Source organism: Spiroplasma endosymbiont of Tipula paludosa, assembly GCF_964264785.1.
Lineage (GTDB): Bacteria > Bacillota_I > Bacilli_A > Mycoplasmatales > Nriv7 > Nriv7.
This window is the reverse complement of the sequence record NZ_OZ183484.1, coordinates 1,095,759-1,211,101: the sequence shown is the minus strand read 5'-3', so window position 1 is coordinate 1,211,101 and position 115,343 is coordinate 1,095,759. Positions and strand designations below refer to the sequence as shown.

Below are 115,343 nucleotides of genomic sequence, written 5' to 3'. Positions count from 1 at the left end.
ATGACTGGACAGTTTCTGGCGATATATATTTTGCTGTTCCTACAATTTTACTTGTTGTTGTCTTATCATCATCAGTAATAATTGCAATTCCAAAATCAGATACTTTAATCTTACCATCAAAAGATATTAAAATATTTTCTGGTTTTAAATCACGATGAACAATATTTCCTTGATGGGCAACAGTGACACCATCTAAAATGCTTTGAAAAATCTGTAAACATTCTTTAATTGATAATGGTCCAGTTCGTAATAATCGATCTTTTAATGTATAACCTTCAACTAATTCTAAAACAATACATCAGCGGTTATCTTGCTCAAAAACATCATAAACTTCCACAACATTATCATGACGAATTCTCGTTGTTGCTTCCACTTCTTTATAAAATTTCTTTAAAACTTGTGAATTATTAGCTGCTTGTTGATTTAAAATCTTAATCGCTACAATCCGATTTAAAAAACTATCATTAGCCCGATAAACATCTGCCATCCCGCCACTAGCAATTTTATTAATTATTTGATATCGTTGTTGTAAAATAATACCATTTTCTATTTGCATCCGTCATAACTCCTTACTTAATCTCAACAATGAGAATTGTTAAATTATCAGTTGAAACATTATCTAATGCCAAATCAACTAGACTCTTAGCTTTTTGTGACAACTTATTATTACTCTGTAAAATATCAATCATTTCATAATTTTCTAAATAATCATGCAATCCATCAGTAGTTAACATAAAAGTTATACCTTTAATATTGCTAACTAAGAAAGTATCAATTTGCAATTTTTTATTTGGTCCTAAAGCACTAGTTAATGCCTTTCACAATGTTTTTTCAATATTAGCATTAGTTTTATTATTATGTAACATATTAAGAACATTATGATCAGTTGTTAATTGCTGAAAATTTTGTTGATAAAACTCATAAATTCGCGAATCACCAATATTTAATAAATAAGCTTTGTTATTAGTTATTAATATTAAAGAAACAGTAGTTCCCATATCAGTTAACTGCGGATATTCCTTAACATAATTAACCATTGATTCTTGCACAAATATTGTCGCCTGCCGAAGTCAGTTATTAATTTCATAATCACCAAAATTACTAAAGTCAGTTTTAACAAATAAGCTAACATATAAATTAACAGCCATTCAACTAGCAGTTTCACCACCATTATGTCCTCCTAAACCATCACAAACAATACCAAAATATTGCCCATATTCATTTTTTACAAATTGAACTGCATCTTGATTATTAGCACGAAACTGACCAATATCACTATTAAAATGGAAACTAACTTTCATATCAAGTCATCCTTTATTTTCCTAATAAGATAATTATATCGTAAATTAGTAAGAAAAAATCTAAGGAAGGATTTTTCCTTAGATTTTTAATTTTTATTAGCATTAATTTCATTCATAATAATAGTTCTAATTTCTGAAACAGTTTGTTGTAAATTATCATTAACAATAACATATTTATATTTATTAGTAATATTCATTTCCCTTTTAGCTTTTAATAATCGTTTCTGAACAATATCTTCCGACTCACTTCGACGCGCAATAATTCTTCTAGTTAATTCTTCAAAACTAGGGGGTAAAATAAAAAATGATATCGCATCTGGTCTTTTTGCTAATACTTGTAACGCTCCTTGAACCTCAATTTCCAAAACAACATTTTTACCTTGTGATAATAATTTATCAACATATTTTTCTGGTGTCCCATAATAATTATCAACAAATTTAGCATATTCTAATAACTCATTATTAGCAATTTTCTCTTGAAAAAAATTTTCATTAACAAAAAAATAATCCTTTTCATTTAATTCATTACTTCTTGGTTTTCTTGTTGTCATTGAAATAGAATAAACTAAATTTAAATTTTGGTCTTTAAATAATTCTTCTCTAATTGTTCCTTTACCAACCCCACTAGGTCCAGAAAGAATAATTAATAATCCCATTTTTTTATTCATTTTAAGATATTACTTCCGTTCCATAGTGTAGCGATAAAAATATAAGAATATTTTACCATATTTCTTCATTGTTAATAATTCTAAATGCTCATAATTAATATCTAATGCAATATTAGATTCAAGGATAATAATACCATAGTTATTAACAATATTTTGTGCCAATAAATATTCTATTGTTTCATAATAATAACTAATTTCTTTATACGGTGGATTAATAAAAACTAAATCAATTTTAATATTATTATTAACTAAAAACTTTAAACATAACAAATATGATAAGTTAGTAATCATATAATTATGATCGGCAACTTTTAAATTAACAATATTTTTTTTAAATATTCTAATGCTTGCGAATCATAATCATTAAAATAACAATAACTAATGTTTCTTGATAATGCTTCAAGACCAATACTGCCACTACCAGCAAAAAGATCTAATGCCACTTTATTTTCATAATAAAAATAATTATTTAAAACATTAAAAAGATTCTCTCTAACTCTACTTAAAATTGGTCTTGTTGTTGTACTTTGTTGACTAATAAGATTTTTTTTATAATATTTTCCTGCAATAATTTTCATTTTCTCACCTATAAATAATATATTAATTATACTAAAAACTTATGCTATAATCTATAAAAATAAGCAAAATAAGGAGTAAATTATGTACCAAGACAACAATCCTAGCAATGAATGATTAGTTAAAGATAATAACATTAAATTACGCGAAAAATGTCAACCTGTATTATTTCCAATATCAAAAAATGATGAATTAATAATGCAAAAACTAATTGATTTTGTTATTACTTCCCAAAATGAAACATTAAACGCATCACTAAAACTAATTCCTGCTGTGGGATTAGCAGCCCCGCAAATTGGTTGTAATAAGCAAATGTATTACATTCATATTGAACAAATTGATAAAAATAATCAAAAAACTATCATTCAACATGCCTTAATTAATTCTAAAATTACAGCTCATAGTGAACAAATTATTGCTTTAAAAAGTGGCGAAGGTTGTTTAAGCGTTGATAATCATCATGAAGGGTTTGTTCCGCGTTATTTTAAAGTTATTGTTACTGGTTATGATTATTTAAAGAAAAAAAATGTTACGATTGCTGCTCGTGGCTATGAAGCAATTGTTTTTCAACACGAACAAAAACATTTAGAAGGTATTTTATACTATGACCTAATTGATAAAAGGGCGCATAAAGTTTTGTTAGGTGGGTAAAGATTTGAATAATTTTGAAAGAAAAGCAACTAAAAATTTATTACCTTTTTACTTGAAAAATAATTAATAAAACAAAATATTTAATATTAACAAACATATTCTTAATAAAAGGTTATAAAAACTAAGTAAAATGCTTATAAAAACAACATTAGACTTGGTACATAACCTTTAATTTTATCTACTATTTTGATAATTATTTTTTAGATGAAATACAAATGTTAGATAAATACAAAGATAAAAATGAATTTTATAGTTTAGTCGGCATAAAATGTTATAGTTATGTACCAAGTCTATTATTATAATCCCCAAAGTTGACGAATGTTATTTGATATTATTTATTTATTAATTGCTTTGTATATTTTATATACTAAAATTTCTCATTTCTTTGCTCGTCGAAGTTTTATTAATTTCTTATTAAATTCACCTTTAAATTTAGTAATTGGTGCTTTAGGAACTGGAAAAACCGCTTTAATGGTTTTAGCTTCTTACTTATTAAGTGGTTGAAAAACGATTTCTACTTTTCCAATTACAGATAAACAAATGCTTTCATTAGGGCATATGTCACTTTTAGATTATAATTATCCAATTTTAGATGAAAAACATTTACTGTTATGAGATGAAACTAACTTATTTTTAGAAGGAACTGATTATAAAGAAAATGATAGAGTAACTCAAGGTTTACAAGAATATGGTCGCGTTTAGTTTTCTTAGGTATTTTTTAAAAAAGAAAAAATAGTCATTTACTATAAATTATTTCAATATGCAAATTAAGTATATATTTCTTATGTATGATTTTTGTTGTAAAAAATTATTTTAATGTTGTTTTTATAAGCATTTTACTTAGTTTTTATAACCTTTTATTAAGAATATGTTTGTTAATATTAAATATTTTGTTTTATTAATTATTTTTCAAGTAAAAAGGTAATAAATTTTTAGTTGCTTTTCTTTCAAAATTATTCAAATCTTTACCCACCTAACAAAACTTTATGCGCCCAAGAATATTTTGCTTCGGCTCGACAATTTACCCATATCGTATTAGCAAGCGGACAACGAGCTGAACATATATGAGTTAAAGTTCGCGATATTGCGAATTCAATAATTGTTGGTATTAGAAAAAAACCAGTTAGTATTTTCCGACCCTATTTACAAGTTATTTACGGCACTTTTAAATCGGTAAGCGAATACGAACAATGACGATTAACTCTGATTAATGCTAAAAATGATAAAAAAGGTCGCAAAATCAAGTACCGTAGCATTCCGGAATTAGACATTTATTTCTTTAAATTGAAAATTCCGATGTCAATTTTAAACCTTTATGATAATAAATATTTATCATTCTTGCGTGAATTAAGTAATCGTGCTTTGAATGATAATTATCAACATAAATTTTGAAATGATAATGTGATGGATATTGAAGCATTAGAATATTTAAAAATGGAAAAATTTAGTAAGATACTTACTAAGTGCCAAATTGTAAAGTTAAGTGCAACTAAATTATTTTTCTAACCAAATATTCGATTGGCGAAAGATAATTTAGTATTTTTCTTGGTCTTTGGTTTAAAGACAATATAAATTTATGAACTGCATTTTTAGTAGTGTTTGAAAAATTAAATTTTTTAGGAAATTTTTCTCTAATTAAACCATTAGTATTTTCATTAGTACCTCTTTGTCAAGGTGAATATGCATCAGCAAAATAAATTTTCACATTTAAATTTTTTTCAAGTTGTTGTCAATTAGCAAATTCTTTACCCCTATCAAATGTTATAGTCTTAACAAGATTATTTGGAAGAATTGATAAATAATGACTAATATTTTTGTTAATAACTTTAGTAGTTCTATTTTCAACTAATATTGCTAAAGTAAATCTTGATGTTCTTTCAACTAAAGTTATTAAACATGATTTACTTTTACCTCGTGATGATACTACAGTATCACCTTCTCAATGGCCAAGAGTTATGCGATTATTAACATTTCGTTCTTTAATGGATTTACCATTAAATTTACCCCGATTTTCTTGAGATTTTCGTTTCTTACCTTTTCTTCTTAAATTTTTACTAGTAACCTTTTCAAGTAATCCAGAATAAATTCAATTGTAAATTGTTTTAAAACTAATAATTCATTCTTGATGAAAATTTTTAATTCTGCCATAAATTTGTTCAGGCGATCAACCTAATAATAATTTTTGTTGTACATATTTTACTAATTCTCTATTTTTAAATTTATGAAAATAAACATGTAATTGTTTTCTATTTTCTGCTTTATTTTGTGCAATTAATGAAAAATAATGATTATTATCTTTATTTCTATTAACTTCTCGATTAATAGTACTAATACTTCGATTAAGATTTTTAGCTATTTCACTAATTTTTACTTTAAATTTCAATTGATTCTCAATATAAATTCTTTCATCTATGCCAAGATGTTTGTATCCCATATAAAAACTCCTTAAATTTACTTTTTCTAAAATAAACTTAGCATCATGAAATTTTTATATGAAATCTTTTGCAATTTTATTTACTTGCACTTACAAGTATAATTCAGCAAGTTAAAAAATAATCTGAAGAAGAAAAACAAGTAAAGGAGTTTAAAAAATGGAAAACTTAGAAAAAATGGCTAGTTTAATTGGCGATATGTTTTATAAAGTTTTTGATTTAATTTGAACTTTAACCATTCCTGGAACAGATATTCGCATTATTATTTTTCCGCTAATTATGCTTGTGATAAATCTTGTAATTGGTGGCATTTTAGGTATTCATATCGAACGACCAAAAGTTGGTTATCGTAAAAAATATCAAAAATCAGTTGCTAATTGAGGAGCTAAGAAAAAATCATCTAGTGGTCCGATTAAGAAATTTAGTGGTAATAGTCCTAAAAACAGACCGTGAGTTAATCAACATGGGCGGCGAATAAAAAGGTAGGTATTTAAAATGTTTAAATTAATAATATTATTTATTCTTGTTGCTGTTTTTTCTATTTTTGCTTTAAATGACTTTTTAGGTTTGTGAGCCTATGTGCGTGAGGGTTTAGAATATTTTAATAAAGTTTTATCAAATAATATTAAAATTTTAGATTTGTTTAAACCAATGATAAGGTTATTTTCCCAACATCCGATTTTCCAAATTTTAGGAACGATTTGCATTTTATCAACAATATACTTTATTTTAAGAAGTTAAACACAGAAGAAAGGATAAATAAATATGTATAAATTTATATCGTGGTTAGTTATCGCTTTTATTGGTTTAGTCCCTCTGGGTGCCTTCTTTGATAGAAAACAACCACAAAAACCTAATATGGAACAATTTTTTATGAAACGAGAAAAACGAGCAACAAATCCTAGTCAATGTGAAGATAGTTGTGAATTAGAGTTTTCCAGTATTAAGAATAGTGGTTTAATTATAATCCCTAATGTAAAAAGTGTTATGATTGATTTTACTAAAAGTGATATTTTATTACCTAATTTTCTATTACCACAAAAACAATTTTATTTAGCTAGTTCAGAATTTACTAATCTTTATAACAAAAATGGTGTTTATAAAAAAATAAATGGTTATCGTATTTATAATTTTACTTATGATGTTGATAGTTATTGACTCGAAGAAATTGTTAATGTTAAAATTTCATTTGAAAAAGTTTCAAGTCTTTATCGTATAGTTTTATTTTCTGCCGAAATGCCCCCTTTGCCAGAAAAAGATAACGAACAACCGCTGCCTACGAAAATAACTAAAAATGATGGTGAATATCAATATACTCAGTTTCAAGATAAGTTAGATTATTTAATGATACAACGGCGAGATTTTGATAAATTTAATTATAGTTATTTATATTAGACTTGGTACATAACTATAACATTTTATGCCGACTAAACTATAAAATTCATTTTTATCTTTGTATTTATCTAACATTTGTATTTCATCTAAAAAATAATTATCAAAATAGTAGATAAAATTAAAGGTTATGTACCAAGTCTATTATTGCCAATTAAAAAGAGTAAAAATAATCCCTTAAATCCAGATAAAAAGGAATATAATAGCTTTTTAAGTAAAGTTAGAATTGCCATTGAACATGTTTTTGCTAGATTAAAAAGATTTAAAATACTAGTTTATCGTTATCGCAATAAGATTAGAAGATTTGGATTACGATTTAACTTAATTTCAGGAATATATAATTTTGAATTAAGCTAGTTATAGTTATGTACCAAGTCTAATGTATTTTTATGAACATTTTGCAAACCTTGATAGCCTGAATCGGCAATTAATTCTAATTTTGGATTTATAAGTGTATTTGATTTTAAAAATAACTTATAATCATGAATACTGCCATAACAAAAATCTACTGAAATAATTTTATTGTTAAATAAATCAATAATTATTTGCGATTTTAATGAATGTTGCCTTTTCTTACCAGAAAATAATAATTTTAGTTTTTTTTAATTCTTTCAATTGGAATTTCTGTAGCATCAATTGCTAATAAATTATTATTAGTAACTTTATGTTCCAATAATATCTTTTTGCCAGGTATATGAAAGTGACTATTTTTTATTAGAGTATTTTCAACTCAAAAGATATTACGAATACAACTAACATGACTAATATTATATTTTTTTGCAATAATACGATATGTACTATATTCTTTTCAGTATTCTAAAGTCATAAGTAATCTTTGCTCTATTGATAATTTATTTGGTCTACCACCAATTTGTTTTTGTTTAGCTTTAGCTTCTTTTAAAATTTCTACCATTTTCATGAAAGTTTTATATTTTATGCCTATTAGACTATAAAATTCATTTTCGTCTTTGTATTTATCTAACATTTGTACTTCACCTAGTAAATAATATTATCAAAATAGTAGATAAAATTAAAGGTTATGTACCAAGTCTATTAAAATAATTTTTTACAACAAAAATCATACATAAGAAATATATACTTAATTTGCATATTGAAATAATTTATAGTAAATGACTATTTTTTCTTTTTTAAAAAATACCTAAGAAAACTAAACGCGACCTTGATAAAAATGAACCTTGAAAAAAGAATGACAATTGGTTATACTTATAAGCGAAGTACTAAATATTTCAACTGAGAAATAAATAAACTAAAATTGCCTAAATCTTAAAGGCAACAAAAAATAAAATGTTTACAAAAAAATTTTGCAAAAATGATTTTTTAAGATTTTAAGTAAACCTTTTATTTAATAATGAGTGAGGTGTAAAAATTCATGACAACAAATCAAAAAAAGAAACTAAATAACAAAATTGAAATCTTCAATGAAAATCAAACATCTAACAAAAATAATGAAATTATTATTGATGATATTAGAAATACTAAAGTATTTGCCCTTGGTGGCTTAGAAGAAGTTGGTAAAAATACTTATTGTATTGAACATGATGATGAAATCATCATTATTGACGCTGGTGTTAAATTTCCCGAAGGAATATTATTAGGAATTGATGCTATTATTCCTGACTATACATATTTAAAAGAAAATGCTAAAAAAGTAAAAGCAATATTTATTACTCACGGTCATGAGGACCATATTGGTGGTATTCCTTATCTTTTAAAAGAAATTGATATTCCTTTTATTTATGCACCAAGACTAGCTGCTGCCTTAATTCGTGAACGATTAAAAGAGTTTAATATTGGTCAAAAAACCAAAATTATTGAAATTGATGGTAGCAATGAAGATCAAAATAAAATGAAAGGTCTGCTAAAAAACTTTCAACTGAAATATTTTGCTGTTAATCATTCAATTCCTGATGCTTTTGGCATTGCTATTAATACTCCTAATGGTAAAGTCGTTACCACTGGTGATTATAAATTTGATTGAACACCATTAGGTCATAAAGCAGATTTAGAAGAAATGGCAAAAATGGGGCAAACGGGTGTTACCTTATTTTTATCAGACTCAACTAATTCTGAAATTGAAGGTTATACAATGACCGAAACAAAAATTATTAAAAATATTAGTGATTACTTTTTAAAAGCTAAAGGACGAATCTTAATTTCTACTTTTGCTTCTAATGTCCACCGCATTCAACAAATTATTGAAGTAGCACAAAAATATAATCGCAAAATTTTAATTTTTGGTCGCAGTTTAGAACGAATTATTAAAATTATTCGTGAAATGGGACATTTAAAGATTTCTGACAAACAATTTATTAAACCTCACGAAACTGATCAATATCATAAAGATGAAATTTTAATTATTTGTACGGGTTCCCAAGGAGAACCAATGGCAGCACTTTCACGGATTTCAACTGGAACTCATAAAGCAATTTCTATTATTCCTGGTGATACCGTTATCTTTTCTTCTAGTCCTATCCCCGGAAATCAAGCTAGTGTTGAAATGGTTGTTAACCGCTTATCACGGTTAGGGGCTAATGTCTTAGAAAACTCCTCATTTAATTCTTTACATACATCAGGACACGCTTCACAAGAAGAACAAAAACTAATGCTAACCTTAATTAAACCAACATACTTTATGCCAATGCACGGTGATTATCGCATGTTAAAAGCACACGGACAAACTGCAGAAAGCGTTGGCGTTGCTAAAGAAAATATCTTTATTTGTGCCAATGGTGACCAAATTAATCTTTACAAAGGTAAAGCTATTCTTGGAAAAAGAATTGAAGCTAGTGCAATTTATGTTGACGGTAAAGATACTTCTGGTTTAACAACAAGAATAACTCGTGATCGCCAAATTCTTGCTAATGATGGTTTAATTGCTGTTGTTGTTTCCATTAATAGTCAGACTAATGAATTACTATGTAATCCAACAATTATCTCTCGTGGCTCATTTTATGTTAAAGATTCCAGTGCTCTTATTGCAGAATTAATTAACATTGTAACAAAGGCAATTAAAAAGGTATTAGCTAGTAACCATCCTACTTTTGGAGCAATCAAAAAAGAAATTAAAGAAACCCTAAGTCCTTATATTTCAAAAATAAAACGAAGAAATCCTTTAATAATTCCTGTAATTTTAAACAAAAAATAAAAAAATTTACTTAAGGTTTACTTAAGTAAATTTTTTTATATTATATTATTATTGTCTCTACATTAACTCTCTAAACCATATCAAAAAATACCATCTTTGATAATATTTAAAGTAAAAAAACCAACTTCTAATTGAGCAGAAGCATTACTTAACCCCGAATGTCCTCGATAAGCACCCTGTGTTTTCTTTGGATTCCATTGAACCAATATTTTAGTTTCATCAGTCAAAGGCTTAAAGACAGAACTTGAAAAGCGACTTTCTAGCAATAATTTTTTATTATACTCTTCAATTGTATCTTGAAAAATCTTATGCATTTTTTTACTTGTATTAAAAACCTTATTGCCTTCACCACCATTAGTTAAGTTCACATATTTTTTTCATACAGATGGAGGAACTATCAGATATACAGAATCGTTATGAGAACCTCGAAATTTATTCTTTTCAGAAAAAACTTTTGAAAAATAATACACCAAAACTTCACTAATATTCAATAATTGTGTCTCAAATGATGCTTTAGAAACTTTAATCTTATTATCTTTTAATTCAATTCTCTGCAATGGTAATTCAAAATAAGTAGCATTTCAAAAAGTAAAATCAAAACTTCCCAATAAAATTTCTCTATTATCCAGTGCGCTAACAAAATCAGAATTATGTTTCTGAAATTCTCTATCTTTAGTAATAAAATCACTTATTTTAGTATTCATTTCTACACCATTAGAAATTTTCAAAAATTCCAAATATTCCTTAGAACTTGTTGTTGAATTTAAAGAATTTATTAATAGATTTCTTTTTAAACCCGTATTAGAAATACTTAATTTTTCTTCATTATTACTATTAATTTGGTTTAAGATTTGCTTTTTTATATTTGTTTCACTTAAAGCTTGAAAATTTATTTTTTCTAAATCAAAGGTAACATTCTCTTTAATATGTTTTTGTACTAACGCCGTTAACTTAGTAATCCTATTCGTAAAAGCTTTTTCATCCTGTGTTAAATAAATATCAAGATAAATATTATGTGTGGCTTGACCTTGCTTTAAAGCCAAATCAAGTTCAATTGATAATTGTAGTTTATAAACATAATGCTTATTATTATCTTCAGATTGACTATTTAAACTATTTGATTTCTTATTTTTTAAATCGCCAAGAACTCTAATCATTTGGTCAAAAGATACTTTTGTTACTATAAATCTAGACTTATCTTTACTAAAACTTGTCGGAGTGTTTATATTTGCAAAATAAATCATTTTTTCTTTAAGTTTCCTGTTAATAGAACTAATTAAATCATTTTGCAATATTCGCAAAATCTGTTCACTAATTTGCTCATTATTTTCTAAATACACAGCGAAATTTTCAACTTGTGCTTTATTAACTAATGGATTCATAGTACTTTTAATTTGGGAATCATTTAACCCTAAACTATTAGCAGTATAAATTTTTTCTTGATGTTTATTCATTACTTCTTCATCAATTAAATTTTTGGCCTGAACAAGGGGATTTACTATAGCATTTTCTTCAGAACTTTCAGATATATCATCATTATTTTTACTGCAAGCAACTACACTTAAAACAGGAATAGCAGTTAACAACATTGTAATCAAATTTTTTAAGATATTTCTCATCTTACCACCTTTCTACTCTTTTATTAATTTATAATATTCTCTAATTCTATATATTATATTCTTAATTATATTTTATTTTCATTTTATTTCAATATTTATCATATTAGAAATTAATTCCTTCTTAAAAAAAATCCCTTCTTTTTTTAAGAAGGGACTTTCTTTAAAATGTAAATATAAACAATGAATCACTACCCACAATTATAGTTTTTATAAGAGTAATTTTTCTAATGCGTTCATATTCTTGCTCATTTAAATAATCTTCTGCTAACAGTAAAATATCTTTTCGCATTAACTCATAAAAATAAACTCATAAAGTTCATCCTAAAATTAGCACCACTAAACTAGTATATCCAATCGTACTACTAATTAAATTAAGATTTGTAATACTAATTAAATCTTGTGAATAAAACTGCAAAAATAAAATTATCATTCCAAAATAACATAATAATGCAAAAATAAACATAAAATTTGCTAGATGAATAAAAAATACATACCTTTTACCATTTTGTTTTCATTTTATTTTTGCAACATAAGTTAAACAATTATAAATATGAAAAATACTATCGTTATAATAATCACTAGTTTTAATATTAACTTCTTGTTTATAATATTTAACATTAAAATAGCGCATCGTTACTTTAGTTATTTTAATTTTAAAATGATATTTTTCTTGACGAAAAATAGCTTCTAAATATTCACCACCATCACGATTTTTACTATTACCTTTTTTAATAAAAGAAAATATCAATCACAATAAAGATAAAATCATATAAGCAACAAAAATAATCCCTAATAAAAAACTAATAAGAATAAATAAAGCTTGATTAACAATTTCTAAATGATTTCACATAAATTACTACTCCACAATTAAACTTTTATTATTCATATTAACAACATTCAAATTTTTCTTATTCATATTAATAACATACAAGTCATAAACATTAGTTACTAACATTGCAATTGTCATTGGCCCAATACCACCAGGAACTGGAGTAATATAACTAACTTTTTCTTTAACCGTATCAAACTTAATATCACCACAAATCCGATTTGTTTCCAAATCACGAACAATAGCCACATCAACTACAATCGCATTAGCTTTAACCATTGTTTCATCAATTAAATTAGCAACACCAACAGCACTAATAACAATATCACTACCAATCGTATGCTTTTTTAAATCAACAGTATTTTCATTACATAATGTAACTGTTGCCCCTAAATGATGCAACATAATAGCCAAAGGTTTACCAACAAGATTACTTGTCCCCACCATTGTAACCGTTTTTTTAAAAACATCAATATTATATGCTTCTAACAGTTTAATTACTCCTAATGGGGTACAAGGAGCAATCGTTTTTAACCCTTGAAATAACTTACCTGCATTAATATAATGTAAACCATCAGCATCTTTACGAGCATTAATATGATCTAAAATCCGATTTTTATTAAGATGTTTAGGTAATGGTAACTGCACCAAAATCGCATCAACCGTATCATCATTATTTACTTTATTAATTACGGTTAATAAATCCTGCTCACTAACATTTTCATTAAAAGTTTTTAAACTAACTTGAATTTCTAACTTTTCACAAACTTTTATTTTGTGATTAACATATACTTTTGATGCTTCTTCTGTTCCCACCAAAAATACTACTAAATGCGGTTTTCGTAAATTTTTTTCTAAATAATTACTAATATTGTTTTTCAAATTATTTTGAATCTCATTAGCAATCGCTTTTCCATCCATTATAACTGCCATTATATTTTCTCCTAACCAATAGGCACATCTTGTTCTAAATATGCAAATCGTTCAATTTCATTTTTTCTTGCTGCTAATAATAAAGTATTTGATACTCCTAATTGACCAATAAACATTAAACTAATTAAAAATAATTTACTGATAACACCATAATCAGAAAAACTTAGGCCAAAATCAGGAATCATTGTTAAACCTGCCGTTCCAAATGCCGATGAAGATATAAACAAAGCCTCAACAATCGGCACCTGCACATTTTCGCTAATAATAATTAAAGACGCCAAAAAGACAATTAAAATTGCCATAATAAAAACTGCTGTTGCGCGTTTTGCTGTCTCATTAGGAACTTTAGCTTTAAACATATTAATATTATTTTTTCGTGTCGCACTAGCAATAATACTCACCATAACTAATGCTAGCGTTGTCGTCCTAATTCCACCACCAGTAGAACTAGGTGACGCTCCAATTCACATCAAAATCGAAAAAATAAACTTTGAGGGCGATTTAAAATAACTAATATCAATCGTACTATATCCAGCACTTCTTGTTGAAAAAGTATTAAAAATAATCGCCATTAAAGTTTCAGCATTAGTATTAGTAACATTTCTAATACCACCATTAATAAAAGTATTACTAAGCTTTGTTGGCACAAAATATTCAACCAAAATTACTGCTAAAATACCAATAAAAGAAATTGAAAAATAGTATATCACACTTATTTTAGTAAATAATGAAAAATTAACTTTAATACCACGATAACGCGCCACTGACTTTTGCTTTAAATCATAAAAAACAGGATAACCAATACCACCAATAATCAGTTGAACTAAAAAAACTACTTGAACAAAATATTGTGTCCGATAGGGACTTAAAGAATTAGGACCAATAATATCAAAACCAGCATTATTAGTAGCTGAAACCGAATGAAAAATCCCTGATCAAAAACTACTACCAAAATTTCGATAAGTAACATTAAAATTCTTAGTAATTAATTGTTGCAAATAATCATTATCAATTATTTGTAAAAACCCTACAACATTATTATTATATTTATTAGTAACACCATTAATAATTCGTGCTAATTCATTAGGAAATTCCTTGCCCGCAGTAACAAAATTTTCTCAATCAGAAACCTTAGTAATTAACATTTCTTTAAATTTATCTGGCGTGTTAAACGATTTTCCTAATAGTTCAATAATTGAATTAATTGATTGTGATTTTAAAGAATCTAAATAATCAATCGGTGTAAAATAAAAATAAAAAAATAACATCACGCCACCAGTAATTTCCACAATTGCTAAAACATAAAAAGCATTTTTAATTAACTGGACAGTACCCCCAAGTTTAGTATTACCTCTTTCTGATTGCAAAAGCATTCTTTCTTCAATACTAATATTTTTTCCAATTACAATAAACAAAATAATCTTTAAAGTCATAATTCCAATACCACCAATTTGAATTAGCAACAATAAAACAATTTGACCAAAAAAAGTTAAGTCTTTAGCTGGCGATATTAAACTTAATCCAGTATCAGAAAATGCACTTGAAGCAGTAAACAATGCTGTTAAAAAATCTCATTGATAAGTCTTACTAACAGCTCAAGGCGTCATTAATAAAATTGTTCCCACCAAAACAGCATATAAATAATTTCGCAAAATTTTCTTATTAACAGTATTACCAATAAAAATATTTTTAAAAACTTGACCAAGTTTTTTAAATCAAGTAAGATATTTTTTATTATTAGAAAATTTATCAATATCTTTCATTCTGACCCTCGCGATGCCGATTACTTGTTTATTACCCAATTATACTATACTTAGATTATTATTTTAAGATAAAATATAGTATAATTTTGTGGTAATAGTTTCAAATATATAAGAGGTGTTAAATAATGGCAGCAAAAGAATTTTGTATAATTGGTTTAGGTAATTTCGGCACAGCAGTTGCAGAAACATTAGCATCAATGAACCACAATGTCATTGTTATTGATCAAGATAATAGTAAAATCAGAAAAATTACGGGAAATTTTGCTAACATTAACGGCTACGAATTAGATGCCACTGACTTAGAAGCATTAGAAAGTATTGGAATTAAAAATATTAATGACATTATTATTGCTATCGGTAGCAATATTCAATCATCAGTTCTAGTAGCTGTTAACCTAAAAGAATTAGAAACCAGCAATATCATTGCTAAAGCTATTAATAATCCTCATGAAAAGATTTTACGAGCAATTGGGATTAATCAAATTGTCAAACCCGATATTTCCTCAGGAAGACAAACTGCCCTAAAAGCCCTATGAGGTCTAGAAGTTGACATTAAAGATGTTGATGGTGAATTTAGCATTAGTTTAGTTGAAGCCACAAATAAAATTATCTTAGGAAAACCCCTTGAAGAAATCAAACTAATTAACAACAAAAGAGTTAACATTATTCACATTAAACACAACAAAAAAATTATCTTGCCCGATGCCGATACCATTCTTAGCTACGGCGACGAAGTTCTATTCATTGCTAAAAACAAATACATCCAAGAAATTCACGAATACATTACGGGAGCAAAAGAAACCGAAGATATTTAAAAAAACAGCACATTGTGCTGTTTTTTTGTAAACTTAATTATTTACTAATATTTTCAGAAATTATTTCTTCAATAATCTTTTGTCCTATTTCAGGATTAACTTGTCCCTTAGTAACTTTCATTAAGTGTCCCATATAAAACTTTAACACTCTCTCAGGACGAGAAGGATAATCTTTCAATATTTGTAAGTTTTCCAAAATAAACGGTTTAATTAAACTCCTAATTATCTTTTCATCATTTATTTGTTGTAAGTTAAGTTGCTTAATACTCTGCTCAACACTCACATTATTTTCTAGCAAATGTAATAATAATGTCTTGGCTTGTCTTTGCGATATTTCCTTTCGTTGTAAAATATCAACTATCTGGGCCAAATTAATCGGTGTTAACTGAGTATCTAATAAAGAAGCATCTTTTTGTTTCAAATAAGCACTAATATCACCAATAAGCATATTTAACACCAAACGATAATATTTAGTATGTTCAATTGTCTTTTCAAAAAAATTAGTTAATTCAATATCTTGTAACAAAACATTAACTTCATTAATATGCAAACCATATGTTTCTACATAACGAATTTGTTTTTGGGGATACGATTCTGGACTAGTATTAATAATCTCTTCAATTCAATGCTGTTCTAAACTAATCGGAACTATATTTGGTTCGGGAAAATACTTATAATCAACCGTTGACTCTTTAGAACGCATTAAAATTGTTGTTTTTGTTTTTTCATCAAATCTGCGTGTTTCATTACTCTTTAAAGGTGTTCCTTGATTAATTAAATTAGTTTGTCGTTTAATTTCAAATTCAATCGCTCTTTTAACATTATTTAAAGAATTTAAATTTTTAACTTCCACGCGTTTAAAAAAATCCTTACTTTCTATCGGTCGTAAAGAAATATTAATATCACAACGAAATGAACCTTCACTCATTTTAGCATTACTAACCCCTAAATGTAATAATGTCTTACGCAATGTTTCAATATAATTAATTGCCGTCTCAACATCATAAATAACAGGTTCACTAACAATCTCAATTAAACCAATTCCCGCCCGATTATAATCTAACAAAGTAATATTATCTAAATGAATTTGTTTAGCGGTATCTTCTTCTAAATGCAACCGCGTAATCAAAATATCTTGTTGCATATTGTTAGTAGCAATCGTTAATTTACCATTACTACCAATCGGATTATTTTGTTGGGTTATTTGATATCCTTTAGGCAAATCCGGATAAAAATAATTCTTACGATCAAATGATAATACTGGATTAATCTTCATATTTAACGCTTGACACGCTCTAATAGCTAATACTACTGCTTGTTTATTAATAGAAGGTAAACTTCCCGGATAACCCAAATCAATTTCATTTACTTGACTATTAGGAATACTAGCAAATGTCACCGGACTATTAGAAAACATCTTTGTTTTTGTTTTTAACTCAATATGAATTTCAATTCCAATAACAGGTTGTAATTTCATTATTTATTTTTCCTTTCGATGATGACAAGAATTTTCAAAGTTAATAATTTTTTCAATTCCATAAGCAATATTTAACGCCTTTTGATCAGCAAATGGTAAACAATTAATTGTCATTCCAAATGGCAATTCATTTACTAAAGCAATAGGAATTGTGATTGAAGGCGCACCCGAAAAATTAGCTAATAACAACGCATCATTTGTTAAGTTATTAACATCACTTAACTCTAATTTATGATTAATAGTTTTCTCAATTGTCGGAGCATCACCACCAGCTGCTGGCAATAACAGTCCATCATAATCAGTAAAAATTTTTTCAAAATGATCAACAATTTTTCGTCGCACCTTTTTTGCTTGCAAAAATAATTCCTGTTGATTTGCTTGTGCCAAAGCATATGCCCCAATAACATATCTTCTTTTAACTGTCTTTCCCAATACACTACGACTTTTAATCATAATATTTTGATAAGAATCATCATCTTTACTAATTCGTTTCCCAAAATTAATTGCTGTTAAATTACTTTGCGAACTAGTAGCTTCCGCAAACGAAATAACCATATAAACTGGTAATAATGCCTTTAATAAATCAAGGGGAAAATCAATATCTTCAATAAGTAAACCTTGCTCTTTTAATTTACTAATTACCGAAGACCACAAAACTCCCGTTAACGGTCGCAAACCATCATTAACCGATTTAATAGTCGCCAAACGATATTTTTTAATATCAAGACTAAGATTTTGCAAATAATCTTTTTCCTTTGCTTGCTGACTAGTCAAATCATTCGCATCAAACTTAACTGTCGCATCCATAACAATTGCACAATCACGAACAGTATTAGCAAGTACACCAACAGTATCTAAAGACGGTGCATAGGGAAATAACCCATAGCGAGAAATAAGCCCATAAGTTGGTTTAATACCAACAATCCCTGTATACGATGCTGGTTTTCTAATTGAATCACCCGTATCACTTGCCAAGGCAAACGGAACAACACCCAAAGCAACCAACGCCGCACTTCCTGATGAACTCCCCCCTGTAATATGATTTTTATTTCACGGATTATAAACAAAACCCGTAAAACTATCCAAACCAGTACCACCCATTCCTAATTCATCAAGTGTTGCTTTAGCAATATTAACAGCTTGATAATCATTAATATCTTTAACTACTTTACTATCAAATGTCGGCACAAAATTTTCCAAAATTTTTGTTCCCCCACTAGTTACAATGTTCTTAGTTGCTAAATTATCTTTAACCGCATAAGGTATAGCAAATAAATAATTATCTTCAGGAATTGGCATTGATTCCAAATGCTTAGCAATGACCATCGCTTCTTCTTCTAATAATTTAACAACACCATTATAATGTTCATATTTTTTTGCCTTAGCAATCGCATCACGAACAATTTTAATTGGTGATGTTTTCTTCTGTAATAATTGTTGATGCAATAATTCAATTGTCATTTTCATCATTATTCAACCACCCTATTAATAACAATATAATCATCTTTTACTTCTCACGCATTTTGCAAAACAAGGGATTGTTCATTAATCATTACATTATCATCTTCGCGTAATAAATGTTGCGAATTTAAAAATGGATAATGCATTGGTTCATACCCTTCCATATCAATTGTCTGTACTAACTTCATTTGTTCTAAAACAATATAAAACTCTTCTGCTAATAACTTATACTCTTCTTCTTCCAACTCTAGCATTAAATTATTAGTAATTTCTCGTAATAATTCCGAAGTAATATTTTCCACTACTACTTACACTCCTTCTTTTAATTGCTCATACTCTGCTATTGTTAAAATTTTAACATTAAATTTTTTAGCACTTTCTAATTTACTGCCAGCATTACTACCAACTAATAAATAGTCAGTATTTTTACTAACTGTATTAGTAATATTAGCATTTAATCCTTGTAATTCTTCAACATAATAACTTCTTGGTTTTGCGAATGTGCCCGTAATCACAACCGTTTTATGAAAAAAGGGATTATTTTCATTATCATTTGCTATGGGAAAATATTTCATATTAACACCATAAATTTTTAAATCATTAATTAATTGTAAATTTTCTTGATGTGAAAATCAATCAATCAAGCTTTCAATAATGACCGCACCAATATCATAAATCATTTCTAACTGCTCACTTTTAGCTTTAAGTAAATTATCAATATCTTCATAATGTTTTGCTAACTGTAAAGCAGTTTTCTCACCAATATGACGAATCCCTAAACCAAATAACAAATGTTGCAACGACTTCATTTTTGAACGATTAATTGCCTTAATCATATTATTAAATGATTTTTCACCAAAATTATCTAAAGCAATAATATCTTGTTTTCGATTTTCCAATAAATATAAATCACTAACTTTTTTTAATCAACCTAATTGATACAACCGAATAATTATTTTCTCACTAACACCACTAATATCCATTGCTCTTCTTGAACAATAATGTATTAATGACCGAACAATTCTTTGCGAACAATTAATATTAATACAATACTGATCAACTTCTAAAACAGCATTTTCTAATTTACTATTACAATTTGGACAATATTCAATTAATTTTCAAGGTTCATTTCCTTCTTTTCTTAACTTTAAAACGGGATTAATAACTTCAGGAATAATATCACCAGCTTTTTTAATTAATACAACATCACCAATCCGAATATCACGATTAATAATATAATCAGCATTATGCAATGTTGCTGCCTTAACAACTGTTCCTTGTAAATTTACTGGTTCAAGTTTAGCATTATATGTTACTTTACCCGTTCTTCCAATTGATGCAAAGATATCTAGTAATTTAGTCGTTACCACAATACCAGCATATTTGTATGCTATTGCTCATTTAGGACTTTTACTTGTTTGTCCAATAATATTATATAATGATAAATCATTAATTTTAATTACAATACCATCAGTATCATAATCTAATTGTTTTCTTTTAAGGTCATATTCTTTTATATATTCTCATACTTCATTAATACTATTGCATAAACGATATTCATTATTAATTGGAAAACCTAATTTTTTTAATGTCACTAAAACTTCCTCTTGGGTTTTCATCCCATTTTCTTGACCATTAACATAATAATATAAAAAAACTTTTAAATTACGACTTGCCGTAATGTTTGCATCTAATTGGCGTAAACTACCTGCAGCAGCATTACGCGGATTAGCAAATACTGGCATTTTTTCTTTATAACGCAATTCATTTAAATCATTAAAATCACTTTTAGCTAAAAATACTTCACCCCGCACTAACAACTTATTTACTAATTTAATTTTTTGTGGGATATTAGCAATTGTTTTAACATTATCAGTAACATTTTCACCAGTAATACCATCACCTCTAGTGGCTGCTGATATTAAAAAACCATTATCATACTGCAACGAAACCGACAAACCATCAATTTTTAATTCACAAAGATATTCAATACTTTCTTGACCAGTTAAAGATTTTATCTGATTATCAAAACTAATTAAATCTTCTTCGGTAAAAGCATTATTTAAACTTAACATTGGATAATTATGCTGAACTTTATTAAAACCATAAGCTACTTTGCCACTAACAGATTGTGTTGGTGAATTTTTGCTTAAAAACTGCGGAAAATCATTTTCTAATTGTTGTAAACTCCTCATCTTCGCATCATAGTATTCATCACTAACTGATGGTTTATTTTCTAAATAATACTCATTATTTCACTGCTCAATTAATTTTCTTAACCGCAAAATTTCCTTTTTTGCTAATTTTTCATTCATTCGAGCCACCCCATAATATTTCACCATTAAATTATAACATATATTAATTATGACTAATTACTTCATAATTTAATAAATTAAACTCTAACTAGTAATAAATAAAAAGTCAATCAATTATTTATTGATTGACTTTTTAACATATTATAACTTTGTTTCTTGAACCGTTTCTTGTTGTTCATCTAATAGCACTTCTTGGTTATTTTGATGAATTTCTACAGTAGTAGTAGTTGGAACTACAATTTCATCTAACTCAACTTCTTCAACCTTAACTTCTTCAATAGTATTATCTTGTTCTTCTATGCTAGTTGCTTTAACTGCTTTTTTACGCTTTACAAGTAAACGATTAAACGATCAAGACTTCATATCACCACAAACACTAATTCTATTCCTAAGAAAATCATCGCAATAAAACCGATAATACCTCAAGCACCTAATAAATCCATATTATATATCTCCCTTTTTATATAAGTATATACGCAACAATATTTAATAACAACAAAAACATATAAAAAAGTAAAACTTTGAACTAATTATATATTAGACTTGGTACATAACCTTTAATTTTATCTACTATTTTGATAATTATTTTTTAGATGAAATACAAATGTTAGATAAATACAAAGATAAAAATGAATTTTATAGTTTAGTCGGCATAAAATGTTATAGTTATGTACCAAGTCTATTATTTCAACTCCATAGGAGGTGTTCAAACATCCTTATCTTTTTTTAAAAATTTTTCATTAAACAGCAACAATATTAACCCAATAAGCACTGGAACTAAAAAGAGATAATATTCTCATTGCGTCGCACCCAAATACAAATCTTTAATTTGCATATCTAAAATATTAGATTGAATAATACCAAAATCACAATTAGTAACTTTATATAAACCAAAAATTGCTAAAGAAAGCAATGGCGTTCATAACAACATCGCCAATTGAGCAGCAATTCCATAAGAACCATTTAAAATTTTAATACTGCGAAAAAATAAAATTCGCCCAATTGCAATCGCAAAACTAGAAATGATAATAAATAAAAATGTTAACCCCTTCAATTCACCAAAAATTCTAAATTGAACTCAGCCTTCATAACCATAACCGCCACCTATTACCGAAACTATTGGTAAAACAAAAATTAACATTATCCACGATGAACTAAACGCTTTTAAAATTAATGCATCCTTCTCATTAATTTTATTTTTAGACTTACTCATTGCAAAATGAAGAATCGTTGATTCAATAGCATATAAAATCGCCGTTAACAATGACAAAATTATTGCCCAAGTAGCTTTTACTCACGGTTGAATATCACTAGGGTCAGGACTTAATATTGTTTTATTAAACTCAGTAATAATTTGTCAAATAACCAAACCAATAACCGCTAAAGATGTTAAAAGTAACCCAGCCCAAGCAATAAAAGATAATCTTTCTTCTAATAATAACCTTGATAATAAAGCCGTAAAAATTGGAGCAATATTTACTAACACTGTTGCCGTAGCACTCATTTGCGCTGCCAATTGAATTGATAAAATATACAATACTTGCGCAATCGGACCACCAAAAATACCAGCAATAATTACAATCATTCCTAACATACTTTTAGTATTTTTCCAAATTTGTTTTAAAAACTTTAATGGTTTATTAGTAAGACAAACAACTAAAATTCAAGAAACAAATTCTTGCACTGTTGCTAAAATAAAACTATTTAATGCTCGCGTATCTAAAAAAATAATTAATAATGGTGCTAATGAATACATAAAAGCTGAAATAACACCAATTCCTGTACCCGTGAGTAACTCTTGCTTCGTAAAATGAACATTAAGTTTTTGTAAACTCATTTTTTTCTCCTTAAATTAATTTTTACCTGTTAATGTATAAACTGCTTGTTACTCATTTTTACTATTTGTTCGCTGATTATCTTTTCATTTATCTTCGGCTTCAATACTATGAACTTTAATTTTATTGGGATCATTAAAAGCGATCAATTCATCTTTTGTATAAAAATCATCTTTATTTTTCAATTGTTTTTTTAAACGAACAATAATCCAATTAGTTAATGAACTTCGTGATAATATCGCCATTAACTGCAAAGGTTCAGTAATCGCTGCTAATAACATAATCCCCGGAACAGAAATAACAAGAATTAACATAAATAATTTTATGATTCCTTTAATTCCCAATTGTGACGATAATTGTTCATAGTTAGCAAATTGATAATAAGGATTAGAAAAAATTAATTTATAAGCAATAACAATTGAAAAAATCATTGGAATAACAATAATTGCCAAATTCTTTCATCAAAACCGAGCATTACTATTATATGTTAAATACTTCCAAGTATAACTACTACTATAAATTCAACGATAAAATAACCCAAAAGTTGTTGATAATACTAAAGCATAAATTGTTAACTGTGCATCTTTTAAATAATATGTAAAAACTGACCCTAAAATTAAACTAATAATCAAACTAATAACCACTTGTATATAAGCATGCTTCGTAGTTTCACGATGTCTTCCCGCACCATAAATTAAAATACTCGCCGGTTCACTTATCATTAATAATGCTGAATTAATAGCAAAAATTAACGATAAATGTGGGGTATCAAAAATCGTCTTAATCGCAATATTCTCAAACTCTGGATTACTAGAACTTCTAACAGTTGCTAGCATTTGAACCTTCAATTCACCATATAAGCCATTAACAAAATATGGTGACATAATAAATTGCACAACAAACATAAAAGCAGCCACCATATAAGCAAACAATTCAAATTTAACAAATGTATTCCAACGAATTCTTCCTTGATAAGAAATTCATGTACCAAAAAAGTCTTTAAACGAAGTAATAAATAATAACATAATTACTCTCATATTTATCGCCACCGTCATATATATGGAATACGCCGACGCTGTACGAAAACCAATAAATAAAGCAATTAAAACAAAATCAATATTATTAAAAATTGCTACCGCATAACTTTTAACCGCAACATAGTTACTCTCTTGCAATAATTTATCATTTTTAGTTCACTCTTTAGTTTGCAATCATGGATATTTTAATTTCACATAAATATAAATTAAAATTGACTTAATAATTCCATGAAAAATATAAACTAAAAATGGTAAATAAGCATTGGGATTACCATTTCTAGCACTAATCCACATTCACAAAATAACACCTGTAAAAACTAATAAATCACAAGTTAAATGCACAATCCGATTAAAATAATTACCATTATCAGCTTGAATTAAATTTTCATAAGCACCAACAATGAAAAATGAAATTAAATTTTTTAATGATAACGATATGATAATAATTCATAATTGTCAAAATGGCATCACTTGAATAACATCATCAGTAATAGTTTCACTAACATTATTTCAATAAGCATATAAAGAAAACCCTAAACCTAAAAAAATAACTAATGATAAATAAATTATCCCCGTTTTAATATAATTATTTTTAATCGTACCCACAATATCATTAACAGTAATTCAATCTTTCTTTGCTAAGGGATGATACAAATAAAAAATTCCCATAATTCCTAAACTACTCTCAGCCAAACCAATAGTAAATGAAATTGCCATAATAGTTCGTACTAATCCATTCATTTTCGCCCCATAATATTTAATTATTAAATAAATAAGAACAAACTGAAAAACTGAACCTAAAAATGTTCCAATAATTCCTAACAGTGTATTAAAAAAACTTTTGCTTGTTGAATACATTGGCCATTCCCCTTCAATTTAAATCATTTTATCACAAACTTAATTAATTTTTCTGCTATTTATTTCTAATATCTTATCAATATCTGATAAAACAAATTGTTTATTATTTAAATAATCCAAAGGAACCGGTAAATTTTTAAACTCTAACTTATAAGCAAAAAGCATAATGCGATCATTTAAATTATATTTAGAACCATATTTAATGTCACCCACAATCGGTGTTTTTAAATACTCACAAGATGCTCTAATTTGATGTTTTCTTCCCGTAATCAGTTGGATCTCGTATCAACTAAACTTTAATACTTTTTTAAACATTTTAAACTTCGTTACTGCTACTTTACAATTTGGCAATTCTAATTTAGGACTAAATACCATTTTTCCTTGCATAATATCTTGAAATATATAACCTTTAACAACTAATGGTAATTCCTTATTAGTAGCTAATAATGCTAAATATTTTTTAGTAATATTATTTTGATTTCAAAATTGATGAAAAATATTTAAAGCAATTTTCTTTTTCGCATAAATTACTAAGCCTCTTGTTAACTTATCTAAACGATGTACATGACTAATAGTAAAAGAATAACTGTTATTAATTTGCAAATACTTACGAACTGCTAAATCTAAACAATCACCCACGGGATGATGAATTAAAACATTATGGGGTTTATCAACAATTAAAATATATTCGTCTTCATAAATAATTGTCAAAACAATTTGACTAGCAAATTGTTTTTCTACTTCATCTTTAAAAGTTAAATTATCTAAAACAATAATCGTATCATTAGGTTTTAAATAATACTTTAAATCACTAATAACTTCACCATTTAATTTTATCTTTTTTAAACGAAATAACTTATAAATTAGTCGTAAAGGAACAGTATTAAAAGTTTTACGCATAAATTTAATAATTGTTTGATGAGCATCATTTTCTTCAATAACAAATTGTACCATCCTAAGTCGCAACCAAAACTGTATAACTAATCAAGTTATTTATTAAATGAATTACAAATGAATATGTTACATTCTCACGACTAAAAATAAATAGTAATGACAACAACAAAGAAAAACCTAAATAACTAAAAATATTTTGAATATCGCCAGCCAAGCGGACATGCATTCAAGCAAAGTAAAAAGAAGAAATAAAAAATCCCAATCAACGATATCTTGATAGCATAAAAATACTATGCCTAGTTGCTAATTCTTCCAATAATGGTGCTGTAATAACAACCATAATAAATAAACCAATCTTGCCACTAATAGTACTTAAAGATTTTTCAATTTCAGTTTGATTAGCAGATTTCTTAGTACCAATAGCATCATTAATAAACTTAAAAACAGTAGTAACTTGAAAAATAATTAACAAAGAAATAATAATCACAATAGCAACTAATAGCACATTATAAAGTAATGTATTACCAATCTTACTTGCTAACTGCTTACTAAAAAACAAAATTATAAAAATTGTTACTAATCCAGTAATGCTTTGTATAAAAGAACTAAGAGCATAACCAGCATTCGTAAGTTCAATTTTATTACCAACTTGCTCATAAAATAATGGCGATGTTTTAATAAAAATAGCAAATAAAATCGTACTAACTGTTTGGGAAGCTACAAATAAATAAATTGCTCAAGCACCACTATTAATAAATTTTTTTGCATCTTCAACCATTAATCATCCAAAACTAAAACCATACGAAACTAAATTAAGAATTAAAAATAAAAAAATATAGTTATTATTATTTAAAACATAAATCCGAAGTAAATCAAAAATTATTGGAAGAGCAAAAACTGTTATGAGAAATAAACAAGTACTAACTTTAGAAAACAGTTTATAATTATAAACCTGTAAATCATCAACAAAAGTTTTTGGAATTTGATACTGTGGACGATATCATTTGCACGACTTTAATTGTTGGGAATGCGAAAAACTTTCAGAACTCATCTTTAAACCTTACTCCATTTTTACTTTCTTATACAATTATTATACATTTATATAGTATATGTGTATATAATTAATTTATTAAAAGGAGGAAATTATAAATGTTTCAAAGAAAAGAACTAAATTATTCGTTAGATGCTCTAGAACCAATTATATCTAAAGAAACCATGGATTATCATTACAACAAACATCACAAAGCATATGAAGATGGTTTAAATAATACTCTTGCAAAATTAGAAAATAACAATCAACCTACCGATCTAAATCAATTAATGCGCGACTATTTAACCTTACCAAATGAATGCCATGTTGGTATTCGCCAATTTGGTGGCGGATTAATTAACCACAATTTCTTTTTTAGTATCCTAGCCAAAAACAAACCAATTAGTAATGGTAAATTAAAAACTCTTATTGAAGAAACCTACGGGTCAATGGAAAAATGACAAGAAAAAATGCGTGACGCCGCCTTACAAGTCTTTGGTAGTGGTTGAACATGATTATTAATTGATCGTAATGGCAAATTAAAAATTTTTAACACCTTTAACCAAGATAATCCTTGATTTTTAAAATCCTATCCTTTAATCGGTATTGATGTTTGAGAACATGCCTATTATATTGACTATCGTAACGACCGTAAAACTTATGTAACTAAATTTTTTGACATTATTAACTGAGAAGAAGTTGAAAAACTATATGACACTTATTTAAAAAATAATTCTAAATAATACTAATTTTAATAAAAAAGATGAATTCAATGAATTCATCTTTTTTATTAAATAATTTATTGAATTATTGCAATAACTTCACCAGCTTTAACAGCACCTAATTTAATATTAGTAATTTTTTTACCTTTTAAACTATCAGGTAAAAAAATTAACGGCGATTGATTTGATTTAATCTCACCAGCAATTTCACTTCAATTAACAACTGCTAATAATTCATTAGCCTTTACTTTTTGACCTTGTTTAACTTTTGGTTCAAACCCCCTACCTTTTAAATTAACCGTATCTAAACCAATGTGTAGTAAACATTCTACTTTTGTTCGATGTTGAATTCCATAAGCATGATTCGTAGGAAATATTGAAGTTATCGTACCTGCAAACGGTGCATAAAACTCATTAGCAGCAGGAATTAATGCGACACCATCACCTAACATCTTTTCATTAAACACCTCATCATCAACATCAGTAATATTAATTACTTCACCATCTACTGGTGATAAAATTTCAATTTGCTTTTTTTTAAAAAAATTACCAAAACTAAACATTTAATTATTTTCCTTTCATATATTATATATATCTTTAATTATATGTGAAAAAATCACTTTTGTCATTAAAACAAAAGTGATAGGTCGCGTTTAGTTTTCTTAGGTATTGCTTTGAAGAAGTAAAACAATCAGCTAATTTATATTATTTAATTACTAAACTAACCCTGCCTTTCTTGTTATTGTCATTTTTATTCGTTATGATTTTATCATATTATTGAATTTTTACACAACAAAAAATTATTAATTGGTCGCGTTTAGTTTTCTTAGGTATTTTTTGCCAAATTGTAAAGTTAAGTGCAACTAAATTATTTTTCTAACCAAATATTCGATTGGCGAAAGATAATTTAGTATTTTTCTTGGTCTTTGGTTTAAAGACAATATAAATTTATGAACTGCATTTTTAGTAGTGTTTGAAAAATTAAATTTTTTAGGAAATTTTTCTCTAATTAAACCATTAGTATTTTCATTAGTACCTCTTTGTCAAGGTGAATATGCATCAGCAAAATAAATTTTCACATTTAAATTTTTTTCAAGTTGTTGTCAATTAGCAAATTCTTTACCCCTATCAAATGTTATAGTCTTAACAAGATTATTTGGAAGAATTGATAAATAATGACTAATATTTTTGTTAATAACTTTAGTAGTTCTATTTTCAACTAATATTGCTAAAGTAAATCTTGATGTTCTTTCAACTAAAGTTATTAAACATGATTTACTTTTACCTCGTGATGATACTACAGTATCACCTTCTCAATGGCCAAGAGTTATGCGATTATTAACATTTCGTTCTTTAATGGATTTACCATTAAATTTACCCCGATTTTCTTGAGATTTTCGTTTCTTACCTTTTCTTCTTAAATTTTTACTAGTAACCTTTTCAAGTAATCCAGAATAAATTCAATTGTAAATTGTTTTAAAACTAATAATTCATTCTTGATGAAAATTTTTAATTCTGCCATAAATTTGTTCAGGCGATCAACCTAATAATAATTTTTGTTGTACATATTTTACTAATTCTCTATTTTTAAATGCTGAATTATACTTGTAAGTGCAAGTAAATAAAATTGCAAAAGATTTCATATAAAAATTTCATGATGCTAAGTTTATTTTAGAAAAAGTAAATTTAAGGAGTTTTTATATGGGATACAAACATCTTGGCATAGATGAAAGAATTTATATTGAGAATCAATTGAAATTTAAAGTAAAAATTAGTGAAATAGCTAAAAATCTTAATCGAAGTATTAGTACTATTAATCGAGAAGTTAATAGAAATAAAGATAATAATCATTATTTTTCATTAATTGCACAAAATAAAGCAGAAAATAGAAAACAATTACATGTTTATTTTCATAAATTTAAAAATAGAGAATTAGTAAAATATGTACAACAAAAATTATTATTAGGTTGATCGCCTGAACAAATTTATGGCAGAATTAAAAATTTTCATCAAGAATGAATTATTAGTTTTAAAACAATTTACAATTGAATTTATTCTGGATTACTTGAAAAGGTTACTAGTAAAAATTTAAGAAGAAAAGGTAAGAAACGAAAATCTCAAGAAAATCGGGGTAAATTTAATGGTAAATCCATTAAAGAACGAAATGTTAATAATCGCATAACTCTTGGCCATTGAGAAGGTGATACTGTAGTATCATCACGAGGTAAAAGTAAATCATGTTTAATAACTTTAGTTGAAAGAACATCAAGATTTACTTTAGCAATATTAGTTGAAAATAGAACTACTAAAGTTATTAACAAAAATATTAGTCATTATTTATCAATTCTTCCAAATAATCTTGTTAAGACTATAACATTTGATAGGGGTAAAGAATTTGCTAATTGACAACAACTTGAAAAAAATTTAAATGTGAAAATTTATTTTGCTGATGCATATTCACCTTGACAAAGAGGTACTAATGAAAATACTAATGGTTTAATTAGAGAAAAATTTCCTAAAAAATTTAATTTTTCAAACACTACTAAAAATGCAGTTCATAAATTTATATTGTCTTTAAACCAAAGACCAAGAAAAATACTAAATTATCTTTCGCCAATCGAATATTTGGTTAGAAAAATAATTTAGTTGCACTTAACTTTACAATTTGGCAAATTTATGAAAATAAACATGTAATTGTTTTCTATTTTCTGCTTTATTTTGTGCAATTAATGAAAAATAATGATTATTATCTTTATTTCTATTAACTTCTCGATTAATAGTACTAATACTTCGATTAAGATTTTTAGCTATTTCACTAATTTTTACTTTAAATTTCAATTGATTCTCAATATAAATTCTTTCATCTATGCCAAGATGTTTGTATCCCATATAAAAACTCCTTAAATTTACTTTTTCTAAAATAAACTTAGCATCATGAAATTTTTATATGAAATCTTTTGCAATTTTATTTACTTGCACTTACAAGTATAATTCAGCTTATATTTAATTTATTAATACGAAAGGATAAATATTATGCAACATAAAATTGTTAAAAAACTATTAAAAGAACAAAAAGTTGATGCTTTATTAATTACATCTGATTATAATCGTTTGTGATATACAACATTTTCTTCAACAGCAGGATATTTATTAGTTACTAAAGAAAAGTCGTTTTTAATTTTAGATGGACGATATATTGAAGATGGAAAAATGCAAGCAAAAAATATTGATAACATTATTTTAATGGAAAATATTTATGAACAATTAAATGAATTAATTAAGAAATATAACATTATAACATTAGGCTTTGAAAGCGAATATACTTCATATGCTTTATTTACAACTTGAAGTGAAAAATTAGCGGTTTCATTAAAAGCTGTATTAGTAAATAAAATCCGTATGATTAAAACTAAGGATGAAATTAAAAAATTAAAACAGGCTGCTAAGATCGGTGATAAAACATTTAAAGCAATTATTAAAAAAGTAAAGCCTAATATGACTGAAAAGCGATTAGAAAGAATTATTATTGATAATTTCCTTAAATTTGGTGGTGAAAAACCGAGTTTTGATTGCATTGTAGCATCAGGCGTTCGTTCATCGTTACCCCACGGTAGGGCTACTAATAAAGTAATAAATAATAATGAAATTATCACTTGTGATTTTGGTGTTATTTATCAAGGATTGTGTTCTGATATGACAAGAACTTTTGTTATTGGTAATAAACTAGATAAAAAATTGGAAGATATTTATAAGATTGTTTTAGAAGCTCAAGATTTAGGAATTAAGGCGATTGCTCCTGGAATATCATCAGGTACAATTGACAAAATATGTCGTGAATATATTACTAAAAAAGGTTATGGTAAATATTTTACTCATAGTACTGGTCATGGTTTAGGCATTGAAGTTCATGAATATCCATATATAACCAATAATTCGGATATTATTTTAGAAGTAGGAATGGTAATTACTGTTGAACCAGGAATTTATATTCCTCAATTAGGTGGTGTTAGAATTGAAGATGATATTTTAGTAACTAAGAAAGGTTATGAAATATTAACTAAGTCTTCAAGAGATTTAATATTTGTAAAATAATTTATGTTAAAAAAATGATAAAATAAACTTAATAGGAGGTAGGTAATATTGAATAATAGAAGAAAAATAGTTTTAGTTGGTTGTGGAGCAGTAGGCTCATCATTCTTGTATTCTTGCATTAATACTGGTTTAGCATCAGAATATGTTTTAATTGATGCTTTTCAAGATGTTGCCCACGGTAATAGATTAGACTTTGAAGATACTTTAGCATGACAAGAAAGACCCTTTCATAAAGTAACAAACGGTTCGTATCTTGATTGTAAAGATGCTGATATTATTGTTGTTACCGCAGGTCGTCCGCAAAAACCTGATGAAACAAGACTAGATTTAGTAGTTGATAATGCTAAAATAATTAGTAATATTATGAAAGAAATTAAAAATTCTGGATTTGGCGGTATTGTAATTATTGCTTCTAATCCTGTTGATGTATTAACATTTGTTGCTCAAAAAGTTAGTGGTTTTGCTACAAATCGTATTTTTGGATCAGGAACAATTCTTGATTCTTCACGATTAATGTTTGCTTTAGGAGAACATTTTAAAATTTCACCAACATCGGTGACCGCATATATTGCTGGTGAACACGGTGATTCATCTGTTGCATTATACTCCAAAGCAATTGTTGGTGCTGAAAATTTAATGACTTTAAAGAAAAACCAGTTAATTAATGATGAAACATTAAAATCAATTCATAAATTAGTTATTCAAAAAGCTTATGAAATAATTAAATTAAAAAAAGCTACTCATTATGGAATTGGTGTTTGTTTAGCAAGAATTGTTAAAGCAGTTTTAAATGATGAACAAGTGATTTTACCTGTTGGTGCTTATTTAAACGGTGAATATCACCAAAAAGATATTTATACAGGTATTCCCGCAGTCATAGGAAGTAATGGCATTGAAAGAGTAGTACAATTGGATATTAGTGAACAAGAACAAGAACAATTTAATAGTTCTTGTGATGCTTTAAGAAAAGTTATTACTGTGGCTATTGAAGCTATTAATTAGTAAGGAAGACATAATTTTAAGGAGTTATAGTAATGCCTAAAAATTTAGAAAATGTTGTAGAAATCTTTGATGGTAATGTTGATTTAGTTACATCAGCATTAAGCGAAGGAAAAACAATTATTATGGCTGTTAATAAAGGACCATTAGCAAATAAATCAATTGAAACCGGTTATTCAGAATTTTTTGATGCGCAAGTAGAATTTAAAGAAGATAAAGAAAATGCTGGTACTTGTGCTTGTGGTGAACCAGCTGATTGTTTAGTTTATATGTGAAGAGAGAATAAATAGAATTTTTAAAAGCATAAGACTGCAAGGATTGCAAATTGAGATTTAGTTTAATTGAAATAAGTATTTAATAAAAACTGTAAAACTTTCAAGTTTTACAGTTTTTTCTATTTATTAATTTTATTTCAAAAATAACAAATTTAAAAGAAGTTAAGAAAAATCATTTTTATTGAAAGTTTGAGAAATATTTTATAATTAAATTCCAAATTAAAAAGATTAACAGACTGAAATTTGGTGAGAGAAGTGTTGATAGTTTAATTTGCTTTTGATTAATTTAAATATCTTTGCATACATATAATGTCAATTATATTAATAAAAAATAAAAATGAGGGTAAAAAATTGAAAAAATTATTTAGTTTATTAGGAGTAATAATTTTAAGCGTAACTATTTTAAGTATTAGACTTGGTACATAACCTTTAATTTTATCTACTATTTTGATAATTATTTTTTAGATGAAATACAAATGTTAGATAAATACAAAGATAAAAATGAATTTTATAGTTTAGTCGGCATAAAATGTTATAGTTATGTACCAAGTCTAATATAGAAATAAGTACATAAGTTTAAATAGGCAGTAATGCGTTTTTTAGTTTTATAGTAATAAGGATTGCGGCAATTAGCACTTAGTCAACTTTGGATTTTTGCTTTTAAATCTGCTAAATCTGCTTGAGAAATAATATATTTCATTTTAAAACTCCTTAAATTAAGAAAATCGTATTACAAAAATACGATTTTCAAGAATGGTTATTAAATTACTAAATTAATGAGGCATTTCGGCAGAAAATAAAACTATACGATAAAGACTTGAAACTTTTTCAAATGAAATTTTAACATTAACAATTTCTTCGAGTCAATAACTATCAACATCATAAGTAAAATTATAAATACGATAACCATTTATTTTTTTATAAACACCATTTTTGTTATAAAGATTAGTAAATTCTGAACTAGCTAAATAAAATTGTTTTTGTGGTAATAGAAAATTAGGTAATAAAATATCACTTTTAGTAAAATCAATCATAACACTTTTTACATTAGGGATTATAATTAAACCACTATTTTGAATACTAGTAAACTTTAAATCATATTTAGGTCGCGTTTAGTTTTCTTAGGTATTTTTTAAAAAAGAAAAAATAGTCATTTACTATAAATTATTTCAATATGCAAATTAAGTATATATTTCTTATGTATGATTTTTGTTGTAAAAAATTATTTTAATGTTGTTTTTATAAGCATTTTACTTAGTTTTTATAACCTTTTTATTAAGAATATGTTTGTTAATATTAAATATTTTGTTTTATTAATTATTTTTCAAGTAAAAAGGTAATAAATTTTTAGTTGCTTTTCTTTCAAAATTATTCAAATCTTTACCCACCTAACAAAACTTTATGCGCCCTCATATTTATTTAAAACATTACTATTTTTACTACAACCAAAAACAAACATTACACATACTAAATTTAAAGCTGATAAAAATTTTCGCATAAAGAAAAATCCTCCTTTCAAAGGAATTATATTAGACTTGGTACATAACCTTTAATTTTATCTACTATTTTGATAATATTATTTACTAGGTGAAGTACAAATGTTAGATAAATACAAAGACGAAAATGAATTTTATAGTCTAATAGGCATAAAATATAAAACTTTCATGAAAATGGTAGAAATTTTAAAAGAAGCTAAAGCTAAACAAAAACAAATTGGTGGTAGACCAAATAAATTATCAATAGAGCAAAGATTACTTATGACTTTAGAATACTGAAAAGAATATAGTACATATCGTATTATTGCAAAAAAATATAATATTAGTCATGTTAGTTGTATTCGTAATATCTTTTGAGTTGAAAATACTCTAATAAAAAATAGTCACTTTCATATACCTGGCAAAAAGATATTATTGGAACATAAAGTTACTAATAATAATTTATTAGCAATTGATGCTACAGAAATTCCAATTGAAAGAATTAAAAAAAACTAAAATTATTATTTTCTGGTAAGAAAAGGCAACATTCATTAAAATCGCAAATAATTATTGATTTATTTAACAATAAAATTATTTCAGTAGATTTTTGTTATGGCAGTATTCATGATTATAAGTTATTTTTAAAATCAAATACACTTATAAATCCAAAATTAGAATTAATTGCCGATTCAGGCTATCAAGGTTTGCAAAATGTTCATAAAAATACATTATTGCCAATTAAAAAGAGTAAAAATAATCCCTTAAATCCAGATAAAAAGGAATATAATAGCTTTTTAAGTAAAGTTAGAATTGCCATTGAACATGTTTTTGCTAGATTAAAAAGATTTAAAATACTAGTTTATCGTTATCGCAATAAGATTAGAAGATTTGGATTACGATTTAACTTAATTTCAGGAATATATAATTTTGAATTAAGCTAGTTATAGTTATGTACCAAGTCTATTATAAAAAATATTGGAAATATTTAAGAGAACTTTTTTAATATCATTAATAAAATTGCTAATGGCACTACAAATTCAAATAACATCTGAAATGCTGGAATAACTTCAAATACCGGAAAGGCAGTTTTGGTAAAATTAATCGTCGTTTTGGCAATATCTGCAAGAGGGTGAATTAAAAGATTAATTCCAGAAAGACCAAGTAATCAATTCAACACACTAACAGAAGCGTGTTGAATACCACAAGATATAGCACTAAATAATCCCCAATAAGAACAATTAGGCGTCGGAATTAAATCATCCATATTACCACTTATTCCGCCACCAATAAAAGCTGTTGAATTCAAAATGTTAAAATCGTATAAAGAATAATGATATTCAGTACTTTCATTTTTCTTTTTATATAGCGGAAAACTTAGTGTAAAAATATTAATTCCATACATGACATCAACTTTGGCATTGTAAAAATGCAATTTATTGCTAGTAACATTCCATAATTGGTTATCATATGCTTTTAACACATTAAAATTTATTTGATAAGAACTTTTACCAGTGTTAAAACCATTGGCGGTTTGTTTATCTTTAACAAAAAAATAGGAACGAAAAATCATATTCTTACTATTTTCGATTGTGGAACCAAAGTTAATTAAATACTGTTTGGGATAAAAGGTAATTAAGGAACGATAGAAAAATCCCATTTGTAAAACATTTTTAGGGATTTGTTTCATTCCTTTGTAATCTAATTCTACATAAGTGGAAGCATCCATATCAAAACTCGAATAAAAAAATTGTACAAAAAAGTCACCTAAAACTTTATAAATTTTATTAAATAAACCATTAATAAAATCAATAGTTAAATTTTTTTGATAATAAAGCATAAAATCTTTAAAATCTGATTTTAATTTGTCATCGTATCGTAAAAAATCGAAAGTATTACCATAATAATTAATTTGTCCAAAAAAGGTATTAATAAAATCTTTGGCTCAACCATCTAATCATCTAAACTTAATCAATTGTTCATCATTTAAATAAAAAGTAACCATCCCTAAAGAAATTTCAATTTTAAAAATATCATTAAAACTAGAAAATTCTAAGCTATCAAAAAAATATAATAGACTTGGTACATAACCTTTAATTTTATCTACTATTTTGATAATTATTTTTTAGATGAAATACAAATGTTAGATAAATACAAAGATAAAAATGAATTTTATAGTTTAGTCGGCATAAAATGTTATAGTTATGTACCAAGTCTATTGTTGTTTCTTGCAATAATGACAATAAATCAAAAGAAATTGAAAAAGGAATTTATAGTATTAGTTCAATTGAATCACCAACAAAGATTATTGCTAAAAATCCTTTCAAAGTTGATTTAACTGAAGTAAAAAATGCATTAAAACCACAAGTTTTTAAAGAACTTACAAAAATTAATAATGCTTTAACTGAAAATGATTTTGATATCGGAGTTTGAATTTTTGTAAATGATAAGATTATTACACAACCTTATGATTTAACAACTTCAAAATTTGCAAAAATTAGAATTATTGGATACAGAAAAATAAATGGTATATTAACTAATTTAATACCAGTTAATTTACCAATTGCAACAACTAGTTAATTAATTTATAAAAATATATTGTGATTTCTTAATGAACGATAGGTAGGGTAAATTCTCTGCGGTTTTATTTTTGTGGTATAATTACTTCTGATTTGAAAAAAATAATAGTTTTAATAAAACTATTTAGAGGTGGTAGTAATGAGATTTCAAGATATTGGTTTAAGTAATGAAGTGTTAGCAACAATTGATTCATTAAAATTTGTTGCTCCAACAAATATTCAAAAGAAAATGTTGCCTTTAATGGTTAAGGGACAAAATGTTATTGTTAGTGCCAATACAGGAACTGGGAAAACTGTTGGTTATTTATTAGCAATTTTAAGTAAAATTAATCCAACGATTAACAAGACGCAAGCAATTATAATTGTACCAACAAGAGAGTTAGCGGTGCAAATATATAATGTTAGTCAAAAATTTATTAAAAATAATCCTAATTTGAAAATTGCTAATTTAATTGGTGGTCAAGATTTAGAGCAACAAAAGCAAAAGTTTAATACTAATTATCCGCATTTAGTTATTGGAACACCAACAAGATTAAAGCGAAGGTCGCGTTTAGTTTTCTTAGGTATTGCTTTGAAGAAGTAAAACAATCAGCTAATTATATTATTTAATTATTAAACTAACCCTGCCTTTCTTGTTATTGTCATTTTTATTCATTTTCATTTTATCATATTATTGAATTTTTACACAATAAAAAATTATTAATACTTCAATAGTTTAATTGTTTTTGAAAAATAAGCAAACTATTCAAACCAGTAATTTTAATTAATTACTGTTTTTTTGTTTTGTCAAAATATAAAAGAGAAAAAATAAAAAGTTGCTTACTTAGTTGTTTAAGAGCAGTATCGTCATATAAAGCTACATTTTGGGGGTAGTGATTTTAACAGTTTAATTATTTTTAAATTCTAATATTTTTCATTTGGCATATCTTTCATTTTTATCTCATTCTTGTACTTTCATTTTTATGTTTTTTAATTTTTTATTTTGATATGATAAAAAATCTTTATTTTCTCAATATCTTGGTTCACTGTTTTTTTCTCAATTTAAATCATATTCTAATGATTTTAATATTGGTAGTGTAATCTTGTCATTTTTGTCAACATAAAATTCTCAACCATTAAGTTTCATTCGTGGAGGCAAGTTTTTGGGCATAAATTCATTTTCTACATTAACTTTTATTTCTCATTTTTGATTTCACTTGCTGTTGTCATCTTTTGATGATTTAAGTGTTAATTTTGATTTTTTTAAGTTTAATTCGTATGATTCATTCTTAATTTCTAATATTGGTTTATTTTCTTTTTTAGAGCACCCAACTATTGGCAATGTTGTCAGCCCCAAAAGAACTATTATATTTAAAATTTTCATAAATTTAACTCCTTTATTTTGTTTTTTTAATATATATATATATATATAATAATTATACAAAAATTCTTAATATCATTAGAAAAATGGCAAAACCGATTAAAAATTGAAAGGTATAGTAAAAAGCTGGCACCGTTTTAAAAACTGGAAAAATGGCGGTTGAAAAGTTAACTGTTGCTTTTGCAATAATTGCTAATGGTCGCAAAATTGTAATGATTTGTGACGCTGTCAGCATTCAGTTTAGCATTTTAATACTAGCATTTTGAATGGCACAACCAATATCATTAAATGTGGGTATTCATCGCCCTGAATATTTGCAATTTGCTGGCGGGATTAAGTCATCTCATTCTGAGTTGGTGGAACCATCAGGAATAAAGGCTGTGGAATTTAAGACATTAAAGTCATAAATTTTAAAATTGTAATTAGAGATATTACCTTTGTGATAAAGAGGAAAGGTTAGGGTAAAAATATTAATACCATAACGAATATCAATATCGGTATTGAGATAATTAATACTATTAGCAGTCTTGCTGGTTGGCAAGGTAATCAGTTTATTGTCGTAAGATTTAAGGACATTAAAATCAATTTGATAAATGCCATTAGTGTTGTTAATAACATTGTAATTCTCTTGGTGCATTTTTTTGTCAAAAGTAAAGAAATAACTTCTTAGTAATAATTCTGAGTTTCCTATAATATTTACTAAGTATTTTTTGGGATAAAAGGTAATTAATGAACGATAAAAGAAACCGATTTGAATAAAGTAATCCTTCTTATAGTTTTCTACACCCTTAAAATCAATTTCGGTATGAGTTTTTTCGTCCATATCAAAAGTCGCATAAAATAAACTAGCAAAGAAATTGCCAAGAATTTCATAGATTTCATCAAAAACATTTTTGTAATCGCTGTTGTTAATACTAGGAATGTTGTTTTTAAAATATAGGTAAATATCATTTTTTAAATTGGGGTCATAGCGCAGAAAACTAAATCTAACATTGAGGTAATTTAAGGTACCAAAGAGATACTTAATTAAATAATAATCGTTAGTATTTACAGTGTTATATTTTCAGATTTCGGTTTCACCGTGTAGCAATTGTAAATACTTATTTCCGGCAATTAGAGTTTTGTTAAATGCCTTAATTTTCAAAACATTCTCATTTACTACATTTTTATCACTAGAAGTTTTATGATAAAAATAGCTCTCGTCTTTAAAGCCGTGATTTTTAATCGTAAATTCTTTGTAATAACCTTTTTCTAGAGTGTCAATGAAATTAAATACGGGCGTTCAATAGAGATACGAGTAATTAAATTTATCAAAATCACCACGGTGAATCATTAAGTAATCAAGATTATCAAGAACATCGTTATAGTTATGGTTGCCATCAAATTTGGTGGTTTTTTCTGGCAAATCAATATCAGTCGAGGGTTTAATTTCTGATTGTGCGTCAAATTCTAATATTTTTCATTTGGCATATCTTTCATTTTTATCTCATTCTTGTACTTTCATTTTTATGTTTTTTAATTTTTTATTTTGATATGATAAAAAATCTTTATTTTCTCAATATCTTGGTTCACTGTTTTTTTCTCAATTTAAATCATATTCTAATGATTTTAATATTGGTAGTGTAATCTTGTCATTTTTGTCAACATAAAATTCTCAACCATTAAGTTTCATTCGTGGAGGCAAGTTTTTGGGCATAAATTCATTTTCTACATTAACTTTTATTTCTCATTTTTGATTTCACTTGCTGTTGTCATCTTTTGATGATTTAAGTGTTAATTTTGATTTTTTTAAGTTTAATTCGTATGATTCATTATTTTGCCTTTTACTTCTAATTAGTGATTGTGCTGTTGCTTTGTCATTATTAATGTTTTGTGGAATGGTAAAAATGTTATTGAAACCAATAGTTAGCACGGTAAATATTTTCATAAACATTTTTATCACTCCTTTTTAAAATATTTTATTTTTCATTATTCTTTTAGTTTTAATATTTTTTAACATAAAACGAATTAAGCAGTTTACTATTTCTGTTATGGTTACTCATACTAAGGAATAACCTATAATCATTAACTTACCAATTGCTCCAAAATTTTTAATAAATTGTTGCAAATTTTCAATATCTGTATGTAACAATAAAACTATACTTAAAGATATGAATATAATGTAATTAAGTATTATTCATCAATATCTTTTTAAAAAATTAATGAGTTTGTTTAGTTTCATTTTTCAAAGCTCTTTTTTCCTTAATTTTCTTAACAATAAGTCAAACTAATTTTTCAACTTGAAAAGCAATAAATATTGCACTACCAAATCAATAAACAAATAATCCAAGCAACATAATTGCGGTATTTAAACCAAAAAACTTATACATATCTTTTTCAATAAAATCAATAAATTCGTCATTTGTTCCCATTACTCACTTAGTATCCAATAAAGTTAAAGCTCAAAGTATTAAGTTTATAAAGATAAAAATAATGCTAAGCAATATTTTTAACCAATGATTTTTAAATCAATTTTTAATTCTTAATTTTAATGACATTTTTTCTTTTAAATTATCTTTTTTAAATAATTTTGCTAAAAATTTTTTCATTTTAATTCTCCTTTCATATTTTTATCGTCCTTTAATCACAATAAATAAAGCAATAAGTACACAAGTAACGCCAAGAATGGTAAAGATTGGATGTTGTGAAAATGTTCGTGCCATTGGTTTAAATAGTTCTAAAATTGTTAAATTACTAGTAATAAACTTTTGGAAATTGGCAAGACCTTCGCTAATGTAGTTTGTTAAAGTTTCAAAATGACTACCAGCTAATAATCCAAGAACAGTTATTAAGATAAAAATAATAATTAGTTTAAACATTGTTAGTTACCTTGTTTTGTTTTTATTGGTTTTATTTGTTTTTTGACTTTTCCTCATGCACTTAAACGGCCACTATTTTTAACCGCATATTGGCGTTGTTTTTCTAAATTAACTTGTTGACTACCAAATCCAAGAATAATTGCCATAAGAAATTCTACAGCCAGCGTTAAGAATAAAGGAAATATTAGTTGAATATTTGTTCCTGGTACTTCTAAACTTCAAATTAAGTCAAAAACTTTATAAAGCATTTGAGCGAGAAAGTCGGCCATTTTTGCGAGATTTTCCATTTTTCATTATTCCTTTTCTTTCATTTTTCTTAAAAATTTGCTAAATTTATCCATTTTTAAGTATTCTAAGTCTTCTAAATCAATTGATGTGTCATTATAGTATTTATCTTCATAGTCAGGATTCACTTTTGAATTTAAGTAATCTCTTAAAAACGCTAGGTAAAAAGAATTGTAAGTGTTAAGTATTGGTAAAGGAATTTTTAGTTTAAAAAAATAAATATCAAGTTCAGGAATATCGCGATATTTAATGCGACGACCCTTTTTATTATTTTTAGCATCAATTAAGGTGTTTCGTCAGCGTTCATATTCTTCAATGCTCGTAAAGGTGCCATAAATGACTTTTAAGTAGGGGCGAAAAATATTAACTGGTTTTTTGCGAATTCCCACAATCACATTGTTGGCAATATCACGAACTTTAACTCAAATATGTTTATCTCTTTGACCACTAGCGAGAACAATATGACCGAAATGGCGTGCAAGAGCGAAATACTCTTGAATACCAGTTTCTTCGTTTTTGGTATTATTTTTTTCTCAATCGGTTCCTTCTAAAAATAAATTGGTTTCATCTCACAACAGTAAGGTTTTGTCTGGCAATACCGGATAATCAAAGTCTAATAATCCCATATGCCCTAAGCTTAATTTTTGGGTTTCTAGTAATGGGAAAGTTGATGCGATGTGATATTTCTTCTTTTTTAGTAATTTTGCTGCATATACTAGAAAGGCGGTTTTTCCAGTTCCTAACGAACCAATCACAATATTTAATGGTGAGTTTTTTAAGAAGTTAATCACTTTGTTAATTTGTGTGAAATTACCGATTTTAAAAAGGAAAACTAAAATACAACCGGCTAAAAATAAATAGCTCACAATGTTTTTGAAATAACCGTTGTAAATGTATCAAATTGCTCCTCAATGTCATAAAATTAAAAATGAGGTGCGATTCAATTCAATAAAATGGTTATTTTTTTCTATTATTCATTTGCAAAATTTCATCTTGCACCTCACTTTATTTTTTGTTAGCGGACTGCGCCAAGTAATTTTTCAAACATTTTAAAACAAATAAAGAATATTGCCAAAATAAATGGAAAAATGAAGATTCAGTAGTCAGCAAAGAAGTTACCGACTTGTGGCATATTAACGGCAATAATTTCTCACATTTTAGTAAATGCTGTTATAATTGCATTTCACAATTTAGTCATCGCATCGCTAGCTGTTATTTTTGCTGGTGCCTCAGCTAAGAAAGTTGTAAACATATAATCACCCCCTTTCTTTAATGTAACTTCTTGAAATTAATTTCGCTTTTATCTAAATACTGATATGGTTTTCCAAAGTAGCATTAGAATAAATCACACCATAATTGCTGTTAAGAATCAAAAAGCAATGTTTGCTATTAAAATTCAAAGTGTTTCTTTGGTTAAATCAATTTCTTTACCACCACTAATATGAGCCGGGATAGTTGTGATTTGAATGAATAAATCTCAGAAAGTTTGTTTAATTTGTTCTCAATTAAATTCTTTTAAGTTTATTGTCATTTTTTATTTCCCAAAAATCATTTTTATTGGTAAATACATAATTGAAATTAAGGCGAAAATAAAAGTAATGATAATAATTAATCCGGCAATAAATGCAACTTGTGCAGGCATTTTTTCTATCGGAACAAACAGTTTTAAGAACTCCATAATAATTTCTCAAAACATTATTTTTTGTGCTCGTTATTTTCTTTTGAATTAGGAGCTTTAACTCATTCTTCAAAGCGAGCAATAAATACTTTCTCGTCTTTTGTGAAATTACCAGTATTATTTTTAATGGCATTTTTATATTTAATTCGCATTTTTATTTTGGCATAAATTTTATAAGCAAAATATGCCGATAGCATTATGCTGATAATAATAAATATTAGTCCAATTGCAATATTCATTTTTAAACTCCTTTAAAATAGTTATAATTCATATCTTTTTTGTTATTTTCTTTTTCGGCAATGAAGAAGCCTAATAAATCTTGGCCTTTAATTAACTTCGTTTCTTGCTCTTGTTGATTAATTGAAATTACTTGATATTTACTATCTTTTATTATTCCAATGCAAATTGAATTTTCGTATTTTCCTTTATAAACAAATCGCTTTGGAAACCAAATGCCGATTTGTTTATTAAATCATGGAATTTTTGGCGCTTTAATAAGCATTGCGTTTTGCGTTTCTTTTAAAAGATACTTCTTAGTATTTAAGAAAATGTTTTCAATGTTTTTCATAGTAAATTACCTTTCTTATGAATAAACTAAGTTAATTAACTTAGTTAATATAACTTAGTTTTTTAAACACTTATATATCGCAGATTTAAGTGTTTAACAAGCTTTGTTATTAAATTTTATTTTTTAATTAGATAAAGATTTTAATAATTTTAAACTTAGTATATCCCCTATATAGAAATTTCTACACTTTAACATCCGCATCCTACCCTTGGAACTAATTTAATAGCGTGTATATTTTTAGGAAATCCACCCATTCATTTTTTTATTGCAAAACGAAACAAATTGCTATAGCTAATAGGATGTTATCTATTAACTGGTAAACTTCTTTCGGTTATGGCGACCACCCACAATTTATCGTGCTTTTTTAATACATACCAACATTATTAACTCACTTGTATTTAATTTTCAAAGAACAAATTTTTAACATCTTATAAAATAAAAAGACAATCATTGCTGACTGTCTTAATACTTATTCAAATCTTTTCCCACCTAACAAAACTTTATGCGCCCTAAAGCGAATGATTGATGAACAAGCGTTAGCTTTAACTACTAGTAAGATGGTTGTTTTGGATGAAGTGGATATGGTTTTTGATTTAGATTTTGTTAATGAAGTAGATTTTTTATTATCGAAACTTGCTTCAAATACACAATTTATGGTATTTTCAGCAACTATTAATAATGAATTACAAAATTTTTTAAAGAAATATTTAAAAAATACGACAATTTTTGATTTAAGTGATTATAAAATTCAAACAAATATTGAACATTTTTTAGTTAAAACCCGATATCGTAATCGGATTGAAATTTTGAAAAATCTTTTAACAACAGTTGATCCATTTTTATGTTTAATTTTTGTTAATAAAAAAGAAGATATGGACCAAGTTCTTGATTTGTTACAAGAACAAAATATTAAAGTCGGACAAATTCATAGTAGTTTAAAATCGCGTGAACGCATTAAAATGCTAAAACGAATTAATAATCTTGAATTTAAATTTGTTGTTTGCTCTGATATTGCTTCAAGAGGTATTGATTTACCAGGAGTTTCACATATTATTTCATTAAATTTACCGTATGATTTAACATATTATTTTCATCGTGCAGGAAGAACAGGTAGAGGAAAATATCATGGATATTCTTATTTATTTTATGATTCGTCAGATGAAGAGGGAATTGCATATTTAACTAAAAAGGGAATTAATTTTACATTATGAAATGAAAAAGTTAAGAAACCAACAAAGAAGGTTATTAAAAATATTCCCCAAGCGTCAGTAAATGATTTACAAAAAGTTATTTCAAAGTTTCACTCTCAACCAATTAAACCAGGTTATAAAAAACAAAGAAAAGAAGAAGTTAAAAAAGTTATTCAAAAATATCGTAAGAAAAGTTTTAAGAAGTAAGGTTATTCGCCTTACTTCTTATTTTATGTAAGATAAGAAAATAATTTATAGTATAATTTGCATATAACTTAAAATATAAAGGTGATTATGTTGATGAAAAATAAATTAATATTAGGTTGTCATGTATCAATGAAAAGTCCTGATTATCTAGTAGGAGCATTAAATGAGGCTATTAGTTATGGAGCTAATGCTATGATGTTTTATACAGGAGCTCCTCAAAATACAAGAAGAAAGCCCTTAGACCAGTTAAAAATTGATGAATTTAAACAAGGATTAGACAACCATAATTTAGATATTAATAATGTTATTATTCATGCACCCTATATTATTAATTTAGCTAATAGTATTAATCCTAATACTTATATGCTAGCTAAGGAGTTTTTAAAAACAGAAATTAATCGTTCTTTAGCAATTGGTGCTAAATATATCGTATTGCATCCTGGAAGTAGTGTTGGTGCTGATGCTAGTATTGGTTTACAATATATTATTGATGGATTAAATGAAGTATTGGAGCCTAATCAAAATATTAAAATTGCTTTAGAAACAATGTCAGGTAAAGGTAGTGAATTAGGAATTAATTTTTTGCAATTACAAACAATTATTCGGGGGGTTAAATATTCGCATTTAGTTGGTGTTTGTTGAGATACTTGTCATTTGAATGATGCGGGTTATGATTTAGTTAATAATTTAGAACAAGTTATTGAAGAATTTGATAAGATAATTGGATTGGATAAATTATTTGTTATTCATCTTAATGATTCTAAAAATATTAAAGGTTCCCATAAAGACCGCCATGAGAATATTGGTTATGGTAATTTAGGGTTTGATAGTTTGTGTAGTATTCTTTATCATCCTAAATTTGTTAATATAATTAAAATTTTAGAAACTCCTTGAAATAATTCTGAACCACCATATAAGGAAGAAATTATAATGCTTAAAAATAAGCAATTTAATAATTTTTTAAATCGCTGAATTATACTTGTAAGTGCAAGTAAATAAAATTGCAAAAGATTTCATATAAAAATTTCATGATGCTAAGTTTATTTTAGAAAAAGTAAATTTAAGGAGTTTTTATATGGGATACAAACATCTTGGCATAGATGAAAGAATTTATATTGAGAATCAATTGAAATTTAAAGTAAAAATTAGTGAAATAGCTAAAAATCTTAATCGAAGTATTAGTACTATTAATCGAGAAGTTAATAGAAATAAAGATAATAATCATTATTTTTCATTAATTGCACAAAATAAAGCAGAAAATAGAAAACAATTACATGTTTATTTTCATAAATTTAAAAATAGAGAATTAGTAAAATATGTACAACAAAAATTATTATTAGGTTGATCGCCTGAACAAATTTATGGCGGAATTAAAAATTTTCATCAAGAATGAATTATTAGTTTTAAAACAATTTACAATTGAATTTATTCTGGATTACTTGAAAAGGTTACTAGTAAAAATTTAAGAAGAAAAGGTAAGAAACGAAAATCTCAAGAAAATCGGGGTAAATTTAATGGTAAATCCATTAAAGAACGAAATGTTAATAATCGCATAACTCTTGGCCATTGAGAAGGTGATACTGTAGTATCATCACGAGGTAAAAGTAAATCATGTTTAATAACTTTAGTTGAAAGAACATCAAGATTTACTTTAGCAATATTAGTTGAAAATAGAACTACTAAAGTTATTAACAAAAATATTAGTCATTATTTATCAATTCTTCCAAATAATCTTGTTAAGACTATAACATTTGATAGGGGTAAAGAATTTGCTAATTGACAACAACTTGAAAAAAATTTAAATGTGAAAATTTATTTTGCTGATGCATATTCACCTTGACAAAGAGGTACTAATGAAAATACTAATGGTTTAATTAGAGAAAAATTTCCTAAAAAATTTAATTTTTCAAACACTACTAAAAATGCAGTTCATAAATTTATATTGTCTTTAAACCAAAGACCAAGAAAAATACTAAATTATCTTTCGCCAATCGAATATTTGGTTAGAAAAATAATTTAGTTGCACTTAACTTTACAATTTGGCGTTTTTAAAACAATTTACAATTGAATTTATTCTGGATTACTTGAAAAGGTTACTAGTAAAAATTTAAGAAGAAAAGGTAAGAAACGAAAATCTCAAGAAAATCGGGGTAAATTTAATGGTAAATCCATTAAAGAACGAAATGTTAATAATCGCATAACTCTTGGCCATTGAGAAGGTGATACTGTAGTATCATCACGAGGTAAAAGTAAATCATGTTTAATAACTTTAGTTGAAAGAACATCAAGATTTACTTTAGCAATATTAGTTGAAAATAGAACTACTAAAGTTATTAACAAAAATATTAGTCATTATTTATCAATTCTTCCAAATAATCTTGTTAAGACTATAACATTTGATAGGGGTAAAGAATTTGCTAATTGACAACAACTTGAAAAAAATTTAAATGTGAAAATTTATTTTGCTGATGCATATTCACCTTGACAAAGAGGTACTAATGAAAATACTAATGGTTTAATTAGAGAAAAATTTCCTAAAAAATTTAATTTTTCAAACACTACTAAAAATGCAGTTCATAAATTTATATTGTCTTTAAACCAAAGACCAAGAAAAATACTAAATTATCTTTCGCCAATCGAATATTTGGTTAGAAAAATAATTTAGTTGCACTTAACTTTACAATTTGGCCAATAAAAAAATGAATGGGTGGATTTCCTAAAAATATACACGCTATTAAATTAGTTCCAAGGGTAGGATGCGGATATTAAAGTGTAGAAATTTCTATATAGGGATATACTAAGTTTAAAATTATTAAAATCTTTATTTAATTGCCAAATTGTAAAGTTAAGTGCAACTAAATTATTTTTCTAACCAAATATTCGATTGGCGAAAGATAATTTAGTATTTTTCTTGGTCTTTGGTTTAAAGACAATATAAATTTATGAACTGCATTTTTAGTAGTGTTTGAAAAATTAAATTTTTTAGGAAATTTTTCTCTAATTAAACCATTAGTATTTTCATTAGTACCTCTTTGTCAAGGTGAATATGCATCAGCAAAATAAATTTTCACATTTAAATTTTTTTCAAGTTGTTGTCAATTAGCAAATTCTTTACCCCTATCAAATGTTATAGTCTTAACAAGATTATTTGGAAGAATTGATAAATAATGACTAATATTTTTGTTAATAACTTTAGTAGTTCTATTTTCAACTAATATTGCTAAAGTAAATCTTGATGTTCTTTCAACTAAAGTTATTAAACATGATTTACTTTTACCTCGTGATGATACTACAGTATCACCTTCTCAATGGCCAAGAGTTATGCGATTATTAACATTTCGTTCTTTAATGGATTTACCATTAAATTTACCCCGATTTTCTTGAGATTTTCGTTTCTTACCTTTTCTTCTTAAATTTTTACTAGTAACCTTTTCAAGTAATCCAGAATAAATTCAATTGTAAATTGTTTTAAAACGCCAAATTGTAAAGTTAAGTGCAACTAAATTATTTTTCTAACCAAATATTCGATTGGCGAAAGATAATTTAGTATTTTTCTTGGTCTTTGGTTTAAAGACAATATAAATTTATGAACTGCATTTTTAGTAGTGTTTGAAAAATTAAATTTTTTAGGAAATTTTTCTCTAATTAAACCATTAGTATTTTCATTAGTACCTCTTTGTCAAGGTGAATATGCATCAGCAAAATAAATTTTCACATTTAAATTTTTTTCAAGTTGTTGTCAATTAGCAAATTCTTTACCCCTATCAAATGTTATAGTCTTAACAAGATTATTTGGAAGAATTGATAAATAATGACTAATATTTTTGTTAATAACTTTAGTAGTTCTATTTTCAACTAATATTGCTAAAGTAAATCTTGATGTTCTTTCAACTAAAGTTATTAAACATGATTTACTTTTACCTCGTGATGATACTACAGTATCACCTTCTCAATGGCCAAGAGTTATGCGATTATTAACATTTCGTTCTTTAATGGATTTACCATTAAATTTACCCCGATTTTCTTGAGATTTTCGTTTCTTACCTTTTCTTCTTAAATTTTTACTAGTAACCTTTTCAAGTAATCCAGAATAAATTCAATTGTAAATTGTTTTAAAACTAATAATTCATTCTTGATGAAAATTTTTAATTCTGCCATAAATTTGTTCAGGCGATCAGCCTAATAATAATTTTTGTTGTACATATTTTACTAATTCTCTATTTTTAAATTTATGAAAATAAACATGTAATTGTTTTCTATTTTCTGCTTTATTTTGTGCAATTAATGAAAAATAATGATTATTATCTTTATTTCTATTAACTTCTCGATTAATAGTACTAATACTTCGATTAAGATTTTTAGCTATTTCACTAATTTTTACTTTAAATTTCAATTGATTCTCAATATAAATTCTTTCATCTATGCCAAGATGTTTGTATCCCATATAAAAACTCCTTAAATTTACTTTTTCTAAAATAAACTTAGCATCATGAAATTTTTATATGAAATCTTTTGCAATTTTATTTACTTGCACTTACAAGTATAATTCAGCAGTATTTTCATTAGTACCTCTTTGTCAAGGTGAATATGCATCAGCAAAATAAATTTTCACATTTAAATTTTTTTCAAGTTGTTGTCAATTAGCAAATTCTTTACCCCTATCAAATGTTATAGTCTTAACAAGATTATTTGGAAGAATTGATAAATAATGACTAATATTTTTGTTAATAACTTTAGTAGTTCTATTTTCAACTAATATTGCTAAAGTAAATCTTGATGTTCTTTCAACTAAAGTTATTAAACATGATTTACTTTTACCTCGTGATGATACTACAGTATCACCTTCTCAATGGCCAAGAGTTATGCGATTATTAACATTTCGTTCTTTAATGGATTTACCATTAAATTTACCCCGATTTTCTTGAGATTTTCGTTTCTTACCTTTTCTTCTTAAATTTTTACTAGTAACCTTTTCAAGTAATCCAGAATAAATTCAATTGTAAATTGTTTTAAAACTAATAATTCATTCTTGATGAAAATTTTTAATTCTGCCATAAATTTGTTCAGGCGATCAACCTAATAATAATTTTTGTTGTACATATTTTACTAATTCTCTATTTTTAAATTTATGAAAATAAACATGTAATTGTTTTCTATTTTCTGCTTTATTTTGTGCAATTAATGAAAAATAATGATTATTATCTTTATTTCTATTAACTTCTCGATTAATAGTACTAATACTTCGATTAAGATTTTTAGCTATTTCACTAATTTTTACTTTAAATTTCAATTGATTCTCAATATAAATTCTTTCATCTATGCCAAGATGTTTGTATCCCATATAAAAACTCCTTAAATTTACTTTTTCTAAAATAAACTTAGCATCATGAAATTTTTATATGAAATCTTTTGCAATTTTATTTACTTGCACTTACAAGTATAATTCAGCACTTTGAAATTTAATTAATAAGCTATTTTAAAAAAATAAATAAAGGAATGACAAATTTGTTAATTGTCATTCCTGATAATCTAATAACCACCTAAACCAGCACTTATTACCCGTGTATAGGAATCAGTAATTTCCTTAATAAATTTATTTTGAAAACCAGCATCAGCAGTTTGAATATCAGTAACTCACTGACCATTAATAAAATTAGCAACTGGTAAATAAATACTAGCAACAGATTTATACTCATCATTAACAATATCTTGTGTATCTTTAAACAAAGGCGTATTATAACCAAATTCTAATGATAACTCTGTTTGTACTTTATCTTGTAAAACAAATTGTAAAAACTTATATGCTAAATCCTTATTAGAACTATGTTTAGTAATCATCGCCACATCAGCTCAAACATTTGTTCCTTGCGGTGTTAAAACATCTAGATTAGATATTCCTGTTGTCGAATCAATCTTTGGAATTGCTTTTCGTGGTCGCACACTTTTAAAATTACGATCACGAATATTTTGATTTTTATCATAAAACGAAGCAACAGCATCACCATTATACATTACGGCAATATCAAATAAACGACTAGACTCCGGATCATATGGTGCTGAAAGACTATTAACAATTTCATCACTTTGTAAAGTAACATTATTCTTGTAATCAACAATTAATTCTTTTAATAATTTTGTTGCAAATTCAACATCTTCTTTTCTTTCAGGATTAACTGTTTGATTAATTCTTTGAAATGCTAAACCATATAAACTACGAAAATCACTTAATGCAAAAACATTTTTACCTTCTCGGGCAGCTTGTCATATTAATTCTCATGATACTGTTGTCGGATTTAAATATTCCTCTTTTTTTTCATCATTAGTAGTTAAAATTTCAACACCTTTTTCAATTAATCAATTTTTAGTTTCTGGTTTTTCAAAGTTCAATAATATTGTTAAATCACCTCAAAAATAAGGAACAGCATAATCACTTAATAATCCCTTTTCTGTTTTATAACCAGCAGCAGAAATTACTTTTTTAATACCACAATCAAGATAAGTTCATAAACTATCTACTGGCTTGGTACCATCTAAATCTGAACAACTATTCCCACTAGAAACTTGATCATTACCAATTGGCATTAAGCGACTTCAATCCAATTTTTCAACCTTATTTTCAGCAATAAGTCTTGAAGCCATATAATCAGAAGGAACAATAACATCATAATCAGTAGTAAACATCTTATTATATAAAACTTCATTCTTATCATAAGTTTCTACTTTCATCTTAATGTTATGTGCCATTTCAAATCTTTCCACAACCGAACTATTAATATATTCTCCTCAAATTCCTAATTTAAAATCATAAAGATTATTTTGCACATAAACAAATGTTAAAGCTCCTAATGAGGTAAAACTTAATGCCACAATAATAATTGCTCGCCAAGGTCAACGAACTAATCAATAATATTTCTCTCTTCTTTTCTCACTAATTCGTTCTTGTCGTTTATCGCGACGAATAATTTGTGCTTTTTTTGATTTAATTCATAACTTTTCTTTATCTACTTTAATTTCTAAATGAAAAATTTTTCGTTTTAATTTTAAAATATTAAGATTTTTTACAAGATTAAGATTATTTAACTGCAAATATAACTGCAATAGTTTTCTTTCACTATTAATAATAATTTTAGCCCGATATTTTTCTGTTAAAATTTTATGATTTCGTGACTTAATCTGCGTACTAATAATGGTATAACAATTTCAACTTAAAACTAAAATCGCCACAATTGAAATTAATATTGTGCCAAAAGCATTAACAACCGGCGTTAGTCGTTTTAAAGTATAAATATATGTAGCAACATTAGTTACATTGCCACCTGTGAAATAAGAAATAATAAAATCATCAAACGACATCGCAAAAGAAATAACACTAGCAGCAACAATAGCGGGTCAAATTAAAGGTAAAATAACTTTTCTTAAAGTATATCTCGGACTAGCACCTAAATCCAATGATGCTTCAATAATTGATGGGTGAACTCTTCTTAATCGTGGTAAAACCGTAATAATTACATAAGGAATATTAAAAGAAATATGTCCTAAAATTAAACTAAAAAGACCAAAGTTAAAACCTAAAGCCATAAATAACATCATTAACGATACCGCAGTAACAACATCAGCATTAATTAAAGGAATATTAGAAATATTTAATGTTAACGATTGCGTTACTTTTTTAGCTTTACTAATACCAATGGCAGCTAAAGTTCCAATAATAACTGAAACAATTGTTGCAATAACCGCTACTAACAAACTAGAAATAATTGATTCAAGAAACAACCGATCTTGAAAAAACTTTTCATATCAAGTTAACGAAAAATTACCATTAAAATGTGTTAAACTTCGCTCATCATTAAAAGAATAAAAAATTAAAATACTAATGGGCACATAAATAAATAATAATACTAAAAGTAAATAAGAACTTTTAAAGATTTTTTTAATCATTATTTCGTCCTACCTTACCATAAATTCTTTTTCCTAATAAGCGCAACACAATAACTAATAATAAAATTATAAATCCTAAAAATACTGAAATTGCAGCTGCTAAACCAAAATTAGCACCTTGAAAAAAATATGCTTCAATAATAGAAGATATTAAAGTAATTTTTTCTTGTCCCATATACTTAACAACAATTAAACTTGTTGCCGCTTGTAATAACATAAAAATAATTCCGGTAATAATTCCTGGCATTGAATAACGAAAAGTAATTCTTCAAAATGTTTGATAAGGACTAGCACCTAAATCTTTGCTCGCTTCAATTCAACTACGATCCATTTTATCCAAACTATTAAATATAGGAATAATAACAAAAGGAATAAACATATAAATCATTCCAATAACGATTGCTATTGGTGTTCCTAGTAAATGCACATTAGTTATTCTTTCAATTAAATCAAACATTGTTTTTAAACCAATAGTTTTTACTAACATATTAATTCAAATTGGTAATGTTACTAATATTCAAATATTTTTTGATACTAATTTTGACTTTGAAAAAGCCATTAAATATGCTACGGGATAACCAATAAGAATGGCAAAAAATGTCGCAACAGTTGCATATAATAATGAACGACCTAATGATGCTAAAAATGATTGCTCATAAAAAAAACTTTTAAAATTATTTATTGTAAAATCAAAAATTAAAACATCATTAGTAGGACTAATTAGCGAATATAGTAAGAGAATAAAAAGTGGTGCAACAATCAATAATATCATTAAAATAACATAAGGAATCATTAATGGCACTCAACTATTATTACTTTTTTTAATAAAACGATTTTCCTTAATATTTTGTAAATTCTTTTTAAAATTTTCTCGTAGTCATTGAAACCGAATTTTGACATTATATGTTATCCGACTAAAAAAGTTATTTTTATCTTTATCTTTTTTCACCTTATTCAACCTCTTTTCACATTACATGAATGTCTTCTACTGACCACCTAACACCAACTTTTTTACCAACAATAACTGTATCTGTTGAATGCACCAAAAAATTTCGTTTTCGCGTTGCAATAACAATTTCTCAATAAACACCTTTAAAAGTTACACTCTTAACGGTACCACGAAAATATCCACTCTTTTCACCAACAATATCAATATCTTCCGGACGAATTACAATATCAATATTAGTTTCATTAGTACCATATCCTTTATCTAAACAACGAAAATCACGACCATCAAAATGAACTAAATTATCGTGAACAAATACTGCATTCTCAATAATATTTGATGCCCCAACAAATTTAGCTGTTCATTTATTTTCTGGTTCATTATAAATATTTTCTGGACTTCCTACTTGTTGAATTTGTCCTTCATTCATCACAACAATCCGATCAGACATTGTAAATGCTTCTTCTTGATCATGCGTTACTAAAATAAAAGTAATATCTAAATCATTTTGTAATCGTTTTAATTCTAACTGCATTTGTTGTCTTAATTTTAAATCTAAAGCTGCTAATGGTTCATCTAATAATAAAACTTTAGGTTTATTAACTAATGCTCTTGCAATTGCTACGCGTTGCTTTTGACCACCAGATAATTCATCAATATCCTTATCTTGAAAACCAACTAAATTAACTAATTCCAATGCTTCTAAAACTGCCTTTTTAATAACATCAATTTTTAATTTTTTAATTTTTAAACCATACGCAACATTTTCATAAACATTTAAATGCGGAAACAACGCATAATTTTGAAAAATTGTATTAATTTTGCGTTTATGAATTGGCACCCGAAGCATATTCTGACTTTCAAAAAGAATTTCACCACTATTAGGGTCATCAAAACCACCAATAATTCTTAAAGTAGTAGTTTTTCCACAACCACTCGGTCCCAATAAAGTAATAAATTCACCAGCTTTAATATTTAAACTAATTCCCTTTAAAACCACTTCACCAGAAAAATCTTTCGTAATATTTCGTAATTCTAAAATATTAGGTTTAATTACTGTATCAATCATTTTTTCATCACTCCTAAATAGTAAATATCTTTTTAAAACCTTGGTGGTGTTGTAATTCAAAGAACTTTACTGTCACCATTTAACATATTATTTTTTAAATAATGTTCTTCATTAACTTCTAAATGAAAAGCATCGCCCGCATTGGCAGTAATCTGTTTATTACCAACAATGACAACAACCCGACCAGTCAAAACTAATCCAAACACTTCCCCAATAAAAGGATTAACTTTTGGTGAACTTTTTCCTGCTTTTAATGTTATTAAAATTGGTTCCATATTATGAGCTTGACTCGTAGCAATAAGTCACTTAATATGATAATCCGTTTCTTCTAAAATTGACATCGCATCACTAGAAAATACATAACTTTTATTTTTTTCATCATCTTTAAAAAAATCACTTAAAGAACAATTCAATACCGAAATAATGTCTTGTAATGTTTCAATACTTGGTGATGTTAAATCTCGTTCCAATTGACTAATAAACCCCTTAGTTAATTCACATCGTTGTGCTAATTCATCAATTGTTAAATCTTGTTTTAACCGTAATGCTTTAATTTTCTTACCAATATCCATAAAACACCACCATTCTTTGTTTAGTATTAGTAAACATTAAGTTTAATTACAAAACGATTATATACGATTTTATCGTGATGTCAATTAAATTAACAAAGAAAAACTAAGAATTTTTAGATAATTCTTAGTTTATTTTTATTTATTTTAAATGATTAAAATCACTGTAAATATTTCTACAAATCGCAATTTTCTTATTTCCTAATAATCAGCAAACTGCTTTAGTTGCAATGAATCAATTCCAATATTAGCACCATTATCCAGCAAGAATTTAATGAATTCAATGTCACGATTTCATAATGCATAATAAAGTGGTGTCTTACCATCATTACCTTTAATATTAACATCAGCACCCCTAGCAATTAAAAATTTCATAACCTCAATGTTTTTTGCTTGATTTATTCCATAAAAAAATGGTGTATAACCCTCATTACTTTGGATATTAATATTAGCCCCCCTAGCAAGCAACAACTCAGTGATTGGAATATTCATAAGCTCTATTGCCCCAAAAATTGGCGACTCATCATCATCATTTTGAATATTTACATCCGCATCCCGATCCAACAACAATTCCACAACAGCAATATTTTCCTGTAATACTGCATAATGAAGTGGCGACTCATCAAGACTATTTTTAATATTAACATCCGCACCTCAATCCAGCAACAATTCAATAATCGCCATTGATTGATTTTTTACAGCTCAAAAAAGTGGCGACTCGCCTTTATGATTTTTCATATTAATATTAGTACCATTATTAAGCAATAATTGAATTGCTTCAATATTTTTTCTTAGTACTTCAATATGAAGTAGCGTATTACCATAGTTATTTCAAAAATTACTATTTAACCCATAATTAATTAATATTTTCAATACCGGCAATGATTTATTAAATTCAATTTCTCGAAAACGATTTTCAATCGCTTCATTAGACTTGGTACATAACCTTTAATTTTATCTACTATTTTGATAATATTATTTACTAGGTGAAGTACAAATGTTAGATAAATACAAAGACGAAAATGAATTTTATAGTCTAATAGGCATAAAATATAAAACTTTCATGAAAATGGTAGAAATTTTAAAAGAAGCTAAAGCTAAACAAAAACAAATTGGTGGTAGACCAAATAAATTATCAATAGAGCAAAGATTACTTATGACTTTAGAATACTGAAAAGAATATAGTACATATCGTATTATTGCAAAAAAATATAATATTAGTCATGTTAGTTGTATTCGTAATATCTTTTGAGTTGAAAATACTCTAATAAAAAATAGTCACTTTCATATACCTGGCAAAAAGATATTATTGGAACATAAAGTTACTAATAATAATTTATTAGCAATTGATGCTACAGAAATTCCAATTGAAAGAATTAAAAAAAACTAAAATTATTATTTTCTGGTAAGAAAAGGCAACATTCATTAAAATCGCAAATAATTATTGATTTATTTAACAATAAAATTATTTCAGTAGATTTTTGTTATGGCAGTATTCATGATTATAAGTTATTTTTAAAATCAAATACACTTATAAATCCAAAATTAGAATTAATTGCCGATTCAGGCTATCAAGGTTTGCAAAATGTTCATAAAAATACATTATTGCCAATTAAAAAGAGTAAAAATAATCCCTTAAATCCAGATAAAAAGGAATATAATAGCTTTTTAAGTAAAGTTAGAATTGCCATTGAACATGTTTTTGCTAGATTAAAAAGATTTAAAATACTAGTTTATCGTTATCGCAATAAGATTAGAAGATTTGGATTACGATTTAACTTAATTTCAGGAATATATAATTTTGAATTAAGCTAGTTATAGTTATGTACCAAGTCTACTATATAAAAAGCAAAACGAAAGCACTGAATATCATTATTCTTTATACGATTTTAATATTTTGAATTCAACAGCTTTTATCCGCGGTGGAATAAGTGGGTATAGTATGGAATGATTTAATCCCCACGCCTAATTGTTCTTATTGGGGCTTATTTAGTGCAATATCTTGTGGCATTCAGCACGCTTCTGTTAGTATGTTGAACTGATTACTTGGTCTTTCTGGGATTAATCTTTTAATTCGACCCCTTGCCGATATTGCCAAGACAACGATTAATTTTACCAAAACTGCCTTTCCGGTGTTTGAAGTTGTTCCGGCGTTTAAATATCTTTTTGAGTTTTTAGTTCCCCTAGCAATTTTATTAATAATAATTAAAAAGTTCTCTTAAATATTTCCAATATTTTTATATAAAATATAATTCCTTTGAAAGGAGGATTTTTGTTATGTGAAAATTTTTATCAGCTTTAAATTTAGTATGTGTAATGTTTATTTCTGGATGTAGTAAAAATAACAGCGATTTAAAAAAATATGATTTAGAGTTTTCTAATATTTATAATAGTTTTTTAATTCCTAGCAAAATTGGCGGTGGAACTAAAATTAAATTTCAAGATAACATAGATTTACCACTTGAAATTAAAAAAACTCGCATTTTTAGTTTATCTCTGGGTAATAAAAATAAAGATTGAATTAATTTTTATGCTGAATTATACTTGTAAGTGCAAGTAAATAAAATTGCAAAAGATTTCATATAAAAATTTCATGATGCTAAGTTTATTTTAGAAAAAGTAAATTTAAGGAGTTTTTATATGGGATACAAACATCTTGGCATAGATGAAAGAATTTATATTGAGAATCAATTGAAATTTAAAGTAAAAATTAGTGAAATAGCTAAAAATCTTAATCGAAGTATTAGTACTATTAATCGAGAAGTTAATAGAAATAAAGATAATAATCATTATTTTTCATTAATTGCACAAAATAAAGCAGAAAATAGAAAACAATTACATGTTTATTTTCATAAATTTAAAAATAGAGAATTAGTAAAATATGTACAACAAAAATTATTATTAGGTTGATCGCCTGAACAAATTTATGGCAGAATTAAAAATTTTCATCAAGAATGAATTATTAGTTTTAAAACAATTTACAATTGAATTTATTCTGGATTACTTGAAAAAGTTACTAGTAAAAATTTAAGAAGAAAAGGTAAGAAACGAAAATCTCAAGAAAATCGGGGTAAATTTAATGGTAAATCCATTAAAGAACGAAATGTTAATAATCGCATAACTCTTGGCCATTGAGAAGGTGATACTGTAGTATCATCACGAGGTAAAAGTAAATCATGTTTAATAACTTTAGTTGAAAGAACATCAAGATTTACTTTAGCAATATTAGTTGAAAATAGAACTACTAAAGTTATTAACAAAAATATTAGTCATTATTTATCAATTCTTCCAAATAATCTTGTTAAGACTATAACATTTGATAGGGGTAAAGAATTCGCTAATTGACAACAACTTGAAAAAAATTTAAATGTGAAAATTTATTTTGCTGATGCATATTCACCTTGACAAAGAGGTACTAATGAAAATACTAATGGTTTAATTAGAGAAAAATTTCCTAAAAAATTTAATTTTTCAAACACTACTAAAAATGCAGTTCATAAATTTATATTGTCTTTAAACCAAAGACCAAGAAAAATACTAAATTATCTTTCGCCAATCGAATATTTGGTTAGAAAAATAATTTAGTTGCACTTAACTTTACAATTTGGCATTACTATCTGCCGGGCATTAATTTTTCAAACATTTTGAAAGCGATTAAAAATAAACCAATAATCACGCCAAGCAAGAAAACTCAATATGTAGCAAAAAAATTAACGACATTTGGCATATTGCCACCAATAATATCAGTTCAAATATTACCGAACGCTGTAATTAATGCTTTTCATAAGTTAGTAACCGCTTGTTCACCAGTAATTTTTGCTGGTGCATCGGCCAAGAAAGTTCCAATCATATAATCACCCCCTTTCTAAACAAAATATGATTTAACCTTATAAAATAAAATAACCATAAATAAGATAATGAATACTAATACCATTCAAAAGGCAATATTGGCTATTAAAAGTCAAAGTAGTTCTTTGGTTAAATCAATTTCTTTACCAGAAACTCACGCCGGAATAACTTTAATTTGAATAAATAAATCTCAAAAATATGATTTTATCATTTCTCAATCTAAATCTTTTCAAGCAACTAAAAACATAATAATTACCGCTTAAAAGGTCAAAAGAGTAGAAAAATAATTGCCGAGAAGAGCATTACAATTATTAAAATTGAAAACAAAAATACAACTTGGGGTGGTAAATCGGCAGTTGGATAAATTAGTTCAATTAACTCAATAATTATTTTTTTAAACATTTTCTAAACCTACTTTTTAATTTCTTTTTCATCTTGTTCTAATAAATTTCGCTTAAACTTTGCAATAAATATTCGTTGTGCATAAGTAAAATCTTTTGGCAACTGCTTTGCTTCGCTACCATATTTCTTTTTATCTTTAAAAAACCGATAAATATTAACCGCAATATAGTATGCTAGTAATAATGTTAAAATCGTAAAAAATACTAATCCAAATATACTCATCTTTCTTTTCTCCTTAATTTTTTAATTTTTAATTCTTATTTTAAATTGCAATTTTTCTTTCATTTTTTAACTCTTAATGTTTCATTTTTCTTAGTTGATTTCTAAATCTTAAACTTTCTAATGAAGCATAATTTGCACTTTCAAAGTCTATATAATTAATATTTTTAAATTCATAGATTGCTCCGCACATTTTAGTTTTAAAATTATTAACTGTTGATTTTAAGTACTTTACAAATTCAGAATTTACGGTTCGATTAACAATATTATTCAAAGTGTCGGTAAATACTTGTTTTCTAGTAATAGGGTTTTGACAGTTATATGAGAATTGATAAGCCTTGATATTTAAGTCATACTGGTTTAATGATTTTTCGTTCAGGACATTTTTAGTTATATATTTGGAGCAATATTTTACAACCATTTCATTAGTATTTTCACGAACTCTAATATTTTTATTAATTCCATAAGGTCAAAATTGTAAAATAATTTTATGGGGTATTTTTTCGGTGATTAAAATATGAAAATGAATAACGCCTCGTTTCTGATATTCATAGGTATACAAATACTTAATATTTTTATTTTTAACTTTAAATCAATATTTTAATTTTTTTAAAAATTTATTTAAATCACGCTTACATTTTCTAATGTCAAATTCATTAACATCAGCATAAGTAAGAGTTAAAAATGTAAGTTTTTTACAATCTCAAAAATTATGATATGCCTTCCGAATAACATTAGATTTTGCACGAATATTACTATTAAGCAGTTTTGTATCGCAATTACCCTTATTTTTTAAACCGCTAACATTGCGGTTATTTGCTTTGATATGTTCTAAAGGCATAACAATATTACGAATGTATTGACCGTAATAAATAGTTTTCATATAAAAATCAATCGGATTTTGAAGTTGTAAATTCATATTTTATGCTCCCGTTTTAGATTTTCGCCAGTTGTGTTATTTAATCAAGTAATAGTCGGCTTCGCCGACTAACCCGCTAGCGGGCGGGGCATACGCCTTCCGCACCGCTTCGCAGACCGAAGTGATTATCAATTAACTGGACAAGTTTTTTTGATTTTTTGATAATTCAATTTTTTGCAAGTTAACTATTTTGGGGGTTTTTTCAAAAGTTAATTCGCAACTAAAAAATGATTTAACGTTTTCTTTTAACAGTTTATAAATTTCTTGTTGTTCTAGATTGTTATCATCAATTCATAAAGCCTTTTGTTCGCCGGTAGGCTCAAATAAGTCATTTTCATAACGCAAAAATTCGGCAGAATAACCTGACATCATAGAGCCATCTTTATTTTTAAATATTTTTCTTTTTATACTAACTAATTTAACTTTAAACATTATTATCTAAATTCCTTTTACTTTTATTTTTTAAAATTTTTTTAATATGATTAATAAATTTTTTCTCACAAGCAACATGCAAATATCGTTTATCACTAAATAGATGTAAACACCAGCGACATATTTTATAATTTATCTTTCCTTTCAAAATTTAAAAACCCTTTTCATCGCAAGAATTACAGATTCCAACTGTATTTTTATTACCAATGACATAGCTTTCGCTGTCGCATTCAATACAAAATATTACTGCCAAAAGAAAACACCCCCTAAAAGTTTGTAGAAAACAAAATCTTGTCATATGTATATGGTTTCTACATAAAATTTTAAAATATGTAATATACCACAGACTTATGACAAGTACAAGTGGTTTTTTTAAAAAGGGATGAAAAATTATGAAATAATGCAGAAAATTTTTAAAATTAGTTTATAATTAAATTCCAAGATAAAGAAATTACAGATTAATTTTTTGGAGAAAGGTTTTTGATTATTTGGTTAATTTTATTAATTAGTAAAAATTCACGAAAGGAAGTTAATTAATATGAAAAAATTATTAGGGATCTTAGGAACAATAACAATAACGGGAAGCGGAATGTCAGGTATTGTTGGCAATGCCCCAGCTCCAGCAAAAAACGGAATTAATTATTTACAAACAAATAATTCAGAAAAATTAAATAGAAATAAAAGAGCCTTAGAAAACGACAAAATTGATGTATCTTGAGATGATTATTTTCTTGGTTTTAGACCAAATCTATGAGAAGAAATTAAAATAAACTATAATTATTATTCTAATTTATCTAATTTTCAAGAATGATTTAAAAATAGAATGAATGCTGGGGTTTGACAAGATCATAGAATTGATGGAGTTGATTGAGTTTTAAAAGGTATTGCAAAAAATATTTGAAATAATTGATCTATATATAATAATCTTTGAGAAAATAGTAGTAAAAGAGGAAATATTTGAATTAAAATAGCTCGTGATAATAATTTTAGTTATAGAGAGTGTAGAATATATCATAGTGGCGAATATACCAATTGACGACTTGATAATGAACTTAATAATAATTGAAATAGAGATTTTAATAATAAAGCTGATTTAGGAATAATTGATAATGCTGAAAATGAAACAATTTGAAATGCCGTTAAAAAACAAAATCCTAATTTAGATATTTCAGAACTTAATATTTCCAATAAAACTAATTTTTCTTTTTTAAATAAAGAATTTTCTGTAAAAATTACTGTAAAAGCAAATAGCAAAAAATATCCTACTACAAAAAATGTTAAGATCAGTTTTATTAGTAAAGAATTTTTAATAAATGATTTACCAAAAATTATTGGACAAGAAAATTTAATTGAAAACTGAAATTCAAACTTTAATGAATGAAAAAACGAAATTAATCGTCAAAAAACGCAAGACATACCCAAATATGGTGATGATGAAAGAGGAAAAGCTTTAAAAAGAACTTGAAAAGGAAATCATTTAAATGAGCTTAAAAATAAATTATTATCTTTAAATCATATTTTAGAAACAATTGATAATAAATTAAAAATAAACGAATTGTATAAAACCGTTAAAGGTTTACAGAAAGATATTAATGATTTAAAACAACAAATTAGTGAATTAAATCAAGAAATAGATAAAATAAAAACTAATTTAGAAGGTAATAAAGATTTAGAAACTTGTACTAAGGTTGGGGGTCTTATTTCAGCCACTACAGGATGAATTCCGATCGTTGGAACTCTATTATCAACAGTTTCGGGAACAGTTTCAGCAATTTGTGACATAGCTAATACATAAAAAATTACTTTGTTAAAAAATTTTGTAATGTTTGAAATGGAGTTTTGGTGTTTAATGATGAATGAGGGCGTTCGAAATTATAAAAGTAATAATATTGATTTAAATAATAGACTTGGTACATAACCTTTAATTTTATCTACTATTTTGATAATTATTTTTTAGATGAAATACAAATGTTAGATAAATACAAAGACGAAAATGAATTTTATAGTTTAGTCGGCATAAAATGTTATAGTTATGTACCAAGTCTAATGTTGAAGTTCGTTTTGATTTAGTTTTTTATTATTAGCAAAAAATAATTTAGTATAATGTTGATGAAACCGTTCAATCTTTCCGTTACTCTGAGGAGAACGGATTGGTGTGGTTTCATGGACAATTCCGTTCCTCGAAAGAAAGGTTGTAAAATACCTTTCTTTTACTTTGTATGTTTTTTTATTACTTCAATTAGTAGTTGTGAATTCTGGAGCATTATCAGTGCGAAGGCGTTTAATTGTTATGCCAAGTTCGCTAAAATCTTTAATTGCTCTTTGCAAGGCATTAAGGGCATTATTAGTTCCTAAACTATCATAAACATAACCAAATACTATGCGTGTCATTTCGTCAATGAAATCATAAATATAATATTTTTTATCAACCGGAAAATTTGATGTGGTAATAATTTTAGCATCCATTTGCAAAAGACCAATCTCGGAGACTTCATAACGCTTAAAACGGCGTTTTGTTTGTTTTATTTGTTGTTTTAATTCTTTTCAACGAGGGTCAGATTTAATTCAACGATAAAAAGTTTTGATATTCTTAGGAATTTCTGAATTTTTAACATCGTGAAAACCAATTTTTAAATTGTTAAATAAAGACCACATTCCGCCAGCTTGAAGATTTTTGTAATCAAAATATAAATCACATACTTTTTTGCGATAATTTAAACTATATTGATAATTAAGATTTTGTGGTTTTGTAGTTTTAAACAATAACAAATCTAAATTGTCAGAATAATAAGCGGTCATAATTTTTTGTGCCCAACGATAAAAGGTTTTCGTTGCGTTCTTAAAATATTTTTTAATAAGTTTTGTTAAAGTAGTTTCTTCAATAGACTTGGTACATAACTATAACATTTTATGCCGACTAAACTATAAAATTCATTTTTATCTTTGTATTTATCTAACATTTGTATTTCATCTAAAAAATAATTATCAAAATAGTAGATAAAATTAAAGGTTATGTACCAAGTCTAATATAAAAATAAGTACATAAATTTAAATAGGCAGTAATGCGTTTTTTAGTTTTATAGTAATAAGGATTACGGCAATTAGCACTTAATCAACTTTGTGCTTTTGCTTTTAAATCTGCTAAGTCAGCTTGGGAAATAATATATTTCATTTTTAAACTCCTTAAATTAAGAAAACCGTATTTTTTAATACGATTTTCAAGAATGATTATTAAATTACTAATTTTTATTAGGCATTTCGGCAGAGAATAAAACTATACGATAAACACCTGAAACTTTTTTAAATAAAATTTTAACATTAACAATTTCGTCAAGCCAATAACTACGGACATCGTAAGTAGAACCATCAATCTGATAACCATTTATTTTTTTATAAACACCATTTTTGTTATAAAGATTAGTAAATTCTGAATTATAGACATAAAATTGTTTTTGTAGTGCTAGAAAATTAGGTAATAAAATATTACTTTTTGTAAAATCAAGCATATCATAATTTTTAGGGATTAAAATTAAACCACTATTTTTAACACTAGCAAACTGCAAATTATATTCTTTAAAATTATTACTATTACTACACGCAGAGATAAATATTAGCCCAACTAAATTTAAAGCTGATAAAAATTTTCACATAACAAAAAATCCTCCTTTCAAAGGAATTATATTTTATATAAAAATACTTTAAATACCTAAGAAAACTTTTTTAATATCATTAGTAAGATTGCTAAGGGCACTACAAATTCAAATAACATCTGAAACGCCGGAATAACCTCAAACACCGGAAAGGCGGTTTTGGTAAAATTAATCGTTGTTTTGGCAATATCCGCAATGGGGCGAATTAAAAGATTAATCCCCGAAAAACCAAGTAATCAATTTAACAGGCTAACAGAAGCGTGCTGAATACCACAGGATATTGCACTAAATAAACCTCAATAAGAACAGTTGGGCGTAGGAATTAAATCATCCATATTACCACTTATTCCGCCGCCAATAAAAGCCGTTGAATTCAAAATATTAAAATCATATAAAGAATAATGATATTTAGTGCTTTCATTTTTCTTTTTATATAGCGGAAAAGTTAGCGTAAAAATATTAATTCCATACATCACATCAACTTTGGCATTGTAAAAATGAAGTTTATTACTAGTAACGTTTCATAATTGGTTATCATACGCTTTTAAAACATTAAAATCTATTTGATAAGAACTTTTACCGGTGTTAAAACCATTAGCAATTTGTTTATCTTTAACAAAAAAATAGGAACGAAAAATCATATTCTTACTATTTTCTAGTGTCGAACCAAAATTAATTAAATACTGTTTGGGATAAAAAGTAATTAAGGAACGATAGAAAAATCCCATTTGTAAAACATTTTTAGGGATTTGTTGCATCCCTTTGTAATCTAATTCTACATAAGTAGAGGCATCCATATCAAAACTGGCATAAAAGAATTGTACAAAAAACTCACCTAAAACTTTATAAATTTTATCAAATAAGCCATTAATAAAATCAATAGTTAAATCTTTTTGATAATGAAGCATAAAATCTTTAAAATCTAATTTTAATTTGTCATCATAGCGTAAAAAATGGAAAGTATTACCATAATAATTAACTTGTCCAAAAAAAGTGTTGATAAAGTCTTTTCCAAAACTTGTTCGTGTTTTAACCTTTCAAAGTGACTTACCATTTTCTAAAAACTCATTAGAACCTCCATAATTAATATGTTCAGTTTTTACAGTAATAACATCACCAAAACTAGAAAAAGAAAGTTCTCTAAAAATAATTTCTTCCATCATTACAGGTAAAAGATATGAATTTTTGCGACTTAAACTAAATTTACTATTTTGTTTAAAACCATTTAATTTAATTGAAATTTCATTCATATATTTAAAATTATTGTCAAAGAAATTAAAAATGGGTACTCAATATAAATAACTATAATTAAATTTATCAAAATCTCGGCGTTGTATCATTAAATAATCAAGTTTATCTTGAAACTGGTTATACTGATATTCACCATCATGTTTAGTTATTGCTGTTGGTAATGGTTGCTCGTTATTTTTTTCGGGTAAAGGAGGCATTTCAGCAAAAAAGGAAATTATATGATAAACACCTGAAACTTTTTTAAATAAAATTTTAACATTAACAATTTCGTCAAGCCAATAACTACGGACATCGTAAGTAGAACCATCAACCCAATAACCATTTATTTTTTTATAAACACCATTTTTGTTATAAAGATTAGTAAATTCTGAATTATAGACATAAAATTGTTTTTGTGGTGCCGGAAAATTAGGTAATAAAATATTACTTTTCGTAAAATCAAGCATATCATAATTTTTAGGGATTAAAATTAAACCACTATTCTTAACATTAGCAAACTCTAATTCGCAACTTTCACCACATTGACTAGGGTTTGTAGCTCGTTTTTCTCGTTTCATAAAGAATTGTTCCATATTAGGTTTTGGTGATTGTTTTGTATCAAAGAACGCCCCTAGCGGTACCAAACCAATAAACATTATAACAAATCAAGAAATAATCTTATCCATCTCATCGCGCCTTAAAACTCTTTTTTATTGCTTTAACAGCATCAGAAAATTTATAATGTTGATGTTGCGGACATTCACAATTAGCAACTTGCATTTGATGCTTTCTAAAAACTTTATTAAAGTAATAACCCCTAATAAATAACTTAATAGCAGTTATTAACAAATAAACGATTAATAATCAAAAATACACTTTAAGAAATACATTTTGAAAATCAAACAATATAAAATCTTTAAAAAACTCATCTGTATTAGTTCTAATTCTTGTTAAAAATACTCAAATTATAACCATAACAGTATGAAATATAATAAAAAAATGCATAAAACCTAAAACGCTTTTAAATCATTTAATACTTAATATTTTCTTTAACTTTTTCATTTTTTAATAACTCCTTTTAAAATATTTTTTTATTCAGTAGGTCCTCTTAAAATTAAATATATTGTTGATAAAATACAAATCGTTCCTAAAATTTGGAAAATCGGATGTTGGGAAAATAACCTTATCATTGGTTTAAACAAATCTAAAATTTTAATATTTTTTGATAAAACTTTATTAAAATATTCTAAACCCTCACGCACATAGGCTCATAAGCCTAAAAAATCACCTAAAGCAAAAATAGAAAAAACAGAAACAAGAATAAATAATATTATTAATTTAAACATTTTCTAAACCTACCTTTTTATTCGCCGTCCATGTTGGTCGACTCACGGTCTATTTTTAGGACTATTACCACTAAATTTCTTAATTGGACCACTAGATGATTGTTTCTTAGTTCCTCAATTAGCAACTGATTTTCGATATTTTTTACGAAAACCAACTTTTGGTCGTTCAATATGAATACCTAAAATGCCGCCAATTACAAGATTTATCACAAGCATAATTAGCGGAAAAATAATAATGCGAATATCTGTTCCAGGAATGGTTAAAGTTCAAATTAAATCAAAAACTTTATAAAACATATCGCCAATTAAACTAGCCATTTTTTCTAAGTTTTCCATTTTTTAAACTCCTTTACTTGTTTTTCTTCTTCAGATTATTTTTTAACTTAGTAAGTATCTTACTAAATTTTTCCATTTTTAAATATTCTAATGCTTCAATATCCATCACATTATCATTTCAAAATTTATGTTGATAATTATCATTCAAAGCACGATTACTTAATTCACGCAAGAATGATAAATATTTATTATCATAAAGGTTTAAAATTGACATCGGAATTTTCAATTTAAAGAAATAAATGTCTAATTCCGGAATGCTACGGTACTTGATTTTGCGACCTTTTTTATCATTTTTAGCATTAATCAGAGTTAATCGTCATTGTTCGTATTCGCTTACCGATTTAAAAGTGCCGTAAATAACTTGTAAATAGGGTCGGAAAATACTAACTGGTTTTTTTCTAATACCAACAATTATTGAATTCGCAATATCGCGAACTTTAACTCATATATGTTCAGCTCGTTGTCCGCTTGCTAATACGATATGGGTAAATTGTCGAGCCGAAGCAAAATATTCTTGTAAACCTTGGGTTACTCTATCATTTTCTTTATAATCAGTTCCTTCTAAAAATAAGTTAGTTTCATCTCATAACAGTAAATGTTTTTCATCTAAAATTGGATAATTATAATCTAAAAGTGACATATGCCCTAATGAAAGCATTTGTTTATCTGTAATCGGAAAAGTAGAAATCGTTTTTCAACCACTTAATAAGTAAGAAGCTAAAACCATTAAAGCGGTTTTTCCAGTTCCTAAAGCACCAATTACTAAATTTAAAGGTGAATTTAATAAGAAATTAATAAAACTTCGACGAGCAAAGAAATGAGAAATTTTAGTATATAAAATATACAAAGCAATTAATAAATAAATAATATCAAATAACATTCGTCAACTTTGGGGATTATAATAATGCAAAATCGCACCATAGAATCACGCAATAATAAATAAAGTGCGATTTAAAGCCACAAAATCATATAGTCTTAAATTTATTTTTTTAAACAATAGCATCACTTAAATCACACTTTCTTTATTTTTATTACTATCTGCCGGGCATTAATTTTTCAAACATTTTGAAAGCGATTAAAAATAAACCAATAATCACGCCAAGCAAGAAAACTCAATATGTAGCAAAAAAATTAACGACATTTGGCATATTGCCACCAATAATATCAGTTCAAATATTACCGAACGCTGTAATTAATGCTTTTCATAAGTTAGTAACCGCTTGTTCACCAGTAATTTTTGCTGGTGCATCGGCCAAGAAAGTTCCAATCATATAATCACCCCCTTTCTAAACAAAATATGATTTAACCTTATAAAATAAAATAACCATAAATAAGATAATGAATACTAATACCATTCAAAAGGCAATATTGGCTATTAAAAGTCAAAGTAGTTCTTTGGTTAAATCAATTTCTTTACCAGAAACTCACGCCGGAATAACTTTAATTTGAATAAATAAATCTCAAAAATATGATTTTATCATTTCTCAATCTAAATCTTTTCAAGCAACTAAAAACATAATAATTACCGCTTAAAAGGTCAAAAGAGTAGAAAAATAATTGCCGAGAAGAGCATTACAATTATTAAAATTGAAAACAAAAATACAACTTGGGGTGGTAAATCGGCAGTTGGATAAATTAGTTCAATTAACTCAATAATTATTTTTTTAAACATTTTCTAAACCTACTTTTTAATTTCTTTTTCATCTTGTTCTAATAAATTTCGCTTAAACTTTGCAATGAATATTCGCTGTGAATAAGTAAAATCTTTTGGTATCTGTTTTGCTTCGCTACCATATTTCTTTTTATCTTTAAAAAACCGATAAATATTAACAGCAATATAATATGCTAGTAATAATGTTAAAATCGTAAAAAACACTAATCCAAATATACTCATCTTTCTTTTCTCCTTAATTTTCTAATTAATTTATTTTTTTAAACAATTATGTTCAACAAAATCAAAACAAAGTCAATTATCACGAACTAAATCAGTTCTAACAGAATCAACTGCAGATTTAGACGCTCAAATTTTTTGTTCTAATCCGGTTTTTTTATTAATAGAATATATAAACTCTTGACAATAATCTTTGCCAGGCTCATCCACACTAACTCACATTTTCATTTCTAAAACTCCAAAATTAATTTTTTTTACTACATTAAATCAAAAAATGCAATAACTTAGTTAAATAACTCAAACTAACATTGATAATTAACGGGCGGAGCATACGCTTTCCGCACCGTTTAAACACCTTAAAAACCAACCTAAATTTTTTTAAACTATATATTTCTTTACCTCTATTCTTAAAATGCCTTAAAACACCTTTAAAATGAATTTTTAAAATAATTAAAACTTACAATTCTTTTTAGCAATCTCTTTCTCCGCAACAAAAAAACCTAACAACTCATGACCTAAAATCAAACTAGATTCTTGACCTTTCTTATTATTAACTAAAACCAACTGATACTCACCATCTTTAATTATTCCGATACAAATAGAATTCTCATATTTTCCTTTATAAACAAATCGTTTTGAAAACCAAATACCAGTAGATTCATACAATCAGGGAATTGCTGGTGCTTTAATAAGTACTGCATTTTGCGTTTCTTTCAAAAGATATTTTTCAGTATTTAAAAAAATATTTTCAATATTTCTCATATACATACCACCCTTACAATATTTAGTTATATTAACTTAGTTATATTTAACTTAGTCTTTTAACTTAGTTCAATATATTTCTCTTTAAACTCTTTCTTTAAACTAAATTAACATAACTTGTTAGTAAACTTCGTTTACTAAAAAACTTAGTTTATCAACAACAAGGCACAAAAAAATACAAGGCATAACTAAAAATAATAAATATTAATTTAACCTTATATTTCTTGTAATAAATAAATGAGCTCGTATTTATTTATTAATTAAAAGCAAGTTTGTAGAAACCAAAATCTTGTCATATGTATATGGTTTCTACATAAAATTTTAAAATATGTAATATACCACAGACTTATGACAAGCACAAGAGGTTTTTTAAAAAAAGGATGATAAATTATAAAAATAAGGCTGGAAGTTCTTAAAATAGTTTATAATTAAAATCCAAGGTAAAAAGATTGTAGATTAATTTTTGGAGAAAGGAAAAGGTGTTATTAATTTTATTAATTAGTAAAAATTCACGAAAGGGATTTGATATTAATGAAAAAATTACTTAGTTTATTAAGTACAATAACAATAACAAGTAGTGGGATGACAGGAATCGTTGCCAATAAACCAAGTACAGATTTTCATAGAAGAGTTGTTCATGTAGGCGAAAATGTCAATGGATTAACAACATTAAATAATAAAGTATATTTTGGATCACAAGATGATTATCTTCATGAATATAATCCAGCAACAAGTTCTCATAGAAGAGTTGTTCGTGTAGGCGAAAATGTCTATGAATTAACAACATTAAATAATAAAATATATTTTGGATCACAAGATAATTATCTTCATGAATATAATCCAGCAACAAGTTCTCATAGAAGAGTTGTTCATGTAGGCGAAGATGTCTATGGATTAACAACATTAAATAATAAAATATATTTTGGATCACAAGATGATTATCTTCATGAATATAATCCAGCAACAAGTTCTCATAGAAGAGTTGTTCATGTAGGCGAAGATGTCTATGAATTAACAACATTAAATAATAAAATATATTTTGGATCACAAGATAATTATCTTCATGAATATAATCCAGCAACAAGTTCTCATAGAAGAGTTGTTCATGTAGGCGAAGATGTCTATGGATTAACAACATTAAATAATAAAATATATTTTGGATCACAAGATAATTATCTTCATGAATATAATCCAGCAACAAGTTCTCATAGAAGAGTTGTTCATGTAGGCGAAGATGTCTATGGATTAACAACATTAAATAATAAAATATATTTTGGATCACAAGATAATTATCTTCATGAATATAATCCAGCAACAAGTTCCCATAGAAGAGTTGTTCATGTAGGCGAAGATGTCTATGGATTAACAACATTAAATAATAAAATATATTTTGGATCACAAGATGATTATCTTTATGAATATTTTGAACCTATTAATATCCAAAAAATTATATTAGTTGATAATATAAATATTATTAATAATAGTAATAAGGCACTTTTAAATGAATTAAATTATTTAAATCCAGAATTAGATATTTCACAAATTGAAATAATTAATAAAACAAATAATTCAATTATAATCAAAACAAAAAATAATAGTAATAAATATTTTGGCGAAAAGAAAATTTACTATACAATAGATAATAATCAACAAAATAAAATTATTGATTTACATAAATTAATTGAAAAAGGAATATTTTTAAGTTTTAGAGATAAAAATCAAGGAGTTACTATAAAAGAAATTAAAAATATTAATACAAATAATCTAATATATTCAAAAGTAACAGCAACAAAAAATATTGAACCAACATACACCAAAAATAGTAAAAGTATTTGTTTTGGAACAACCACATTATTTAATAATTTACCTGCAGAACAGAATATGAAAACACCAAGTTGTAAATATACAAAAGAAGCAACCGTAAATTCTCAAATTACTACCGGTTTAAGTAAAGAAGAAACCCATTCGCAAACATCAGATATGAAAAATAATTGAAGTTTTGAATTAGGAGTTAATGTTCACGGAGAATCTGGTGTATGACCATTTGCTAAAGTTTCAACAACCATTGATACAAAAATAGGCACTGGCGGAGAATATGGTTCTTCGGAAACAAAAACTTTAAGTAATAAGTTTGATTTTTCAAACAGTAAAACAAATGAAGATAAAGAAGTTTCAGAAGTAGAATTACCGTCGCAAGAAATTAAAGTTAACCCAAATCAAAAGATTAAGGTTACTGCTTCATTAGATGAAGTTTTTGCACAAGTAACATTGAATTTAAAACAAAATATTTATGGTTTAATTACTTCACAAATAATAAATACATATAATGAAGAAATTCCATTTACAATTTCAATTAAAAAAATAATGGAAAAATTACAACAATATGATCTTTTGCCACAAGAAATTACAATAAATGGTAATGATAGTATAACTTTTAATGGAAAAGCAAATAGATCATTAAAACAAGGATTTAATGGTAATATTGAATTTCATGAAGTAAAATAAAAATGAAAAAATATTGTTAATTTTAGGTTCAATCAATTAAACAGCAACAAGTTTAATCTCTTGTGAAAATAATTATTCAAACTTCTAGAAATTACTTTATTAAAATTTTTTGTAATGTTTGAAATGGAGTTTTATTGTTTAGAGATGAATGACGGCGGTCAAAGTTATAAAAGTAATAATATTGATTTAAATAATGTTGAAGTTCATTTTGATTTAATTTTTTATCATTAGAATAAAATAATTTGCTATAATGCTGGTGGAATCGTTCAATTTTACCATTTGATTGTGGTGAGCGAATCGGTGTGGTTTCGTGAACGATTCCATTCCTTGAAAGAAAGGTTGTAAAAGGCCTTTCTTTTACTTTGTATGATTTCTTATTACTTCAATTAGTAGTAGTAAATTCCGGAGCATTATCAGTGCGAAGGCGTTTAATTGCAATTCCAAGTTCACTAAAATCTTTCATTGCTCTTTGCACGGCGTTAATGGCATTATTGGTTCCTAAACTATCATAAACATAACCAAATACTATCCGTGTTATTTCGTCAATGAAATCATAAATGTAATATTTTTTATCAACCGGAAAATTTGATGTGGTAATAATTTTAGCATCCATTTGTAAAAGACCAATCTCGGAGACTTCATAACGCTTAAAATGGCGTTTTGTTTGTTTGATTTGCTGTTTTAATTCTTTTCAACGAGGGTCAGATTTAATTCAACGATAAAAAGTTTTAATGTTTTTAGGAACTTCTGAATTTTTAATATCGTGAAAACCGATTTTTAAATTGTTAAATAAAGACCACATTCCACCGGCTTGAAGATTTTTGTAATCAAAATATAAATCACATACTTTTTCACGAGAATTTAAACTATATTGATAATTAAGATTTTGTGGTTTTGTAGTCTTAAACAATAACAAATCTAAATTGTCAGAATAATAAGCGGTCATAATTTTTTCTGCCCAACGATAAAAAGTTTTCGTTGCATTCTTAAAATATTTTTTAATAAGTTTTGTTAAAGTAGTTTCTTCAATATAGAAATAAGTACATAAGTTTAAATAGGCAGTAAGGCGTTTTTTAGTTTTATAGTAATAAGGATTGCGGCAATTAGCACTTAGTCAACTTTGGATTTTTGCTTTTAAATCTGCTAAATCTGCTTGAGAAATAATATATTTCATTTTAAAACTCCTTAAATTAAGAAAATCGTATTACAAAAATACGATTTTCAAGAATGGTTATTAAATTACTAAATTAATGAGGCATTTCGGCAGAAAATAAAACTATACGATAAAGACTTGAAACTTTTTCAAATGAAATTTTAACATTAACAATTTCTTCGAGTCAATAACTATCAACATCATAAGTAAAATTATAAATACGATAACTATTTATTTTTTTATAAACACCATTTTTGTTATAAAGATTAGTAAATTCTGAACTAGCTAAATAAAATTGTTTTTGTGGTAATAGAAAATTAGGTAATAAAATATCACTTTTAGTAAAATCAATCATAACACTTTTTACATTAGGGATTATAATTAAACCACTATTTTGAATACTAGTAAACTTTAAATCATATTTATTTAAAACATTACTATTTTTACTACAACCAAAAACAAACATTACACATACTAAATTTAAAGCTGATAAAAATTTTCGCATAAAGAAAAATCCTCCTTTCAAAGGAATTATATTATAAAAAATATTAGAAATATTTAAGAGAACTTTTTTAATATTATTAATAAAATTGCTAATGGCACTACAAATTCAAATAACATCTGAAATGCTGGAATAACTTCAAATACCGGAAGGGCAGTTTTGGTAAAATTAATCGTCGTTTTGGCAATATCTGCAAGAGGGTGAATTAAAAGATTAATCCCAGAAAGACCAAGTAATCAATTTAACACACTAACAGAAGCGTGTTGAATACCACAAGATATAGCACTAAATAATCCCCAATAAGAACAATTAGGCGTCGGAATTAAATCATCCATATTACCAATTATTCCGCCACCAATAAAAGCTGTTGAATTCAAAATGTTAAAATCGTATAAAGAATAATGATATTCAGTACTTTCATTTTTCTTTTTATATAGCGGAAAACTTAGTGTAAAAATATTAATTCCATACATGACATCAACTTTGGCATTGTAAAAATGCAATTTATTGCTAGTAACATTCCATAATTGGTTATCATATGCTTTTAACACATTAAAATTTATTTGATAAGAACTTTTACCAGTGTTAAAACCATTGGCGGTTTGTTTATCTTTAACAAAAAAATAGGAACGAAAAATCATATTCTTACTATTTTCGATTGTGGAACCAAAGTTAATTAAATACTGTTTGGGATAAAAGGTAATTAAGGAACGATAGAAAAATCCCATTTGTAAAACATTTTTAGGGATTTGTTTCATTCCTTTGTAATCTAATTCTACATAAGTGGAAGCATCCATATCAAAACTCGAATAAAAAAATTGTACAAAAAAGTCACCTAAAACTTTATAAATTTTATTAAATAAACCATTAATAAAATCAATAGTTAAATTTTTTTGATAATAAAGCATAAAATCTTTAAAATCTGATTTTAATTTGTCATCGTATCGTAAAAAATCGAAAGTATTACCATAATAATTAATTTGTCCAAAAAAGGTATTAATAAAATCTTTGGCTCAACCATCTAATCATCTAAACTTAATCAATTGTTCATCATTTAAATAAAAAGTAACCATCCCTAAAGAAATTTCAATTTTAAAAATATCATTAAAACTAGAAAATTCTAAGCTATCAAAAAAATATAATGAGTTTTCAGGTTCAAAACTACGAATTAAAGTAAATTTACTATTTTGTTTAAAACCATTTAATTCAATTGACATTTCACTCATATATTTAAAATTATCATCAAAGAAATTAAAAATGGGAACTCAATATAAATAACTATAATTAAATTTATCAAAATCTCGCCGTTGTATCATTAAATAATCTAACTTATCTTGAAACTGAGTATATTGATATTCACCATCATTTTTAGTTATTTTCGTAGGCAGCGGTTGTTCGTTATCTTTTTCTGGCAAAGGGGGCATTTCGGCAGAAAATAAAACTATACGATAAAGACTTGAAACTTTTTCAAATGAAATTTTAACATTAACAATTTCTTCGAGTCAATAACTATCAACATCATAAGTAAAATTATAAATACGATAACCATTTATTTTTTTATAAACACCATTTTTGTTATAAAGATTAGTAAATTCTGAACTAGCTAAATAAAATTGTTTTTGTGGTAATAGAAAATTAGGTAATAAAATATCACTTTTAGTAAAATCAATCATAACACTTTTTACATTAGGGATTATAATTAAACCACTATTCTTAATACTGGAAAACTCTAATTCACAACTATCTTCACATTGACTAGGATTTGTTGCTCGTTTTTCTCGTTTCATAAAAAATTGTTCCATATTAGGTTTTGGTGGTTGTTTTTTATCAAAGAAGGCACTCACGGGGACTAAACCAATAAAAACGATAACTAACCACGACATAAATTTATACATACCTATATTTATCCTTTCTTCTGCGTTTAACTTCTTAAAATAAAGTATATTGTTGATAAAATGCCGATTGTTCCAAGAATAATAAAAATTGGATGTTGTGAAAATAACCTAATCATTGGTTTAAATAATTGTAAAAATTCACTGTTAGCGACAATAACTTTATTAAAATATTCCAACCCTTCGTTTACAAAACGCCATAAACCAAGAAATTCATCAAAAGCAAAGATAGAAAAAACGGTAATTAAAAGAAAAATTATAACCAATTTAAACATTATTTTTTACCTCACTCTTTAATGGATTTGTTAGTTCTTGTCTTTTTACAACTTTCTTTGGCTTGCATTCCGATACCTAAAATGGCAACAAAGACAAAGTTAGCAATTAAAGAGATTAAAGGAATAATGATAATTCGAACTCCGGTACCGGGAATAGTCATACTTCAAATTAAGTCAAAAACTTTATAAATAATATCGGCAAAAAATGATGCCATTTTTTCTAGATTTGCCATAATTAAGTATCCTTTCTTAGATTAAAATAATATGATAGTTAATTCCTATCTTTCAAATTACTTTTTAGTAATTCCATAATACGACTAAATTTTTCCATTTTAAGGTATTTTAATATTTCCAAATCAACTTCGGTAGTTTCATAAAACTTATCTTCATAAGTGTCAACAACAATGCGATTAGCAATGGGGCGTAAAAAAGATAAATACTTATTGTCGTAACACTCTAAAACAGACATTGGAATTTTTAATTTAAAAAAGTAGATATCTAATTCCGGAATATTACGATATTTAGTTTTGCGACCTTTTTTATTATTTTTAGCATCAATTAGACTTGTGCGTCAGCGTTCATATTCTTCTACAGATTTAAAAGTACCATAAACAACTTTTAAATAAGGGCGAAAAATATTAACTGATTTCTTAGTAATACCAACAATAACCGAATTAGCAATATCTCTGACTTTAACCCAAATATGTTCAGGTCGTTGGCCACTCGCTAGAACAATATGACCAAAATGCCTAACTAGAGCAAAATATTCTTGCAAACCTTGAGTTGATTTATCATTTTCTTTATAATCCGTTCCTTCTAAAAATAAGTTCGTTTCATCTCACAACAATAAATGTTTTTCTTCTAATATTGGATATTCATTATCCAATAACGACATATGCCCCAAAGATAACATTTGTTGGTCTAAAATTGGAAATGTTGAAGCCGTCTTTCATTTTTTCTTACCTAAAAGTTTTGAAGCAAAAACTAATAAAGCGGTTTTACCAGTTCCCAATGAACCAATCACAATATTTAATGGTGATTTGAATAAAAAATTAATAAAAGATTTACGATTAACTCATTGCATAAATTTAGTAATTAAAATTAAACAATTTAAGATAATACCAATGATATGGAAAAATGAAACTCAATATTGTGGATTAATAACAACAAGAAAAGCATAATAATATCAAGAAATAATAAAGAAAGTGCGATTTAAGTTAACAAAGTCATTGATTTTTTCACAGATATTTTTTAGAAATTTAAGCATTATCGCACTCCTTTTTTTTAATTATTATTTAACGAACTCTTAATAGTAGTTTTTCAAACATTCCAAAAGCAAATAAGAATAATCCAACGATTGCCGGAAATAAAAAAATTCAATAAGTAGCAAAGAAATCTACTACTAATGGCATTTGTCCGCTGATAATATCGCTTCAAATTTTTCCAAAAAGCCCTACCATACTATCTCACAAATTATTAATGGCTTGTTTTCCGGTAATTGCTACTGGTGCATCGGCTAAGAAAGTTCCAATCATATAATCACCCCCTTTCTTTTCAAAATATTTATCCTATAGTTATTAACAAAAATAAGATTTAACTTTATAAAATAAAATCAACATAAATAAGATAATAACTGTTGTTAGTAATCAAAAAGCGATGTTAGTTGTTAAAAGTCAAAGTGGTTCTTCGGTTAAATTAATTTCTTTACCAGCAGTAATATGAGCTGGAATAGTTGTAATTTGGATAAACAAATCTCAGAAAGTTTGTTTAATTTGTTCTCAATTTAAATCTTTTCAAACAACTAGAAACATTGAAATAAACACTTAATCGGAAGAAAGAGAATACCAATGAAACTGGCAAATAACACAATGATTACAAGAATTGAGAACAAAAATACTACTTGGGGCGGTAAATCAGCAGTTGGATAAAGTAAATCAATTAACTTAATAATTACATCTTTTAACATTTATTTTATCCTTTCGTTTGGATTTCTTGATTTTGTTTGTCATTTTTTTCAGTTAAATAAGATAATTTAACAATGAAGCGTTTTTCTTTTTTACTAAAATCACCTTTAATTTCTTTTGCTTGTTTACCATACTTTTTAACATCATTCATTCAACGCCATAAACCCCAAGCAACAGCAAAAGCGAGTAATAAGGTTAATAAGATAAAACATATTAGACTAAATATTGCCATTATTTTTCAATTTCCTTTCTATTTAAAGTTTCATTTTTCAAGGCTTTTTTTGCTTTAATTTTCTTAACAATAAGTCAAACTAATTTTTCAACTTGAAAAGCAATAAATATCGCACTACCAAATCAATAAACAAACAATCCAAGCAACATAATGGCGGTATTTAAACCAAAAAACTTATACATATCTTTTTCAATAAAATCAATAAATTCGCCATTTGTTCCCATTACTCACTTAGTATCCAATAAAGTTAAAGCTCAAAGTATTAAGTTTATAAAGATAAAAACAATGCTAAGCAATATTTTTAACCAATGATTTTTAAATCAATTTTTAATTCTTATTTTAAATTGCATTCTTTTTTTCATTTTTTAACTCCTAATGTTTCGTTTTTCTTAGTTGATTTCTAAATCTTAAACTTTCTAACGAAGTATAATTTTCACTTTCAAAGTCTATATAATTGATATTTTTAAATTCATAGATTGCTCCGCACATTTTGGTTTTAAATTTATGAACTGCTGATTTTAAGTATTTTACAAACTCAGAATTTATGGTTCTATTAACAATATTATTCAAAGTATCGGTGAATACTTGTTTTCTAATAATGGGATTTTGACAGTTGTAAGAGAATTGATAAGCCTTGATATTTAAATCATATTGGTTTAATGACTTTTCATTCAGGACATTTTTAGTTATATATTTGGAGCAATATTTTACAACCATTTCATTAGTGTTTTCACGAACTCTAATATTTTTATTAATCCCATAGGGTCAAAATTGTAAAATAATTTTATGGGGTATTTTTTGGGTGATTAAAATATGAAAATGAATAACGCCTCGTTTCTGATATTCATATGTATACAAATACTTAATATTTTTATTTTTAACTTTAAATCAATATTTTAATTTTTTAAAAAATTTATTTAAATCACGCTTACATTTTCTAATGTCAAATTCATTAACATCAGCATAAGTAAGCGTTAAGAATGTAAGTTTTTTACAGTCTCAAAAATTATGATACGCCTTCCGAATAACATTAGATTTTGCACGAATATTACTATTAAGCAGTTTTGTATCACAATTACCTTTATTTTTTAAACCGCTTACATTGCGATTATTTGCTTTGATACGTTCTAAAGGCATAACAATATTACGAATATATTGACCGTAATAAATCGTTTTCATATAAAAATCAGTCGGATTTTGAGATTGTAAATTCATATTTTATGCTCCTATTTTAGATTTTCGCCAGTTGTGTTATTTAATCAAGTAATAGTCGGCTTCGCCGACTAACCCGCTAGCGGGCGGGGCATACGCCTTCCGCACCGCTTCGCAGACCGAAGTGATTATCAATTAACTGGACAAGTTTTTTTGATTTTTTGATAATTCAATTTTTTGCAAGTTAACTATTTTGGGGGTTTTTTCAAAAGTTAATTCGCAACTAAAAAATGATTTAACGTTTTCTTTTAACAGTTTATAAATTTCTTGTTGTTCTAGATTGTTATCATCAATTCATAAAGCCTTTTGTTCGCCGGTAGGCTCAAATAAGTCATTTTCATAACGCAAAAATTCGGCAGAATAACCTGACATCATAGAGCCATCTTTATTTTTAAATATTTTTCTTTTTATACTAACTAATTTAACTTTAAACATTATTATCTAAATTCCTTTTACTTTTATTTTTTAAAATTTTTTTAATATGATTAATAAATTTTTTCTCACAAGCAACATGCAAATATCGTTTATCACTAAATAGATGTAAACACCAGCGACATATTTTATAATTTATCTTTCCTTTCAAAATTTAAAAACCCTTTTCATCGCAAGAATTACAGATTCCAACTGTATTTTTATTACCAATGACATAGCTTTCGCTGTCGCATTCAATACAAAATATTACTGCCAAAAGAAAACACCCCCTAAAAGTTTGTAGAAAACAAAATCTTGTCATATGTATATGGTTTCTACATAAAATTTTAAAATAAGTATTGCATTTGTGTTAAAAACATATTATTATTATCTTATGCTATCAATAGTCTATAGACAGCAACGGGGAAACCTTAATTATGTTGCCGAGGATTAAAAGGTATAGGATTTTGGATTACAAAAACTCTTTTAAACTCGGTATGTAATACCGAGTTTTTTTATGTAAGATAGATATTGATTTCAGGATTAAACGGTTATGTTTAAGAAATTAGGAAGGGGTGGATGAATGCGACCAGCAATAGAAACTAAAAATAATATTGTTCAAGAGATTAAAACAAAGATTGCATCGTCAAAGTCAACAACTATTATTCATTATCATGGATTTTCTGTTCAAGATTTAACTAATTTAAAGTTACAGTTAAGAAGTGAAGATGCTAGTTTAAAAATTTATAAAAATACATTAGTAAGAAGAGCATTACAAGAGTTAAGTGTTAATAATTTAGATGATGTCTTATTAGGCCCTAATGCATTAGTGTTTTCGGCAACTGATGAAATTGTAGGCCCAAGATTATTAGCTAATTTTGCTAAGGAACATAAAAATTTAGTATTAAAAAGTGCTATTTTGGATGGTAAAGTAGTGTTATATGATGAATTACAAGTATTAGCCACATTGCCTTCAAAAAACAGCCTTATTTCAATGTTTGCTTCAGCAATTATTAGTCCATTAATTAATGTTGCTTTAGCAATTAAAGCCATTGCTGATAAACAACTAACAGAATAAACTGATATATAAAAATAAAAGGAGAGAATTATATTATGGCAGAAAATAATCCAATAAAAAAAGATACCCAAGAAGAAATAGAAAATAAAATTAACGAAGAAAAAACTGGTAGTGTTAAAAAAGGTAATAAAATAACAAAACAAGATATTATCGCTTCGCTAGCAGAGATGAAATTAATTGAACTAAATGAATTAGTAAAAGCAATTGAAGAACATTTTAATGTTACTGCTAGTGCACCAGTGATGATGCAAGCAGCTTCACAGGGTGATGGTAATGTTGCACCGACAGAGGTAAATGTTATTTTAACTAAACTTGGTGATTCTAAAATTGCAGTTATTAAAGCAGTAGCCGAGATTACCGAAAAACCTTTAATGGAAGCTAAAAAATTAGTTGAGGGTGAAAATCCAGTAATTAAAGAAAAAGTTAAACCAGAAGAAGCCGAAAAAATTAAGGAAAAACTTGTTGCTGCTGGTGCTGGGGTTGAAATTAAATAAATTTTAAAAATAACTAAAAATGTAATATACCACAGATGTTTTGCACAATCAAGAAAAACATTAAAAAGGGGGAAATTAATTTATTAATTCTTGTAATTTTTGAAATGGCGATTTATTTTGTAATGCTGAATGACAGCGTTGGAAGTTGTAATAGTAATAATATTGATTTAAGAAATGTTGTAGTTCGTTTTGATTTAGTTTTTTATCCTTAACATAAAATAATTTAGTATAATGTTGATGAAACCGCTCAATTTTACCGTTACTTTGTGACGAACGAATTGGAGTGGTTTCATGGATAACCCCATTCCTTGAAAGAAAGGCCGTAAAAGGTCTTTCTTTTACTTTGTATGCTTTTTTATTACTTCAATTAGTAGTAGTAAATTCTGGAGCATTATCAGTGCGAAGGCGTTTAATGGTTATGCCAAGTTCACTAAAATCTTTCATTGCTCTTTGCAGAGCGTTAATCGCGTTATTAGTTCCTAAACTATCATAAACATAACCAAATACTATCCGTGTTATTTCGTCAATGAAATCATAAATATAATACTTTTTATCAACCGGAAAATTTGATGTGGTAATTATTTTGGCATCCATTTGTAAAAGACCAATCTCGGAAACTTCATAACGCTTAAAATGGCGTTTTGTTTGTTTGATTTGTTGTTTTAATTCTTTTCAACGAGAGTCAGATTTAATTCAGCGATAAAAAGTTTTAATATTTTTCGGAATTTTTGAATTTTCAATATCGTGAAAACCCATTTTTAAATTGTTAAATAAAGACCACATTCCACCGGCTTGAATATTTTTGTAATCAAAATACAAATTGCATATTTTTTCACGAGAATTTAAATCATATTGATAACTAATTTTATTAGGTTTTGTATATGCCAAATTGTAAAGTTAAGTGCAACTAAATTATTTTTCTAACCAAATATTCGATTGGCGAAAGATAATTTAGTATTTTTCTTGGTCTTTGGTTTAAAGACAATATAAATTTATGAACTGCATTTTTAGTAGTGTTTGAAAAATTAAATTTTTTAGGAAATTTTTCTCTAATTAAACCATTAGTATTTTCATTAGTACCTCTTTGTCAAGGTGAATATGCATCAGCAAAATAAATTTTCACATTTAAATTTTTTTCAAGTTGTTGTCAATTAGCAAATTCTTTACCCCTATCAAATGTTATAGTCTTAACAAGATTATTTGGAAGAATTGATAAATAATGACTAATATTTTTGTTAATAACTTTAGTAGTTCTATTTTCAACTAATATTGCTAAAGTAAATCTTGATGTTCTTTCAACTAAAGTTATTAAACATGATTTACTTTTACCTCGTGATGATACTACAGTATCACCTTCTCAATGGCCAAGAGTTATGCGATTATTAACATTTCGTTCTTTAATGGATTTACCATTAAATTTACCCCGATTTTCTTGAGATTTTCGTTTCTTACCTTTTCTTCTTAAATTTTTACTAGTAACCTTTTCAAGTAATCCAGAATAAATTCAATTGTAAATTGTTTTAAAACTAATAATTCATTCTTGATGAATGAAAATTTTTAATTCTGCCATAAATTTGTTCAGGCGATCAACCTAATAATAATTTTTGTTGTACATATTTTACTAATTCTCTATTTTTAAATTTATGAAAATAAACATGTAATTGTTTTCTATTTTCTGCTTTATTTTGTGCAATTAATGAAAAATAATGATTATTATCTTTATTTCTATTAACTTCTCGATTAATAGTACTAATACTTCGATTAAGATTTTTAGCTATTTCACTAATTTTTACTTTAAATTTCAATTGATTCTCAATATAAATTCTTTCATCTATGCCAAGATGTTTGTATCCCATATAAAAACTCCTTAAATTTACTTTTTCTAAAATAAACTTAGCATCATGAAATTTTTATATGAAATCTTTTGCAATTTTATTTACTTGCACTTACAAGTATAATTCAGCTTTATAAATTAAAGAGTATAATTTATTTATTATTAATTTTAAAGGAGAAACTATGCGTATTATTCCCTATGAACTTATTTGCTATGCTAACAATATGAGTCTATCAGCTTTAAGAAAAGAAATTTCAATGTATGATTATTGTCTTAATAAAAATAAAACCAATATCGCAATGAATCCTTTTTTAAAATTAAAACGACCTTATTTTAATCTTGTAATTTATACTTGAATAACTGAAATGAACAAAAGAAATTTATATGTGGGAACATTGGCCCAATATTATGCTAAAAACAATCCTCCAAGTTTAATAATAGACACCAATATTTTTCTCATTATTGAATGTTGTTTACAATGAGATTTAAAACAATTTAATTGTTATGAAGAAAACCTTTCATGATTTGCTGTTATTAATAAATTTCTGACTAAACAAAACATTTCTCTCACTAAATGAAATTTAACAACTTATAATGAAATAAAACAATGATACGAAAAAAAATTTATGCGAAAAAATAATCGTGGGAAAATGAAACCTTATAAGTTAAATATGACAATAGTAATTAATTTCTTAAAAGCAACACTAACTGAATAAGCAAATTACATTTGATCCTTAAAATCAACAGCAATTAAGTTTAAAGCATTTTTAAAGACATACTGTGTGCTAATAATTAAATGCAATCTTTGTTCTGATAAAGTAATATTAGTTTCATCCAAAATTTTACATTCTGAATAATATGAATGAAATCCCCGTGCTAATTCCTGAATATAATCACAAATAATATTCGGTTGACAAAATTTAGCAGCACTTTGTACTACTTTACTAAAATAATCTAATACTTTAATTAGCTCTCGCTCCTTGGGATGTGTTAATAAATGATAACTAGCAATTGTCTTTGTTAAATCAATATTATGAGGCACATTTCGTAAAATACTCGCACAACGCGCTGTAGCATATTGAAAGTAATAAACCGGATTATTATTACTTTGAGATGTTAAAAGACTCAAATCTAAATCCATATGACTAGAAGATGCTTTTGAACATAACATATAACGAACAACATCAATACCTAATTCCATAACTAAATCAATTAATCATACGGCTGTCCCTTTTCTTTTTGACATTTTATATTCTTGACCATCTTTAATTAATCGCACCATTTGAATAATAACAATTTTTAAAATATTAGCATCATAACCTAAAATTTGTAAACCCGCCTGCATTCGTGTTAAATAACTATGATGATCTGCACCTCAAAAATTAACTAAATAATTAGCTTTTGCTCGTTTAATTCGTAAATTATGACAAGCTAAATCCGGTAAAATATAAGCATACGATTTATCTTGTTTAACAAGAACTCGGTCCTTATCATCACCATAATCTGTTGTTTTTAACCACAAAGCACCATCTTTTTCAAAAACTTTATTAGTTGCTTGCAATTCCTTTACTAACTTATCAATTTCTTTTGTTGTATACATTTCTAACTCACTCGACCAATAATCAATATTAATCCGAAAATCCTTTAATTGCGTTTTAATTAATTGTAAAAAGAAAGCAACTGACTCTTGTTTAAATATTGCTAATACTTGTTCATCATCAATGACACCATTAACAATTCGTATGGCAATAAATTTATCTTGATATTTATTCACAAAATTAGTTGCTAATATTTCTTGATAAACACCCTGATATGATTGTTCTGGTATTTCAACATTAACCCCTAATTTTTGTAAATAATACGAAAAAATTGTATTTGCTAACACATTAATCTGATTACCAGCATCATTAAGATAATATTCTGTTTCAACAATATTTCCTGCAAATTTTAAAATTCTTGCAACCGCATCACCAATAGCACCATTACGAGCATGACCAATATGTAAAATTCCTGTTGGATTAGCAGAAACAATTTCTAAATTATATTTAATATTAGTCGCTTCTCCACTACCAAACTTAGTTTTTAATTTTAAAATTTCCGTAATAACAGCACTAAGTCCATTTTGATTAACTGTTAAATTAATGAACCCAGGAAAAACAAAATCTATTTTAGTAAAAAAATCATTTGACTTAATAATAGCAATAATCTTTTTAGCAATGACTTCCGGTTTTTGCTTTAAAATTGGTGCTAACACCATCGCAATATTAGTAGCATAATCACCATATGCAATATTACGAGTTTTCTCAATAACAATATCATCAACAAAAGGAGTAATATTATTTACTGCCTCTTTAATTATTTTTTGAATTTGATTTAAAATTAACGACATTAATATTTCTCCTTTTTCGTTTCATAATTTTATTATTAACAATAAAATAACCGATTAATTAAAATTTCAATATAATATGCTTATTTATCATCAATAGATAAAACTGCCATAAAAGCTTCTTGTGGTAATTCAACATTTCCAAAAGCCTTCATCCGCTTTTTACCCTTCTTTTGTTTTTCTAATAACTTTTTCTTACGATTAATATCGCCACCATAACACTTAGCAGTAACATTTTTCCTTAACGCCTTAATAGTTTCTCGCGCAATGATTTTATTACCAATGGAAGCTTGTACAGGAATTTCAAAGTTTTGTTGCGGAATAATATCTTTTAATTTAGCACATAAATTTCTTCCACGAGCATACGCAAAATCTTTATGCACAATCATTGATAAAGCATCAACAACCGCACCATTTAATAAAATATCCATCTTTACTAATTTACTTGGTCGATAACCTAATAATTCGTAATCTAATGAAGCATAGCCCTTAGACACAGATTTTAAACGATCAAAAAAATCAAAAATAATCTCATTTAACGGCATTTCATAAGTCAAAATCCTTCTTGTATCATCAACATAAACAAGATTTTGATAAATACCGCGTTTTTGCTGACATAACTCCATTAAACCACCTAAATAAGTTTCAGGAGTCATCATCGTTACTTTAACAAAAGGCTCATTAATACTACGAATTTTTTGCACTTCCGGTAATTTACTCGGATTATCCACAGTAATAATTTGTTGATCAGTTAAATGCACTTCATAAATAACACTTGGCGCCGTAGCAATTAAATCTAAATTATATTCTCTCTCAAGTCGTTCTTGGATAACATCCATATGTAATAAACCTAAAAACCCACAACGAAACCCAAATCCTAATGCTTGTGAATTTTCTGGTTCATATACCAAAGCAGCATCTGATAATTGCAATTTTGATAATGCATCTTTTAAATCTTCATAACGCGAACTATCAACGGAATATAATCCACAATAAACCATTGAATTAATTTTTCGATAACCTGATAATGGCACTAATGTTGGAAAATCAGCATGTGTCATTGTATCTCCTACTTGAACATCTTTAATATTCTTAATAGCCGCCGCTACTCAACCAACCTGACCAGCATAGATTGCATCCTGCTGAACTTCCAACGGTGTCTTAATACCAACACTAATAACTTCATATTCACCCCCTGTTGCCATAAAACGAATCTTATCATTAATCTTAACAGTTCCTTGAAAAACACGAATAAAAATCATTACACCACGATATTGATCATAATAAGAATCAAAAATCAATGCCTGCAAAGGAGCATCATCTTGGGATTTTATTGGAGCAGGAATATCTCTAACAATAGTTTCTAACACTTCATCAACATTTAAACCAGTCTTGGCAGAAATTAACGGGATATGCGAATACGCAATTCCTGTCAATTCTCTAATTTGTTGTTTAATTCTTTCGGGGTCCGCATTAGGCAAATCAACTTTATTAATAACAGGAATAATTGTTAAATCATTATCAATCGCTAAATAAACATTAGCTAACGTCTGCGCTTGAATCCCTTGCGTAGCATCAACTACTAATAATGCTCCCTCACAAGCCGCTAAACTACGCGAAACTTCATAAGTAAAATCTACATGTCCCGGCGTATCAATTAAATTAAAACAATATTGTTGATGATCCTTAGCAACATACTGCAACTGCACAGCATTTAACTTAATAGTAATTCCTCTTTCTCGCTCTAAATCCATTGAATCTAATAATTGATCTTTTAATTCTCTTTTACTAACCGTACCCGTTAATTCTAAAAGCCGATCCGCCAAAGTAGACTTACCATGATCAATATGAGCAATAATACTAAAATTACGAATTAAATTTTTATTTGTTGCCATTATTTTTAATTTCCTTACTTTGTTCTAAATTACTATTTTCTAACGCTGTCGCTCGTAAATAATCAAAATCATTATCACTTCAAAGATGACCATAACTGACACTATTAATTCTAATTAAAAACCAAGTAATAAACAAGGAAAAAATATATGTTGATATCGCTTGCACAGCATCATTAATTAATGCTGTAATCGCATAACTATAATCAAAATTAGAAATAAAGTAAGTATATGGTGGATAAATAATTAAAACTGGTAAAACCGCAAAAAAATGACTGATAATAAAATGAAAATATGGTTCTAATATCCGAATAATAACAAACATTAAAATCCTAACAACAATCGTAATGGGAACAAAAACAAAATATCCCCCCATAATATCAGCAAATGCCATCGCAATCGGATTAGCAAATAAAATCATTGGCCCAGAAATAAAGGTAATTAAAGGTAAAGCAATAATATCAGCTAATTGCAAATAACCAACGCCAATTTTAATAAAACTAGAAGCATAACCACAAACCATTAAAAGACCTGTGATTACACCTGTTGTTGCTAAATATTTCAATGAACGAAAACGATACATTTTTCTTTCAAATCCTTTCCTTAAATAAATTTTGTTCCAACCCGCAAAGGATGTTGTCCTTGATAAAAATTTTTAACCAAGATTGCTTTTTTACCCTCAGGTTGTAATCTTTGAATTAAAACACTTCCTTTACTCGTTTGAACTTCAATACCATCTTGTTGAAATGATAAAATTGTTCCCGCTGCCTTTTCCTGTTTATTAATATCATAAACGATCGCCTGATGAATTTTATAAATCTTATTTTCATAAGTCGTATAAGCTAAAGGGATTTCAAAAAGACCACGAATTTGACAAGTTACTTTTCTCGCATCAACATTTCAAATAATCTTTTCATTATTTCGTTTAATATTTAAACCAAACGATACAAGTCGTTCATTTTGGATTTCTGGAGTAATTTTACCACTAATTACTAAGAATAAATATTTTTCTAACATCATATTTGCTAACAAAATTAAACGGTGATGCAAACTACTTGCCGTTTCATTTGCTACCAACCTAATTTTCTCTTGAACAAATACTGGCCCCGCATCCATTTGAGATGTCATTTTCATTAAACTAATACCAGTTTCCTTTTCATCATTAATTACCGCTCAATGAATTGGTGCTCCACCTCGTAATTTAGGTAATAACGAAGCATGAATATTTAAGCAACCTTTCGGCACCAATTGTAAAATCCTTGTTCCCAAAAATTGACCATAAGCACAAGTAATTATTAAATCAGCATTTAAATTATCTAGTTCTAAAACAATATCGTTAATATTATCTGGTTGAAAAATCTTTAATTTTGATGCTAATGCTACTTGTTTAACACCACCAATCCTCATTTCTTGCTTTCTCCCAACTTTACGATCAGGTTGACAAACAACAGCTACAACTTCAATAAAATCCATTGTTAATAATTTTAATAATACTTCTTTAGCAAAAATCGGTGTCCCCATAAAAATAACTTTCGTTACCATTCAATTCACCCCTGTTCTCGCAATAATTCAGAAATTTTAGTAAATAAAACTACCATTCCATAAGTATCGCGTTCACAATATAATAACAAATTTTTAACATAATTGTCTTGTCATTGTTGCCAACTAATAGTTTTTCAAGCATTATTTAATTTCAAGAAAAACAAATGATTATTATCTTTTTGTAATTCATTATACAACCGTTTACGAAATAAACTGGAAGCATCGGTTCCCTTTTGCACTTCCAAATCATCATAAGAAAATTCCGAATTAAAAGCCGGCAATGTTTTCTTAATTGAAAGACTACCATTAAATTCTGCTTTATAAATTGCAAAATTTTTAAAGAAATCCATTAAATCAACAGTCCGATCAGAAATTTGCATTAATATTTCTTCATAAATCGGATATAATAATGCCATTTTTTTTAAAACTTGCTTCTCAAAACTTTTATTATATGCAACATAAGTACCTATCCCATATCGTGTTAAATCCTTAATTAAATTTTCAATTAAAACTAAACGATGATCACCAACACCATCACTTAAATAACGATAATGTTTAATATTATGTTTCTCTTCATTAAACTTATTATCCAATAAAACATGAATTGAATACTGAAACGGAATTTGCTCATATGGTGTACTATTTTCATATTTCGGAATGGCACTTTTAACAGTTTCAAAATCATACATATAAATCGGATACACATATTCCTTATATATACTTTGTAAATATCTTCGTTCTGACAATGCAACAACACCTTCTAAATTTTGAACAACTTTAATTTGGCGATATTGATTAGCTGTTAAATTAAGATCAAAAAAATTAGATGTATAAAGCGACAAAAAATTATTTTCATAATATAATCTTGCTTTTTTAGTTTTTACTAACCGATAAAGATTAAATATTGTATGCTCTTTGGGTAATTTAGCATAAACATGAATACAATAATCATATTTACCCCGATTATGACATTGACTAGTCTTTAACCACGCTAATGCTTCAGCAACTGGCATTTGAAAAATATCTTTAATGCGCTGAATATCTTGATTAAAATCTCGCTTTGCTAAATCTTTTTTTACACCAACCATAATATTTTCTTGCTTTGAACCAGTAGTTGTTAAATTATATTTACTTGCTAAAATAAACAAATTATCATATTCTAAATCACCTTGATGAAAATAAAAACCATTTAAATGCATTAAATAAATATTTTTAATCTCAATATTGCAATTAGTCAAAATATAATATTGATAAAGAACATCATATAAATGTTCGCGATGAACCTTAGTTGTTGCCTTAACTTCAATTAAGTCTCAACCTGTACCATTTCGTTTTAAAACATCAACCTTTGTAACACAACCATTATATTCAAATCGTGGTTCAAACAACACTTCAAGATTAGCATCAAGAATTTTTTCTACCGTTTTATTTGCCACAAGATGTTTTTCATAAGTATCTAAATCAAAACAACGATAATTTCGTAAAAAATATTGCTTAGCATGATAACCTACTTCTAAACCATCAAGAATAGTTTCACTATCAATTACCTCTAAATCGCTAAAACTATAATCATCATTCGCTAATAATTCTAAACTAGGCGCAGAAATATTCGTCAAGTCATCTTTTTGCTTTTCATCACCAAATTCAGGCAAACTAAAAAAATAAGTTAACTCCCTATCGTGCCATTGAATTGTCTTTTGATGATTTTCTTTTCGTAAAAGAAATGATAATTTAGCACATTCCCGATAATTTTTATAATCTTCTTTATATATTTTATGAAGCATTTTATCATTTCCTCAGATTATGAATTAATTAAACTATTTATTTTTTAGCACCAAACTTCTCATTAGGTTGTCGCTTAATAAGAACCTCATTTTTATTTTGAACAACTTTTTTAGTTGCTTTGATTTTTTTCTCTTGCTTAATTTTTTTAATTTCTGCTTTTTCTATTATTTTTGCTTCCTTGCGTTCTAATCTAACTTGTGCTCGCTCAGCCTTAGTCATTTTTCAATAACTTTTCTTTTGTTCTTTTTGCAAACGAATTAAAGTAGCTTCTAATTCTAATTCATGATTAACTTTTCAAGTTGTTTCATATTCTTTTTTACTTAATTGTTTTGTTAAACCTTCAACTTCAAAAGCTTTAGTAGCATATAACGCATTTGATTTTGAGTCATATAATTTGATAACAACATCAAAAACATCACGATATTTATAATCTTTACCTGCTCTAGCAATTACTTTATCATATTCAATTCTTTTATGAGCAATATTATCATTAATCTTTAAATACTGCTTAATTTTATCTCTAACTTCTTTTTGACGCTTTTCTTTTTCAATTTTATCTTGTTTTCGTTTACGAATTGAAGAAACTATCATTACAACTACAATAATAATAATTAAACCTAACATTACCCAAGTAGTTTGTCCATTTTGTAAATCACCTGTTACTAAAAACATTACTCATTTCCTCCTTTAATAATTAAATTTTAATAATACTTAATAAACGCTCTTGACTTATTGGCGTTATTGTTTTAACCAAATTAGATTTTTTATCAATAACAAAATATAAATCACTATCATTAATTTGCACATAAATATCATCTTTTATATCTACAACATAAAATGCCTCATTAATTAATTGTAAACAATGCATTTTTAATTCAATATCATTTAAATGTTTCAAATTTAATCGCTGTTTAACACGAAGAATAACATGATGTGAAAACTGATATTTTGATTGTAAATAATAACTCACTTTTTCTACCCACACTTTTTTTAAATGTACATAAGTAATTATACATCTTTTTTACTACTTTTTTAAGGGACGCATAAAGTTTTGTTAGGTAGGAAAAGATTTGAATAAGTATTAAGACAGTCAGCAATGATTGTCTTTTTATTTTATAAGATGTTAAAAATTTGTTCTTTGAAAATTAAATACAAGTGAATTAATAATGTTGGTATGTATTAAAACACGATAAATTGTGGGTGGTCGCCATAACCAAAAGAAGTTTACCAGTTAATAGATAACATCCTATTAGCTATAGCAATTTGTTTCGTTTTGCAATAAAAAAATGAATGGGTGGATTTCCTAAAAATATACACGCTATTAAATTAGTTCCAAGGGTAGGATGCGGATATTAAAGTGTAGAAATTTCTATATAGGGATATACTAAGTTTAAAATTATTAAAATCTTTATCTAATTAAAAAAACAAAATTTACTAACAAAGCTTGTTAAACACTTAAATCTGCGATATATAAGTGTTTAAAAAACTAAGTTAACTAACTTAGTTAATATAACTTAGTTTATTCATAAGAAAGGTAATTTATTATGCTGAATTATACTTGTAAGTGCAAGTAAATAAAATTGCAAAAGATTTCATATAAAAATTTCATGATGCTAAGTTTATTTTAGAAAAAGTAAATTTAAGGAGTTTTTATATGGGATACAAACATCTTGGCATAGATGAAAGAATTTATATTGAGAATCAATTGAAATTTAAAGTAAAAATTAGTGAAATAGCTAAAAATCTTAATCGAAGTATTAGTACTATTAATCGAGAAGTTAATAGAAATAAAGATAATAATCATTATTTTTCATTAATTGCACAAAATAAAGCAGAAAATAGAAAACAATTACATGTTTATTTTCATAAGCTGAATTATACTTGTAAGTGCAAGTAAATAAAATTGCAAAAGATTTCATATAAAAATTTCATGATGCTAAGTTTATTTTAGAAAAAGTAAATTTAAGGAGTTTTTATATGGGATACAAACATCTTGGCATAGATGAAAGAATTTATATTGAGAATCAATTGAAATTTAAAGTAAAAATTAGTGAAATAGCTAAAAATCTTAATCGAAGTATTAGTACTATTAATCGAGAAGTTAATAGAAATAAAGATAATAATCATTATTTTTCATTAATTGCACAAAATAAAGCAGAAAATAGAAAACAATTACATGTTTATTTTCATAAATTTAAAAATAGAGAATTAGTAAAATATGTACAACAAAAATTATTATTAGGTTGATCGCCTGAACAAATTTATGGCAGAATTAAAAATTTTCATCAAGAATGAATTATTAGTTTTAAAACAATTTACAATTGAATTTATTCTGGATTACTTGAAAAGGTTACTAGTAAAAATTTAAGAAGAAAAGGTAAGAAACGAAAATCTCAAGAAAATCGGGGTAAATTTAATGGTAAATCCATTAAAGAACGAAATGTTAATAATCGCATAACTCTTGGCCATTGAGAAGGTGATACTGTAGTATCATCACGAGGTAAAAGTAAATCATGTTTAATAACTTTAGTTGAAAGAACATCAAGATTTACTTTAGCAATATTAGTTGAAAATAGAACTACTAAAGTTATTAACAAAAATATTAGTCATTATTTATCAATTCTTCCAAATAATCTTGTTAAGACTATAACATTTGATAGGGGTAAAGAATTTGCTAATTGACAACAACTTGAAAAAAATTTAAATGTGAAAATTTATTTTGCTGATGCATATTCACCTTGACAAAGAGGTACTAATGAAAATACTAATGGTTTAATTAGAGAAAAATTTCCTAAAAAATTTAATTTTTCAAACACTACTAAAAATGCAGTTCATAAATTTATATTGTCTTTAAACCAAAGACCAAGAAAAATACTAAATTATCTTTCGCCAATCGAATATTTGGTTAGAAAAATAATTTAGTTGCACTTAACTTTACAATTTGGCGTTATTTTTGTCTTACTGTGACTTGTTGTTTGGGTCGGGGGTTGTGACCGACCAGAATTATTATCAATATAGTCTCTAATACTTCTTGAGTAATTTCTTGTATTTAAAATAATATTATTTCTATTTGTAGATGCCGGTGTTGCCGTTCTTCGGCTGTTTTGTGTTGATGATTTTGTTTTTGTCTGATTGATACTTGTTGTTTGTATTGCTGTTCTTTTTGTGCCATTTGTTGTTCTTCTTTGAGTTAAAGAAAAACTATTTTGTTCATTTCTGTTTGAACTTCTATTTGTACTTGTTCCAGAAGGACTAGCGGCAATAACCATCGGTATTGCCGTTCCACTAATTGTTAAGACACTCAATAAATTTAGCAGTTTTTTCATATTTTTATTTCCTTTCTGTAATTGTTATTATTTATAATTAATAGTTTTCTAGTGGTTGATTTCTTCCTTTTACTATTTCTGCGTTATATCCTTTTTTAATAGAAAATTCTATTTTTCCATTAAAAAAAATTGAATTTCCATCTTCATAAACAGTTATTTCTTCAGGCAATGTGCCATACTTTATTAATTTTTGCATTAGTTGTCCAATTGAGATATCAAAATGCACTGTTTCATTATTTTTAGTCAAAATATCAAATTGGATATTTCCATAAATATCTTGTTCCAAATTTAAAGTAGTTTGAAATTTTATTTCCTCAAGTGTTGCTGTAATAATTCTTGATGAATTTGCTGCGACTGTGACTTTTTGTGAAGGGAAAGTCATGACACTTGACGTTCTATCTACTTTTTCACCACTAATATCTAAATTAACATTTTTTGATAGGCTAATACTTTGCGAAGAACTTTTTGAAGTTGACGAACCATTACTTTCTGAAGAACTTTTTGAAGTTGACGAACCGTCACTTTCTGAAGAACTTTTTGAAGTTGACGAACCATTACTTTCTGAAGAACTTTTTGAAGTTGACGAACCGTCACTTTCTGAAGAACCATATTCTCCGCGCGCACCCCCTGAAGCACCTATTCCCAAAAATTTACCGCCTATTTCCACATTTCATCCATGTGATTGATTTTTAGTTTGAGAAGAACTACTTTCTTGTGCTTGTGAATTTTGTTTAATATCACTATTTTCTAAAATATTAGATAATGTAATAGAAGTGTTATTTTCTTTTACTTGATTTGAAGTGTAAGAAGAACTACTTTCTTGTGATTCTGAATTTCCAATTTCTAAATTTTCTATTCTAATTATTCCTGTTGTTATTCTATATCTTGTTTCTGTTGAAAATTCATAAGAACATTGGGGGGTATTAAAATCTGATTCATTATCATCATCATTTTTCATTATTGTTCGAATAAAACAAATTCCTTTAGATTGCTTTTCAAATGAAAATTTAGGAGTAATTTGCTGTTTTAATTGAACATTTGAATATTGTAAATTATTTGAATTAATATTTTTAATTTCTTTAAAAATTAAATTAGGGTTATCATCTCGAAATTTGAAAAAAATTGCTTTTTTAATCAATTCATTTAAATCAATAATTTTATTTTGCTGATTATTTATTGTATAGTAAATTTTCTTTTCACCAAAATATTTAGAACTATCTTTTTTTTCTTTTATTATAGCAGAAATATTAGTTTTTTCAACTACTTCTAATTGTGAAATATCTAAATCAGGATTTAAATAATTTAATTCATTTAAAATTACTTTATCACTATTATCAATAACATTTAAATTAAGATTTGTAATTACAGTAGATAAATTTTGTATAGCTGTAAAAGTAACTTTTTGATATCCCTTGTATTTATTTGAATTATAACGTGGTGAGCCCTCAATATCGGCTGACGTATCTGTAATGTTACTAAAGCCAACTTCAGTTACATCTAAACTGGGATTAAGTTTTTTGACAGCATCTTTTATAGTAGAAACACCATTATCATTTAAGGCCCCTAAATTAAGGTTTGTAATTACAGTAGATAAATCTTTTCTAACTGTAAAAGTAACTTTTTGATATCCCTTGTATTTATTTGAATTATAACGTGGTGAGCCCTCAATATCGGCTGAAGTATCTGTAATGTTACTAAAGCCAACTTCAGTTACATCTAAACTGGGATTAAGTTTTTTGACAGCATCTTTTATAGTAGAAACACCATTATCATTTAAGGCCCCTAAATTAAGGTTTGTAATTACAGTAGATAAATCTTTTCTAACTGTAAAAGTAACTTTTTTATCTCCCTGATATTTATTTGAATTATAACGTGGTGAGCCCTCAATATCGGCTGACGTATCTGTAATGTTACTAAAGCCAACTTCAGTTACATCTAAACTGGGATTAAGTTTTTTGACAGCATCTTTTATAGTAGAAACACCATTATCATTTAAGACCCCTAAATTAAGGTTTGTAATTACAGTAGATAAATCTTTTCTAACTGTAAAAAAAACTTTTTTATCTCCCTGATATTTATTTGAATTATAACGTGGTGAGCCCTCAATATCGGCTGACGTATCTGTTATTGCACTAACATCTACTTCACTATTTTCTAAAATAGAATTTTTAGCTTTAACTGCATTTAAAATTGCATCTTTGTTGTTATCATTTAAGGCCCCTAAATTAAGGTTTGTAATTACAGTAGATAAATCTTTTCTAACTGTAAAAAAAACTTTTTTATCTCCCTGATATTTATTTGAATTATAACGTGACCAACCCTCAATATCGGCTGACGTATCTGTAATGTTACTAAAGCCAACTTCAGTTACATCTAAACTGGGATTAAGTTTTTTGACAGCATCTTTTATAGTAGAAACACCATTATCATTTAAGGCCCCTAAATTAAGGTTTGTAATTACAGTAGATAAATCTTTTCTAACTGTAAAAGTAACTTTTTGATCTCCCTTGTATTTATTTGAATTATAACGTGGTGAGCCCTCAATATCGGCTGACGTATCTGTAATGTTACTAAAGCCAACTTCAGTTACATCTAAACTGGGATTAAGTTTTTTGACAGCATCTTTTATAGTAGAAACACCATTATCATTTAAGACCCCTAAATTAAGGTTTGTAATTACAGTAGATAAATCTTTTCTAACTGTAAAAAAAACTGCTTTTCAACTTCCAAATTGGTATTCTTTTAATCCTTTATATTGGTTAACTCGTATTTTGGCCCAAGAATCATTTTTTACAAAAACATATAATTTATCAATAAGTAAATCGGGATTTTTTTCTTTTAGTGCATTTAAAATTGTTTCATCATCTTCATTATTTAATGCGCCTAATTGTATATTAACAATTGCATCATTTAAATCTTCTCCCCCATTATTTTCTTTGTTTATATGGGCTCCTCAAAAATCGTCATTATTTTCTCAATATTTATCTCGATTTGTTCTTATTATTAAACCCTCGTAATTATTATTTTTATTTAAAAAAACTTTATCAATCTCTGAAAATCTTTGATATATAACAGAAGCAATAATTTCAATATCTTCATTAAGAAAATCATCCCGACTTCTATCATCTCCAGATGAATTTATTTTTTTAAATTCATCTTTTAATAAATCATATATAAAATGATAAAAATCGCCTAATCATATTAATTTTTCTTTAGACCTTATTTTTTCTCAATTTCTATGGCTTATTTTTACATATAATCTGTTATGACATAAAAAACAATAGTGATTTTCAATAAAATTATTATTTCCTCTTTTAACTCTACTTAAATTTTCTAAATTACTTGTTTGCGAATAATTAATTTCGTTATCTACTATTTTATTTTCTGGCGCTTTTTCTGAGGCATTCGCTAAAATTATTGGTGTTATGCTCGACAAGCTTGTAATTGTCGTTAACATAGCGAGTAATTTTTTCATATTAATTCAAATCCTTTTCGTTAATTTTTGCTAATTAATAAAATTTACAACACCTTTTCCTTTATCCAAAAAATAATCTACAGTCTCTTTGCCTTGGAATTTAATTATATATCATTAAATAATAATTTCTATCATTTTTTCAAGATATTGAATACTAGTTCTAAAAAACATTTATCTTTATTTAAAGAATAACTGTAGACTTGGTACATAACCTTTAATTTTATCTACTATTTTGATAATTATTTTTTAGATGAAATACAAATGTTAGATAAATACAAAGATAAAAATGAATTTTATAGTTTAGTCGGCATAAAATGTTATAGTTATGTACCAAGTCTTGTGTTTCCATAAACTTTATAAAATAAAGCAAATAAATAAATTTATTGTAAACATTAATGTTATAATAAGCATAATTAAATAAAAAGAAAAATGATGACTACACCATCATTCTTCCTAATTAGATTATAACATAGGTAGAATGAAAAAAAAATCATTCTACCTATTTTTTTATTTAACTAAGTAAAAAAAAGCAATAATAATTAATCGCCCCAATCGGGTGTTAAAAAAACAGAAAGGAGCATATAGATTATGCAAACAGCAATCTTACAAAATAAATCAGAAGCCTTCAATCAATTAAATTCCTTAAAAGATATTTCAAATTTTTTTACGCCAAAAAAATGTGTGAATAAAAAATTTACTGAGGATAGTTTTCAAGTCCGCGTTTTTGAGTACTATATTTCCGTCCCGAAGAAATTTTGTCATTTAGATAAAAATAAACAAAATTATTTAATTGGGATTATCCCCAATTATGTTTATAACTGTTATGACACCCAAAAAAACTGACGCGAAAAAATTAGTGGGCGTGAATTAATTAAAAAATATAACTTAAAAGGCTTCCACTTTTTAACAGTGGAAAACCAACGCTTTAAAAATATGCAAAAAACCAACCCTTTTTTAATACAATTTAAAAATGCACAAGAGAGTATGGAATGACATCGAGAACAAGTGGCCAAAGAGCAGGAACAATTAAAAACATTTTTATTATCTCGTAAAAAAAATACAGATACCGGAGTATCGGAAGATGAAATCGCGAATGTCAATAATAATCATGTAACAACACCATATCAATCACCCAAACATCAAGAACGGCAACAGGAACTTGATATCAAAAAAGTATTCGATGCATTGTACAATGCATCGAATACTTAAAAATAAATCCTTTTAAAGACACACCGCTTTAGGAAAGCAAAAGTGTCTAACTAAATAATACCATAGTTTTTTTAAAAAAGCTGAATTATACTTGTAAGTGCAAGTAAATAAAATTGCAAAAGATTTCATATAAAAATTTCATGATGCTAAGTTTATTTTAGAAAAAGTAAATTTAAGGAGTTTTTATATGGGATACAAACATCTTGGCATAGATGAAAGAATTTATATTGAGAATCAATTGAAATTTAAAGTAAAAATTAGTGAAATAGCTAAAAATCTTAATCGAAGTATTAGTACTATTAATCGAGAAGTTAATAGAAATAAAGATAATAATCATTATTTTTCATTAATTGCACAAAATAAAGCAGAAAATAGAAAACAATTACATGTTTATTTTCATAAATTTAAAAATAGAGAATTAGTAAAATATGTACAACAAAAATTATTATTAGGTTGATCGCCTGAACAAATTTATGGCAGAATTAAAAATTTTCATCAAGAATGAATTATTAGTTTTAAAACAATTTACAATTGAATTTATTCTGGATTACTTGAAAAGGTTACTAGTAAAAATTTAAGAAGAAAAGGTAAGAAACGAAAATCTCAAGAAAATCGGGGTAAATTTAATGGTAAATCCATTAAAGAACGAAATGTTAATAATCGCATAACTCTTGGCCATTGAGAAGGTGATACTGTAGTATCATCACGAGGTAAAAGTAAATCATGTTTAATAACTTTAGTTGAAAGAACATCAAGATTTACTTTAGCAATATTAGTTGAAAATAGAACTACTAAAGTTATTAACAAAAATATTAGTCATTATTTATCAATTCTTCCAAATAATCTTGTTAAGACTATAACATTTGATAGGGGTAAAGAATTTGCTAATTGACAACAACTTGAAAAAAATTTAAATGTGAAAATTTATTTTGCTGATGCATATTCACCTTGACAAAGAGGTACTAATGAAAATACTAATGGTTTAATTAGAGAAAAATTTCCTAAAAAATTTAATTTTTCAAACACTACTAAAAATGCAGTTCATAAATTTATATTGTCTTTAAACCAAAGACCAAGAAAAATACTAAATTATCTTTCGCCAATCGAATATTTGGTTAGAAAAATAATTTAGTTGCACTTAACTTTACAATTTGGCATTTCTAAAAATAGTCTTAAAACTAACTGTTATTTAATGCATTATTTTATAAATTTACTTTATACATCCTCCTCTACTAGCTATGCTCCTTTCTAATAACAAGACTGCTATTTAATTAAATTTCATTAAGAATTTCTAATGAAAGATTCTTTTAGAAACATATTTTTAGTTAAAGAAAAAAGAGATCTAGATTATATCTAGACCCCTGAAAACTTTATACGACCTATAAAGGAAAGTACATTTATGAGAATATTTTAATTTAAATAAAAATGGGGCGACTGATGGGAATTGAACCCACGAATGTTGGTTCCACAAACCAATGCGATAACCATTACGCCACAGTCGCCATATATAATGGTTTTTATTAACCGATAAAATTATATAACTATTTTAAAAGAATGTAAACTTATTCGTAAAAAAAGGTCGCGTTTAGTTTTCTTAGGTATTGCTTTGAAGAAGTAAAACAATCAGCTAATTATATTATTTAATTACTAAACTAACCCTGCCTTTCTTGTTATTGTCATTTTTATTCATTACTATTCTATCATATTATTGAATTTTTGCACAATAAAAAATTATTAATGGTCGCGTTTAGTTTTCTTAGGTATTGCTTTGAAGAAGTAAAACAATCAGCTAATTATATTATTTAATTATTAAACTAACCCTGCCTTTCTTGTTATTGTCATTTTTATTCATTTTCATTTTATCATATTATTGAATTTTTACACAATAAAAAATTATTAATTTTATTAAATTTTAACTAATATTTTTACTTACTTAAATGTAATATATTTATTTGTATATACAATGTTACCTTTACTAATTCAACTATCATCATTTTTATTATTATATTTATTTCATAATGAATTTTTATATATTTCTTTTCTGATTTCTATTTCTGAATTAATATTTTCATTAATATAATGCAATACATTTAATTTGTTTAAATTTGCCATTCTTAAATGTAATAAGTTATTTAAATTCTTATGATTATATATTTTTGCTCCATAGCCTAATTGTTGTTTCACCAAATGTGATACATCACTTTCAATGCTACAACCGATATTTCATTCTAAATTTTGATTATGAATACCTTGCTTATTATTACTGAAATAATTACTCGCCTTTCTTAAATTTGTTTTAATATCTTTATTTAATTCATTTTTAGCGACATTACGAATGTTTTTTATCAATTCTTGATGATTTCCATTTTTATATAATTCAATTCAACTATTTAGTGTTACTTTGCGATTTTCAAAAATAATATTAAATGCCGTTTGTTTGAATTTTTTAATAGGGTGATACCCATCTAAAATATATCTAACATTACCAAAACTATTCGCAATTTCTCTAATTCAAGTAGCACCATCACCACAAACAATTATTCTGTCGTAATTAATATTTACATAATGTTTTTGTAATTCTCTAATTAATAAATCACGATAATCCATTGTATTTATTCGTTTACCAACTTTTAACATTAGAAAATGACCTCGTTTGTTTTCTAATTCTCTACGAGCATTTTTGTATTTTTTTTCTTTATGTCCGGTATGAAAAGTAACTAAACGAATTCTTTGGTCTTGTTTAACTTTATGATCTAATGTCGCTAAAAATGTCTCATCTATTTGAATATATAAATCCTTATTTTTGACATCAATGCTAGTTTTAGTTTCTTTTTCTGCTAGTTGAAAATATTCGGCAATATCGTATTTATTTAAAATATTTGAAATACTACCTTTTGAAATATAACAATGATTTAGAGCATCTAAAACATCACGATAGCGTTTGCCATCACCTAGAAGACTTAAAACTTTAAATTTGACATCAAAATAAATGCGTTGTTTGGGTAATATACCAATTTCTTTATCTAACAAACATACATATTCAAATTTACCTGATTTTTGATTTCAATATTTATATCGGCGTCGTTTAAAAGTAACATCACCAAAAATTGTAATAATTGTTCTTGATGCAAAATGAACTACTTTATAACCTTGTTTTAAGCGATAATGATATTTATATAAGTATTCATCTAATTTTTCGTATTCATTAGCTAATTGTTCACATTTGTTGGTGTACATGTTTTTATGGGTTGTAAATAAACTAAATCAATGTTTATTTTCTAAGGTTTTTACATTATTATTAATTTTTAACATAATAAATTACCTTTCTTGATAGTAATTTTAATAAAGTTTAGTTAGTTTATTTTTCTGCTTTAATGATAATTTTTTCTAGAAGTAGTATTAAATAATATGAATATGAAAAAATGATAGAAATTATTATTTGATGATATATAATTAAATTCCAAAGCAAAGAGACTGTAGATTAATTTTTGGAGAAAAGGAAAGGTGTTATTAATTTTATTAGCTGAATTATACTTGTAAGTGCAAGTAAATAAAATTGCAAAAGATTTCATATAAAAATTTCATGATGCTAAGTTTATTTTAGAAAAAGTAAATTTAAGGAGTTTTTATATGGGATACAAACATCTTGGCATAGATGAAAGAATTTATATTGAGAATCAATTGAAATTTAAAGTAAAAATTAGTGAAATAGCTAAAAATCTTAATCGAAGTATTAGTACTATTAATCGAGAAGTTAATAGAAATAAAGATAATAATCATTATTTTTCATTAATTGCACAAAATAAAGCAGAAAATAGAAAACAATTACATGTTTATTTTCATAAATTTAAAAATAGAGAATTAGTAAAATATGTACAACAAAAATTATTATTAGGTTGATCGCCTGAACAAATTTATGGCAGAATTAAAAATTTTCATCAAGAATGAATTATTAGTTTTAAAACAATTTACAATTGAATTTATTCTGGATTACTTGAAAAGGTTACTAGTAAAAATTTAAGAAGAAAAGGTAAGAAACGAAAATCTCAAGAAAATCGGGGTAAATTTAATGGTAAATCCATTAAAGAACGAAATGTTAATAATCGCATAACTCTTGGCCATTGAGAAGGTGATACTGTAGTATCATCACGAGGTAAAAGTAAATCATGTTTAATAACTTTAGTTGAAAGAACATCAAGATTTACTTTAGCAATATTAGTTGAAAATAGAACTACTAAAGTTATTAACAAAAATATTAGTCATTATTTATCAATTCTTCCAAATAATCTTGTTAAGACTATAACATTTGATAGGGGTAAAGAATTTGCTAATTGACAACAACTTGAAAAAAATTTAAATGTGAAAATTTATTTTGCTGATGCATATTCACCTTGACAAAGAGGTACTAATGAAAATACTAATGGTTTAATTAGAGAAAAATTTCCTAAAAAATTTAATTTTTCAAACACTACTAAAAATGCAGTTCATAAATTTATATTGTCTTTAAACCAAAGACCAAGAAAAATACTAAATTATCTTTCGCCAATCGAATATTTGGTTAGAAAAATAATTTAGTTGCACTTAACTTTACAATTTAGCATTAATTATTAAAAATTTACGAAAAGGATTTAATTAATATGAAAAAATTACTAGCTATGCTAACAACAATTACGAGTTTATCGAGCATAACGCCAATAATCTTAGCTAATGCCTCAGCAGAAATACCAGAAAATAAAATAATAAATAAAGAAATTAATTATCAACAAACAAATAATTCAGAAAATTTAAATAGAGTTAAAAAAGAAAATAATTCTAATATTAATGTTAATACTGAAATATATTGAATTAATTCTGAAACAAGTTTAAAAAAAGAAACAGATGTTCCTTATCCGATAACAACGATGTATACTTTTACAACTGATGGTGGCAATCGTGAAATTGGTGATATTTACTTCGGAACCACAAATGGGATTTATTTACGTAAAGCTGGAGAAACAACCGTAACTAAAATTGAAGAGATCAATGATCCTGTTGTTTTAATACAACCTTATAATCATAATAATAATGGTTCTGTACATGTTATAACTTTTAAAGGTGATGTTTATTATATTGACGGAAATAGTGTTGCAAATAAACAAACTATTGCTTCTAATCCAGTAATAACGATGTATACTTTTACAACTGATGGTGGCAATCGTAAAATTGGTGATATTTACTTCGGAACCACAAATGGGATTTATTTACGTAAAGCTGGAGAAACAACCGTAACTAAAATTGAAGAGATCAATGATCCTGTTGTTTTAATACAACCTTATAATCATAATAATAATGGTTCTGTACATGTTATAACTTTTAAAGGTGATGTTTATTATATTGACGGAAATAGTGTTGCAAATAAACAAACTATTGCTTCTAATCCAGTAATAACGATGTATACTTTTACAACTGATGGTGGCAATCGTAAAATTGGTGATGTTTACTTCGGAACCACAAATGGGATTTATTTACGTAAAGTTGGAGAAACAACCGTAACTAAAATTGAAGAGATCAATGATCCTGTTGTTTTAATACAACATTATAATCATAATAATAATGGTTCTGTACATGTTATAACTTTTAAAGGTGATGTTTATTATATTGACGGAAATAGTGTTGCAAATAAACAAACTATTGCTTCTAATCCAGTAATAACGATGTATACTTTTACAACTGATGGTGGCAATCGTAAAATTGGTGATATTTACTTCGGAACCACAAATGGGATTTATTTACGTAAAGCTGGAGAAACAACCGCAACAAAAATTAATGGTATTGATGGACCAATAATGTTTATTAAAACATATCCTGACAAAATTAATAGTGTACATATTATTAAATTAAATTTATTAAATAAAAATACCCCGACAAATTCACCCACATTGAATAGAAGGGCTAACAATAATAGAATAATTAATTTAATTTTAAATTCAGTTACACAACAAGAAGATTTTTGGTGTGGCCCCGCTATTGCTGAGGCGATATTAAGATATTTTGGATTACAATCAGCAGACAACAATTTTAATAATCAAACCAACCAACAATTTCAAAATACTTTAGCTCAGCGAATGAATACACAAGAGGGCGGAACAACAATGGAAGATTGAACTGCCAGAATTAATAATATTATTTCAGTTAATAGATTAAATCATAGTAGAACATATTCAATAAATAATTTTGATTTAGCATATAATGATAATACTATTACTAATAGATTTTATAATCTTGTTTCCTATAGCTTGCAAAATGATGCTCCGGCTGCATTTATGTATCATGGTTCTAGACAATTAAATGAAGATGATCATAGTCATTTTATTTTAATTACTGGTGTTACAAATGAATATAATAATGCTATTTATACATATATGGATCCATGAACAGGAACATTTGATACATTTAATTCTTCTGGTTTAAATTCATTTTTAACTCCTACAAGAATGCATGATGATGAAGAATCACCGCTCCCGTATGGAGGGCAATTAGCATCTTTTACTGGAATTATGGGAAGTATGACAGATTGAAATTATCGAAGAGAACATACATTATGATTTAATGATCACGCTTCTGCGGGAAGTAGTTGTCAAGTTCCGGAAATATCTAAAACTAATTTTACTGAAGCTGCTATTGGTTTAGGTGGTGGGCTGGCCGTGGGGACCGTGGTTCCTATCATAGGTAATATTGAAGGTGCTATTGTCGGGACAGGGGCATGATATTTAATATGAAGGGAAAATTGCATGAGCTCATAATTACAAGTTTTTCTAAATAAAAACCATAAAAATTTTAGATTCAGAATTATTACATATTTTTAATTTTAAAGAGGCATGTTTTAAAAAGAGAAAACGCATTAATAATTCTTCAGTTATAAAAACAGTTAAAATACCTAAATTTAACTATGATACAAAATCAAAATTAGTATTTCAAATTACAACAGGATTAACTAAAGTAAAACAAGAAAATAAATTAAATGGTTAAAATATAAATCCTGATGATGAAATGCAATTACATAACTTTGTTAATTTAAATAATAGACTTGGTACATAACTATAACATTTTATGCCGACTAAACTATAAAATTCATTTTTATCTTTGTATTTATCTAACATTTGTATTTCATCTAAAAAATAATTATCAAAATAGTAGATAAAATTAAAGGTTATGTACCAAGTCTAATAAATAATCTGAAATCATTAATGTATTATCAAATATTAATAAACAAGAACAAGAAATGATTTTATATTGTTTTAGCGATGTAGGAGATGAAATAGACTTGGCACCTCACGAACGCATAATATTTAAATATTCAGTCCGAGAAATTCATTTTGAAAATGCACTAAATTTAAAACAAAAAATTACTGGAACAATTACTGCTAAAATAATTGATGATAATAACAAGGAATAAACAATTACATTATCAATTAAAGAGGCGACGCAAATATTAAAAAAACATAGCTTATTGCCAGATGAAATTACTATCAATGAAGATAACAGTATAACTTTTAATGGAAAAGCAAAAATTTCTTTGGCACAAGAAGCGGAGCCGAAATTAATTATTAATACTTCAATAGTTTAATTGTTTTTGAAAAATAAGCAAACTATTCAAACCAGTAATTTTAATTAATTACTGTTTTTTTGTTTTGTCAAAATATAAAAGAGAAAAAATAAAAAGTTGCTTACTTAGTTGTTTAAGAGCAGTATCGTCATATAAAGCTACATTTTGGGGGTAGTGATTTTAACAGTTTAATTATTTTTAAATTCTAATATTTTTCATTTGGCATATCTTTCATTTTTATCTCATTCTTGTACTTTCATTTTTATGTTTTTTAATTTTTTATTTTGATATGATAAAAAATCTTTATTTTCTCAATATCTTGGTTCACTGTTTTTTTCTCAATTTAAATCATATTCTAATGATTTTAATATTGGTAGTGTAATCTTGTCATTTTTGTCAACATAAAATTCTCAACCATTAAGTTTCATTCGTGGAGGCAAGTTTTTGGGCATAAATTCATTTTCTACATTAACTTTTATTTCTCATTTTTGATTTCACTTGCTGTTGTCATCTTTTGATGATTTAAGTGTTAATTTTGATTTTTTTAAGTTTAATTCGTATGATTCATTCTTAATTTCTAATATTGGTTTATTTTCTTTTTTAGAGCACCCAACTATTGGCAATGTTGTCAGCCCCAAAAGAACTATTATATTTAAAATTTTCATAAATTTAACTCCTTTATTTTGTTTTTTTAATATATATATATATATAATAATTATACAAAAATTCTTAATATCATTAGAAAAATGGCAAAACCGATTAAAAATTGAAAGGTATAGTAAAAAGCTGGCACCGTTTTAAAAACTGGAAAAATGGCGGTTGAAAAGTTAACTGTTGCTTTTGCAATAATTGCTAATGGTCGCAAAATTGTAATGATTTGTGACGCTGTCAGCATTCAGTTTAGCATTTTAATACTAGCATTTTGAATGGCACAACCAATATCATTAAATGTGGGTATTCATCGCCCTGAATATTTGCAATTTGCTGGCGGGATTAAGTCATCTCATTCTGAGTTGGTGGAACCATCAGGAATAAAGGCTGTGGAATTTAAGACATTAAAGTCATAAATTTTAAAATTGTAATTAGAGATATTACCTTTGTGATAAAGAGGAAAGGTTAGGGTAAAAATATTAATACCATAACGAATATCAATATCGGTATTGAGATAATTAATACTATTAGCAGTCTTGCTGGTTGGCAAGGTAATCAGTTTATTGTCGTAAGATTTAAGGACATTAAAATCAATTTGATAAATGCCATTAGTGTTGTTAATAACATTGTAATTCTCTTGGTGCATTTTTTTGTCAAAAGTAAAGAAATAACTTCTTAGTAATAATTCTGAGTTTCCTATAATATTTACTAAGTATTTTTTGGGATAAAAGGTAATTAATGAACGATAAAAGAAACCGATTTGAATAAAGTAATCCTTCTTATAGTTTTCTACACCCTTAAAATCAATTTCGGTATGAGTTTTTTCGTCCATATCAAAAGTCGCATAAAATAAACTAGCAAAGAAATTGCCAAGAATTTCATAGATTTCATCAAAAACATTTTTGTAATCGCTGTTGTTAATACTAGGAATGTTGTTTTTAAAATATAGGTAAATATCATTTTTTAAATTGGGGTCATAGCGCAGAAAACTAAATCTAACATTGAGGTAATTTAAGGTACCAAAGAGATACTTAATTAAATAATAATCGTTAGTATTTACAGTGTTATATTTTCAGATTTCGGTTTCACCGTGTAGCAATTGTAAATACTTATTTCCGGCAATTAGAGTTTTGTTAAATGCCTTAATTTTCAAAACATTCTCATTTACTACATTTTTATCACTAGAAGTTTTATGATAAAAATAGCTCTCGTCTTTAAAGCCGTGATTTTTAATCGTAAATTCTTTGTAATAACCTTTTTCTAGAGTGTCAATGAAATTAAATACGGGCGTTCAATAGAGATACGAGTAATTAAATTTATCAAAATCACCACGGTGAATCATTAAGTAATCAAGATTATCAAGAACATCGTTATAGTTATGGTTGCCATCAAATTTGGTGGTTTTTTCTGGCAAATCAATATCAGTCGAGGGTTTAATTTCTGATTGTGCGTCAAATTCTAATATTTTTCATTTGACATATCTTTCATTTTTATCTCATTCTTGTACTTTCATTTTTATGTTTTTTAATTTTTTATTTTGATATGATAAAAAATCTTTATTTTCTCAATATCTTGGTTCACTGTTTTTTTCTCAATTTAAATCATATTCTAATGATTTTAATATTGGTAGTGTAATCTTGTCATTTTTGTCAACATAAAATTCTCAACCATTAAGTTTCATTCGTGGAGGCAAGTTTTTGGGCATAAATTCATTTTCTACATTAACTTTTATTTCTCATTTTTGATTTCACTTGCTGTTGTCATCTTTTGATGATTTAAGTGTTAATTTTGATTTTTTTAAGTTTAATTCGTATGATTCATTATTTTGCCTTTTACTTCTAATTAGTGATTGTGCTGTTGCTTTGTCATTATTAATGTTTTGTGGAATGGTAAAAATGTTATTGAAACCAATAGTTAGCACGGTAAATATTTTCATAAACATTTTTATCACTCCTTTTTAAAATATTTTATTTTTCATTATTCTTTTAGTTTTAATATTTTTTAACATAAAACGAATTAAGCAGTTTACTATTTCTGTTATGGTTACTCATACTAAGGAATAACCTATAATCATTAACTTACCAATTGCTCCAAAATTTTTAATAAATTGTTGCAAATTTTCAATATCTGTATGTAACAATAAAACTATACTTAAAGATATGAATATAATGTAATTAAGTATTATTCATCAATATCTTTTTAAAAAATTAATGAGTTTGTTTAGTTTCATTTTTCAAAGCTCTTTTTTCCTTAATTTTCTTAACAATAAGTCAAACTAATTTTTCAACTTGAAAAGCAATAAATATTGCACTACCAAATCAATAAACAAATAATCCAAGCAACATAATTGCGGTATTTAAACCAAAAAACTTATACATATCTTTTTCAATAAAATCAATAAATTCGTCATTTGTTCCCATTACTCACTTAGTATCCAATAAAGTTAAAGCTCAAAGTATTAAGTTTATAAAGATAAAAATAATGCTAAGCAATATTTTTAACCAATGATTTTTAAATCAATTTTTAATTCTTAATTTTAATGACATTTTTTCTTTTAAATTATCTTTTTTAAATAATTTTGCTAAAAATTTTTTCATTTTAATTCTCCTTTCATATTTTTATCGTCCTTTAATCACAATAAATAAAGCAATAAGTACACAAGTAACGCCAAGAATGGTAAAGATTGGATGTTGTGAAAATGTTCGTGCCATTGGTTTAAATAGTTCTAAAATTGTTAAATTACTAGTAATAAACTTTTGGAAATTGGCAAGACCTTCGCTAATGTAGTTTGTTAAAGTTTCAAAATGACTACCAGCTAATAATCCAAGAACAGTTATTAAGATAAAAATAATAATTAGTTTAAACATTGTTAGTTACCTTGTTTTGTTTTTATTGGTTTTATTTGTTTTTTGACTTTTCCTCATGCACTTAAACGGCCACTATTTTTAACCGCATATTGGCGTTGTTTTTCTAAATTAACTTGTTGACTACCAAATCCAAGAATAATTGCCATAAGAAATTCTACAGCCAGCGTTAAGAATAAAGGAAATATTAGTTGAATATTTGTTCCTGGTACTTCTAAACTTCAAATTAAGTCAAAAACTTTATAAAGCATTTGAGCGAGAAAGTCGGCCATTTTTGCGAGATTTTCCATTTTTCATTATTCCTTTTCTTTCATTTTTCTTAAAAATTTGCTAAATTTATCCATTTTTAAGTATTCTAAGTCTTCTAAATCAATTGATGTGTCATTATAGTATTTATCTTCATAGTCAGGATTCACTTTTGAATTTAAGTAATCTCTTAAAAACGCTAGGTAAAAAGAATTGTAAGTGTTAAGTATTGGTAAAGGAATTTTTAGTTTAAAAAAATAAATATCAAGTTCAGGAATATCGCGATATTTAATGCGACGACCCTTTTTATTATTTTTAGCATCAATTAAGGTGTTTCGTCAGCGTTCATATTCTTCAATGCTCGTAAAGGTGCCATAAATGACTTTTAAGTAGGGGCGAAAAATATTAACTGGTTTTTTGCGAATTCCCACAATCACATTGTTGGCAATATCACGAACTTTAACTCAAATATGTTTATCTCTTTGACCACTAGCGAGAACAATATGACCGAAATGGCGTGCAAGAGCGAAATACTCTTGAATACCAGTTTCTTCGTTTTTGGTATTATTTTTTTCTCAATCGGTTCCTTCTAAAAATAAATTGGTTTCATCTCACAACAGTAAGGTTTTGTCTGGCAATACCGGATAATCAAAGTCTAATAATCCCATATGCCCTAAGCTTAATTTTTGGGTTTCTAGTAATGGGAAAGTTGATGCGATGTGATATTTCTTCTTTTTTAGTAATTTTGCTGCATATACTAGAAAGGCGGTTTTTCCAGTTCCTAACGAACCAATCACAATATTTAATGGTGAGTTTTTTAAGAAGTTAATCACTTTGTTAATTTGTGTGAAATTACCGATTTTAAAAAGGAAAACTAAAATACAACCGGCTAAAAATAAATAGCTCACAATGTTTTTGAAATAACCGTTGTAAATGTATCAAATTGCTCCTCAATGTCATAAAATTAAAAATGAGGTGCGATTCAATTCAATAAAATGGTTATTTTTTTCTATTATTCATTTGCAAAATTTCATCTTGCACCTCACTTTATTTTTTGTTAGCGGACTGCGCCAAGTAATTTTTCAAACATTTTAAAACAAATAAAGAATATTGCCAAAATAAATGGAAAAATGAAGATTCAGTAGTCAGCAAAGAAGTTACCGACTTGTGGCATATTAACGGCAATAATTTCTCACATTTTAGTAAATGCTGTTATAATTGCATTTCACAATTTAGTCATCGCATCGCTAGCTGTTATTTTTGCTGGTGCCTCAGCTAAGAAAGTTGTAAACATATAATCACCCCCTTTCTTTAATGTAACTTCTTGAAATTAATTTCGCTTTTATCTAAATACTGATATGGTTTTCCAAAGTAGCATTAGAATAAATCACACCATAATTGCTGTTAAGAATCAAAAAGCAATGTTTGCTATTAAAATTCAAAGTGTTTCTTTGGTTAAATCAATTTCTTTACCACCACTAATATGAGCCGGGATAGTTGTGATTTGAATGAATAAATCTCAGAAAGTTTGTTTAATTTGTTCTCAATTAAATTCTTTTAAGTTTATTGTCATTTTTTATTTCCCAAAAATCATTTTTATTGGTAAATACATAATTGAAATTAAGGCGAAAATAAAAGTAATGATAATAATTAATCCGGCAATAAATGCAACTTGTGCAGGCATTTTTTCTATCGGAACAAACAGTTTTAAGAACTCCATAATAATTTCTCAAAACATTATTTTTTGTGCTCGTTATTTTCTTTTGAATTAGGAGCTTTAACTCATTCTTCAAAGCGAGCAATAAATACTTTCTCGTCTTTTGTGAAATTACCAGTATTATTTTTAATGGCATTTTTATATTTAATTCGCATTTTTATTTTGGCATAAATTTTATAAGCAAAATATGCCGATAGCATTATGCTGATAATAATAAATATTAGTCCAATTGCAATATTCATTTTTAAACTCCTTTAAAATAGTTATAATTCATATCTTTTTTGTTATTTTCTTTTTCGGCAATGAAGAAGCCTAATAAATCTTGGCCTTTAATTAACTTCGTTTCTTGCTCTTGTTGATTAATTGAAATTACTTGATATTTACTATCTTTTATTATTCCAATGCAAATTGAATTTTCGTATTTTCCTTTATAAACAAATCGCTTTGGAAACCAAATGCCGATTTGTTTATTAAATCATGGAATTTTTGGCGCTTTAATAAGCATTGCGTTTTGCGTTTCTTTTAAAAGATACTTCTTAGTATTTAAGAAAATGTTTTCAATGTTTTTCATAGTAAATTACCTTTCTTATGAATAAACTAAGTTAATTAACTTAGTTAATATAACTTAGTTTTTTAAACACTTATATATCGCAGATTTAAGTGTTTAACAAGCTTTGTTATTAAATTTTATTTTTTAATTAGATAAAGATTTTAATAATTTTAAACTTAGTATATCCCCTATATAGAAATTTCTACACTTTAACATCCGCATCCTACCCTTGGAACTAATTTAATAGCGTGTATATTTTTAGGAAATCCACCCATTCATTTTTTTATTGCAAAACGAAACAAATTGCTATAGCTAATAGGATGTTATCTATTAACTGGTAAACTTCTTTCGGTTATGGCGACCACCCACAATTTATCGTGCTTTTTTAATACATACCAACATTATTAACTCACTTGTATTTAATTTTCAAAGAACAAATTTTTAACATCTTATAAAATAAAAAGACAATCATTGCTGACTGTCTTAATACTTATTCAAATCTTTTCCCACCTAACAAAACTTTATGCGCCCATTATTAATTATTATTAAATTTTCACTAATATATATTAATTTTATATTTTTACTTACTTAAATCTATTATATTTATTTGTTACAGCATTACCTTTATAATTAATTCAACTATCATCATTTTTATTATTATATTTATTTCATAATGAACTTTTATATATTTCTTTTCTGATTTCTATTTCTGAATTAATATTTTCATTAATGCCAAATTGTAAAGTTAAGTGCAACTAAATTATTTTTCTAACCAAATATTCGATTGGCGAAAGATAATTTAGTATTTTTCTTGGTCTTTGGTTTAAAGACAATATAAATTTATGAACTGCATTTTTAGTAGTGTTTGAAAAATTTAATTTTTTAGGAAATTTTTCTCTAATTAAACCATTAGTATTTTCATTAGTACCTCTTTGTCAAGGTGAATATGCATCAGCAAAATAAATTTTCACATTTAAATTTTTTTCAAGTTGTTGTCAATTAGCAAATTCTTTACCCCTATCAAATGTTATAGTCTTAACAAGATTATTTGGAAGAATTGATAAATAATGACTAATATTTTTGTTAATAACTTTAGTAGTTCTATTTTCAACTAATATTGCTAAAGTAAATCTTGATGTTCTTTCAACTAAAGTTATTAAACATGATTTACTTTTACCTCGTGATGATACTACAGTATCACCTTCTCAATGGCCAAGAGTTATGCGATTATTAACATTTCGTTCTTTAATGGATTTACCATTAAATTTACCCCGATTTTCTTGAGATTTTCGTTTCTTACCTTTTCTTCTTAAATTTTTACTAGTAACCTTTTCAAGTAATCCAGAATAAATTCAATTGTAAATTGTTTTAAAACTAATAATTCATTCTTGATGAAAATTTTTAATTCTGCCATAAATTTGTTCAGGCGATCAACCTAATAATAATTTTTGTTGTACATATTTTACTAATTCTCTATTTTTAAATTTATGAAAATAAACATGTAATTGTTTTCTATTTTCTGCTTTATTTTGTGCAATTAATGAAAAATAATGATTATTATCTTTATTTCTATTAACTTCTCGATTAATAGTACTAATACTTCGATTAAGATTTTTAGCTATTTCACTAATTTTTACTTTAAATTTCAATTGATTCTCAATATAAATT

The 115,343-nt window shown here is 26.3% G+C and carries 138 protein-coding genes, 1 tRNA gene, 2 pseudogenes and 1 other annotated feature (2 of these 142 cut by a window edge); of the genes and pseudogenes, 40 read left to right on the top strand and 101 right to left on the bottom strand.

Annotated features, from left to right (window positions below; translation table 4 throughout):
* The 4 genes and pseudogenes from ACFEL5_RS07275 to rsmD form a co-directional block, all read right to left on the bottom strand.
* Window positions 1–556 carry the 5' portion of a protein kinase domain-containing protein gene (locus tag ACFEL5_RS07275; protein WP_338967341.1) on the bottom strand. 473 nt of this gene lie to the left of the window's left edge, so 556 of the gene's 1,029 nt are visible here — the first part of the coding sequence; its start codon is at window positions 554–556; its stop codon lies off the left edge, out of view.
* Window positions 557–569: 13 nt separating this feature from the next.
* Entirely contained in the window at window positions 570–1,301 is a 732-nt protein-coding gene (locus ACFEL5_RS07270) for a protein phosphatase 2C domain-containing protein (RefSeq protein WP_375315344.1), read from the bottom strand.
* Window positions 1,302–1,387: 86 nt separating this feature from the next.
* Entirely contained in the window at window positions 1,388–1,957 is a 570-nt protein-coding gene (gene gmk / locus ACFEL5_RS07265; RefSeq protein ID WP_338967345.1) for a guanylate kinase, read from the bottom strand.
* 21 nt (window positions 1,958–1,978) lie between these two features.
* Window positions 1,979–2,547: pseudogene (rsmD, locus tag ACFEL5_RS07260) on the bottom strand (16S rRNA (guanine(966)-N(2))-methyltransferase RsmD).
* An 82-nt stretch (window positions 2,548–2,629) separates the two neighbouring features.
* On the opposite strand from rsmD, the gene def reads away from it, so the two are divergent.
* From def to ACFEL5_RS07245, 3 genes are all read left to right on the top strand, one after another.
* A complete protein-coding gene (def, locus tag ACFEL5_RS07255; RefSeq protein ID WP_375315343.1) occupies window positions 2,630–3,196 on the top strand; it encodes a peptide deformylase in 567 nt (188 codons plus the stop codon).
* A 279-nt stretch (window positions 3,197–3,475) separates the two neighbouring features.
* On the top strand, window positions 3,476–3,898 hold the full coding sequence (locus ACFEL5_RS07250; protein WP_375315342.1) for a hypothetical protein: 423 nt from the start codon (window positions 3,476–3,478) through the stop codon (window positions 3,896–3,898).
* Between the two features lie 234 nt (window positions 3,899–4,132).
* Entirely contained in the window at window positions 4,133–4,702 is a 570-nt protein-coding gene (locus ACFEL5_RS07245) for a hypothetical protein (RefSeq protein ID WP_375315112.1), read from the top strand.
* On the opposite strand, the gene ACFEL5_RS07240 is transcribed toward ACFEL5_RS07245, so the two are convergent.
* Complete coding sequence (locus ACFEL5_RS07240) at window positions 4,686–5,630, bottom strand: IS30 family transposase (RefSeq protein WP_338966716.1); 945 nt, start codon at window positions 5,628–5,630, stop codon at window positions 4,686–4,688. The genes ACFEL5_RS07245 and ACFEL5_RS07240 overlap by 17 nt on opposite strands.
* A 157-nt stretch (window positions 5,631–5,787) precedes the next feature.
* Between ACFEL5_RS07240 and ACFEL5_RS07235 the strand changes: the two genes are divergently transcribed.
* The 4 genes and pseudogenes from ACFEL5_RS07235 to ACFEL5_RS07220 form a co-directional block, all read left to right on the top strand.
* The gene (locus ACFEL5_RS07235; RefSeq protein ID WP_375315113.1) at window positions 5,788–6,114 is read left to right on the top strand and encodes a hypothetical protein; all 327 of its coding nucleotides are present in this window, start codon (window positions 5,788–5,790) and stop codon (window positions 6,112–6,114) included.
* A gap of 9 nt (window positions 6,115–6,123) precedes the next feature.
* A complete protein-coding gene (locus ACFEL5_RS07230; protein WP_338968042.1) occupies window positions 6,124–6,369 on the top strand; it encodes a hypothetical protein in 246 nt (81 codons plus the stop codon).
* 24 nt (window positions 6,370–6,393) lie between these two features.
* Entirely contained in the window at window positions 6,394–7,023 is a 630-nt protein-coding gene (locus ACFEL5_RS07225) for a hypothetical protein (RefSeq protein ID WP_375315341.1), read from the top strand.
* 147 nt (window positions 7,024–7,170) lie between these two features.
* Window positions 7,171–7,377, top strand: a pseudogene (locus ACFEL5_RS07220) (transposase family protein); the annotation flags it as partial.
* On the opposite strand, the gene ACFEL5_RS07215 reads toward ACFEL5_RS07220, so the two are convergent.
* The gene (locus ACFEL5_RS07215) at window positions 7,374–7,553 is read right to left on the bottom strand and encodes a hypothetical protein (RefSeq protein ID WP_375315775.1); all 180 of its coding nucleotides are present in this window, start codon (window positions 7,551–7,553) and stop codon (window positions 7,374–7,376) included. The pseudogene ACFEL5_RS07220 and the gene ACFEL5_RS07215 overlap by 4 nt on opposite strands.
* Before the next feature lie 59 nt (window positions 7,554–7,612).
* A complete protein-coding gene (locus ACFEL5_RS07210; RefSeq protein WP_375315019.1) occupies window positions 7,613–8,005 on the bottom strand; it encodes a transposase family protein in 393 nt (130 codons plus the stop codon).
* A gap of 405 nt (window positions 8,006–8,410) precedes the next feature.
* On the opposite strand from ACFEL5_RS07210, the gene ACFEL5_RS07205 reads away from it, so the two are divergent.
* Window positions 8,411–10,186: a ribonuclease J gene (locus ACFEL5_RS07205; RefSeq protein WP_375315340.1), complete on the top strand. Its 1,776-nt coding sequence runs from the start codon at window positions 8,411–8,413 to the stop codon at window positions 10,184–10,186.
* Window positions 10,187–10,248: 62 nt separating this feature from the next.
* Here ACFEL5_RS07205 and ACFEL5_RS07200 read toward each other — a convergent pair whose 3' ends face one another.
* The 4 genes from ACFEL5_RS07200 to ACFEL5_RS07185 all read right to left on the bottom strand — a co-directional run bounded on the left by ACFEL5_RS07200 (window position 10,249) and on the right by ACFEL5_RS07185 (window position 15,330).
* Window positions 10,249–11,775, bottom strand: a complete 1,527-nt coding sequence (locus ACFEL5_RS07200) for a hypothetical protein (protein ID WP_375315339.1) — start codon at window positions 11,773–11,775, stop codon at window positions 10,249–10,251.
* Between the two features lie 190 nt (window positions 11,776–11,965).
* Window positions 11,966–12,655, bottom strand: a complete 690-nt coding sequence (locus tag ACFEL5_RS07195; RefSeq protein WP_338967356.1) for a hypothetical protein — start codon at window positions 12,653–12,655, stop codon at window positions 11,966–11,968.
* Between the two features lie 6 nt (window positions 12,656–12,661).
* On the bottom strand, window positions 12,662–13,567 hold the full coding sequence (locus ACFEL5_RS07190) for a bifunctional 5,10-methylenetetrahydrofolate dehydrogenase/5,10-methenyltetrahydrofolate cyclohydrolase (RefSeq protein ID WP_338967357.1): 906 nt from the start codon (window positions 13,565–13,567) through the stop codon (window positions 12,662–12,664).
* A gap of 11 nt (window positions 13,568–13,578) precedes the next feature.
* The gene (locus ACFEL5_RS07185; protein ID WP_342189985.1) at window positions 13,579–15,330 is read right to left on the bottom strand and encodes a TrkH family potassium uptake protein; all 1,752 of its coding nucleotides are present in this window, start codon (window positions 15,328–15,330) and stop codon (window positions 13,579–13,581) included.
* Window positions 15,331–15,455: 125 nt separating this feature from the next.
* Here ACFEL5_RS07185 and ACFEL5_RS07180 point away from each other — a divergent pair, with 125 nt between their 5' ends.
* Entirely contained in the window at window positions 15,456–16,145 is a 690-nt protein-coding gene (locus tag ACFEL5_RS07180; RefSeq protein WP_338967455.1) for a potassium channel family protein, read from the top strand.
* Window positions 16,146–16,182: 37 nt separating this feature from the next.
* Here the strand turns inward: ACFEL5_RS07180 and gatB are convergent, their stop codons facing one another.
* The 5 genes from gatB to ACFEL5_RS07155 all read right to left on the bottom strand — a co-directional run bounded on the left by gatB (window position 16,183) and on the right by ACFEL5_RS07155 (window position 21,761).
* Window positions 16,183–17,625, bottom strand: coding sequence for an Asp-tRNA(Asn)/Glu-tRNA(Gln) amidotransferase subunit GatB (gatB, locus tag ACFEL5_RS07175; RefSeq protein ID WP_375315774.1), 1,443 nt, complete (start codon window positions 17,623–17,625; stop codon window positions 16,183–16,185).
* Window positions 17,626–19,089, bottom strand: a complete 1,464-nt coding sequence (locus ACFEL5_RS07170; protein ID WP_375315338.1) for an amidase family protein — start codon at window positions 19,087–19,089, stop codon at window positions 17,626–17,628.
* Window positions 19,090–19,091: 2 nt separating this feature from the next.
* Window positions 19,092–19,385 (bottom strand): Asp-tRNA(Asn)/Glu-tRNA(Gln) amidotransferase subunit GatC, encoded by a 294-nt coding sequence (locus tag ACFEL5_RS07165; protein WP_375315337.1) that lies wholly within the window; start codon window positions 19,383–19,385, stop codon window positions 19,092–19,094.
* A gap of 6 nt (window positions 19,386–19,391) precedes the next feature.
* The gene (ligA, locus tag ACFEL5_RS07160; RefSeq protein ID WP_375315336.1) at window positions 19,392–21,398 is read right to left on the bottom strand and encodes an NAD-dependent DNA ligase LigA; all 2,007 of its coding nucleotides are present in this window, start codon (window positions 21,396–21,398) and stop codon (window positions 19,392–19,394) included.
* A gap of 141 nt (window positions 21,399–21,539) precedes the next feature.
* Window positions 21,540–21,761 (bottom strand): hypothetical protein, encoded by a 222-nt coding sequence (locus tag ACFEL5_RS07155; RefSeq protein WP_375315335.1) that lies wholly within the window; start codon window positions 21,759–21,761, stop codon window positions 21,540–21,542.
* 241 nt (window positions 21,762–22,002) lie between these two features.
* Here ACFEL5_RS07155 and ACFEL5_RS07150 point away from each other — a divergent pair, with 241 nt between their 5' ends.
* Complete coding sequence (locus ACFEL5_RS07150; RefSeq protein WP_375315334.1) at window positions 22,003–22,128, top strand: hypothetical protein; 126 nt, start codon at window positions 22,003–22,005, stop codon at window positions 22,126–22,128.
* Here the strand turns inward: ACFEL5_RS07150 and ACFEL5_RS07145 are convergent.
* Genes ACFEL5_RS07145 through ACFEL5_RS07130 form a run of 4 tightly spaced genes read right to left on the bottom strand, consistent with a single transcriptional unit; the run spans window position 22,081 to window position 27,073 of the window.
* Window positions 22,081–23,235: an EamA family transporter gene (locus tag ACFEL5_RS07145; protein WP_342189980.1), complete on the bottom strand. Its 1,155-nt coding sequence runs from the start codon at window positions 23,233–23,235 to the stop codon at window positions 22,081–22,083. The two genes, ACFEL5_RS07150 and ACFEL5_RS07145, sit on opposite strands and share 48 nt — an antisense overlap.
* 48 nt (window positions 23,236–23,283) lie before the next feature.
* The gene (locus tag ACFEL5_RS07140) at window positions 23,284–25,128 is read right to left on the bottom strand and encodes a hypothetical protein (RefSeq protein ID WP_375315333.1); all 1,845 of its coding nucleotides are present in this window, start codon (window positions 25,126–25,128) and stop codon (window positions 23,284–23,286) included.
* 39 nt (window positions 25,129–25,167) lie between these two features.
* A complete protein-coding gene (locus tag ACFEL5_RS07135; protein ID WP_342189979.1) occupies window positions 25,168–26,082 on the bottom strand; it encodes an RluA family pseudouridine synthase in 915 nt (304 codons plus the stop codon).
* Between the two features lies 1 nt (window position 26,083).
* Window positions 26,084–27,073, bottom strand: a complete 990-nt coding sequence (locus tag ACFEL5_RS07130; protein ID WP_342189978.1) for a CPBP family glutamic-type intramembrane protease — start codon at window positions 27,071–27,073, stop codon at window positions 26,084–26,086.
* Between the two features lie 98 nt (window positions 27,074–27,171).
* Between ACFEL5_RS07130 and ACFEL5_RS07125 the strand changes: the two genes are divergently transcribed.
* The gene (locus ACFEL5_RS07125) at window positions 27,172–27,795 is read left to right on the top strand and encodes a superoxide dismutase (RefSeq protein WP_375315332.1); all 624 of its coding nucleotides are present in this window, start codon (window positions 27,172–27,174) and stop codon (window positions 27,793–27,795) included.
* Window positions 27,796–27,851: 56 nt separating this feature from the next.
* Here the strand turns inward: ACFEL5_RS07125 and ACFEL5_RS07120 are convergent, their stop codons facing one another.
* Together ACFEL5_RS07120 and ACFEL5_RS07115 are read right to left on the bottom strand one after the other, a co-directional pair.
* Complete coding sequence (locus ACFEL5_RS07120; RefSeq protein WP_338967416.1) at window positions 27,852–28,337, bottom strand: PTS sugar transporter subunit IIA; 486 nt, start codon at window positions 28,335–28,337, stop codon at window positions 27,852–27,854.
* Window positions 28,338–28,637: 300 nt separating this feature from the next.
* A complete protein-coding gene (locus ACFEL5_RS07115; RefSeq protein WP_375315331.1) occupies window positions 28,638–29,417 on the bottom strand; it encodes an IS30 family transposase in 780 nt (259 codons plus the stop codon).
* A 58-nt stretch (window positions 29,418–29,475) separates the two neighbouring features.
* On the opposite strand from ACFEL5_RS07115, the gene ACFEL5_RS07110 reads away from it, so the two are divergent.
* Window positions 29,476–30,420 (top strand): IS30 family transposase, encoded by a 945-nt coding sequence (locus tag ACFEL5_RS07110; RefSeq protein ID WP_338966716.1) that lies wholly within the window; start codon window positions 29,476–29,478, stop codon window positions 30,418–30,420.
* Window positions 30,421–30,432: 12 nt separating this feature from the next.
* Here ACFEL5_RS07110 and ACFEL5_RS07105 read toward each other — a convergent pair whose 3' ends face one another.
* A complete protein-coding gene (locus tag ACFEL5_RS07105) occupies window positions 30,433–30,663 on the bottom strand; it encodes a helix-turn-helix domain-containing protein (RefSeq protein WP_375315330.1) in 231 nt (76 codons plus the stop codon).
* 144 nt (window positions 30,664–30,807) lie between these two features.
* Here ACFEL5_RS07105 and ACFEL5_RS07100 point away from each other — a divergent pair, with 144 nt between their 5' ends.
* The 3 genes from ACFEL5_RS07100 to ACFEL5_RS07090 are packed head-to-tail and all read left to right on the top strand — an operon-like array spanning window position 30,808 to window position 33,155.
* Window positions 30,808–31,866, top strand: a complete 1,059-nt coding sequence (locus ACFEL5_RS07100; protein ID WP_338967885.1) for a M24 family metallopeptidase — start codon at window positions 30,808–30,810, stop codon at window positions 31,864–31,866.
* Window positions 31,867–31,911: 45 nt separating this feature from the next.
* Window positions 31,912–32,868 carry an L-lactate dehydrogenase gene (locus tag ACFEL5_RS07095; protein ID WP_375315773.1) on the top strand — a complete coding sequence of 319 codons (957 nt, stop codon included), beginning with the start codon at window positions 31,912–31,914 and terminating at the stop codon, window positions 32,866–32,868.
* Window positions 32,869–32,900: 32 nt separating this feature from the next.
* Complete coding sequence (locus tag ACFEL5_RS07090; protein WP_342190143.1) at window positions 32,901–33,155, top strand: hypothetical protein; 255 nt, start codon at window positions 32,901–32,903, stop codon at window positions 33,153–33,155.
* Between the two features lie 523 nt (window positions 33,156–33,678).
* Here the strand turns inward: ACFEL5_RS07090 and ACFEL5_RS07085 are convergent.
* On the bottom strand, window positions 33,679–33,840 hold the full coding sequence (locus ACFEL5_RS07085) for a hypothetical protein (protein WP_375315329.1): 162 nt from the start codon (window positions 33,838–33,840) through the stop codon (window positions 33,679–33,681).
* A 73-nt stretch (window positions 33,841–33,913) separates the two neighbouring features.
* A complete protein-coding gene (locus ACFEL5_RS07080) occupies window positions 33,914–34,174 on the bottom strand; it encodes a hypothetical protein (RefSeq protein ID WP_375315328.1) in 261 nt (86 codons plus the stop codon).
* 564 nt (window positions 34,175–34,738) lie between these two features.
* Here ACFEL5_RS07080 and ACFEL5_RS07075 point away from each other — a divergent pair.
* Both ACFEL5_RS07075 and ACFEL5_RS07070 read left to right on the top strand, forming a co-directional pair.
* Window positions 34,739–35,131: a transposase family protein gene (locus tag ACFEL5_RS07075; RefSeq protein WP_375315019.1), complete on the top strand. Its 393-nt coding sequence runs from the start codon at window positions 34,739–34,741 to the stop codon at window positions 35,129–35,131.
* Between the two features lie 2 nt (window positions 35,132–35,133).
* Complete coding sequence (locus ACFEL5_RS07070) at window positions 35,134–35,556, top strand: transposase family protein (protein ID WP_342224593.1); 423 nt, start codon at window positions 35,134–35,136, stop codon at window positions 35,554–35,556.
* Between the two features lie 44 nt (window positions 35,557–35,600).
* Here the strand turns inward: ACFEL5_RS07070 and ACFEL5_RS07065 are convergent, their stop codons facing one another.
* Window positions 35,601–36,617: a hypothetical protein gene (locus ACFEL5_RS07065; protein WP_375315327.1), complete on the bottom strand. Its 1,017-nt coding sequence runs from the start codon at window positions 36,615–36,617 to the stop codon at window positions 35,601–35,603.
* A gap of 135 nt (window positions 36,618–36,752) precedes the next feature.
* Between ACFEL5_RS07065 and ACFEL5_RS07060 the strand changes: the two genes are divergently transcribed.
* On the top strand, window positions 36,753–36,950 hold the full coding sequence (locus ACFEL5_RS07060) for a hypothetical protein (RefSeq protein WP_375315326.1): 198 nt from the start codon (window positions 36,753–36,755) through the stop codon (window positions 36,948–36,950).
* Between the two features lie 380 nt (window positions 36,951–37,330).
* Window positions 37,331–37,774, top strand: coding sequence for a DEAD/DEAH box helicase (locus ACFEL5_RS07055; protein ID WP_375315325.1), 444 nt, complete (start codon window positions 37,331–37,333; stop codon window positions 37,772–37,774).
* 303 nt (window positions 37,775–38,077) lie between these two features.
* Here ACFEL5_RS07055 and ACFEL5_RS07050 read toward each other — a convergent pair whose 3' ends face one another.
* From ACFEL5_RS07050 to ACFEL5_RS07005, 10 genes are all read right to left on the bottom strand, one after another.
* Window positions 38,078–38,554: a hypothetical protein gene (locus tag ACFEL5_RS07050; protein WP_375315270.1), complete on the bottom strand. Its 477-nt coding sequence runs from the start codon at window positions 38,552–38,554 to the stop codon at window positions 38,078–38,080.
* Between the two features lie 52 nt (window positions 38,555–38,606).
* A complete protein-coding gene (locus ACFEL5_RS07045; protein WP_375315324.1) occupies window positions 38,607–40,484 on the bottom strand; it encodes a hypothetical protein in 1,878 nt (625 codons plus the stop codon).
* Window positions 40,485–40,749: 265 nt separating this feature from the next.
* A complete protein-coding gene (locus ACFEL5_RS07040; RefSeq protein WP_375315268.1) occupies window positions 40,750–41,139 on the bottom strand; it encodes a hypothetical protein in 390 nt (129 codons plus the stop codon).
* 21 nt (window positions 41,140–41,160) lie between these two features.
* A complete protein-coding gene (locus tag ACFEL5_RS07035; protein WP_215826579.1) occupies window positions 41,161–41,409 on the bottom strand; it encodes a hypothetical protein in 249 nt (82 codons plus the stop codon).
* Between the two features lie 2 nt (window positions 41,410–41,411).
* Window positions 41,412–41,696 carry a hypothetical protein gene (locus ACFEL5_RS07030; RefSeq protein ID WP_342189513.1) on the bottom strand — a complete coding sequence of 95 codons (285 nt, stop codon included), beginning with the start codon at window positions 41,694–41,696 and terminating at the stop codon, window positions 41,412–41,414.
* Between the two features lie 6 nt (window positions 41,697–41,702).
* Window positions 41,703–42,686, bottom strand: coding sequence for a hypothetical protein (locus ACFEL5_RS07025; protein WP_375315267.1), 984 nt, complete (start codon window positions 42,684–42,686; stop codon window positions 41,703–41,705).
* A 23-nt stretch (window positions 42,687–42,709) separates the two neighbouring features.
* Window positions 42,710–42,946 carry a hypothetical protein gene (locus ACFEL5_RS07020; RefSeq protein WP_342189962.1) on the bottom strand — a complete coding sequence of 79 codons (237 nt, stop codon included), beginning with the start codon at window positions 42,944–42,946 and terminating at the stop codon, window positions 42,710–42,712.
* 282 nt (window positions 42,947–43,228) lie between these two features.
* On the bottom strand, window positions 43,229–43,372 hold the full coding sequence (locus ACFEL5_RS07015) for a hypothetical protein (protein WP_375315266.1): 144 nt from the start codon (window positions 43,370–43,372) through the stop codon (window positions 43,229–43,231).
* Between the two features lie 17 nt (window positions 43,373–43,389).
* Complete coding sequence (locus ACFEL5_RS07010) at window positions 43,390–43,611, bottom strand: hypothetical protein (protein ID WP_342278158.1); 222 nt, start codon at window positions 43,609–43,611, stop codon at window positions 43,390–43,392.
* Window positions 43,612–43,613: 2 nt separating this feature from the next.
* Window positions 43,614–43,940 (bottom strand): hypothetical protein, encoded by a 327-nt coding sequence (locus ACFEL5_RS07005; protein ID WP_375315265.1) that lies wholly within the window; start codon window positions 43,938–43,940, stop codon window positions 43,614–43,616.
* Between the two features lie 518 nt (window positions 43,941–44,458).
* Between ACFEL5_RS07005 and ACFEL5_RS07000 the strand changes: the two genes are divergently transcribed.
* From ACFEL5_RS07000 to ACFEL5_RS06985, 4 genes are all read left to right on the top strand, one after another.
* Window positions 44,459–45,337 (top strand): helicase-related protein, encoded by an 879-nt coding sequence (locus ACFEL5_RS07000; RefSeq protein WP_375315323.1) that lies wholly within the window; start codon window positions 44,459–44,461, stop codon window positions 45,335–45,337.
* Between the two features lie 93 nt (window positions 45,338–45,430).
* Window positions 45,431–46,336 (top strand): deoxyribonuclease IV, encoded by a 906-nt coding sequence (locus ACFEL5_RS06995; RefSeq protein WP_375315322.1) that lies wholly within the window; start codon window positions 45,431–45,433, stop codon window positions 46,334–46,336.
* Window positions 46,337–46,412: 76 nt separating this feature from the next.
* A complete protein-coding gene (locus tag ACFEL5_RS06990; RefSeq protein ID WP_375315321.1) occupies window positions 46,413–47,357 on the top strand; it encodes an IS30 family transposase in 945 nt (314 codons plus the stop codon).
* Window positions 47,358–48,002 (top strand): IS30 family transposase, encoded by a 645-nt coding sequence (locus ACFEL5_RS06985; protein ID WP_375315320.1) that lies wholly within the window; start codon window positions 47,358–47,360, stop codon window positions 48,000–48,002.
* Window positions 48,003–48,192: 190 nt separating this feature from the next.
* Here the strand turns inward: ACFEL5_RS06985 and ACFEL5_RS06980 are convergent, their stop codons facing one another.
* The 8 genes from ACFEL5_RS06980 to ACFEL5_RS06945 form a co-directional block, all read right to left on the bottom strand.
* Window positions 48,193–48,750, bottom strand: a complete 558-nt coding sequence (locus ACFEL5_RS06980; protein WP_375315750.1) for an IS30 family transposase — start codon at window positions 48,748–48,750, stop codon at window positions 48,193–48,195.
* An 86-nt stretch (window positions 48,751–48,836) separates the two neighbouring features.
* Entirely contained in the window at window positions 48,837–49,781 is a 945-nt protein-coding gene (locus ACFEL5_RS06975) for an IS30 family transposase (RefSeq protein WP_338966716.1), read from the bottom strand.
* A 90-nt stretch (window positions 49,782–49,871) separates the two neighbouring features.
* The gene (locus tag ACFEL5_RS06970; protein ID WP_375315319.1) at window positions 49,872–50,678 is read right to left on the bottom strand and encodes an IS30 family transposase; all 807 of its coding nucleotides are present in this window, start codon (window positions 50,676–50,678) and stop codon (window positions 49,872–49,874) included.
* A 188-nt stretch (window positions 50,679–50,866) separates the two neighbouring features.
* Window positions 50,867–53,275 carry an extracellular solute-binding protein gene (locus tag ACFEL5_RS06965; protein WP_375315318.1) on the bottom strand — a complete coding sequence of 803 codons (2,409 nt, stop codon included), beginning with the start codon at window positions 53,273–53,275 and terminating at the stop codon, window positions 50,867–50,869.
* Entirely contained in the window at window positions 53,268–54,224 is a 957-nt protein-coding gene (gene potB, locus ACFEL5_RS06960; RefSeq protein ID WP_342277422.1) for a spermidine/putrescine ABC transporter permease, read from the bottom strand. The genes ACFEL5_RS06965 and potB overlap by 8 nt, the downstream gene beginning before the upstream one ends.
* A 1-nt stretch (window position 54,225) precedes the next feature.
* The gene (gene potA, locus ACFEL5_RS06955) at window positions 54,226–55,275 is read right to left on the bottom strand and encodes a spermidine/putrescine ABC transporter ATP-binding protein (protein ID WP_215827083.1); all 1,050 of its coding nucleotides are present in this window, start codon (window positions 55,273–55,275) and stop codon (window positions 54,226–54,228) included.
* A 47-nt stretch (window positions 55,276–55,322) separates the two neighbouring features.
* Window positions 55,323–55,862, bottom strand: coding sequence for a helix-turn-helix domain-containing protein (locus ACFEL5_RS06950; protein WP_338968031.1), 540 nt, complete (start codon window positions 55,860–55,862; stop codon window positions 55,323–55,325).
* 198 nt (window positions 55,863–56,060) lie between these two features.
* Entirely contained in the window at window positions 56,061–56,732 is a 672-nt protein-coding gene (locus ACFEL5_RS06945) for an ankyrin repeat domain-containing protein (protein ID WP_375315317.1), read from the bottom strand.
* 124 nt (window positions 56,733–56,856) lie between these two features.
* Between ACFEL5_RS06945 and ACFEL5_RS06940 the strand changes: the two genes are divergently transcribed.
* The 5 genes from ACFEL5_RS06940 (at window position 56,857) to ACFEL5_RS06920 (ending at window position 59,444) form a co-directional block, all read left to right on the top strand.
* The gene (locus ACFEL5_RS06940; RefSeq protein WP_375315019.1) at window positions 56,857–57,249 is read left to right on the top strand and encodes a transposase family protein; all 393 of its coding nucleotides are present in this window, start codon (window positions 56,857–56,859) and stop codon (window positions 57,247–57,249) included.
* Window positions 57,250–57,251: 2 nt separating this feature from the next.
* Window positions 57,252–57,674 carry a transposase family protein gene (locus ACFEL5_RS06935; protein WP_342224593.1) on the top strand — a complete coding sequence of 141 codons (423 nt, stop codon included), beginning with the start codon at window positions 57,252–57,254 and terminating at the stop codon, window positions 57,672–57,674.
* Between the two features lie 215 nt (window positions 57,675–57,889).
* Window positions 57,890–58,081, top strand: coding sequence for a hypothetical protein (locus ACFEL5_RS06930; RefSeq protein WP_375315316.1), 192 nt, complete (start codon window positions 57,890–57,892; stop codon window positions 58,079–58,081).
* A gap of 55 nt (window positions 58,082–58,136) precedes the next feature.
* Entirely contained in the window at window positions 58,137–58,409 is a 273-nt protein-coding gene (locus ACFEL5_RS06925; RefSeq protein ID WP_375315315.1) for a hypothetical protein, read from the top strand.
* A 90-nt stretch (window positions 58,410–58,499) separates the two neighbouring features.
* Window positions 58,500–59,444, top strand: a complete 945-nt coding sequence (locus ACFEL5_RS06920; RefSeq protein WP_338966716.1) for an IS30 family transposase — start codon at window positions 58,500–58,502, stop codon at window positions 59,442–59,444.
* A 28-nt stretch (window positions 59,445–59,472) separates the two neighbouring features.
* Here ACFEL5_RS06920 and ACFEL5_RS06915 read toward each other — a convergent pair whose 3' ends face one another.
* The 5 genes from ACFEL5_RS06915 to ACFEL5_RS06895 form a co-directional block, all read right to left on the bottom strand.
* Complete coding sequence (locus ACFEL5_RS06915) at window positions 59,473–59,709, bottom strand: hypothetical protein (RefSeq protein ID WP_338967750.1); 237 nt, start codon at window positions 59,707–59,709, stop codon at window positions 59,473–59,475.
* 15 nt (window positions 59,710–59,724) lie between these two features.
* Entirely contained in the window at window positions 59,725–59,955 is a 231-nt protein-coding gene (locus tag ACFEL5_RS06910; protein ID WP_338967749.1) for a hypothetical protein, read from the bottom strand.
* A gap of 164 nt (window positions 59,956–60,119) precedes the next feature.
* A complete protein-coding gene (locus ACFEL5_RS06905) occupies window positions 60,120–60,332 on the bottom strand; it encodes a hypothetical protein (RefSeq protein WP_215826178.1) in 213 nt (70 codons plus the stop codon).
* A gap of 73 nt (window positions 60,333–60,405) precedes the next feature.
* Window positions 60,406–61,248, bottom strand: a complete 843-nt coding sequence (locus ACFEL5_RS06900) for a rolling circle replication-associated protein (protein ID WP_375315238.1) — start codon at window positions 61,246–61,248, stop codon at window positions 60,406–60,408.
* A 132-nt stretch (window positions 61,249–61,380) separates the two neighbouring features.
* Window positions 61,381–61,680, bottom strand: coding sequence for a hypothetical protein (locus tag ACFEL5_RS06895; protein ID WP_338966992.1), 300 nt, complete (start codon window positions 61,678–61,680; stop codon window positions 61,381–61,383).
* A gap of 538 nt (window positions 61,681–62,218) precedes the next feature.
* On the opposite strand from ACFEL5_RS06895, the gene ACFEL5_RS06890 reads away from it, so the two are divergent.
* Window positions 62,219–63,475: a hypothetical protein gene (locus ACFEL5_RS06890; RefSeq protein ID WP_375315314.1), complete on the top strand. Its 1,257-nt coding sequence runs from the start codon at window positions 62,219–62,221 to the stop codon at window positions 63,473–63,475.
* 248 nt (window positions 63,476–63,723) lie between these two features.
* Here the strand turns inward: ACFEL5_RS06890 and ACFEL5_RS06885 are convergent, their stop codons facing one another.
* From ACFEL5_RS06885 to ACFEL5_RS06825, 13 genes are all read right to left on the bottom strand, one after another.
* Window positions 63,724–64,479, bottom strand: coding sequence for a DDE-type integrase/transposase/recombinase (locus ACFEL5_RS06885; RefSeq protein ID WP_375315313.1), 756 nt, complete (start codon window positions 64,477–64,479; stop codon window positions 63,724–63,726).
* A 211-nt stretch (window positions 64,480–64,690) separates the two neighbouring features.
* Complete coding sequence (locus ACFEL5_RS06880; RefSeq protein WP_375315312.1) at window positions 64,691–64,852, bottom strand: hypothetical protein; 162 nt, start codon at window positions 64,850–64,852, stop codon at window positions 64,691–64,693.
* Between the two features lie 67 nt (window positions 64,853–64,919).
* Window positions 64,920–65,330, bottom strand: a complete 411-nt coding sequence (locus ACFEL5_RS06875; protein ID WP_375315311.1) for a hypothetical protein — start codon at window positions 65,328–65,330, stop codon at window positions 64,920–64,922.
* Window positions 65,331–65,386: 56 nt separating this feature from the next.
* Window positions 65,387–67,246, bottom strand: a complete 1,860-nt coding sequence (locus ACFEL5_RS06870) for a hypothetical protein (RefSeq protein WP_375315310.1) — start codon at window positions 67,244–67,246, stop codon at window positions 65,387–65,389.
* Window positions 67,239–67,622 carry a hypothetical protein gene (locus ACFEL5_RS06865; RefSeq protein ID WP_375315309.1) on the bottom strand — a complete coding sequence of 128 codons (384 nt, stop codon included), beginning with the start codon at window positions 67,620–67,622 and terminating at the stop codon, window positions 67,239–67,241. The genes ACFEL5_RS06870 and ACFEL5_RS06865 overlap by 8 nt, the downstream gene beginning before the upstream one ends.
* A gap of 29 nt (window positions 67,623–67,651) precedes the next feature.
* The gene (locus tag ACFEL5_RS06860; protein ID WP_215825736.1) at window positions 67,652–67,906 is read right to left on the bottom strand and encodes a hypothetical protein; all 255 of its coding nucleotides are present in this window, start codon (window positions 67,904–67,906) and stop codon (window positions 67,652–67,654) included.
* A gap of 9 nt (window positions 67,907–67,915) precedes the next feature.
* The gene (locus tag ACFEL5_RS06855; RefSeq protein WP_342263298.1) at window positions 67,916–68,242 is read right to left on the bottom strand and encodes a hypothetical protein; all 327 of its coding nucleotides are present in this window, start codon (window positions 68,240–68,242) and stop codon (window positions 67,916–67,918) included.
* Window positions 68,243–68,255: 13 nt separating this feature from the next.
* Window positions 68,256–69,203: a hypothetical protein gene (locus ACFEL5_RS06850; RefSeq protein ID WP_375315237.1), complete on the bottom strand. Its 948-nt coding sequence runs from the start codon at window positions 69,201–69,203 to the stop codon at window positions 68,256–68,258.
* A 73-nt stretch (window positions 69,204–69,276) separates the two neighbouring features.
* Window positions 69,277–69,513, bottom strand: a complete 237-nt coding sequence (locus tag ACFEL5_RS06845) for a hypothetical protein (RefSeq protein ID WP_338967750.1) — start codon at window positions 69,511–69,513, stop codon at window positions 69,277–69,279.
* Window positions 69,514–69,528: 15 nt separating this feature from the next.
* Complete coding sequence (locus tag ACFEL5_RS06840; protein WP_338967749.1) at window positions 69,529–69,759, bottom strand: hypothetical protein; 231 nt, start codon at window positions 69,757–69,759, stop codon at window positions 69,529–69,531.
* 164 nt (window positions 69,760–69,923) lie between these two features.
* Complete coding sequence (locus tag ACFEL5_RS06835; protein ID WP_375315308.1) at window positions 69,924–70,136, bottom strand: hypothetical protein; 213 nt, start codon at window positions 70,134–70,136, stop codon at window positions 69,924–69,926.
* Between the two features lie 30 nt (window positions 70,137–70,166).
* Window positions 70,167–70,361 carry a hypothetical protein gene (locus ACFEL5_RS06830; RefSeq protein ID WP_375315307.1) on the bottom strand — a complete coding sequence of 65 codons (195 nt, stop codon included), beginning with the start codon at window positions 70,359–70,361 and terminating at the stop codon, window positions 70,167–70,169.
* 222 nt (window positions 70,362–70,583) lie between these two features.
* Window positions 70,584–70,895 carry a hypothetical protein gene (locus tag ACFEL5_RS06825; protein WP_375315306.1) on the bottom strand — a complete coding sequence of 104 codons (312 nt, stop codon included), beginning with the start codon at window positions 70,893–70,895 and terminating at the stop codon, window positions 70,584–70,586.
* 531 nt (window positions 70,896–71,426) lie between these two features.
* Between ACFEL5_RS06825 and ACFEL5_RS06820 the strand changes: the two genes are divergently transcribed.
* Window positions 71,427–73,400 carry an ETX/MTX2 family pore-forming toxin gene (locus ACFEL5_RS06820; protein ID WP_375315305.1) on the top strand — a complete coding sequence of 658 codons (1,974 nt, stop codon included), beginning with the start codon at window positions 71,427–71,429 and terminating at the stop codon, window positions 73,398–73,400.
* A 91-nt stretch (window positions 73,401–73,491) separates the two neighbouring features.
* On the opposite strand, the gene ACFEL5_RS06815 is transcribed toward ACFEL5_RS06820, so the two are convergent.
* The 12 genes from ACFEL5_RS06815 to ACFEL5_RS06760 form a co-directional block, all read right to left on the bottom strand.
* Entirely contained in the window at window positions 73,492–74,574 is a 1,083-nt protein-coding gene (locus tag ACFEL5_RS06815) for an integrase core domain-containing protein (protein WP_375315304.1), read from the bottom strand.
* A 73-nt stretch (window positions 74,575–74,647) separates the two neighbouring features.
* Window positions 74,648–75,058, bottom strand: coding sequence for a hypothetical protein (locus ACFEL5_RS06810; RefSeq protein ID WP_375315303.1), 411 nt, complete (start codon window positions 75,056–75,058; stop codon window positions 74,648–74,650).
* A gap of 53 nt (window positions 75,059–75,111) precedes the next feature.
* Window positions 75,112–76,950, bottom strand: coding sequence for a hypothetical protein (locus ACFEL5_RS06805; RefSeq protein ID WP_375315302.1), 1,839 nt, complete (start codon window positions 76,948–76,950; stop codon window positions 75,112–75,114).
* Window positions 76,951–76,976: 26 nt separating this feature from the next.
* On the bottom strand, window positions 76,977–77,222 hold the full coding sequence (locus ACFEL5_RS06800) for a hypothetical protein (RefSeq protein WP_338966804.1): 246 nt from the start codon (window positions 77,220–77,222) through the stop codon (window positions 76,977–76,979).
* Window positions 77,222–77,455: a hypothetical protein gene (locus ACFEL5_RS06795; RefSeq protein ID WP_375315301.1), complete on the bottom strand. Its 234-nt coding sequence runs from the start codon at window positions 77,453–77,455 to the stop codon at window positions 77,222–77,224. The genes ACFEL5_RS06800 and ACFEL5_RS06795 overlap by 1 nt, the downstream gene beginning before the upstream one ends.
* A 38-nt stretch (window positions 77,456–77,493) precedes the next feature.
* Window positions 77,494–78,489, bottom strand: a complete 996-nt coding sequence (locus ACFEL5_RS06790; RefSeq protein WP_375315300.1) for a hypothetical protein — start codon at window positions 78,487–78,489, stop codon at window positions 77,494–77,496.
* A 28-nt stretch (window positions 78,490–78,517) separates the two neighbouring features.
* Window positions 78,518–78,757 (bottom strand): hypothetical protein, encoded by a 240-nt coding sequence (locus tag ACFEL5_RS06785; protein WP_375315299.1) that lies wholly within the window; start codon window positions 78,755–78,757, stop codon window positions 78,518–78,520.
* Window positions 78,758–78,799: 42 nt separating this feature from the next.
* Complete coding sequence (locus ACFEL5_RS06780; protein WP_375315298.1) at window positions 78,800–79,033, bottom strand: hypothetical protein; 234 nt, start codon at window positions 79,031–79,033, stop codon at window positions 78,800–78,802.
* Between the two features lie 160 nt (window positions 79,034–79,193).
* Complete coding sequence (locus ACFEL5_RS06775) at window positions 79,194–79,418, bottom strand: hypothetical protein (protein ID WP_342189587.1); 225 nt, start codon at window positions 79,416–79,418, stop codon at window positions 79,194–79,196.
* Window positions 79,418–79,780: a hypothetical protein gene (locus ACFEL5_RS06770; protein WP_375315297.1), complete on the bottom strand. Its 363-nt coding sequence runs from the start codon at window positions 79,778–79,780 to the stop codon at window positions 79,418–79,420. The genes ACFEL5_RS06775 and ACFEL5_RS06770 overlap by 1 nt, the downstream gene beginning before the upstream one ends.
* A gap of 10 nt (window positions 79,781–79,790) precedes the next feature.
* On the bottom strand, window positions 79,791–80,633 hold the full coding sequence (locus ACFEL5_RS06765) for a rolling circle replication-associated protein (protein ID WP_375315296.1): 843 nt from the start codon (window positions 80,631–80,633) through the stop codon (window positions 79,791–79,793).
* A 132-nt stretch (window positions 80,634–80,765) separates the two neighbouring features.
* A complete protein-coding gene (locus ACFEL5_RS06760; protein ID WP_338966992.1) occupies window positions 80,766–81,065 on the bottom strand; it encodes a hypothetical protein in 300 nt (99 codons plus the stop codon).
* Between the two features lie 366 nt (window positions 81,066–81,431).
* Window positions 81,432–81,567: a sequence feature (ribosomal protein L10 leader region), on the top strand.
* Between the two features lie 57 nt (window positions 81,568–81,624).
* Between ACFEL5_RS06760 and rplJ the strand changes: the two genes are divergently transcribed.
* Window positions 81,625–82,119 carry a 50S ribosomal protein L10 gene (rplJ, locus tag ACFEL5_RS06755; protein WP_375315295.1) on the top strand — a complete coding sequence of 165 codons (495 nt, stop codon included), beginning with the start codon at window positions 81,625–81,627 and terminating at the stop codon, window positions 82,117–82,119.
* Between the two features lie 167 nt (window positions 82,120–82,286).
* On the top strand, window positions 82,287–82,613 hold the full coding sequence (rplL, locus tag ACFEL5_RS06750; protein ID WP_375315772.1) for a 50S ribosomal protein L7/L12: 327 nt from the start codon (window positions 82,287–82,289) through the stop codon (window positions 82,611–82,613).
* A gap of 75 nt (window positions 82,614–82,688) precedes the next feature.
* Here the strand turns inward: rplL and ACFEL5_RS06745 are convergent, their stop codons facing one another.
* From ACFEL5_RS06745 to ACFEL5_RS06735, 3 genes are read right to left on the bottom strand one after another with little or no spacing between them, the layout of a single operon-like run.
* Window positions 82,689–83,501 carry a DDE-type integrase/transposase/recombinase gene (locus tag ACFEL5_RS06745; RefSeq protein ID WP_375315294.1) on the bottom strand — a complete coding sequence of 271 codons (813 nt, stop codon included), beginning with the start codon at window positions 83,499–83,501 and terminating at the stop codon, window positions 82,689–82,691.
* Between the two features lie 19 nt (window positions 83,502–83,520).
* Window positions 83,521–84,183, bottom strand: coding sequence for an IS30 family transposase (locus ACFEL5_RS06740; protein WP_375315293.1), 663 nt, complete (start codon window positions 84,181–84,183; stop codon window positions 83,521–83,523).
* The gene (locus ACFEL5_RS06735; RefSeq protein WP_375315292.1) at window positions 84,140–84,469 is read right to left on the bottom strand and encodes a transposase; all 330 of its coding nucleotides are present in this window, start codon (window positions 84,467–84,469) and stop codon (window positions 84,140–84,142) included. The genes ACFEL5_RS06740 and ACFEL5_RS06735 overlap by 44 nt, the downstream gene beginning before the upstream one ends.
* Before the next feature lie 160 nt (window positions 84,470–84,629).
* Between ACFEL5_RS06735 and ACFEL5_RS06730 the strand changes: the two genes are divergently transcribed.
* Window positions 84,630–85,163 carry a hypothetical protein gene (locus tag ACFEL5_RS06730; RefSeq protein ID WP_342263244.1) on the top strand — a complete coding sequence of 178 codons (534 nt, stop codon included), beginning with the start codon at window positions 84,630–84,632 and terminating at the stop codon, window positions 85,161–85,163.
* 5 nt (window positions 85,164–85,168) lie between these two features.
* On the opposite strand, the gene argS is transcribed toward ACFEL5_RS06730, so the two are convergent.
* From argS to ACFEL5_RS06700, 6 genes are all read right to left on the bottom strand, one after another.
* Window positions 85,169–86,836, bottom strand: coding sequence for an arginine--tRNA ligase (argS, locus tag ACFEL5_RS06725; protein WP_342190021.1), 1,668 nt, complete (start codon window positions 86,834–86,836; stop codon window positions 85,169–85,171).
* Window positions 86,837–86,916: 80 nt separating this feature from the next.
* On the bottom strand, window positions 86,917–88,728 hold the full coding sequence (lepA, locus tag ACFEL5_RS06720; RefSeq protein WP_342190020.1) for a translation elongation factor 4: 1,812 nt from the start codon (window positions 88,726–88,728) through the stop codon (window positions 86,917–86,919).
* The gene (locus ACFEL5_RS06715) at window positions 88,715–89,308 is read right to left on the bottom strand and encodes a hypothetical protein (RefSeq protein ID WP_338968141.1); all 594 of its coding nucleotides are present in this window, start codon (window positions 89,306–89,308) and stop codon (window positions 88,715–88,717) included. Before ACFEL5_RS06715 ends, lepA begins: the two co-directional genes overlap by 14 nt.
* 20 nt (window positions 89,309–89,328) lie before the next feature.
* Complete coding sequence (gene fmt / locus ACFEL5_RS06710) at window positions 89,329–90,267, bottom strand: methionyl-tRNA formyltransferase (protein WP_375315291.1); 939 nt, start codon at window positions 90,265–90,267, stop codon at window positions 89,329–89,331.
* On the bottom strand, window positions 90,261–92,051 hold the full coding sequence (locus tag ACFEL5_RS06705) for a DUF2779 domain-containing protein (protein WP_375315290.1): 1,791 nt from the start codon (window positions 92,049–92,051) through the stop codon (window positions 90,261–90,263). Before ACFEL5_RS06705 ends, fmt begins: the two co-directional genes overlap by 7 nt.
* A gap of 37 nt (window positions 92,052–92,088) precedes the next feature.
* Window positions 92,089–92,724: a hypothetical protein gene (locus tag ACFEL5_RS06700; protein WP_342190016.1), complete on the bottom strand. Its 636-nt coding sequence runs from the start codon at window positions 92,722–92,724 to the stop codon at window positions 92,089–92,091.
* Between the two features lie 982 nt (window positions 92,725–93,706).
* On the opposite strand from ACFEL5_RS06700, the gene ACFEL5_RS06695 reads away from it, so the two are divergent.
* Together ACFEL5_RS06695 and ACFEL5_RS06690 are read left to right on the top strand one after the other, a co-directional pair.
* Complete coding sequence (locus ACFEL5_RS06695; RefSeq protein ID WP_375315104.1) at window positions 93,707–93,949, top strand: helix-turn-helix domain-containing protein; 243 nt, start codon at window positions 93,707–93,709, stop codon at window positions 93,947–93,949.
* A gap of 80 nt (window positions 93,950–94,029) precedes the next feature.
* Window positions 94,030–94,974 (top strand): IS30 family transposase, encoded by a 945-nt coding sequence (locus ACFEL5_RS06690; RefSeq protein ID WP_338966716.1) that lies wholly within the window; start codon window positions 94,030–94,032, stop codon window positions 94,972–94,974.
* Here the strand turns inward: ACFEL5_RS06690 and ACFEL5_RS06685 are convergent.
* Both ACFEL5_RS06685 and ACFEL5_RS06680 read right to left on the bottom strand, forming a co-directional pair.
* Window positions 94,971–95,378 (bottom strand): hypothetical protein, encoded by a 408-nt coding sequence (locus ACFEL5_RS06685; RefSeq protein ID WP_375315289.1) that lies wholly within the window; start codon window positions 95,376–95,378, stop codon window positions 94,971–94,973. The genes ACFEL5_RS06690 and ACFEL5_RS06685 overlap by 4 nt on opposite strands.
* Before the next feature lie 37 nt (window positions 95,379–95,415).
* Window positions 95,416–98,853 (bottom strand): hypothetical protein, encoded by a 3,438-nt coding sequence (locus ACFEL5_RS06680; protein ID WP_375315288.1) that lies wholly within the window; start codon window positions 98,851–98,853, stop codon window positions 95,416–95,418.
* A gap of 588 nt (window positions 98,854–99,441) precedes the next feature.
* Here ACFEL5_RS06680 and ACFEL5_RS06675 point away from each other — a divergent pair.
* Together ACFEL5_RS06675 and ACFEL5_RS06670 are read left to right on the top strand one after the other, a co-directional pair.
* A complete protein-coding gene (locus tag ACFEL5_RS06675) occupies window positions 99,442–100,062 on the top strand; it encodes a hypothetical protein (RefSeq protein WP_375315287.1) in 621 nt (206 codons plus the stop codon).
* Window positions 100,063–100,249: 187 nt separating this feature from the next.
* Window positions 100,250–101,194: an IS30 family transposase gene (locus tag ACFEL5_RS06670; protein WP_338966716.1), complete on the top strand. Its 945-nt coding sequence runs from the start codon at window positions 100,250–100,252 to the stop codon at window positions 101,192–101,194.
* Between the two features lie 294 nt (window positions 101,195–101,488).
* Here the strand turns inward: ACFEL5_RS06670 and ACFEL5_RS06665 are convergent.
* From ACFEL5_RS06665 to ACFEL5_RS06655, 3 genes are all read right to left on the bottom strand, one after another.
* A tRNA-His gene (locus ACFEL5_RS06665) sits at window positions 101,489–101,564 on the bottom strand.
* A 427-nt stretch (window positions 101,565–101,991) separates the two neighbouring features.
* A complete protein-coding gene (locus ACFEL5_RS06660; RefSeq protein WP_375315137.1) occupies window positions 101,992–103,374 on the bottom strand; it encodes an Mbov_0401 family ICE element transposase-like protein in 1,383 nt (460 codons plus the stop codon).
* Between the two features lie 59 nt (window positions 103,375–103,433).
* Window positions 103,434–103,634, bottom strand: coding sequence for a hypothetical protein (locus ACFEL5_RS06655; protein ID WP_375315138.1), 201 nt, complete (start codon window positions 103,632–103,634; stop codon window positions 103,434–103,436).
* Between the two features lie 58 nt (window positions 103,635–103,692).
* Between ACFEL5_RS06655 and ACFEL5_RS06650 the strand changes: the two genes are divergently transcribed.
* On the top strand, window positions 103,693–104,637 hold the full coding sequence (locus ACFEL5_RS06650) for an IS30 family transposase (RefSeq protein ID WP_338966716.1): 945 nt from the start codon (window positions 103,693–103,695) through the stop codon (window positions 104,635–104,637).
* Window positions 104,638–104,699: 62 nt separating this feature from the next.
* Window positions 104,700–106,844 carry a hypothetical protein gene (locus tag ACFEL5_RS06645; RefSeq protein WP_375315273.1) on the top strand — a complete coding sequence of 715 codons (2,145 nt, stop codon included), beginning with the start codon at window positions 104,700–104,702 and terminating at the stop codon, window positions 106,842–106,844.
* Between the two features lie 222 nt (window positions 106,845–107,066).
* Here the strand turns inward: ACFEL5_RS06645 and ACFEL5_RS06640 are convergent, their stop codons facing one another.
* On the bottom strand, window positions 107,067–107,201 hold the full coding sequence (locus ACFEL5_RS06640; RefSeq protein ID WP_375315272.1) for a hypothetical protein: 135 nt from the start codon (window positions 107,199–107,201) through the stop codon (window positions 107,067–107,069).
* A gap of 122 nt (window positions 107,202–107,323) precedes the next feature.
* Here ACFEL5_RS06640 and ACFEL5_RS06635 point away from each other — a divergent pair, with 122 nt between their 5' ends.
* On the top strand, window positions 107,324–107,497 hold the full coding sequence (locus ACFEL5_RS06635; RefSeq protein WP_375315271.1) for a hypothetical protein: 174 nt from the start codon (window positions 107,324–107,326) through the stop codon (window positions 107,495–107,497).
* A 338-nt stretch (window positions 107,498–107,835) separates the two neighbouring features.
* Here the strand turns inward: ACFEL5_RS06635 and ACFEL5_RS06630 are convergent, their stop codons facing one another.
* The 12 genes from ACFEL5_RS06630 to ACFEL5_RS06575 form a co-directional block, all read right to left on the bottom strand.
* On the bottom strand, window positions 107,836–108,312 hold the full coding sequence (locus ACFEL5_RS06630; protein WP_375315270.1) for a hypothetical protein: 477 nt from the start codon (window positions 108,310–108,312) through the stop codon (window positions 107,836–107,838).
* Window positions 108,313–108,362: 50 nt separating this feature from the next.
* On the bottom strand, window positions 108,363–110,240 hold the full coding sequence (locus ACFEL5_RS06625) for a hypothetical protein (protein ID WP_375315269.1): 1,878 nt from the start codon (window positions 110,238–110,240) through the stop codon (window positions 108,363–108,365).
* A 265-nt stretch (window positions 110,241–110,505) separates the two neighbouring features.
* Window positions 110,506–110,895, bottom strand: coding sequence for a hypothetical protein (locus ACFEL5_RS06620; protein ID WP_375315268.1), 390 nt, complete (start codon window positions 110,893–110,895; stop codon window positions 110,506–110,508).
* 21 nt (window positions 110,896–110,916) lie between these two features.
* The gene (locus tag ACFEL5_RS06615) at window positions 110,917–111,165 is read right to left on the bottom strand and encodes a hypothetical protein (RefSeq protein WP_215826579.1); all 249 of its coding nucleotides are present in this window, start codon (window positions 111,163–111,165) and stop codon (window positions 110,917–110,919) included.
* 2 nt (window positions 111,166–111,167) lie between these two features.
* Entirely contained in the window at window positions 111,168–111,452 is a 285-nt protein-coding gene (locus ACFEL5_RS06610; protein ID WP_342189513.1) for a hypothetical protein, read from the bottom strand.
* Window positions 111,453–111,458: 6 nt separating this feature from the next.
* A complete protein-coding gene (locus tag ACFEL5_RS06605; RefSeq protein ID WP_375315267.1) occupies window positions 111,459–112,442 on the bottom strand; it encodes a hypothetical protein in 984 nt (327 codons plus the stop codon).
* Between the two features lie 23 nt (window positions 112,443–112,465).
* Window positions 112,466–112,702, bottom strand: a complete 237-nt coding sequence (locus ACFEL5_RS06600; protein ID WP_342189962.1) for a hypothetical protein — start codon at window positions 112,700–112,702, stop codon at window positions 112,466–112,468.
* A 282-nt stretch (window positions 112,703–112,984) separates the two neighbouring features.
* Window positions 112,985–113,128 (bottom strand): hypothetical protein, encoded by a 144-nt coding sequence (locus ACFEL5_RS06595; protein ID WP_375315266.1) that lies wholly within the window; start codon window positions 113,126–113,128, stop codon window positions 112,985–112,987.
* Window positions 113,129–113,145: 17 nt separating this feature from the next.
* The gene (locus tag ACFEL5_RS06590; RefSeq protein ID WP_342278158.1) at window positions 113,146–113,367 is read right to left on the bottom strand and encodes a hypothetical protein; all 222 of its coding nucleotides are present in this window, start codon (window positions 113,365–113,367) and stop codon (window positions 113,146–113,148) included.
* A gap of 2 nt (window positions 113,368–113,369) precedes the next feature.
* Window positions 113,370–113,696 (bottom strand): hypothetical protein, encoded by a 327-nt coding sequence (locus ACFEL5_RS06585; RefSeq protein WP_375315265.1) that lies wholly within the window; start codon window positions 113,694–113,696, stop codon window positions 113,370–113,372.
* 563 nt (window positions 113,697–114,259) lie between these two features.
* On the bottom strand, window positions 114,260–114,430 hold the full coding sequence (locus ACFEL5_RS06580) for a hypothetical protein (RefSeq protein WP_375315286.1): 171 nt from the start codon (window positions 114,428–114,430) through the stop codon (window positions 114,260–114,262).
* On the bottom strand, window positions 114,431–115,343 hold the 3' portion of the coding sequence (locus ACFEL5_RS06575) for an IS30 family transposase (RefSeq protein WP_375315190.1). It continues 32 nt past the right edge of the window; only the last 913 of its 945 coding nucleotides appear in the window; the start codon falls outside the window, past its right edge; its stop codon occupies window positions 114,431–114,433.